Here is a 115,343-nt window from a genome sequence, read left to right on the forward strand (position 1 = left end):
TGCTGAAAGGCCTGCCGATATCGGTCGTCGACGAGGTCATCGCCCGGCGTATCACGCTCACCCCGGGCGGCCCGGAACTGATCGCCACCATGAAGTCGAAGGGCCATTACACCGCCCTCGTCTCCGGCGGCTTCACCGTCTTCACAGGTCCCATCGCCGCCACGCTCGGCTTCGATGAGAACCGCGCCAACACCTTGCTCGAGGATGGCGGCATCCTCTCTGGCTTCGTCGCCGAACCGATCCTCGGCAAGCAGGCGAAAGTCGATGCGCTCAACGAAATATCGGTACGTCTCGGCATCTCGCCAAACGAGGCGATCGCCGTCGGCGATGGCGCCAACGATCTGGGCATGCTGCAACTCGCCGGCTCCGGCGTCGCCCTCCACGCCAAACCCACGGTCGCCGCCCAGGCACAGATGCGCATTAACCACGCTGACCTGACGGCGCTGCTCTATATCCAGGGCTATCGGAAAACGGATTTTCTGACGGGTTAACGCCGACCCGCCCCCCTTCACCCGTGTGCCGTGGCCGCCCCCTCTGCCCTGCCGGGCATCTCCCCCACAGGTGCGGAGATCGGCTGAGCACATCGGCTTCCCCAAACAATTGCGGTCCAGCACGGTGAAACGGTAGATAGGCAAGAAGGCGCAGGCCATATCCAATCTCCCCTGTGGGAGATTCACGGTAGCGCAGAGGAGGGCCTCCCGGCACGCCTTCTCCCTCATTCCAGTGCTCGTTACAGAAATGAGGGAGAAGGAGAGCGCGGCGGCAAAACCATCACAGCCAGAGCTCCCCTTACTCCATCGGCACCGCCACGAACCGCAGATCGCCGTTGGCCGATGCGATCATCAGTTGGGCGTTGCGGCGGCCCTCCTGTTTCAGCGATTTCACCTTGGCGGCGACCGCATCCGGCGACTTCATGAATTCCTGCGCCACCTCGACAATCACGTCCCCTGGCTTCAGCCCCTTTTCGGCCGACGCGGAGCCGGGCGCCACCTCAGTCACGACGACGCCGTCGACGCTCTCGGCAATGCCGAAAGCCTTGCGTGTCTCGGGGCTCAACAGCGACAGCGACAATCCGAGCACATTCTTGGGCGTTGCATCCGGCGATACCTGGCCCTGGTCCGGCGCCGGCGCGCCCGGTACGGGCGGGGCCTGATCGCCGGTATCAGGCTGGTCCATGTCGTCGTTCTCGTCGGGATCAGGGGTGATCACCCCATCATCCTGCGAGCCATCGGGCGCCGCGCCACCGGCTGCAGCCTGATCGCTGTCCTCGAGGCGGCCAAGCTTCACCTTGACGCTCTGCTCCTTGCCGTCGCGCAGCACCACGACGTCGACCTCTTTACCGACCGTGCTTTCCGCCACGACACGCGGCAGATCGCGCATTTCATTGACCGTCTTGCCGTCGAATTTCAAAATCACGTCGCCCGCCTTGATGGAGCCGTCATCGACGGGGCCGCCCTTGATGACGCCGGCGACCAGCGCACCCTTGGCCGTGTCGAGCCCGAGGCTGTCGGCAATATCATCGGTCACCGGCTGGATGCGCACGCCGAGCCAGCCGCGCCGTGTCTCACCATACTCGCGCAACTGCTCGACAACGCCAGAAGCCAGTTCGGACGGCACGGAGAAGCCGATGCCGATCGAGCCGCCGCTCGGCGAGATGATCGCCGTGTTGATGCCAATCACCTCGCCCTTCATGTTGAAGAGCGGGCCGCCGGAATTGCCCTTGTTGATCGCCGCATCCGTCTGGATGAAATTGTCGTAGGGGCCGGCATTGATGTTGCGGCCGCGCCCGGAAATGATGCCGACCGTCACCGAGCCGCCGAAGCCGAACGGATTGCCGATCGCCATGACCCAGTCGCCAATGCGCATCGTGCTGGAATCACCGAATTTTACCGATTTCAGCGGTGTCCTCGGCTCGACCTTCAGCACCGAAAGATCGGTCTTCGTATCCGTGCCGATCAGTTTCGCCTTGAGCTTCGAACCATTGGCGAAATTGACCTCGATGTCATCGGCGCCCTCGATCACGTGATTGTTGGTGACAATATAGCCGGTCGGGTCAATGACGAAGCCGGAGCCGAGCGAGCTGACATTATGGTTGGGGCCTTTGCCGCCCTGCTGCTTATTGAAGAAGTCGTTGAAGAATTCCTGGAATGGCGATCCGTCGGGCGCACGCGGCGCCGGGCCGACGCCCTCGTCGTCCTTCACATTCTGCGAGGTCGAGATATTGACCACAGCGTCCAGCAGCCCTTCGGCGAGATCGGCGACGGAAGCCGGACCGTTGTTCGGCACGACGCCCTGAAGCGGTGGGGTCTGCTGCGGTGCCGCGGGCGCGAGTGGCGCAGCCGGAACAGGCGCGGCCACGCCGGGTGCTGTGACTTCAGGCGCGGTTTGCGCAATAGCAACCTCGCTCATGCCTGCTTGCGCCAGGATGGCGCCGCCGGCCAGAAGCGCGAGCGTTCGTCTGAAGGGCGAGCGATTCCTGGGGGCCATCAAGCTTCCTCATAAGCGGTAAATGCGCAATTGAGCACCAGCATAAGGCGGAATGATGGAGGGTGAAATCACCTTTTCGCGAAATCCCCGTGCAATATGACGTGCCCTCGCAAAAGCCAGATTATCTCAATCATTCCATGAAAAAAGGGCCGGCGCTCGGGCCGGCCCTTCCGAATTTTCGGGGATGGATACGGCATCCCCTGCCGTCAGTTCGCCGGCTGGGCGGGTGCAGCCGGAGCAGTCGCGCCGGGCACCGCCGGAGCGGGCGCGGCAGCGTTTGCCGGCGGCTGCGGGACCCCGGCGGCATTGTCGAAATAGCGGAAGAATTCCGAATTCGGCGACAGCACCAGCGTCGTGTCCTGCGATGAAAGCGCAGAGGAATAGGCCGCCATCGAACGATAGAATTCGAAGAAGGCGGGATTCCTGGAAAAGGCGTCGGCGAACACGCGGTTGCGTTCGGCATCGCCCTGACCGCGCAGGATTTCCGCATCGCGCTGGGCATCCGCGGTAATCTCCACCACCTGGCGATCGGCAACCGCCCGGCGGCGCAAGCCGTCTTCGGTGCCCTGGGCGCGCAAGAGTTCGGCTTCGGCCAGACGCTCGGAGCGCATGCGGTTATAGGTGTTCGGCGCAACATCGGCCGTCAGGTCGGTGCGGCGGATGCGCACGTCCTCGATGTTGAGCCCGAGAAGCTCGGCATCCGGACGCAGATCGTCGCGCACTTCGAGCATCATCGACACGCGCTCGTCGGAAAGTGCGGCATCGAACTCCCGCAGACCGTAGACGCGGCGCAACGCCGAATCGAGGCGGGTGCGCAGCCGCGCTTCGGCCGCATCGCGATCGCCCGAAACAGTTTCGCGGAAGCGGCGGGCATCGTTGATTGAGTAGATCACGAAGGCGTCGACATCGAAGGTCGCGCCGCCCTTGACCTGCACCTGGATATTGTCGAGGTCGAGACGCAGCTTCTGCTTTTCGACGAGCTGGACGCGATCGGCATCCATGAAGCTGAACGGCAGCTTGAAATAGATGCCGGGCTCGGTCCTGACCGACTGGATTTCGCCGAAACGAACGACGATCGCCTGCTCACGGGCATTGACCACGTAAACCGAGGAATAAAGCCCGATCAGCACGACTGCGAGGATGACGAGAATGACGGGAAGCCTGTTCGAAGTCATGGCTCAACCTCCCTGCTGCGAAGGCTTGGAGATCTCGTTGAGCGGCAGATAGGGCACGACGCCCTGCTTCTCGTCGATGATGACCTTCTTGGAATTCTTCAGCACCTGTTCCATCGTTTCCAGGAACAGCCGCTTGCGAGTAACGTCGGGCGCCTTCGAATATTGTTCGTCGATGGCGATGAAGCGCTGCGCCTCACCCTCGGCTTCCTTGACGACTCGGTCCTTGTAGGCGGCTGCAGCTTCGCGGATGCGGGCGCCGTCACCGCGTGCCTGACCGAGTTTCTGGTTGGCATACTGGTTGGCTTCCTCCACCAGGCGCTGCTTGTCCTGGTCGGCGCGCTGCACTTCCTGGAAGGCGTCGGCCACTTCACGCGGCGGCGCCACGTCCTCAATCGTCACCTTGTTGACGGAAATACCGGAATTGTAGCGCGACATCGTATCCTGGATGATGTTGGCGACTTCGCTGGCGATCTCCAGGCGCCGGTCGCGGAACGCGTCCTGCGCCGGACGGCGGCCGACCACTTCGCGCATCGCGCTTTCGGAAACCTGCTGCAGCGTCTGCGCCGGGCTTTCGACGTTGAAGAGATAGGCGCGCGCGTCGCTGATCTGATAGAGCACGTTGAAGCGGACGTTGAGGATGTTCTGGTCGCCCGACAGCATCAGCCCGCCGGCCGTATTGCTGCTGCCCTGCGTGCCGCCGACATTCAGCAGCTGCTCGGTGACCTTGACGATCTCGACCGTATCCATCGGCCAGAAATGGAAATGCAGACCCGGCATCGATACCGTTTCCCGCGGCTTGCCGAAGCGCAGCTCGACGCCGCGTTCGTCCGGCTGGACGGTGTAGACGCACTGGATCAGCCAGAAGACGGCGACGATCGCCAAAACGATCACCGCCACGCCGCCGTTGAAACCGCCGGGAACGATATTGCGCAGCTGGTCCTGGCCGCGCCGGATAATGTCTTCCAGATCGGGCGGTCCGCCCTTGCCGCCACGCGGACGGTTCGGCCCCTGGCCCCATGGTCCCTGATTATTACCGCCGCCGCCCCAAGGGCCGCCGCCGCCATTCTGATTGCTCCAGGGCATCAAAACCTCGTTGTTCGTTAAGTCTTCCCCGCATCCGGGACCGTGGGGGCTGACCGGCCGATGCGTTGGTGACCGTTATAAGTATCGCCGCACCGGCTTTCAACGCAGCGTGAGAAACTTGGTCAATTTAATTGGAAAATAGTTCGTTTTCAGGCGTGACGGCGTTCATACACGACGTAGCGAGTGGGATAGCTGTCCCTTTCGCCGGCCGGCACCGCGATCGTCTCCGTCGCCTGCCAGAGATCGGGATCGATCGCCGGAAACGACGCGTCGCCGTCGAGATCGGCCTCGACATGGGTGATGCACATTCGGTCCGCAAGATTGATCGCCTGCGCGTAGATCTGGCCGCCGCCGATGATGCAGATCTCGCCGGCGCCCGTTTGGCGCGCCAGCCTTCCAGCCGCGTTCATTGCCTCGGACAGTGAATGCGCCATACTGACGTCGGGATGATAGATCGCCGCTTGCCGCGAGATCACCACGTTCGGCCGTCCCGGCAGCGGTTTGCCGATCGAATCATAGGTCTTGCGGCCCATCACCACAGGCTTGCCCAGCGTCAGCGCCTTGAAGCGCTTGAGATCGCTCGACAGGCGCCACGGCATGTCACCGTCGCGGCCGATTGTGCCGTTGCGGGCAACGGCGGCGATGATGGTCCTGCGAATGTCGGCCATGAAATGTCCTGGATCAGACGGCGATCGGCGCCTTGATGCTGGCATCGGCTTCATAGCCGATCAGCTCGAAATCATCGAAGGTGAAGCCGAAAATGTCCTTCACTTCAGGATTGATCCGCATGGAGGGCAGCGGCTTCGGCCGGCGCGTCAACTGCAGCTTCGCCTGGTCGAAATGATTGTGATAGAGATGCGCGTCGCCAAGCGTGTGGACGAAATCGCCCCCTTTCAGCCCCGTCACCTGAGCCACCATCATCGTCAGAAGCGCATAAGAAGCGACATTGAAGGGCACGCCGAGAAAAATGTCGGCAGAGCGCTGGTAAAGCTGGCAGGAGAGCCTGCCGTCGGCAACATAGAACTGGAACAAGCAATGACAGGGCGGCAGCGCCATGTTATCCACTTCGGCCGGATTCCAGGCCGAGACGATGTGGCGGCGCGAATTCGGATTGTTGATGACGCCTTTGACCAGATTGGCGATCTGGTCGATATGGCCGCCGTCCGGTGCCGGCCAGGAGCGCCATTGGGCGCCATAGACCGGCCCGAGGTCGCCGTTCTCATCGGCCCACTCATCCCAGATCGAGACGCCGTTCTCCCTGAGGTAGCGGATATTCGTTTCGCCCTTCAGGAACCACAAAAGCTCGTGGATAATCGAGCGCAGATGCAGCTTCTTCGTGGTCAGCACGGGAAAGCCTTCTTCCAGGTCGAAGCGCATCTGATAGCCGAAAACCGAGCGGGTACCGGTGCCGGTGCGGTCGCCCCGGTCGGAGCCCTTTTCCATCACATGCTTCAGAAGATCGAGATATTGCTGCATGGCGCGCTGATTCCGTTTTCCCCAATTTAAGCCTTCGCCTTCAGGAAACCAATCGCCGGCGGGCATTTTCCCGTTCTTTCTGCCGCCGGAGATAAAGCTTTTGTGACGTTTGCCCTTTCCTTGGGCAAAGGAAATCACTATATGAACCCTGCCGGCTTTCGGGCCGGCTATGGCAATAAATGAGCGGTGTAATAAACCTATTGGACCCGGGGGCGGTACCCGGCGCCTCCACCAAAAACCGGCGGCATCGAAGGCCGGCTTTTGATGGGGGCGAAATAGGATCGACAAGGGTGTAAAGATCGACTTTTTGCTCGGCATTGTACCGCCGTTATCGGGCTAAAATTGTAGTTGCAAACGACAACTATGCGGAAGCTCGTCTCGCTGCTTAATCGCGGTGTGACACTTCAATCAAAGTCCTAGTGGTTCGCACCTCTAGGCGGGGTCCGAAGGCACCTGGCAACAGAAGCCTTCACCTTCTCCCTGCTGACGAAATCATGTATGCTGCGAAAAAACGTGACTCGGCTCCGGTCTTTCCCAAGGCGCCCGGACGTGGCATATAACCTTGTGAAAAGACTTCCGAACCGACGAAAGACAGGAAAAGCATGGGGCAGGATCATATCCGCTACGACATTCTGGCGCAGGATGCACTTCGCGGCGTCATCCGCAAGGTTTTGGCGGAAGTCGCAACGACGGGCCGTCTGCCTGGCGACCATCACTTCTTCATCACCTTCCTGACGGGTGCGGCCGGTGTGCGCATTTCCCAGCATCTGAAGTCGAAATATCCCGAACAGATGACCATTGTCATCCAGCACCAGTTCTGGGACCTGAAGATCACCGAGACGCATTTCGAAATCGGCCTTTCCTTCTCCGACGTCCCGGAAAAGCTGGTCATCCCGTTCAATGCGATCCGCGGCTTCTACGATCCCTCCGTCAATTTCGAACTCGAATTCGACGTGCCGCTCGCCGATGGCGAGGAACTGCCGTCCGGCGAGATCACCGCCTATCCGGTCGATGCGGCAGGAAAGCCTGACGAAACCGCCGGCACGAAACCGGCCGACGGCGAAGAGAAGAAACCCGGTTCCGTCGTCTCGCTGGACTCCTTCCGCAAGAAGCAGTGATTTCAAAGGGAGGTTCAGCCTCCCTTTTTCATGGGGATTCAGCCACACGCATGAGTGCCGAAATCATCAATCTGCGCCAGTTCCGCAAGAAGCAGCTTCGCTCCGAAAAGGAGAAGCAGGCCGAGCAGAACCGTATTTCCTTCGGACGCACTAAGGCCGAGAAGCAGCTGACGCGCAGCCTGAACGAGAAGGCCGACAAAGCCCACCGCGACGGCCGGATCGAGACGGATGACGACGGCGCATGAGGCTGCACGCGAGCTTGAAGTGCCGGAATGGATTCTGCGTTCAGCCACTTGCGCAATTTTCCTGAATCGATCCTCAAACCTGATTGGGCTGTGAATCGTCGGTCATGATCCGCAAGCACTCGGCGACACTGCACGGCCACCGCACCAGCTTTTCACTGGAAGATGAATTCTGGGCCGAACTTAAGACGATCGCCGCAAGCCGTTCGCTATCGCTTGCCGCGCTGATTTCCGAAATCGACGACCACCGCCCGCCGGACAGCAACCTGTCCTCGGCGCTGCGCCTCTACGTGCTTTCCTGGGCGAAGGCCGGTGGTGGCTGCCAGCCGTGACGCCACAACTGCCCGTCAAAGTCTGCGGCGGTTTCCGATAGACCCACGCATCTTCCAAGCGCCTTCATTGCGCCTGAATGCCCGGCAGCTGATCGAAATTGAGCGGACCGGGCTGCTCCTGCCCGCTGCGCCGCGCCGCTTCCGCAGCCGCCCTCGCCTGCGCATCGGCCTTGTCCCTGGCTTCCGCCGCGCGTGCGGCCTCCGCCTCGGCGGCCGCCTTCCGCGCCGCCACTGCCTGTGCCAGCGCGCGCAGCCGCTGTTCCTCCGCCTGCCGCTGTCGCTCGATCTCGGCGGCCCTGACGCGCTCGGCGGCGTTGAAGCGATAGAGCGCGACCTCGCGACGCAGCCGCTGCTTTTCGAGCACGATCGCCTGCAGCCTTTCGACGCGCCGCCGTTCGCGCTCGAAGGCGCGCAGCGAGAGGTAGCTGGTGATATCGGTCACATCCATCGTCTTGCCGGGCGACGGCAGCATGCCGGAGAAATTGAGCCTCAGCGCCGGTTCGGCGCCGGGAAGCACCTCCGTCCCCGGATTGAGACTGATGCCGACCGTCGCGCTGATCCGCTCCTCCGGCAACGCGATCTGTGCATCGGCGGTGACGCGGGCCAGATCATTGGCGACGGTGACATTCTGCACCCTCAGCGTCCCGTCGGTAATGTTGAAGGGAACTCCGAGCGGCGGCAGCTTCGCTTCGCCGTTGTTGAGCAGCGTCTCGACGATCGGATGCACCTTGCCGGCATTGATCTGTTCCTGCATCGTGTCGGTCGCGGCAAGCAGCGGCGGAAGCATGGCAAGGTTCAACCCGCGTATGCTGGTATCGCCGAGCCTCAGCTCCCCCGAACCGTTGAGCGAGCTGGCGATCTCACCGATCGTCTTGCCCGACGCGTCCATTGACAGCGACAGGCCGAATTTGCCATTGGCGATCGGCGCACCGTCACGCAGCCAGACGACGCCGCCAAGATCGGAATCGGCAAGCGCAAGCTTCGTCTGCAAGAAGCCGGTGCCGTCGGCATTGGTGAAGAGCAGGTTGCCGGAGAGCTTGCCGCCGTCCCAGTTGCCGGCCATGTCGTTGAGCTGCAGTTCGTCGCCCTTATAGACGACGTTGCTGGTAAAATCGGACACCGCCGTTCCCGGCAGGCCGGGCCAGAATTCCTTGGCTGAAAGCTTCACCTTGACGTCGAGATCCTTGAAGACGGGCAAGCCAAGCGGGGCCTTCGTCAGCGCGCCATTGGCGGGATCGACGATCTGGCCGAACACGGCCTCGCCAAGCCAGCCAGCGTCGGCTTTGGAGAGGGTCAGCGCGCCGCTCGCCGTCGTCTTGGCGGCCTTCCGGTCGAAGCTCAGCGCCCCGGAAAATTCGTTGTCGGCCGCATGCCCCTTGATATCGGATAAGGCGATCTTGTCGCTGTCGACGGCGGCATTGACCTGCAGGCCGAACGGCAGTCCCGTTCCGGTCTGCGGCAGGGCGATGCCGTTCATGATGAGATAGGGGTCGATATCGGCGCTATCGAGCGAAAGCGCGATCTGACCATTCATGAAACTCTCCGGCCGGACATCGACCTTGCCGTTGGCGGTAAATGAAGTCCGGTCGGTGGCAAACGTCAGCGCCGCATCGGCGGGATCATTGCCCGACGCCTTTACCTTGAGCGTCAGGCGGCCGTTGGCGCCGACATCGACCGGCAGCGGGTCGAGCCCGGCCTGGCCGAAGAGGATCGACGGCACGGCGTTTTCGAGCGTCGCCTCGAGGCTCGTCGTGCCGTTGCCGGTCAGCGCCAACAGATCTGACATGCGATAGTCGAGATTGACACGGCTGCCGTTCGCCACGCCGGCCAGCGTCACCGTCAGCGCATTGCCTTCGTCGCCGCCGAGCGTCAGCGCCCCGCGCAATGCCGTATTGCCGTACCAGCCGGCATTACGCACCAGCCGGTCGAGCACCGGGTGGTGCGGCAGGTGCTCGCGCAGCATGGTGAAGAAGCCGCCGGGATCGGCCGATTTGAAGGTGATCTCACCCGCGCCCTTGTAATCGAGCAGCGAGCCTTCCGCCCGGCCCGTCGCCGTCAGCTCGGCGCCCGCGAGGTTCTTGACCGCCAGCCGGTCGACCGCAAGCGCCCCGTCAGCGATCGTGAAGGTGGTCTCGACATTCTCGGCGCTGACGCCGAAGGCGGTGAACTTGTCGGCCTTGAGCTGGGCGGCGATCTTGTGATCGAGGACATTGTCGCCGGTATCCTGCCCGGTCGCGAGCCCGGCCAGCGCCTGCAGTGCGTCAAGATCGAGCGTGTCGCCGTTCAGCGCCACCGACAGGGTCGGCGTCTGGCCGGAAACCGCCTGCCGCTCCAGCCGGCCTTTCAGAGTCGCCGATCCCATGGCGATTTCGAGGTTTTCGAAACGCTGCAATTCATGAGTGAGGCTGACATTGGCGGAAAAACCCGCCTGCCGCAATTGCCGGATGGCCGGGTCGACCGAGCCGGCAAGCCAGGAGGCAAGCCCCGTCGGCTGATTCGAGGCCACTACGATCTGGCCGTTGAACGAGGGCTCGCCCTGAAGCAGGAGCTTGCCCTTCCCTTCCACCTGGGTGCGTCCCGGCAAAGTGCCTATGGCGCTGTCGATCATCCAGCCGGTACCGGCCGGCTCCAGCTCCAGTTGCACATCGCGCAATGTCGTGTCGCCGGCGACGATCGCCGGCAGCTTGACGCTTGCCTTGCCCGGCACCTGCGGGATGGGTACCTGCGCGACAATATCGATCAGCGAATTCAACCGCTGCCGCGCCGAAACCGCGGGATCCCGCGTCGTCTTGCCGGCCGCGCCTTCATTGCCGATGCGGTTGACGTCGATCTGCTGCCCGTCGGCCGTCAGCAGGAATTCCGGCGCGTTGCCGGTGTCCAGCGTCGCCTCGCCTGTTACGACATAGGGATCGTCCGTAGGGCCGATCTCCATCCGGTATTCGGGAATGCGGATGCGTTCGTTGGTAAGTTCGAAGCGACCCTTGACCCGCGGCGGCTGCTCATTCTTGTTCGCCGATTTGGCGCTGTTGCGGTTTTCGATCGCTGCCGAGAGCTGGCCCTGGTAATTCGGCTTGCGGTCGACGAGCTTCAGCTCGCCATCGAGATCGATGCTGACCGGCTGCTTATCCGGGGAAAGTTTCGTGCGCATGTGCAGCACGCCCTTCTCGTCCGGCTGGCTGCTCGAGATCGAGAAATTCCCGTGTTCGCCATCGAGCGTCGCATCGCCCTCGATGCGCCAAGGGCCGGCGAGCGACTTGGCGGACATCTCCGCATTCAGGCCGGTGATGCGGCGGCCCCGTCCCGACTGGTCGTCGATGAACTCGACCTCGCCGCCGCTGACATGCACATTTTCGAGAACGACCGTCTTTGCCGGAATTTCGGCGCGGCTGCCGCGCATCCAGTCGAGTGTGCCGTCCTTGAGCAATCTCAGACGGACCTTCGGATTGACGACCCGCATATCGAAGATCAGCGCCTCACCCGACAGGAAAGGCGCGAGCTCCGCATCCATAGAAAATTGCTCGACCCTGACGATCGGCGTGCCGTCTGCTTCCTGGCCGACGCGCACGTCATGCAGCGTGACCGACGGAAACGGCAACAAGCGGGCATCCACCGTACCGTGGACGGTGACTTTCTTGCCGATGATGCGGCTTGCCTGATCCTCGAAGTTCTTGCGGAAATCCGTCCAGTCGATGAACAGCGGCGCAAGCAGCGCCACAAACAGCACTACGACGATCACTCCCCCCAGAAAGACGAGGAACCGGCCTACCAATGCAAGGATTCTCCATTCGGGATTCTATTGCCGACACTAGCGCTATTCATGCCGGGGGCAAGGCCCAAGTTCATGAGAATGTTCCGTTTTCAGCCGTGATGGAAAATCTTGCCGGGATTGAAGATGCCGTCCGGATCGAGCGCCTGCTTCACCTGTCGCATCAGATCCACCGTTCCCCCAAGCTCCTGCTCCAGAAACGCCATCTTCCCCTGCCCGATCCCATGTTCGCCGGTGCACGTGCCGTCCATGTCGAGCGCTCGCCGGTTGAGGCGTTGCACGAAGCTTTCGGCAACGGCGATGTCTTCGGCGCTCTTGTCGTCGAACAGCAGCAGCACATGGAAGTTTCCATCACCGGCGTGGCCGACGATCGGACCGAGCAGTCCATGCGCCTCGATATCCGCCTGCGTTTGCGAAACGCAATCGGCAAGCCGGGATATCGGAACACAAACATCGGTCGAAAGTGCGGCAAGCCCTGGAGCCAAGGCCCTTGCGGACCAATAGGCGTCGTGACGCGCTTTCCAGAGCTTGGTGCGCTCCTCGGCATTGACGGTCCACAGGAATTCGCCGCCGCCGCATTCGGCGGCGATCTCTCCGAAGGCTGCCGATTGCAGCGGCACCGTTTCGTCGGTGCCGTGGAATTCGAGAAAGAGCGTTGGGCTTTCGGCATAGGAAAGTCCGGAATAGGCGTTGCATGCCCGCATCTGCACGGCATCGAGCAGTTCGATCCGCGCCACCGGGATGCCCATCTGGATCGTCATGATGACGGCATCGCAGGCCGCTTTGATGCTCGGAAAGGCGCAGACGCCCCCGGCAATCTTCTGCGGGATCGCCTGCAGACGCAGCGTCACCGAGGTCAAAATACCGAGCGTGCCCTCGGCGCCGACAAAGAGCCGCGTCAGGTCGTAGCCGGCCGAAGATTTGCGGGCACGCCGGGCGGTGCGGATTTCCTCGCCATTGGCGGTGACCGCTGTGACGGCGAGCACATTGTCCTTCATCGTCCCGTAACGCACGGCATTGGTGCCTGAGGCCCGCGTCGAGGCCATGCCGCCGATCGAAGCATTGGCACCGGGATCGATCGGGAAGAACAGCCCGGTATCGCGCAGGTATATGTTGAGCGCCTCCCGGGTGATCCCGGGCTCGACCGTGCAGTCGAGATCCTCGGGATTGACTTCGAGCACCCGGTTCATGCGGCTGAAATCGATGGAGATACCGCCATTGGCGGCATTGACCTGCCCCTCCAGCGAGGAGCCGGTGCCGAAACCGATGACCGGCACCCTGTGGGCCGCGCAGACCCTGACCGCCGTCTTCACGTCCTCGGCGCTCTCGGCAAAGAGCACGCCGTCTGGCAGCTGCGGCGGGATATAGGTCGTCGTATGGGCGTGCTGTTCGCGGAAGGATTGGCCGGTCTGGAAGCGCTCGCCGAAGCTCTGCTTGAGAATGCCGAGCGCAGCGGCAATGCCCGCCTCGTTGCGTATGCCGGCCTTAGCGTCCTTCAGCGCCATCTCTTTGATCTCCCTGCCATTCCAAGAAACCACGTCGTGCCTCGTGGGACCAGGCAGGGTATGCGGCAAGTCAAAGCGGCTGTCCAGTTAAGAATGGGAGAAGATATCATTCCCCTTTTGTCACAGGACGGTCCGCTTTGCCCGACACCTCAGACGATCGGCGGATTGAGCCGGGCGAAGCCCTCCTGCCGTCGATAAGGGAAATAGGGATAGGGCGCCGTCGCGGCGCTGACGGCGTCGAGCCTTTCGATCTGCTCCTTCGACAGGCTCCAGCCGACGGAACCGAGGTTCTGCCTGAGTTGCTCTTCGTTGCGAGCACCGATGATGACGCTCGACACCGTCGGCCGGCCGAGCAGCCAGTTGATGGCGATCTGCGGCACGGTCTTGCCGGTCTCCGTTGCGACGGCGTCCAGCACCTCGACGATATCGTAGAGCTTCTCGTCATCGACGGGCGGACCGTATTGCGCCGTCTCATGCAGGCGGCTTGCCGCGGGCAGCGGCTCACCGCGGCGGATCTTGCCGGTCAGCCGCCCCCAGGCGAGCGGACTCCAGACGAGAGCGCCGACGCCCTGGTCGGCGCCGAGCGGCATCAGCTCCCATTCGTAATCGCGCCCCGCCAGCGAATAATAGACCTGGTGGGCGACATAACGCGGATGACTATGGCGCTCGGCGACCGCCAGCGATTTCATCAGCTCCCAGCCGGCAAAATTGGAAGCGCCGATATAGCGGATCTTGCCGGAGGCGATGAGCCCGTCGAGCGCCGCCAGCACCTCCTCGACCGGCGTCGAGGCGTCGAAGGCGTGAAGCTGCAAAAGGTCGATATAGTCGGTCCCCAGGCGGCGCAGCGCCTCCTCGGTTGCGCGGATCAGCCGCGCCCGCGACGTTCCCCAGTCCTGCGGTCCCTCGCCCGTCGGCAACGCCGTCTTCGTCGAGATCAGCACGGCATCGCGCCGGCCGCGGATCGCGCGACCGAGCACTTCCTCGGAGGCGCCGGCCGAATAGACGTCCGCCGTGTCGAAAAGATTGACGCCGGCTTCGAGACAGATGTCGACGAGCCGTCGCGCCTGCTCGGCATCGGTATTGCCCCATGCACCAAACAGCGGCCCCTTGCCGCCGAAAGTGCCGGCGCCGAAGCTCAAGACCGGCACCCTGAGGCCGGATGCACCGAGATTTCTATATTCCATGGCTCTGTCTCCTTGTTTCTCCTGAGATAGACCCGCCCTCTGCGGTGATATAGATTGCCTTTAAGCAAAGCATCTGTGATTTGAATTCATCATGGCCCGTCAGGACATCAACCGCTCCCGCGAGATGGAAGTCTTCGTCAGCGTCGTCGAGCGCGGCGGCTTTTCCGCGGCCGCCACGGCGCGGCGCATGACGCCGTCCGCCGTCAGCAAGCTCGTCGCCCGGTTGGAGGCGCGCCTCGGCGTCCGCCTTGTCAACCGCTCCACCCGCAGGCTGCAGCTGACGCCGGAGGGCTGCGCCTTCTACGAGCGCAGCATCGCCATCCTCGCCGATATCGCCGAGGCCGAACGCCAGGCCTCATCCGGCGAGGAAGCGGCAGGCCGCATCCGCATCAACACCAGCGGCTCCTTCGGCAATCATGTGTTGGCGCCGCTCGTGCCCGCCTTCATGGCGCTTCATCCCGCCGTGACGGTGGATATTGCCCATACCGACAGGATCGTCGATCTGATGGAAGAGCGCGCCGATGTCGCGATCCGCGCTGGGCCCTTGAAGAGTTCCAGCCTGATCGCCCGCAAGCTCGGCGCCATCGGCAAGCTTATCGTTGCCTCGCCTGATTACCTCAGCCGTCATGGCGAACCGCGCTCGGTCGCCGATCTCCGTCGCCATTGCCGCATCGGCTTTTCTTATGCCCGCGCCATCGAGGGCTGGCCGATGCGCGAGAGCGGCGAGACGGTGACGATCCCGATTGCATCAGGCATTCAGGTCGCAGACGGCGAAGCCATGCGACATCTCGCTCTATCCGGCGCCGGCCTTGCCCGGCTGGCCGCCTTCACTGTGCGCGCCGATATCGAGGCAGGTCGCCTGGTACCGGTGCTCGAAGAGGCGAACCCCGGCGATATCGAGGAGTTCTACGCCCTTTATATCGGCCAGGGCGGCCCACTGCCGGCGCGGGTCCGCGCCCTCCTCGATTTCCTCGCCGCCCATGTGCGCCTCTGAGGCACCGGACAAGAGAGGCCCATGAAAACAGCGACTTAAGCCAATCACTTGAATCAAATTCCATCCCAGGGCACCGAGAGCCAGATTTCGCAATTGACCGCCTCGGAAGCCCGCCTCTATACCGGACCTGCGCCAGCCGGCCGTTGCCGCCGGCCTCTCTTCGTCACGCCGGAGCTTCCTCTCACATTCAGCCTCAGAGCTTGGCGCCGGCCAGGAAAGATACGGGACCCATGCCATTCAGCCGCCTGCTGGGCGATGCCGGCCTGCCGAAATGGGCGCTGCTGCTGGCGCTCTCGACCGCCTTCACCCTCTTCCTCGAACTCTTCGATCTGCCCGCCTCGCTGCTGATCGGACCGATGGTCGCCGCCATCGTGCTGGCGCTGACCGTCGGCAAGGGAAAGCTTCGCGTGCCGGTCTGGCCGCTGCAACTCGGCCAGGTCCTCGTCGGCCTGATGATGGCGCGCACCATCACTCCCGACATTCTCGGCACCATGGCGAAGGATGCGCCGCTGTTCCTGCTGTTCATCTTCTCGGTTATTGCCATTGCCACTGGCCTCGGGTGGCTGTTGACACGCTGGCAGGTACTGCCTGGAACGACCGCCGTCTGGGGTTCCTCGCCGGGCGGCGCTTCGGCCATGGTCATCATGTCGGAAGCCTATGGCGCCGATGCCCGGCTCGTTGCCTTCATGCAATATCTGCGCGTCGTCTTCGTCGCCGTCGGCGCCTCGATGATCTCGCGCCTTTGGGTGGCCGCTGACGGCGTCGAACCGCCGCCGCTGGTCCTCTTTCCCGTCGTCGATTGGCCGGCCTTTGCCGTGACGATCGCCTTTGCCGCCATCTCCGCCTATGGCGTCCAGTGCCTGCGCATCCAAGGCGGGACGATCATCGTGCCGCTCTTTCTCGGGGCTTTCCTGCAGGGCATGGGCCTGATGAGGATCGAACTGCCGATGTGGCTGCTCGCCCTCGCCTATGCGCTTGTCGGCTGGAGCATCGGCTTGCGCTTCACCCGCTCGATCCTTTCGCATGTGGCGCGCGCCCTGCCGAGGGTATCGGCCTGCATCGTGCTGCTGATGGCGCTCTGCGGCTGCATGGCCGCTGCGCTCCATGTCTTCGCTGGCATCGATCCGCTGACGGCCTATCTCGCCACCAGCCCGGGCGGCGCCGATTCCGTTGCCATCATCGCCGCCTCCAGCGATGTCGACGTGCCCTTCGTGATGGCGATGCAGACCGGACGCTTCCTTGTCATCCTGCTGGTCGGCCCGACGCTCGCCCGCTTCATCGCCCGGCGTTCCGGGCTTGCCGAAAGTCCAGCCTGATGCAGAGCGGCCCAACAATCCGGACCTCAAGTCCCGTCTTCTCTAGGCCCGATGCGGACTTCAGACGACTGCAGAACCCCGTCGCTTGCGGACCGGTTTTGCGGCAAGAAATTCCTCTCACTTTTTGATCCTGAGAGGTCAGTCGTTGAACTTGGGATTTCCGCAGCAACAGAACGCTGTCTCGAAATAGCTTGCGAATCACATAAGTCTATGCTTATGTTTTCGCATGATCGAAAATGACTTCTTCCGAGCTTTGGCAGACCCGACCCGCCGTGCGATCTTTGAGAAACTGGCGGCAGGGAGCATGAACGCCAGCGCCTTGCGCGAGGGCATGGAGATTAGCCAGCCGGCGATGTCGCAACACCTCGCAGTTCTGCGCAGTGCAAAGCTGGTGAGGGAAGAACGACAGGGGCGTTTCGTGAATTACGAAGTCGATCCCGATGGGTTGGCTCTCATCGCCCAGTGGCTCGCAAAATACCGCGCCTATTGGCCGGAGCGTATCACAGCACTCAAAGTCTTGCTGAAGGACATGGATCAATGAACCAAGGGAAGACCAAGGAGCAGGATAGCGGCGTCGAGTTGGAGTTTGACTTAGGCGATCCGCCGCAAAAGGTCTGGCGTGCTGTCACCATTCCCGAGCTTCGGGAAAGGTGGCTTCCGAAGGAGGCATTGGCTGATCCCCATGCGATCACCGTCACCCCCGGCCAGGAAGTTCGCTACAAGCTGCGTGACGATAACCCGCCTTTCCTTGAAAGCACCGTGACGTTCACGATCACCCCGAATGCTACTGGCGGCACGTGCCTTCGGATCGTCCACGAACTGACGGACGCAAGATTCGATGGAATGGCAAGAGCGCCGGCGAATAGCAACAGCCCGCCCCTCATGCTCGCCGCCTGACACGGCGAGCCTCCCCATAAAATTCTGCAAGTCTGGAGGTCGCCGATGAGCGAAGCGATGCAACTCGTCCCTATGGTCATAGAACAGTCCAGCCGGGGGGAGCGATCCTTTGACATTTATTCCCGGCTTCTGCGCGAGCGGATTATCTTCCTCAATGGCGAGGTGAACGATACCGTTTCGGCGCTCGTCTGCGCGCAACTGCTGTTTCTGGAAGCGGAAAACCCCAAAAAGCCGATCAACCTCTATATCAATTCGCCGGGCGGCGCCGTGACCAGCGGCCTGGCCATGTACGACACCATGCGCTTCATCCGTGCGCCGGTTCATACACTATGCATGGGGACGGCCCGTTCAATGGGATCGTTCCTGCTGATGGCAGGCGAACCCGGCGAAAGAGCCGCATTGCCCAATGCCAGCATCCTCATTCACCAGCCCTCGGGCGGATTTCAAGGGCAGGCTTCCGACATGCTGATTCATGCCGAGGAAATTTTAAAGACCAAGCAACGCATGACGCGGCTCTACGCGGAGCATTGCGGACGTTCCTACGAAGACTTTGAGCACGGGATGGATCGCGACCGTTTCATGACGGCGGAGGAAGCGCTTGAATGGGGTCTTATCGACCGCATTCTGAAGGTTCGGGAAGACCCGGGCAGCCTATAAGCCTTGCCGCAAAAATCCCGATTGAGCGACACCTGTTTTCTCAGACTGCGGCGATGGCCTTTGCACCGTCAAGAGCCTGACCCACGCCCACCAGCACGCGCTGGGGGCGTTCTGCTGCCATGAACGAGTGCTGACCACTGGCCGGGCGTCATGCCGTAGGCCTTTTTGAAGTGGCGGTTGAGATGGCTCTGGTCGGCAAAGCCCGTCGCAGCCGCCGTGTCCGAAATGCTCTCGCCGGCGCCGATCATGGCGCGGGCCTGCTGCAGCCGCCGCATCAGCAGGTAGCGATGCGGGCTCGTGGCAAAGGCCGCCCGGAAATGCCGCGACAGCGCGAAACGATCGAGCCCGGTGACCGCTTCCAGTTCGCCGGAATAAACCGGCCGTGTGGCATGCGCTTCAAGATAATCCCGCGCCGCCCGTGTCTGCCGCCAGGCGATCGCCCCGAACGACCGGCGCGGCACCCGCGCGTGCCGTGACAAGCCGCCCGTCACCCGCGACACGAAATCGTCGACGAAGAGTTCGTCCAGTTCGCGGTCGAGTTCGCCGAGTGCATCCAGCAGCACGCCGGCCAATTCCGGATCGCCGATGACCGGCTCATCGACGAACGGCAGGCCAAGGCCTTCCGCCTCCAGGCATTCGAGCAGCAGCGCCGGCTCCATATAGAGCATGCGGTATTGCAGCCCGTCCTCGGTTCCCGCGCCGCCGTCGTGTTCTTCGTCGGGGTGCAGCACGATCACTTGTCCCGGCAGGCTGAAGCGCCGCTCTCCGCGATAGCGAAAGGTCTGCACGCCCTTCATGGTGACGCCGAGCGCGTAGGTGTCGTGCCGGTGCGGCTCGAAGACATTGCCGGAGAATTGCGCGCCGATGCGCTCGATGCCGGGAAAGGCCGGCGCCGTCAGAATGCCGTTGCCGGATGGCCCCGTGCACAAACGTTCAAGACCTTCGAAGACCTGCTGTTGTAGAAGCTGGCTCAACGCCTTCGATACTCCTATTCCATGCATAGGTGAAAGACTGTCTGATGTTTGATACCAAAATCACCGTCGTCCTGCGAAACAATCTTGCCGCCTGGCAGAAGCTGAACGTCACCGCCTTTCTGATGACCGGCATCGCCGGCGGGCATCCCGAGATCATCGGCGAGCCTTACCGTGACCGTGTCGGCAACATCTACAATCCCTTGTCGATCCAGCCGATCATCGTGCTCTCCGCCGACGAGGCGACGATGTCTGCCATCCACCGCCGTGCGCTGGAACGCGATGTCACCGCCTCGCTCTTCATCGAGGAAATGTTCGCAACTGGCCACGACGCGGCCAATCGCGCCGTCTTTTCCGAATATGCGCCCGACGATGCCAAGGTCGTCGGCATCGCTCTGCGCGCCGACAAGAAGATCGTCGACAAGATCACCAAGGGCGCAGCGATGCAGCACTGAGGAAAAAGACCGGGCATGGCCCGGCCTTTCCGCAAACGCTGCGAGACGGGGCTCAGCCCTGCGTGATCGGCGCGATCTGGATTTCGACGCGACGGTTCTGGGCGCGGCCGGCTTCGGACGCATTGGAGGCGACCGGCTGCGACGGACCGAAGCCGACGGCGGAGACGCGGCGCTGGTCGATGCCCTGGCCACCGAGGTAATCGGCAACCGAAAGCGCGCGGCGCTGCGACAGGTCCTGATTGTGCTGCAGGCTGCCGGTTGAATCCGTATGGCCGTTGACGTCGATCAGCGTCCGGTTGAACTTGCGCAGCACGATCGCCACCGAGTTCAGCGTCGGATAGAAGCCCGGCTTCACCGCATCCTGGTCGACGTCGAAGGTGATGTTCGACGGCATGTTGAGAATGATATTGTCACCGTTGCGGGTCACCGAAATACCGGTGCCTTCGAGCTGGGCGCGGAGCTCGGCTTCCTGCTGGTCCATGTAGTTGCCGATCGCACCGCCGGCGAGAGCGCCGATGCCGGCGCCAATCAGCGCCGCATTGCGCTTGCCGTGGCCGCCGCCGCCGACGGCGACACCGACGAGCGCGCCACCAAGCGCACCCAGCGCCGCGCCGCCCGCCGTGTTGGAAACCTTCTGCTCACCGGTATAGGGGTCGGTCGTCGTGCACGCACTGAGATAGCTTGCTGCGACAGCCAGAAGTATGAATTTCTTGATCATGGAAAAGGATGGTCTCCGTTCAAAGCTGGTGCGAGCAAATGGCAAGGATTACGGCAAGAAAATGAAGATGTTCCCTTGATAGGGGAATTTCAGGCGCCGAAACAGCCGCCATGTTGCAGCAATGCGCTGAAATCACCATTTTTTGCAAAGGGCAGCGCCCTCTTCTCCCCTTTCACCAAGTCAGTTGAAGTGGACGGAGGAAAGGTGGTGCCTGCGTCCACATACTGACTTGGTCAGTGAAAATGAGTTGGCACGCCCACACCTTTAGAAATTCTGGAACAGCTGCCTGACCGTATCATAGGTCGCGTTGGCGATGTTCAGGGACTGCAGACCGAGCTGCTGCTGTGTCTGCAGCGCCCTGAGCTTGCTCGACTCCTCCTCCATGTCGGCATCGACGAGCCGGCCGATGCCGCCGGTGATGTTGTCGTGCAGCTTGGTGGCGAAGTCGTTCTGCAGCTCGATGCGTTTTTCCAGCGCGCCGAAGGCGGATCCGACCGTCGTCAGCTGCGTCAGCGCAGCATCGACGACGCTGATCATTTCGCTGACCTGGCCTTTCGTCGTGCTCGACGACAGAGAGATCACCACCTGACCGGCGGTGGCGCCGTTCTTGCTGGTCATCAGCACGTAGTCCTGCGAGGTGCCGAGCTCGGTTGCAAAATAGGCCGAGGTCAGCACGCCATACTCACCCGAACCGGTGGCCCGGTCGTCGATCAGATAGCGCGCGTCCTTGGAGGACGTGGCCCCGACCGGCGTGTTGTCGATATGATAGCTCAGCATGCCGACCGAGATCGTACCGTCGGCGTTGCGGATGAAGGAAGCGGGGATCTGGCGCGGCTGCGTCGGGGTCGCGTCGTTGTTCAGGATCACCCAGTTATCGCTGTTGAAGGTTGCCGATTCTGAAACGCTGCGCAGTTGCTCCTGCAGTTGCTTGATTTCTTCGTTGATCTTGGTCTTGTCGACGCCGTCCTCGGTGGCCGCGACCAGCTTCGCCTTGATTTCCGAGACGACGTCGATGACGTTCTGGACGCCGGCATAGGCCGTGCCCATCGTCGCCGCGGCCATGCCGAGTGCATCCTGGATCGCCGAAACCGCCTTGTTGTCGGTGCGTGCGGTGGTGGCGATCGACCAGTAGACGGCGTTGTCGGCCGCTTTGGCGACACGCATGCCCGTCGTGATGTGGTTTTGCGTAACCGTCATATTGCGGTTGATATCGCGCAGCACATGGAGCGCCGCATCGACGGAGACGCGCTGATAAATACTCACGGGAACCAAACTCCAAAAACACAACAGAACGCAACTGAACCAGAATGAACCATCCGCGCAGACACTCATGTCCGGGGTCGCTGAATCCAGCGCATTGCGGTCTTCGGGAAAACAGAAAAGACCAGTCGGTTCCTGATCGCGATCATTGCCGCTTATGCTTAATAAACGGCTAATCTTCAGGCGAAATTTATCCTGTTCCGCAAGACTTGATATGCCAAAAAAAACCCGCCGAATGGGGATCCGACGGGGTGTTCAGTCCTGACGTCAGCTCACTCGGCAGCTTGCAGCTGTTCCTCGCCGGGTGCTGCGCGCCCCCGGGTGGCGATCGCCATCTCCTCGTGCAGGCGCGCTACTTCATGAGCGTGCGGCTTGGCGAAACGGGCGAGCAGCAGATAAGCAACCGGCGTGATGAACAGCGTCACCAGCGTTGCAAAACCGAGACCGCCGACGATCACCCAGCCGAGTGCCACGCGCGCTTCCGCACCGGCACCATGGGCGAAGACGAGCGGCACGCCACCGAGGATGGTGGCGATCATCGTCATCATGACAGGGCGAAGGCGCAGCGCGCAGGCCTTCTCGATCGAGGACCGCACGTCCTCCCCCCGATCGCGCAGCTGATTGGCGAATTCGACGATCAGGATGCCGTTCTTGGCCATGACGCCGACCAGCAGCACCAGGCCGATCTGACTGTAGATATTGAGGCTGGAGCCGGTGATGACGAGCGCAAACACGGCGCAGGCAAGACCGAGCGGCACCGTCGACATGATGATCAGCGAGGACAGCACGCTTTCGAACTGTGCGGCCAGCACCAAAAAAATGATGACGATCGCGAAGCCGAAAGTCAGCGTCATGCCGTTGGAATTTTCCTCCAGCGTTGCCGCTTCGGCAAGCGGCAGGAGGCGGGAGCCCGGCGGCAGCAGCGGCGCGGCTAGTTCGGTCACCTGGCTGACGGCATCGCCGAGCGACATGCCGTTCCTGAGACCGGCGGTGATGGCGACGGAGGCAAGCTGCTGCTCGCGATTCAGCTGCGGCGCGACCGAACCTTCCTTCATCGTGGCGATGACCGACATCGGCACGATCTTGCCGTCGCCGGTCTTCAGGAAGACGTTTTCAAGGTCGGTTGGATCGTCGATCGGCCTTGTCGTCGAGGTCAGGAGAACAGGATAGGATTCACCTTCGACGAAGACGTCGACCACCGAGCGCCCTGCGAGCAGCGACTGGATCGCCGTCGAAAGCCCGGTGATGTCGATGCCGAGATCCGAGGCGCGCTCGCGGTCGATTGCCACGGACACCTGCGCCTGGCTGGGTTCGTTGGTCAGACGTGGCGTATCATACTGACCCGTCGCCTCGAGGGCCCGCACCAGCTTTGCGGCTGCCGCCGTCAGCGCCTCGTGATCATTGCCGATCAGCGCCATCTGCACGCCGCTGCCGGCGCCGCGGATGCGCAGGCTGTTGGAGGAGATGGCATTGCCGCGCAGCGCCGGCACCTTCGCGGCAGCCTGGTTGATGTCGGCGACAATCTCGGCCTGCGTCCGTTGGCGCTCTCCCCAGGGGGCAAGGGTCAGCACCATGAAGCCGCTGTTGAGCGAGCCCCCCTGTCCGGAAATCGAGAAGACATTGCGAATGTCGCCGCTGTCGACCAGCGGCTGCAGATATTCCTCAAGGAGCTGCATCTTGTCGCGGGTATATTCAAGGCTCGACCCCTGCGGCGTCGTCAGCCGCATCATCACCATCGAGCGGTCTTCGTCCGGCGTCAGTTCGCTCTTGACCGTCGAGAACGCGATCAATGCCGCGCCGGCAAACATCACCGAGAAGAGCACGACGACGAAAGGCGCGCTGAGGCATCCGTGCAGCGCCCATCTGTAGAGGTTGGCGAAGGCTCCGCCGACGCGGCCGAGCGCGCCGTGATCCTCGATCATCGGCTTCGTCAGCATGCGTGAGGCAAGCATCGGGCAGAGCGTCAGCGCCACGATCGACGACAGCCCGACCGAGAAGGCGAGCACGAAACCGAATTCGCAGAACAGCCCGCCGACCTGTCCCGGCAGGAAGGAGAGCGGAATGAACACCGCCGCCAGCGTCGCGGTCGTGGCGATGACGGCGAAGAACACCTCACGCGTGCCGAGCACGGCAGCCGCCCGCGGCCCCATGCCCTCGGCGCGCCGCCGCACGATATTTTCGAGCACCACGATCGCGTCGTCGACGACAAGGCCGGTCGCCAGCACGATGGCGAGCAGCGTCAGGATATTGATCGAAAAGCCGACCATGTAGATTGCCGCCAGCGTGCCGATCAGCGCCACCGGCATGCTGACCGCCGGGATCAGCGTCGCCCGCCAGTCGCGCAGGAAGAGATAGATGACGGCGGTGACGATGACGGCAGCAAGCACCAGCGCCAGCACCACCTCGTGGATCGCGCCCTGGATGAAGACGGCGTCGTCGCTGGTGATGGCGATCGTCGTTCCCTCGGGCAGCGTCTTCGACAATTGCTCGACGGCGGCCTTGATGCCGGTCGAAATGTTCAGCGTGTTCGACTGCGCCTGGCGGATGATGCCGAGGCCGATGCCCGGCTTGCCGTTGGAACGGAGCGCAGTATCCCCGTCGCGGGGCCCAAGCGTCACCGTCGCGACGTCACCGAGCCGGATACGGTCCTGCAGCATGACATTGGAAAAATCGGCTGGCGTCTGTAGGGCTGCGGTGGCACGCACGACGATATCCTGCGTCCTGCTCTTCAGCGAGCCGGCCGGCACGTCGAGTGCGGCATTGTCGAGCGCCTTCGTCAGGTCGCCGATCGTCAGTCCGCGGCTCGCCAGCGAGCCCTGGTCGACATCAACGCGAAAAACCTTCTCCTGGTCGCCATATTCCTGGACATCGGCCACGCCGTCGACGGAAGCCAGCCGATCGATCACCTCGTTCTCGACGAGCTGCGTCAGGTCGTCCATGTTCAGTTTGGTGGAGGTGACGGCGAGCCGCATGATCGCCGAGGAATCCGAATCCGCCTTGACGATCTGCGGCGCATCCGCCTCGTCGGGCAGGTTCTGGGTGATGCGGCCGATTGCATCGCGCACGTCGTTGGCGGCGACGGCGAGATCGATCGCATCGGAGAATTCGAGCGTCACCCGGCTCTGGCCGAAGGACGAGGTCGACGAGATCGATTTCAGGCCGCTGACGCGGGCGACCGCGCCCTCGATCACCTTGGTCAATTCCTGGTCGATCGTCTGCGGCGATGCGCCGTCGAAAGTGGTGCGCACCGTGACGACCGGCCGGTCGACATCCGGCAGCTCGCGCACCTCGACGCCGACATAGGCCGCAAGGCCGGCAACGACCATCAGCGTGTTGAACACCAGCGCCAGGATCGGCCGGCGAACAAACAGTGCGGTGAAACTCTGTTTTCCCGACGATCCGCCCTGATGAATCTCGGTCACGGTCATTGCGTCGCGACCTCGGCATTTGCGGCGATATCGGCGGAAACCCGCACCGCCCCACCCTCACGCACCCGCTGCAGGCCCTGTGTCACGATCTTGTCGCCGTCCTTGAGATCGGCGTTGACGAGAATGAAGTCGGGATTGCGCTGCACGATGCTCACCCGCACCTTATGCGACTTGTCGTCGGTCACCTGCCAGACGAAAGATCCTTGCGAATCCCACTGCACGGACTGCGGATCGACCGCCGGATATTTGTCGCCGGGGAATTTCATGCTGACGCTGAAGGACATGCCGGCGCGCAGCTCATCCGATGAGTTGTCGATCCGGGCACGCAGGCGAAGTGTGCGGCTTGCGGCATCGATGCGGTTGTCGACGGCCTCGATCGCGCCTGAGAATACCTGCCCCGGTTTTGCGACCGACATCGCCTCGACCGGCTGGCCGACGGCGACCGTATTGGCAAAGCGCTCGGGCACCCAGAAATCGACAAGGATTTCTGAACGGTCGTCGAGCGTCACGATCGGCGTCGTCGTCGTGACGTTGTCGCCGATATTGACCGGCACGATGCCGACGATCCCGTCGATCGGGGCGATGATATTGCGCCGCGCGAGGTTGAGCTCGGCCGCCTGCAGCTGCAGCCGGGCGCCCTGCTCGGCGATCTCGGAATCGAACACGTCCATTCGCGACACGCTCGACTTGATGTTGTGATAGAGATTGGATTTTTCGACGGCGGCCCTGACCGCCACATCCGCCTGGCCGCGGGCGATCACCTGCTCCTCGCTGTCGAGCTTGGCCAGCACCTGACCGGCCTTCACCCTGTCGCCCGACTTGATGAGGATTTCACGGATCGTGCCCGTTGCCTGCGGCGTCACGGCGACCGAACGGATCGCGTCACCTGTGCCGATGGCATTCAGCCGATCGTTGACGACGCCCTGGACGACAGCCTCAGTCGCGACGAGAATCGCGCTGTTGCGCCCGCCGCCACTGCGGCGGTTCTGACCCTGCCCTTGCTCCTGGCCGCGCTGCTGCCGTTCCGCCCTGGAAGCATCGGCATCCGCCGCCTGTCCGGTCTTCGGCGCAACCATCGAAACCAGATTGCCGGGAATGCCTGCTGAGCGCATCGAATCGCCGGCGCCCGGCGCAAAGAAAACCCACGCGGCAAAACCGGCAATGATGACGATGAGCGAAAGTATAAACTGCTTCCAAAAGGCCATTCACGTCTCCGGAGGGACTCGAGGTTGGACCAGGGTCGGTCGAAAGAGCCGCTGCGGATTGCGATCGAAGGGATCTCCATCCCCAAGGATCAGGATTCCCCGCTGGTGCGACAATATCGCGCTTTTGCAGCTTAACGGCAAGCATAAGCACCCGGCATTACCGATTTGTAATACCAGCGAAGAATGGAAATAACCCGGCCGCTCACTTTTGCTTGAACGCAGATCTCAAACCACTTCAGTGCAGCCGGTTTGCCGGTGACTATCGCGCAGAGCCCCAAAAATCGGGGGGCAGAAAATCTATCGGCGCATCGACCATCGCAGGCCGAACGCCGCTGCAATCCCGAGTATCGGCCACACGGCCCAAAACGTCCCGCTCCAGGTCAGGACATTGATGCCGACAATACCGATCGCCACGATTGCGAGCGCGGTCATCCTGCGGTCGAAACGCCGCTGGTCGCGGTTCCAGACAAACGCGGCAATGACGCCGAAGGCGAGCAAGGGAAAGCGAGCCCAGAAAACGCCATCCCATGTAAGGAGGTTGATGCCGACCAGCACGATGCCGATGACGCCGAGCACGCTGAACAGTCTTCGCCTCTCCGGCACCGGCTTCGTCTCGGCGATCGCCGCCGCCGGCTGCGGCCGGGGCGCGGCTGGCCGTTGGAAAGGCGGCGCCCCGTCGCTTCCGTCGCCGATCTTCACCGCATAGCTCGGCACGCCGTCTTGGACGTTCTTGACGATCAGCGGCCCGAGAAATTCGAAAGCGACAGCCACCTTGTTGCGCACCTGGTCGTAGACCGTGCTGGATATGACGATGCCCCCAGGCGCGGCGGAAGCCTGCAGACGCGCGGCGATGTTGACGCCGTCGCCATAGATGTCGTCGCCCTCGACGATCACATCGCCGAGATTGATGCCGATGCGGAAGAGCATGCGCCCGTCTTCCGGGCGGCGGGCGTTGAATCCGGCAAGTTCATTCTGCGTATCGACGGCCGCGCGTACCGCCTCGACCACGCTCGGAAAATCGGCGATCAGCCCATCGCCCCAAGTATTGATGACACGGCCGCCATGGCTTGCGATCAGCCGCCCCATTGCCTCGCGGCAGCGCTTCAGGGTCGCAAGCGTCCCCTCCTCGTCGGCTCCCATCAGCCGCGTATAACCCTGCACGTCAGCACAGAAGATCGTCGTCAGCTTGCGCCGGGTTTCACTCATGGTCCCTCGTCTCCGTAGCATTCCGATCCGGAAGCTTCGCTGCGGAGGCTGAGCCCGTTTGAATAAGATCGATAGAGCGACCGCAGCGGCGGCAGATTACGAAGGCTTGGCCCTTGTTGCCACCGATAATTGCGGATCATTGCGCTTTCAGAACACGAAAGGTTTGCCGACTTGCGCTCGCCCCGTCCCCGCCCCCTTGAAAGCTGTTAAATACGCGCACCCGTTTTCTCGCGAGCAACGAAGATCGCCGTGGTCGCGACCGCACCAGGGGCAATCTCCCATGCCCACAGATTATTGAACGATCTTGCGCGGGCTCGCCGTATGTTCCTTGGCGACGGTGCTCGAACTGTCGATTTCCTGGAGCAAGACGTCGTAGCCCCAGAGATCGGCGAGATGTTGCAGCACGAGCTTCGTGTCGTTCTCCTGAAGATAGCAGCCGTTCATGACGATATGCTGCAGCAGCAGCCGGCGATCGCCGGCGAGGTCGACATCGACGATATCGATGGCCGGATCGGTCCAACCGATATCATATTCGCGGGAGAGCTGGCGGCGGATGCGCAGGTAGCCCCGCTCATTGTGGATCGCCGAAACCAGCACACCCTCGGTCTGTTCTGGATCGTCGTAGAGATGGAACAGCCGCAATTGCCGGATGAGGTTCGGGCTCAGGAACTGGCTGATGAAACTCTCGTCGCGGTAATTGGCCCAGACGTCGCGTAGCACCGCCATTGCATCGCCGCGGCCGGCGATGTCTGGGAACCATGCGCGGTCCTCGTCCGTCGGCTTCGTGACGATCCTCTCGATATCCTGCATCATCGCAAAACCAAGCGCATAGGGATTGAAACCCGAAAACCGCCGGTCGTCATAGCTTGGCTGGAAGACGACATTGGCGTGCGACTTCAGAAATTCGAGGAAGTTTCCATCACTGATCTGCCCCCGCTCGTGAAGCCGATTCATGATCCGGTAGTGGACGAAGGTTGCGGTTCCCTCATTCATGACCTTCGTCTGCCGCTGGGGATGGAAGTATTGCGCGACATGGCGCACGATCCGAAGAATCTCGCGCTGCCAAGGCTGCAATCGCGGCGCAGATTTCTCAAGAAAATACAGGATATTGTCTTGAGGCAGGCCGAGCGCGGCGCGGCGCTTTTCCAAGCCGATGTCACCTGCCTTCTTCGCCTTGCCGACGGGAACCGTACGCCACAGGTCGTTGAACATCTGCTCTTCGTGGGCGCGGCGCTCCTGCTGCCGCTTCTCCTCCTGGCGAAGATCGGTCGCAGTCTTGCCTGCGTATCGATGCACTCCGTGCGACATCAGCGCATGCGCGGCATCGAGCGTCCGCTCGACCGCCATCTCGCCATACCGTTCTTCGCAGCGCGTGATATAACCCTTTGCGAAATCGAGGTAATCGAGAATTCCCTCGGCATCGGTCCAGAGCTTGAAGAGATAGTTGTTCTTGAAGAAGTGATTATGGCCGAAGGCGGCATGGGCGGTGACGAGCGTCTGCATCGTCGCCGTGTTCTCTTCCATCAGATAGGAGATGCAGGGGGAACTGTTGATGACGATCTCATAGGCAAGGTCGCGCATCCCGCGGCGGTAGAATGTTTCGTGATGCGCGAAGTGTTTTCCGAAGGACCAATGGCGGTAAAAGAGCGGCATGCCGGTTGAAGAATAAGCATCCAGCATCTGCTCCGAGGTGATGACCTCGATCTGGTTCGGATAGACGTCGAGGCCGAGTTCGCCGAGCGCAATCGCCTCGCAGGCATCGTGAATGCGCTGCAGCGTTGCGAAGTCCCAGTCGGCACCCTCGAACAAAAGCCGGTCTCTCGGCCTCACCGTCATGGTCATGGCGTCACCCTCGCCTGTGCCTCACGTTTCTGGAAGAGATCGTGGAAAACAGGGAATATCTCGCCTCGCCGGCAGACCTTGCGCATCGAAAGCGGCAGCGCTTCGGAACGGATCCCGTCATAGAGCATCCAGAGCGGTGACCGCGATATGGAAGAATCGCCGCCTTCCTCGCCCACCTCAATATAGGCAAAATACTGGCACAACGGCAGAATCTCGCGCAGCAAGTGCCCGGTCAGGTTTCCGTCGGAATGGGCGTTGTCGCCGTCCGAGGCCTGGGCGCCGTAGATATTCCACTCGGCCGGATCGAAGCGCGCCGCGATAATCGCCCGCATCGCCGCGAGGGCGCTGGAAACAAGCGTGCCGCCCGTCGCGGGCCCGTAGAAGAAGGTTTCCTCGTCGACTTCCTCGGCCCTGTCGGTATGACGGATGAAGACGATTTCCACTTTCTTGTAGCGTTTCGACAGGAAAAGATAGAGCAGCAGATAGAACCGCTTCGCCAGATCCTTCATGTGCTCCGACATGGAGCCCGAGACGTCCATCAGGCAGAACATTACCGCTTTTGCCACAGGCTTCGGCTCGTTTTCGAAGCGGCGATATCGCACGTCGAGCGGATCGATATAGGGAATGCGCCGGCTTTTTTCCCTCAGCGATTTGAGCTTTGCCTCAAGCGCCAGACGGCTCTCGTCGTCCTCGCATTCCTCAATCTGCCGCTGCAGTGCTTCCATTTCCTCGCGCCGCGGACGGCCAAGCGCGACACGGCGCATCATCGCAAGCTTCGTCGTGCGGCCGACGGCGATGTTGGAGGGCGATCCCGAAACCGAATAGCCGGCCCGGATTGGCGTTTCCTCCTCGGTTTCGGCTAGACGCCGCTTTGCGAGATCGGGCAGTTCAAGATCGTCAAGGAACACATCGAGGAATTCCTCCCGCGTCAGCACGAAACGGAAGCCGTCCTCACCGTCGCCCTCGCCCGCGTTCTTTGGTTTTCCACCTCGGCCGCCGGGCGGACGTGGCAGAATATCACCTTCAACGAAGGCCCGGTTGCCGGGCAGGATATGATCGCTGATGCCGCCCTCGCCCCTGCGCAGGCTCGGTTCGGCCATTCCATCGATCGGCAGGCTAATCTCCCCGCCGTCGAGCACATCGCGAATGTTGCGGTTTTGCAGAGAGCGTTTGACCGCCTGCTGCACGGCGCCCTTCATGCGTCGAAGGAACCGCTGCCGATTTTCCAGACTTTTACCGCGCGGATTCAGCCGCCGGTCGACAATGTGCATAATGGCTCCGCATTAACTTGCCTGTTTGACGCGCATGTACCATTCCACAAGGCGTCGAACCTGCCTCTCGGTGTAACCTCGCGCGGCCATGCGCGAGACGAATTCGCTATGCTTCTTTTCTGTCTCCGAATCCTTCTTCGATCCGAAGGAAATGACCGGCAAAAGATCTTCGACCTGCGAGAACATGCGCTTCTCGATGACTTCCCGGATCTTCTCGTAGCTCGTCCAGGACGGATTCTTTCCGCCGTTGGCTGCCCGCGATCGCAACGAGAACTTGACAATTTCGTTGCGGAAATCCTTCGGATTGGCAATTCCGGCCGGCTTTTCGATTTTCGTCAGTTCCTGATTGAGGAGCTCGCGGTCGAGAAGCTGGCCGGTATCGGGATCCTTGAAGTCCACATCTTCGATCCAGGCATCGGCATAATCTACGTAGCGGTCGAACAGGTTCTGTCCGTAGTCCGCATAGGATTCAAGATAAGCCTTCTGAATCTCGTTGCCAATGAACTCTGCGTAGCGCGGCGCAAGATCGGCCTTGATGAATTCCAGATAGCGCTTCTCGACATCGTCGGAAAATTGCTCGCGACGGATCGCCTGTTCCAGCACATACATCAGGTGAACGGGATCGGCGCCGATATCCGTGGTGTCGTGATTGAAGGTGGAGGCGAGCACCTTGAAGGCGAAGCGGGTCGATATCCCGTCCATGCCTTCGTCGATGCCGGCAGCATCCCGGTATTCTTGGACGCTGCGGGCACGCGGATCGCTTTCCTTCAGGCTTTCGCCGTCATAGGTGCGCATCTTCGAGAAGAAGGTCGAGTTCTCATGCTTGCGCAGGCGCGAAAGCACGGAAAAACGAGCCAGCATTTCGAGCGTTGCCGGGGCGCATGGTGCATCCGCCAGTTCCGATCCCTCGATCAGCTTTTCGTAGATCTTTTGTTCTTCCGTCACCCGCAGGCAATAAGGCACCTTGATGACGCAGATACGATCGATAAAGGCCTCGTTGTTCTTGTTGGCCTTGAAGGTCTGCCACTCCGCCTCGTTCGAATGCGCAAGGACGATGCCGGAGAAGGGTATGGCGCCGATATTTTCGGAGCCGATATAGTTGCCCTCCTGCGTCGCCGTCAGCAGCGGATGCAGCATCTTGATCGGCGCCTTGAACATCTCGACGAATTCGAGAATGCCCTGGTTGGCGCGGTTGAGCCCGCCCGAATAGCTGTAGGCATCGGGATCGTTCTGGGAGTAGGTTTCCAGCTTGCGGATGTCGACCTTGCCGACCAGCGACGAGATGTCCTGATTGTTCTCGTCTCCAGGCTCGGTTTTGGCAATTGCGATCTGGCGCAGCCGCGAAGGCTGTATTCTGACGACGCGGAATCGGGAAATATCGCCGCCGAAATCGTCGAGCCGCTTCAGGCACCATGGGCTCATCAGCCCGTTCAGCCGCCGGAGGGGGATGCCGTACTGCTCCTGGAGGAGCGAGCCCATTGTCTCAGGATCGAACAGGTTGAGCGGGCTTTCAAACACGGGACTGATCTCGTCGCCCGCCTTCAGCACGTAGATCGGATGAACCTCCATCAGCTGCTTCAGCCGCTCCGCCAGCGACGACTTGCCGCCGCCCACCGGGCCGAGGAGATAGAGAATTTGCTTGCGCTCTTCGAGCCCCTGCGCCGCGTGGCGGAAGAAGGAAACGATGCGTTCGATGGTCTCTTCCATGCCGTGAAAGCCGGCAAAGGCCGGATAGACGCGGATGGTCCTGTTCATGAAGATCCGGCCGAGGCGCGTGTCTTTGGCGGTGTCGACCATCTGCGGTTCGCCGATCGCTGCAAGCAGGCGCTCCGTCGCATTCGCAAAGGCGATCGGTTCTTTTTTGCAGAGATCGAGATATTCCGAAACCGACATGTCGGTCTCGCGGCGCGCTTCATAACTGCGCGTGAACGCATCGAATACGGATTCACTCAGCATGGGACCTCCATTAAGGTTATGCCGCAGGCTCTAAGCCGTATAACCATCGAGATGGCCACGGCGTTCCTAAGAATCAATAGTTTCGTAGGTATATTCGACGCCTACCGGCTGTTTGTGGCAATGCACAAAAAATTGCATGCACCGGTATTTTTTTACTCTACGAAACTGTTTGTATAATAGTTGAAAAAAGGGGCATTGCGATATCAGCACATTTAGCGACGTGACATGATTGTCAAAAAGGTGTGCAATGGCGCCCGTGATTCGAGAATGCGGAAAAACAGCGATCGGCAGCCGATAAGGGCAGCTTAGATCGGGCGGATGCCGATGCGCCGCCAGTAAATTCGGTAAATTCCAGGGGAAAGTGGCGCGTGGCGATCACGCGCCCCGATTCGCAATCGTGCCTCCGCCGGCCTCAGCCGTTGAACGCCCTCTCCAGCGCAGCAAGATCAATCTTGACCATGCCGAGCATCACCTCGGTGACGCGCTTGGCCCGCTCTCGATCGCTGTCTGCGACCATCTCGGAAAGCGCCCGCGGCACGATCTGCCAGGAAAGGCCCCAGCGGTCCTTGAGCCAGCCGCAGGCTTCAGGCGTGCCGCCATTGGCGAGAAACGCATCCCAGATCCGATCGATCTCGGCCTGGCTGTCGAGCAGAATGGCAACCGAGAAGGAATGATTGAAGCTGTCGAGCGGGCCGGCCTTCATCGCCAGGAAGGCTTGATCGCCGAGCGTGAATTCGATCATTTCGACGCTGCCCGGAGGCCCGCTCGGCGTTTCCGCCGGCAATATGGTGGTGCGGCCGATGCTGGAATCCGGAATGACCGATACGTAGAATTCGACGGCTTCGCGCGCTTGCTCCGCGAACCAGAGATTTGAAACGACCTTCGGCATGAACAGCCTCCTGTTGACGAGGGTTGCCGGACTCCTGTCCGATGCCCCGAGGACGTCTCGCCGGCATCGGTTCCGACAGGGTGGCTCGGATTTTTTCGCTGCTCGGCCGTACGACGATCGCAGCCACACCCAGCGGCGGCCCTGCCGCCGGCATCGGTCCGCAATTGCGGTGGTTCGGGAATGAAAGCAGAACATCTTTTCTGGTCTTTCCCTCCCGAATCACTACATTACGCGCCATGAGCAACAGTTTCGACGATATTCCCTTCTTCGACGAAGAGCCGGGCGAGATGGCGCGCAAGCCACAGCTGCCTGCCGCACCGGTCGGAAGGGCGGCCGGCGGGATCGCCGCCCGAGCCATGGCGGCGCGCGACGGCGGCAAGCGACCGGATTACCTCGCCGGCCTTAATCCCGAACAGACGGAAGCCGTGGAAACCCTGGAAGGTCCGGTTCTCGTCCTTGCCGGCGCCGGCACCGGCAAGACGCGGGTGCTGACCACGCGCATCGCCCATATCCTCAATAGCGGCCGCGCCTTCCCCTCGCAGATCCTCGCCGTCACCTTCACCAACAAGGCAGCGCGCGAGATGAAGGAACGCATCGCGCTGCTCGTCGGCGGCGCCGTCGAAGGCATGCCCTGGCTCGGCACCTTCCATTCTATCGGCGTCAAGCTTCTGCGCCGCCACGCCGAGCTCGTCGGCCTCAGCTCCGACTTCACCATTCTCGACACCGACGACGTCGTCCGTCTGATCAAGCAGCTGATCCAGGCCGAGGGTCTCGACGACAAACGCTGGCCGGCCAAGCAGTTCGCCGGCATGATCGACACCTGGAAGAACAAGGGCCTCGGCCCAGCCGATATTCCCGAAGGCGACGCCCGCGCCTTTGCCAATGGCCGCGGCCGCGATCTCTATTTCGCCTACCAGGCGCGCCTGTCGACGCTGAATGCCTGCGATTTCGGCGACCTGCTGATGCATCCGATCGCGATCTTCCGCAAGAATCCGGACCTCCTGAAGGAATATCACGGCCGCTTCCGCTACATTCTCGTCGATGAATATCAGGATACCAACACCGCCCAATATATGTGGCTGAGGCTGCTTGCCCAGCGCAGCAAGGGCGAGCCGCAGAATGTCTGCTGCGTCGGCGACGACGACCAGTCCATCTACGGCTGGCGTGGCGCGGAGGTCGACAATATCCTGCGCTTCGAGAAGGATTTCCCCGGCGCCAAGGTGATCAAGCTCGAACGCAATTACCGCTCGACCGAACATATCCTCGGAACCGCCGCCCATCTGATCGCCCACAATGAAGGCCGCCTCGGCAAGACGCTGTTCACCGAACGCGCCGATCCCGACGACGTCAAGGTGCAGGTCCACGCCTCCTGGGATTCGGAGGAGGAAGCCCGCGCCATCGGCGAGGAGATCGAGCAGCTCCAGCGCAACAAGCATCTGCTGAACGACATGGCGATCCTTGTGCGCGCCTCCTTCCAGATGCGCGAATTCGAAGACCGCTTCGTCACCCTCGGCCTCAACTACCGCGTCATCGGCGGCCCACGCTTCTACGAGCGCCTCGAAATCCGCGATGCCATGGCCTATTTCCGCCTGGTCGCGCAGCCGGCCGACGACCTCGCCTTCGAGCGCATCATCAATACGCCGAAGCGCGGCCTCGGCGACACGACGGTGCGCGCCCTGCACGACTATGCGCGGGCCCGCGACATCCCGATGCTGGCGGCAGCGGCCGACATGATCGAGACCGACGAGCTGAAGCCGAAGGCGCGTAAAGCCCTCTTCGACGTGATTCAATCTTTCCGCCGATGGCAGGAACTGCTTGAAAACACACCGCATACCGAGCTTGCCGAGCAGATACTCGAAGAGTCCGGCTATACGGATATGTGGAAGAACGACAAGAGCGCCGAAGCGCCCGGCCGCCTCGAAAACCTGAAGGAACTGATCCGCTCGATGGACAGCTTCGAGTCGATGCGCGGCTTCCTCGAGCACGTCTCGCTCGTCATGGATGCAGAGACCAACGAGAACCTCGACGCCGTCTCGATCATGACGCTGCATTCGGCCAAGGGCCTGGAATTCGATACCGTCTTTCTGCCGGGATGGGAGGAAGGCCTCTTTCCGCACCAGCGCTCGCTGGATGAGAGCGGCCGTGCCGGTCTTGAGGAAGAACGACGGCTCGCCTATGTCGGCATCACCCGTGCCAAGCGCCGCTGCCATATCTGGTTCGTCTCCAATCGCCGCATCCACGGCCTCTGGCAATCGACGCTACCCTCGCGTTTCCTCGACGAACTGCCGGAAACCCATGTCGAGGTCGCCGAGATGGAGCAGAGCTACGGCGGTTACGGCCGCGGTGGCTATGGCCAGTCACGCTTCGACAAGGCCGAACCCTTTGCCAACTCCTATTCCACGCCAGGCTGGAAACGCGCCCAGGCCAACAGGACCGACGCCACGCGCGACAACTGGGGCACCCGTTCCGGCCACGCCGTCGAGCGCATCGGCTATGGCGAAAGCGGTCCGAAGGGACGCACGATCGAGGGCGAACTGGTCGCAAAGTCGACCTCGTCGGAGCCGTCGCGCTTCACCCTCGGCGATCGCGTATTCCACATGAAATTTGGCAATGGCAACATTACCGGCATCGAAGGCAACAAGCTGACGATCGACTTCGACCGTGCGGGGCAGAAGCGGGTGCTGGACGGTTTCGTCGAGCGCGTCTGATCGCACGACGAAACCTGGGGCAGTCACCCGAACATCCGCATACTGCTGAGCCCGAGGATGTCGTTCAGCAGGGCGATCCCCATTCCGACGGCGACGATCGACAATCCGATCAGGAACAGCCGGCGCGCCCGGTCGTATTTGGCGGCGAGCAGCGAGTCTCGCGCCAAAAGATCGGCAAATACTTTCACCTGAATGGCGATGCCGACGGTCAGGAACGACATCGGCAGCAGATCGACGCGGCTCCAGTCATTGGGATTGGACACCCAGAGGCTGATGAAATTGAGCGAGAAACCGAGAATGATCCCGGTCGCCGTCAGCGATCCGTTGCGGAAAGTCGCATCGATCTTTTCCTCCGGATGGGGCTCGGACATGGTTTTGGTTCCGGCTTGCTGCTGAGGCAAGAAAGGCAGAATTCGCGGCCTTGAGCAAGACCTTTTGCGGCGGCCGTCACGTCGCCAGAAAATCTAGCACTGATTGCATTATCACATTCTCTTTCGACCGATTACCACCGTCAGTGACAGAATTAACACTTGCATGCCGCCCCCCGGAAATTCACTAGTTGATGCATTCGGTGCATTTGGCATTTTGCATTGCCATAACGCGAAGGGATTGGCCTTGATGAAAGCGCTGCTGCTCGTCGATATCCAGAACGGCTTCTGTCCGGGGGGGAACCTGCCGGTGCCGGACGGCGACAAGGTCGTTCCCATCGTAAACAGGCTGATTGACAGCGGCAAATACGACCTGATCGTCGCCTCCCAGGACTGGCACCCGCCCGGTCACGGCAGCTTCGCCTCCGCACATCCGGGTGCCGTCCCCTTCGAAATGGGCGAACTGTCCGGCAAACCGCAGATGATGTGGCCCGACCACTGCATCCAGGGCACGCTTGACGCCGAACTGCATCCGGAGCTCAAATCCGAAGAAATCGACCTGATCCAGCAGAAAGGCGAAGACCCCGGCATCGACAGCTATTCGGCCTTCCGCGACAATGACCGCGACGCTTCGACCGGCCTCTCCGATTTCCTCGAAGATCAGGGTGTGACCGATCTCGACGTCTGCGGGCTGGCGACCGATTACTGCGTCAAGTTCTCTGTGCTCGACGCGTTGGAGATGATGCCGGGCGTGCGCGTGCGCTTCATCGAGGACGCAAGCCGCGGCATCACCCCCGAAGGCGTCGCCGCTGCCATCGACGAGATGCGGGCGCATGGTATCGCCGTGATCAACAGCGCGGATGCCTTGCGCGAATGAAACCGCCGATCTCCTATTTCAATAAATAGGCATCGAATGTCTCATCGCTGCCGGCAACGGAGCCGAAGCGCTTGACGAGGGTCGTTGAGCTCAGGAATGCGAAAATCTCCTCCGGCGTAAGAGACAGCTGCCAACTGTAACTTTCGTGCAATGAGACGGGCGCGGCAATTCGGTCAAGCCGCTGGGAGAGAAGGATGACGATCGGCACGTGCTCGCTCTGCTGCAGTTGCCGCGCCGTCTGCAGGATGTCGGCAAGGCTGAGCGAAAGCCGCGCGTTGCGGGTATACCGCACGATCGCGCCGAACCGCTGCTCCCGAAGAAGATAGGTGCGATTGGGGATGTAATAGGGCAAGGGTTCCACGAGATAATCGGGATCCGCCATGATGATCGCATCCTTGAGATCCGGGCGCGATTGAATGAACGACCCGAGATCCCGGGCTCGGCTAAACGGTATGTCGGTGAACAGGAACTGATGGACCTTTTCGATACCGGCGGCGACCTGCAGCGCCAGCAACATCATGAAGCACAAACGCCCGATCTTGACCACGCCGCCGACTGACTCGGCACCGGCAATGCCCGCGGCTGCGGATCGGCAGCGCCTGTTCAACGCAAACATGCCGATCATGAAGACCAGCCATAGGGCCTGATGTCTGTAGCTCCCTGGATAGACGAGCGTAAAAAGCAGCGAAAACCCCAGGAGAACCGATGCGGCCGCCAACATCGCCGGTCGCCGGTTGGCTAGCCCAAGCAGACTGCCATAGATAAGCACCGCCATCAGCGAGACGAAAACCCGAGCAAGCGATGGATCGGCCACGGCCAGCCGAAGGATGCCGTCAGGGTAGAACTCCATGAAATAGGAAGTCGCCCCGGCAAAGGCATAAAGGACAAGCGGGGCGAAATTCTTGCCTGCGAGATCGTTCTGCCCGGCATCGTTGAAGGTGGGATAGACCGTCATGACGCACAGGACAACGCCGACCGCGGCAATGGCTGCGGCTGTCGCAAAGGCCCGATATGCAGCCAGGGAAGGTCTTGAACGCGCCAGGACCAGATCGAAAAACCAATAGGCAAGAAAGCCGCTGACCAGCACGACCGAGTGGACGTTGGTATTTGCCAGCAAGGCGAACAACAGGCCGAGTACTCTGCCGTTGCGTATTCCCCTCTCCCAGCTCAGGACGATAAGGAAGACCAAAAGCATGCTGATGCCGTAATTTCGCGACATCGCGGCGTAGTCGAAAACCGAGAAGCTGCTGAACAACGACAGCAGCATGATCGAGCGCGGCAGTTCAAGCCTGAAAACAAGAAGGTAGGCCGAGGCGGCCGCGATCGTCAGCGCGACGATTTTCAGGACGACGGGTGAGCCGACGACAAGATGACCGGCACGCAACAGGATATACCAGAGAGCCGGATGACCTTCACCATGCATCTGGCGAAGCATATCGATGAAACTCTCTCCCTGCAGGGCGAGCGACAAGGCGCGAACCTCGTCGCGCCACACGGTTTCCGACCAGCAAAGCGCGGATGCCAGCGCAAACCACACCAAATAGATCAACGTCTTGCCGAGCGTTGTTGATCGAGGTTCATCGATTTTAGAGACAATAACAGCCAACGGAAGCAACCCGGTCATCGAAAAATGCAGTGACCATAGCGGCGCCCCGATAATTTGACGTTAAGGTGAAATACCCTCGCCGGAGTGATGCGTCCATGTCGGTTCGGCTTATATCGATCCGTCCTTGCTTCTGAACCGACCAACCATGGGAGTTGAGAGATGAGAAAGCTTGTAACTGCGGCCTTCGTGAGCCTCGACGGCGTTATGCAGGCTCCCGGCGGGCCTGAGGAAGATCCGACCGGCGGCTTCAACCTCGGCGGCTGGACCGTCAATTACTGGGACGAGGCGATGGGCGGGTTCGTGAATGGGATCTTTACCGATCCCTTCGCTCTGCTGCTTGGCCGCAAGACCTACGAGATTTTCGCCGCTCACTGGCCCTTCGTCGGCCAAGACGACCCCATCGGAAAGGCCTTCAATGCCGCGACCAAATATGTCGCGACCACATCGCAAGAGCCGTTCACCTGGGAAAATTCCGTTCCGCTGCGGGGCGATGTCACCGCGCAAATCGCCCGGCTGAAGCAGGAGGACGGCCCCATCCTGCTGACGCAGGGCAGCAGCGGCCTGCTGCAAACCCTGCTGGCGCACGACCTGATCGACGAACTCCGGCTCCTGACCTTCCCGCTCATCCTCGGCCCCGGCAAGCGGCTGTTCGGCACGGGTGCCACACCGGAAGCGCTGAGGCTTACAGCCAACTCAGTATCGACGACGGGCGTCATCATGAGCGTCTACGAGCGCGCCGGCGAGGTCAAACCCGGCAGCTTCGCGATGCAGGAGCCCTCGCAGGCCGAACTGGCGCGCCGGGAGCGGATGAAGCGCGAGGGGTAAGCCGGGGCGCTCACGCGCCCTCGGCGCGGTTCTTCTCGTCGCACTCGAGCAGATAGATATCCTCGGCGAGGTCCTCCATCTTCTTCAAAAGGGCGGTATGCGCATCGCGAAGACCCTGATTGTAGTAGTGAGCGCCGATCTCTTCGGCGAAGAAGTCGAGCAGAAACTCGGCCGGCAGAGCGCCGATCGGCTGATCGAGCTCCGTTTCGAAATAGCGGCGGATGCGCGAGACGATCGCCGCTTTCGCGTCCCTGGAAAATTCGATCTTCTTCATGGGCACCTCTCCGCCGGTTGCCTTCAGCACGTCGATGCTTCAGCGAAATCGATTGATCAATCAACGAAATTCAATTGCCGTTGCAGATCGCAGACCATAAGGGAAAACGGAATTTCCAACAGGATCATCCACATGAATCGCGCCGACTTTATTGAAGGTTTGCGGGGCGGCTCCGCCGTTGCGCTGGCGTCGGCGCCGTTCGGCGCGCTGTTCGGAGCGCTCGCCGTCGAAAACGGCATGTCGCTTTCCGAAGCCGCCTTCATGAGCGCCACCGTCTATGCCGGCGCCAGCCAGATGGTCGGCATCGAGCTCTTCGGCCACAATGTCCACGCCTGGCTGATCGTGCTGTCGATCCTCGCCGTCAATTTTCGCCACGTGCTCTACTCGGCGGCACTCGCCCGCTATATCGGCCATTTCACGCCGTTGCAAAAATTCTTCACCTTCTTCCTGCTTGTCGACCCGCAATTTGCCGAAGCGGTGAAGCGCAGCGAGGCCGGCAAACCGCTGACCTTCGGCTGGTATTTGGGCTTCGGCATCATCATCTACATTCCCTGGGTGCTGATCAGCGTCGCCGGCGGTCTGCTCGGCGGCTTCATCGGCGATCCCAAGGCGATCGGCCTCGATATCCTGCTGCCGGCCTATTTCCTCGGCATCGTTCTCGGCTTCCGCAAGCGCGACAATTTCCTGCTCGTCGCACTCGTCAGCGCGGTGGCTTCCGTCCTCGCTTATCGTTATGTCGGCTCGCCCTGGCATGTGAGCCTCGGTGCGGCAGTCGGCATCGTGCTTGCCGCGCTGCTGCCGCTGCCGCGCCAGGCGCCGGATCTCCAAGCCGACGCCCTTCAATCCGAAGTGCACGAGGTCTGAGTCATGGAATTCGATCTTCACATGGCGCTCGTCATCCTCGCCGCCGCGGCCGCGACCTTCGCCACACGCATCGGGGGCTACATTCTCATCACGCGGATGAAGAGCATTCCGCCGCGCATGGAGGCGGCGCTGAATGCCGTGCCGGCCGCCGTGCTGACGACACTGGTCGCACCTGCCTTCTTCATCGGCGGTTGGGATTCGAAGCTGGCGCTCGCCGTCGCCCTCTTCGTCGGCCTGCGTTTCACTCATACATGGATGCTGGTCGCCGCCTGGATGATCGTGATGATCTGGCGCCATAGTGCCGGCGTTTAACGCCGGCGTTCAGACGCCACTATTCTGATATTCCAAGGGCAGCGTGGCGTTTTCGAGCCACGCCCTGACGTCGTGATCGTGGATCAGCGGCATCAGCGCCTCGCGCGTGCGGCGGTGATAATCGTTGAACCAGCGCAACTCGTCATGGGTCAGAAGCTCGGGGATGACGAGGCTGCGGTCGATCGGGCAGAAGGTCAGCGTTTCGAAGCCGAGCATGGCCATGTCGCCACCCTCGATCTCTTCGGCGCCGCGCACATAGATCAGGTTCTCGATGCGGATGCCGAAGCTGCCCGGCCGGTAATAACCCGGCTCGTTCGAAAGGATCATGCCCGGCAGCAGCTCCTGCGTCGAAAGCCTGGAGATGCGCTGCGGCCCCTCATGCACCGAGAGATAGGAGCCGACACCATGGCCCGTGCCATGGGCGAAATCGGCCCCTGCCCGCCACAGCGCGATGCGGGCCAGCGGATCGAGGTCGCAGCCGCGTGTCCCCTTAGGGAAGCGCGCCGTGCTGATCTGGATCATCCCCTTCAGCACCAGCGTGAAGAAGCGGCGATGCTCCTCCGAAACCGCCCCGATGCCGACGGTGCGGGTAATGTCGGTCGTGCCGTTGATATATTGCGCGCCGGAATCGATCAGGAAGAGTTCGCCGGCCTCGATCATCCGGTTGGTCTCGGTTGTCACCCGGTAATGCATGATCGCCGCGTGCTCGCCGGCGCCTGATATAGTATCGAAGGAAATGTCCTTCAGCGGATTCTGCATGCTTTGGCCGACGCGCGCGCGCGCCGCTTCGAGCCGTTCGGCGGCGGTGATCTCGCTCACCGAGCCGGGTTTCTCCTGCGATAGCCAATAAAGGAATTCCACCATCGCCGCCCCATCCTGAAGATGCGCGGCGGCCGAGCCATTGATCTCGACATCATTCTTCACCGCCCGGGGCAACTTGGCGGGGTCGATACCTTCGACTGCCTCTCCACCCGCCTTGCGAATGATCTCGGCGAGCGCATAGGAAGCGATATCGGGATCGATCAGCACGCGGCCGCCATCCCGGGAAACAGCGGCGAGCCGCTCTTCCAGCGCCGAGGGCGGCAGTTGGGTGCATATCTGCCCAAGATAGGCCTCCGCTTCGATGCCGGTCTTGCGCTTGTCAAGGAAGAGCTCTGCCCGCCCGTCGGCAAGGATGATGGCGCGCGCCAGCGGATGCGGCGTGTGCGGCACGTCGGCGCCACGGATGTTGAAGATCCAGGCGACCGACGAGGGATCGGCGATCAGCACCGCGGCGAGTTCCTTCTTCGAAAGATTGGCGGCGATCGTCGCGATCTTGTCGCTCGCCAGCACTCCGGCCTGGGCGACATTCTGGATGGTGACAGTGCCTAGCGGCTCGGCCGGCCGGTCGCTCCAGAGCCTGTCGAGCGGATTGTGCGGCAAGAAGGTCAGCGTTCCGCCGATCTGCGCAAGCGCCCTTTCCAGACGGCGAACCTCGGCGCCGGAATGCAGCCAGGGGTCGATACCGAGCCTCAGACCCTTGGCGCCGTTCGCGCCAAGCCAGACATGCGGCGGCTCGTTGACGAGATCGCCGCCGGAAAAGACCGAACCGTCAACCTGTTCGGCAAGCTGCGTCACATAGCGCCCGTCGACGAAGACGATCGCCTGTGCACGCAGGATGAGAGCAACGCCTGCCGAACCGGTGAAGCCGGTCAGCCATGCCAGCCGCTCCGAGCATGCTGGAACATATTCGCCGTTGAATTCATCGGCGCGCGGCACGAGAAAGGCATCGATGCCGAGCGAATCGAAAGTCGCGCGCAGTGCCGATACCCGATCCCTGCCGAAATGCGGCGTGGAGGTGACGTCAAAGGACTGGTACATGCTGAAAACCCAAATGGTTGAGACGAATCCGATTAATGGGATGGCCGCCATGTTAGCGAAATTTCAATCGATGGGGAGAAAAAGCGACAAACGAGTCGAAACCGTTGACCCCGCTCAGCATTTTGACAGAACTGTGACGGCAAAGGTTAATTTGGCACGCTTTATGCATTGGCCGCATGGCTCCCATGAGCAAAACCCTCTGCCTCGGCATTTCAGAATAGCTATATAAGCGCCATCGAACGGTTCAGACGAACCAGCAATCAAAGGATTTTTTGAAATGACCGCCTCTCTCTCGCGCTTCGCATACAGCAGCCCGGTGCAGGCTGGCGAACGCCAGACCGTGCGTCACGTGATCGGCGCTCGCCGCCCGCAGAACGAGGACAGCCTCAAGCTGCTCGGCGCCGGCCAGCGCGTCACGCGCCACCAGGGCGCCACAAGCTACGCGTTCTAAGCCTGAAAGCCCGTCCGTCTCCTCCCTCCCGGACCGGCCTATTGGAATGCAGTAGAGCCCGCTCGAGCGCTCCTCCTCCTTCGAGCTCGCGGGCATTGACCGGATAGACCGGTCCAAGGCGGTGCCACTGGCGCCGCCTTTTTTTGTTGTTTCGGGAAATCAGGAAAGGTGATCAGGTGGCCATTTGCATCTCCTTCTCCCCGCTGGGGCGAAGAGGGAGCAAGCCGCACCGCCAGGCCCAAATCCCCCGTCAAGGCCGATCAAAATGGATCGTCACCCAGCCATTCCGCCAGATCGTCCTGACGTGCCGGAGCCTCGCACCGCTATAGGCGGCAATCACCTTCCATCGCTGCGCGGCCAAAATCCCCGACAAGATCACCGAACCACCCGGCGCAAGATGGGCGGCAAGCTGAGGCGCCATGCGGATCAGCGGCCGGGCGAGGATGTTGGCGATAATGAGGTCAAAGGGACCATGCTCGGAAAAAGCAGTCGAGTGAAAGCCTGGCGCGGTTCTTGCGACGATGCCCGAGGCGATGCCGTTGCGGCGAACGTTTTCGGCCGCCACCCGCGTCGCGATCGGGTCGATGTCGGTGGCGAGTACCGGTATGTTCTTGAGCTTGCGCACCGCAATCGCCAGCACACCGCTGCCGGTGCCGAGATCGAGTGCGTTGCGGACGCGGCGGGATCGCATCACACGATCGATCACTTCGAGGCAGCCGGCCGTCGTACCGTGATGGCCTGTGCCGAAGGCCTGGCCGGCATCGATCTCGATGGCGATGTCGCCGGGACGGACCTTGTCGCGGTCATGCGAGCCATGCACCAGAAAGCGCCCTGCCCTGACAGGCTTCAGTCCTTCCAGCGATTTCACCACCCAATCGACGTCGGGGATGACCTCCCGCAACAGCTGAGCGTCGGGAAAGGCGCTTAGCAGCGCTGTCTCGACGCGGGAGCGCACCTGCGCCTCGTCCTCGGCCATCATGTAGACGGAGGCTTCCCAGATATCCCTCGTCTCATCGACCTCAGTGGTGCCGATGGCGAAGTCTTCTTCGCCGAAGACCTCGCTCAGAAGGTCGAGAATCTGTTCGGCCTTGCTCTCGGTCGTCGATACGTAAAGGCGGATTTCACTCACGATAGGCGGTCTTTCCCGTTTCCACTGCCCGCCATCGGTCGGGCCAGCGCCCGATCACGCTCAAGCCGTCACCCCTTGCTGACGAGATTCTCCAGCTTCTTTATCGCCGTGTCCGGGTTTTCGCCATAGGCGATCGTTCCGGAAAAACGCCCGGCCGAATCGAGCAGGAAAACGGAGGCCGTGTGATCCATCGTATAATCGCCCTTCGGATCCTTCTCGTCGACCGGCACCTTCTTGGCGTAGACGCGGAAACCCTTGATGACCTCGGCGATCTTCTCCGGCGGGCCTGAAATTCCGGTAATACGCTTGGACACGTTGGAGACGTACTCGTTCATGATCTCGGGCGTGTCGCGCTCGGGGTCGACGGTCACGAAATAGGCCTGCAGCTTGTCACCCTTGGGATCGACCTTCTCCATCCATCCGTTCAGCTCGAACAGCGTCGTCGGACACACCTCAGGGCAATGGGTGAAGCCGAAGAACAGCGCCGTCGGCTTGCCGCGCAGCGCCTGCTCGGTGATCGGCTGTCCGCTCTGGGAGACCAGGGTGAAAGGCACACCGAACGGCGCCTCCGCCACGACATCGGAAGACTTCTTGAGATAGAGCGTGGATGCGCCGAGAACGCCGGCAACGATCAGCACGGCGACCCAGATGACGATACGGAATGTCTGCATTGGCATGAACCTCGATCCGGGCGGATATCAGCCGCCCACCCCCGAGCATGTCGCGCGAAATGCTTGCAGCGATTTTGCGATAACGACATGCGTAAAAACAAGTAGCAATAGTGCGAGGAGCGAATCTGGACAGATCGCGACGCGCTTACATTCCGCGTGATTATAGTCTCGACCGGATGCACGCAATTCAAGAATATGTTTTCTGACCCGTGATTAATTGTCTCAGTACGGAAGGCCATCCCCGCCGAAAAAGCCGCTCGCCACCACTGGGTCAAAGTCGAAAGCGTCATTTTTCCAAGAGCTTGACCAGGCGCAGAACCAGCAAGCCGAAGATACATATCGTTAGGAAAGACTTAAGCCGCCATATCTATATTTAGCAGTGCGTCGGCCGCCGTGCCGTTCTGACATGAAGTCTGCCGAGTGGCGAAAACCCCGGACGTCCGCATGAGGATAGGAAAAACATAAACCCGGACGGTTTGTGGAGGGGTCTTTTGATGACGAATTCATCAGTGCGCAAGAGCCTGTCGGTCAGCCAACGGCTCTGGACGCTCGGTGGCGCAGCCTTCGTCGGTTTCGGGACGATGCTCGGCGTTGGCTGGTACGAGAATATGCGGGTCGATGCCGCCCTGCGCCGCGCCGGTGAGATCCAGACGAGCGTCAATCATATCGACGCCATGCGGGTTGCCAACCTGACGATGGTGCTCGCCGCCATGGACATTATCGTCGACAAGGACGACAAGGTGGTCGAGCCGGCGCGCATCCAGCTGATCGGCGATTCACTCGTCGTCCTCTCCGGCGGCTCGAAGGACATGCGCCTGCTTGCCGAAGAGATGCGTGACGACAGCCTGCTGAAGAGCTACGACACCGACGTCGCGGCAATGGGCAAGGCGATCCAGAGCGATCTCATCACCCTGGTTCAGCAGGGAGCGCCCGAGGCGGAGTTCGACAAGATCGACGACGCGATCGACGGTGCCGGCGACGAGTTGAGCAGGACGCTCGACAAGCTCGCGGCTGACGGCACGGTCTTTGCGCAACAGCATGTCGAGCTCGCCAATGGTGTATCGCGCGAAGCCCTTATCCTGCAGATCGTTCTTGGCGGCCTGGCCATCCTCAGCATGGGCGTTCTGCAATACGTTCATGGCGGCTCGATCCGACGCGGGATCGGCGCCGTTCGGGAAAGCATGCAGCGCATCATGAGCGGCGATCTTGCCAGCGAGGTCCCGGATAAGGCCCGCGGTGACGAAATCGGCGAAATGGCTCGCGCCGCTGACAGCTTCCGCCTCGCCGCCATCGAAAAGCGCGACCTTGAAGCCCAGACCCAGACCGACCGGCAGCACAGCGATGCCGAGCACCGCGCCCGCGAAGCCGCCAAGCTTGCCGACGCGGAGGCCCTGAACGCCGCCGTCGCCGCTCTCGGCGCCGGCCTCACCCGTCTGTCGGGCGGCGACGTCACCGTTACGATCGACCAGCCGTTCCGCGAGGAGCTGGAGCGTCTGCGCCTGGATTTCAACCAGACGACGGCGACGCTGCGCAAGGCGATGAGCGACATTGCCCTCAACAGCAGCTCGATCGAAGCCAACAGCCGCCAGATGCGCGCCGCAGCCGACGATCTCGCCAAGCGCACCGAGCAGCAGGCCGCGTCGCTCGAAGAAACGTCGGCGGCGCTCGACCAGATCACCGCCACCGTCCGCAACGCGACCAGCCGCGCCGAAGAAGTCGGCCACATGGTCACCCATACCCGGAAAAATACCGCGAAATCGGACATCGTCGTCGGCGATGCGATGGCCGCGATGGAACGGATAGAAGCTGCTTCGCGCGAAATCGGCCAGATCATCAACGTCATCGACGAAATCGCTTTCCAGACGAACCTGCTGGCGCTCAACGCCGGCGTCGAAGCGGCGCGCGCCGGCGAGGCCGGCAAGGGTTTCGCCGTCGTAGCTCAGGAAGTGCGCGAACTCGCCGGCCGAGCGGCGGGCGCCGCCAAGGATATCAAGGCCCTGATCGGAAAATCCGGCGCGGAAGTGAAGATCGGCGGCGAACTGGTGACGGCCGCCGGTGAAGCACTTCGCCAGATCGGCGAAGATGTTCTGCGCATCGACGAACATGTTAAATCAATCGTAACCTCTGCGCGCGAACAATCTGTCGGACTGAACGAAATCAACACGTCGATCAGCCAGATGGATCAGGTCACGCAGAAGAACGCGGCCATGGTGGAAGAGACGAACGCCGCAAGCCATACGCTCGCCATCGACGCGGAAAACCTGACGCAGCTGATCAAGCAGTTCAAAACCGGCGAGGGCATGAGCGCCCGGCAAACGCCGCGAGAGGCAACGGCCGCCTCGCATTCGAGACCTTCTCCCGCGCGCAGCCTGATCGGCAAGGTCGCGGGCGCATTCAACGGCGGCTCTGCCGCCAAAGTCATCGCTTCTCCCGCCGGGGACAACTGGGAAGAATTCTGACCATGAACAACAATGCCATCAAGCAGTCGGGTGCTTATCTCGAAATCGTATCGTTCCACCTGGGTGATCAGGAATTCTGCATCGACATCATGGCCATCCGCGAAATCCGCGGCTGGGCGCCGGTGACGCCGATGCCGCATACTCCGCCCTACGTGCTGGGCCTCATCAACCTGCGCGGCGCGGTCATCCCGGTCATCGACATGGCCTGCCGCCTCGGCATGAAGATGACCGAGCCTTCCGAGCGCTCCGCGATCATCGTCACCGACATCGCCGGCAAGCTGGTCGGCCTGCTGGTCGAGCAGGTTTCCGACATGATGACCATCAAGAGCGAAGACCTGCAGCCGCCGCCGGAAATCATCCCGGAAGCCCAGCGCGCCTTCTGCCGCGGCATCGTCGCACTGGAAAAGACCATGGTCTGCTTCCTCAACCTCGACACGGTGATTGCGGACGAGCTGAACCAGGCAGCTTGAAATTTCTCCACAGTGACGTTGGAAGGCCCGGCTCATCCGGGCCTTTTTGTTTGAAGAAGACCGATTACCGCCAATCTTTACAAGCGGCGTGGCACACCTTCTCCTGCCTCATCTCTGTCCTCGGGCTGCGACCGAGGGATGTCACAGAGATCCAGCCACCGCGCGTCCGCGCGGTGAATGACTCACTTGCAGCAGCTAAAAGAGCCTCTTGCGCCCAAGGACTTGGGCGCGCCGGATTCCTGTGACGGGCACAGGAAAGAGGGCGAGGAGGAACCAACGCCCTGCCCAAATCGAACGCCACCCTCGCCTTATTGCGGCTTCCCGTTCTTCCAGGTCACGTTCTGCCCATACAGCGGAATCGTCGAAATCGACATCTTCGCCGAACCATCCGTCAGTTCTCGGGAATGGGCGAGGTAGATCAGCGTGTCGTTCGCCTTGTCATAGATGCGGTTGACGACCAACGTCTTCCAGATCAGCGACATGCCCTGGCGAAACACCTCGCTGCCGTCCTTGGAGAGATCGATATTGCCGATCTCGATCGGCCCGGTCTGGCGGCAGGCGATGGAATTGTTGGACGGATCCTCGAACCAATTGCCGTTCTTGAACCGGTCGATGAGGCTGCGATCGAAATAGGTGACATGGCAGGTGACACCCTTGACCTGAGGATCGGAGAGCGCCTCGACGATGATGTCGTTGCCGATCCAGTCGACGCCGACCTTGCCGACGACTTCGGCCGAAACGGCGCCAACAGAAAGGGCGACGAAGATGAAGGCGGCGAGAAAAAGATTGCGCGGCTTGGACATGGCGTCTCCCTGGAGCGCCGCACGTTCGACGGGACGTGCTGAAAGCGCTCTATCGCTTTGAATTGGCGCATTTTACATAGGCACGCGCCCGTGCTTTGCAAGAAATGACTCAGGCCTTCCGGCAGGTGCAAGGCACATAGCCACGCGCCGTCAGCCGCCCGGGCGTCATGCCGATCAGTGCCGGGATCGTCTCGACGGCTTTCGCCTTGACCGCCTTGGCCATCTCGATTGCCGCTGCCGCGCAGACGGCGGCATCCTCGGCGGCGTTGTGGTGCATGAAGCGTAAGCCGAGATGCTCGGCAATCAGGTTAAGCCGATGGGAGAGGAAATGCGGCCAGATCCGCTGCGCCATCTTCAGGCTGCAGAGATAGGTGAGTTCGGGATAGGACTGCCGATAGAGATCGAGGCTCGCCCGCCAGACGCTGAAATCGAAGGCGGCATTGTGCGCGATCATCGTCGTGCCCCTGATATCCTCGTAGAACTCGTCCATCACTTCGGGAAACTCCGGCGCATCCTCGACATCTTCCGGCCGGATGCCGTGGATTGCGATGTTCATCCCGGAAAAGCGCATGTCCCTGGGGCGAATGAGCCGCTCCTCAACGCGCGTCACCCTGCCCTCCTCGATCCAGGCGAGCCCGACCGAGCAGGCGCTGCCGCGCTGCTCGTTGGCTGTCTCGAAATCGATGGCGATGGTCTTCAAGGGAAATATCCGAATCGTCTGCCTACCGGAATAATCATAGCCGCGTGCGAAGGCAAATTCCGGCCTGTTGACATCGGAGCCCGAATGGACAAACCTCCTGGCATGATCGGATCCTTCGCCCTTGCCATGCATCATATCACCACGACCCTTGAAGGGTGCGGGAGAGCGATGGTGCGTCACTAGCCGTCCGATCATCCCGAAAACCCTGCCGAGGCGAGCAGGGTTTTCGAAAGATCCGGCTCTCCTCCTCAATCCGAAGGAGAGCATCCAATGTCCGAAAGCGAACAGAATGAAGCCCGCGACCGAGCGCGCCTGCCGGACGGCGTCGTTGTGCGCGCCGTCCGCCTTTCCGATGCCGAGGAGATCACCGATCTCATCAATTTGCCGGGTTATCGGGCCGGCACGCTGCGGCCGCCGTACCAGCGGGTCGAAGAGGTTCGAAAGAACATGGAAAACCCATCGCCGGGCGCGCTGAACCTCGTGATCACGGTCGATGGCAGGATCGTCGGCAATTGCGGCCTCAACCGCCTCGGCGGCCGCCGGCAACACGTCGCCAGCATCGGCATGGGCGTGCACGACGATTTCACCGGCCGTGGCTTCGGCCGCATCCTGCTCGCCGCCATGGTCGTGGCCGCCGACGACTGGCTCGATATCAAGCGGCTGGAACTGACCGTCTACACCGACAACAACACCGCCATCCGGCTTTATGAGAAGTTCGGCTTCGAAAAGGAAGGGCTCCTGCGTTCCTTCGGATATCGCGCGGGACAATATGTCGACGCCTATACGATGGCGCGGATCAGGCTGTGAACGTGCGAGGCCGGCGGCTTGCCGTCAGCCTTCACCCGCCGATCAGTGCCAGCCATTCGTCCTCATCCATGGTCTGGACGCCGAGCTCGCGCGCCTTGTCGAGTTTGGAACCGGCGCCCGGACCGGCGACGACGATATCGGTCTTCTTGGACACCGATCCCGCCACCTTGGCGCCGAGGCTTTCCGCCCTCGCCTTTGCTTCGTCGCGGGTGAATTTTTCGAGCGAGCCGGTGAAGACCACCGTCTTGCCGGCGACCGGGCTTCCCGCCGTCACCGGCTGCTCGGCCTCCACGGGCGTCACCTCTTGCAGCAGACGGCCGATTACCTCGACGTTGCGCGGCTCCTTGTAGAACTCGACCATCGCGCGTGCCACGACCTCGCCGATGCCCTCGATAGCGTTCAAATCGTTCCAGGCATCGCCGGAAAGCGGCGCGGCCTCCTTCATCGCGGTCGCAAAGGCCTCATAGGTGCCGTAGGAGCGCGCCAGCAGCTTCGCCGTGGTTTCTCCGACATGGCGGATGCCGAGCGCATAGATGAAACGGTAAAGCGCGATGCTGCGCCGTTCGTTGATCGCCGCATAGAGCTTGCCGACACTGACCTTGCCGAAGCCGTCGATATTCTCCAGCTTGGTCAGCGACGATTGCTGGCGCCTCTCCAGCGTGAAGATTTCAGGCGCCGTGCGGATCTGTAATGACGGGTCCTCGTTTTCGAAGAAGAAGTCGATCTGCTTCGAGCCGAGCCCCTCAATATCGAAGGCGTTACGCGAGACGAAATGCTTCAGATGCTCCGTCGCCTGTGCCCGGCAGATGAAGCCGCCGGTGCAGCGGCGCACCGAATCCATCTTGCCTGTTTTCTCGTTGACCTCGCGCACCGCATGCGAACCGCAGACCGGACATGTCTTCGGGAATTTGTAGGGCTTTGCCTCCGCCAGGCGCTTTTCCATCACGACGTCGAGGATCTGCGGAATGACATCGCCGGCGCGCTGGACGATGACGGTGTCGCCCTCGCGAATATCGTGCTCCTCCGGCCGGATGCGCTCGCCGCTATTGCCGATGCCCTTGATGTAATCCTCGTTGTGCAGCGTTGCATTGGTGACGACGACGCCGCCGACCGTGATCGGCTTCAGCCGCGCCACCGGCGTCAGCGCCCCGGTGCGGCCGACCTGGATCTCGATCTTCTCGACCTCGGTGAAGGCCTGCTCGGCCGGGAATTTGTGCGCCGTCGCCCAGCGCGGGCTGCGTGAGCGGAAGCCGAGCCGCTGCTGCAGTTCGAGGCTGTCGACTTTGTAGACGACGCCGTCGATGTCGTAGTCGAGATCAGGGCGCTTCAGACCGATCTCATCGTAATGGGCCAGGATGTCGGCCACCGAATTCAGCCGCTTCATCAGCGGGTTCACCGGGAAACCCCATTCCTTGAAGATCTGCACCATGCCCAATTGCGTATCTTCCGGCATCTCCGACATCTCGCCCCAGGCATAGGCGAAGAATTTCAGCTTGCGGCTCGCCGTCACCGTGGCGTCGAGCTGGCGCAGCGATCCGGCGGCGGTGTTGCGCGGATTGACATAGGTTTGCTTGCCCTCCGCCTCCATCTGCCGGTTCAGCGCCAGGAAGTCGCTCTTGGCCATATAGACCTCGCCGCGGACCTCGACGACCGCTGGGACACCCTTCGGCAACTGGTTCGGTATCTCGGCAATGGTCCTGATATTGGCGGTGACGTTCTCCCCCGTCGTGCCGTCGCCGCGCGTGGCTGCCGTCGTCAGCCTGCCCTTCTCGTAGCGGATCGACATCGAAAGGCCGTCGATCTTCGGCTCGGCGGTAAAGGCGATCGACTGGTCCGGCAGGCGGCCGAGGAAGCGGTAGACGCCGGCGACGAAATCCTGCACGTCTTCCTGCGAAAACGTATTGTCGAGCGACAGCATCGGCCGCGCATGAACGACCGGCGAGAAGGTGACGGAGGGAGCGGCGCCGATCTGCCGCGACGGGCTGTCCTCGCGGACCAGTTCGGGAAACCGCGCCTCCAGCGCATCGTTGCGGCGCTTCAGCGCGTCGTAATCCGCATCCGATATCTCCGGCTGGTCCTTGCCGTGATAGAGGGCATCGTGATGCGCAATTTCCTTGGCCAGCCGCTCAAGCTCGGCGGCGGCTTCTTCGATCGTCAATGTCTCGACGTCGGAACCTTTGGTGGACATGGAACATCACTCCAGAGAATCTGGCATTGTTTTTAGAGCAAAATTTCCGGATGAAAAGAGAGGGGGAATCTGCCGCATCGGGCAGATTGCTTTATTCTTGGTCCCAGGCATTACGCAGCCAGATCTCGCAAGATACAGTGCTTGGCATGCCGATGTCCCGCTATCGGACAGGGCCGCCCTCCTGTCCGGCCTTATCCCTGTGTCCGTCACAGGGATAATGGAGATTGAGGTGAGCGGTCGCGCCCAATTCATGCACCTGTGAGGCTTGTCATGGCCTCCAGCCGGCTCGACGAGCGCCGCCTTAGGCGCCGGCAGCAAACGCTAAAGCTCACCGCCTAACGGGCCCATTCCCAGTCTCGCGCATTGCGCAGCCGAATGCCGCTGACATGCAGGCTCGTGTGCCAGAGGCCCTTCAGCGGCGGGAGACTATCGACGGCCCGAAGTTCCACCCCACGCGGCGCAAACTCCCGATCGAGCCGCGACATGGCAATCCGCTCCGTCGGAATGACGCGTCTGCGCGACACCCACATGCCCGCATCCTCAAGGTCTTCGAAGCCTTCGGACCTCATCTCATAACGATGGATCGTCTCCGCTTCGAGACGTTCCAGCCAATGGCGCTCGATGAAGGCCGCGGCCCGCCAGCCGCCAAGCCAGTGCTCCCGCTCCGTCTCGGCCGTCTCGGGTTTTGCCCAGATCAGGATGCGCGGGCAATCACGCGGAAAGAGGTACATGAAGTCATGATCGCCATCGATCGCCCAGACGAGCGGGCCGTTCAGCCATTCCCGGCCTACCGGGCGAACCGAGGGAGTGAGAACAGGACACGGCTCGAACACCGCAATATCGGGATCATCGCTGAAATGGAAAAGGCGCATGACAACGGATCGCGTCGGATCGGAAAGATGTGCATAGCGCGAAGCGCGGTGCTTGTCACGCTGCCGCCTTAAATCGGGTTAGGCGATCAGCCGTTGCCGGCCAGCAGCCGCTTGGCGGCTGCCCTCGCCTCTTCGGTCACCGACGCACCGGCCAGCATGCGGGCGATCTCCTCGGTGCGGTCCGTCTGCGCCATCGTCGCCACCCGCGTGGCGATCTTTTCGGAGCCTTCGGCAGCCGGTCCCTTGGAGATCAGCAGATGTGTCGCCGCTCTTGCGGCGACCTGCGGCGCATGTGTAACCGACAGAACCTGCACCCGTTCGGAGAGGCGCTTCAGCCGCTGGCCGATCGCATCGGCCACGGCGCCGCCCACGCCGGTGTCGATTTCGTCGAAGACGAGCGTCGGCGCCGATCCGCGATCGGCGAGCGCCACCTTCAGCGCCAGTAGGAAACGCGACAGTTCGCCGCCGGAAGCCACCTTCATGATCGAGCCCGGCCGCGTGCCCGGATTGGTCTGGACATGAAACTCGACGATATCGATGCCTTCGGCAAGCGCCTCCTGCGCATCGGTGGTGATCTCGACCATGAAACGGGCGCGTTCGAGCTTCAGTGCCGGCAACTCGGCCATGACGGCCGCGGCCAGCGCCGTGCCGGCATGATGGCGCTTGTCAGAGAGTGCGCGTGCCGCGGAATCGTAATTCTCCCGCGCCAGGCCGACCTCGGCTTCGAGGCGCCCGAGTTTCTCCTCGCCCGCGTCGAGATCGGCAAGATCGGCGATCATGCGAACTGCAAGTGCCGGCAGCTCGGCGACCGGCACGGAATATTTGCGCGAAGCGGCCCGCAGCGCGAAAAGCCGCTCCTCCACCCGCTCCAGCTCCCGGGGATCGTATTCGGTCTTGCGCAGCGCCGCCTCGACTTCCATCTGGGCATTGGAAAGCTGATCGAGCGCGGCATCGAGCAGCGTCACCGTGTCTTCGAGCAGTCCCGGCGCCTCATGGCTCTTGCGCTCCAGCCGGCGCACCAGCGAGGCGATATGGGGCACCGGCGAGGCGTTGCCGTTCAGGAATTCGGAGGCTTCGGCAATATCGCCGGCGATTCGCTCGGCCTTCATCATCTTCTGCCTGCTTTCGGCGAGCTCCTCCTCTTCGCCGTCCTGCGGCGACAGCTTCTGAAGCTCCTCGACGGAAGAGCGCAGATAGTCAGCTTCGCGCGCCGCGCTTTCTACCTTCTCGCGGTGTTTTTTCAGTGTGCGCTCGCTATCGCGCCACAGACGATAGAGGCGGGCGACCTCCGCAACCTCGTCGGTGAGGCCAGCGAAGGCATCGAGCAGGGTGCGGTGAGCATTGGTGTCGACAAGAGCGCGATCGTCGTGCTGGCCATGAATCTCGACCAGCATCTGGCCGGCTTGGCGCATCAGCTGCACACTGACCGGCTGGTCGTTGACATAGGCCTTGGTACGGCCGTCCGCCGATTGCTGGCGACGGAAGATCAGGTCGCCCTCGTCATCTATGCCGTTTTCTCTGAGCAGCGCGCGAGCGCCGTGGTCCATGCCGACGTCGAACACCGCCGTCACCTGGCCCTTGTCCTCGCCATGGCGCACCAGACCGCCGTCGCCACGCCCGCCGAGCGCCAGCGAAAGACTATCGAGCAGAATGGATTTGCCCGCCCCGGTCTCACCCGTCAGCACGGAGAGGCCGGTCTCGAAGGCAAGATCCAGCCGCTCGATCAGGACGATATCGCGGATCGAAAGCTGGATCAGCATTGGAGTTATGAACCGAGCAGGAGTTTCTTGCCTGCCGCAGCGATCCACGAACCCTTGTTTTCACGCGGCTCGGCGCCACCGGTCTGCAGCAGCTTGTAGGAATCGGCGTACCACTGGCTGTCGGGGTAGTTGTGACCAAGAACGGCTGCCGCGGTCTGCGCCTCGTCGACGATGCCCATGGCATAATAGGCCTCGACGAGACGGGCGAGCGCCTCTTCGATCTGGTTCGTGTTCGGATATTTCTCGACGACGATGCGGAAGCGCGAGATCGCGGCGAGATATTCCTTCCGCTCCATATAGTAGCGGCCGATCTGCATTTCCTTGCCGGCGAGCTGGTCGCGCGCGAAGCGGATCTTGGCCTGCGCGTCGTCGACATATTCGGAGTTCGGATAATTGTCGATGACGGCCTGCATCGCCTCGATCGTCTTGGCCGCGGCGCGCTGGTCCTGCGTCACGTCGACGATCTGCTTCGAATAGGTGAGACCGACGAGATACTGCACATACGCGGCATCCTGGGACTTCGGATATTGCGCCATGTAACGGTTGCCCGAAGCCAATGCATCGTCGAGGCGGCCCTGGCGATATTTGACGAAGGTGCTCATCACAAGCGCCTTGCGCGCCCATTCGGAGAATGGGTTTTCGCGGTCGATGGCGTCGAACTTGCGCGCCGCTTCCGCCATGTTGCCGGCCTTCATATTGGCAAGGCCCTGGGTGTAGAGCACGTCGGGCGGATCGGTTTCAAGACCGAGCTTGGTGATGTCGATATCGGGGTCCGACTGGCAGCCGGATATCGAGGCGCCTGCGCTGAGCACCAGAAGCGATGCGAACAAAGCGCGCGCTGTCTTCATCATACCTTCAGATCCTGCATAACCCATTCCAAAGAACCCCACTGCCGCCGCTCGCTCCACGGCAGCCACGCCTCGCTGGCGTTTCTAGCCACAAATGTGCATCAAGAGCAACGCAATGATAAGGCATTAACGCATTTTTGTGGCAGCAGCGGCAGAATGACCGGCTTTTCCTCTTCTTCCCGAGCCACGCCGCTAAGCAGCGGCCGGAAGATATCAATCGCCGGTGGCGCGAGCGAACATAAAAAAACCGCCTCCGGGAAAGAGGCGGCCTGGTCTTAGGAATATGCTGGAGGTCATGCCGACCAGGGAGCGAATTCCGAAGCGCTGACGGCGATCAGTTCCCGAGCAGCGACACGCTGGCGCGGCGTCGAGGTCTCGACCACTTCGTAAGCGGAGGGATCGGCGAGCAGCGCCTTCAAAGCATTGGCATTCATCTTGTGGCCGCCACGATAGGAACGGTAGCAACCGATAAACTGGACGCCGGCGAGCGACAGGTCGCCGACGGCATCGAGCGTCTTGTGGCGGACGAACTCGTCCTTGGCGTAACGCAGCCCTTCGACGTTGATGACGCTGTTGTCATCCGAGATGACGACGGAATTTTCGAGCGACGAGCCGAGCGCATGGCCCGAAGCCCAGAGCCGCTCGACATCGCGCATGAAGCCGAAGGTGCGGGCGCGGGAAAGCTCGGTCTTGAAGACCGCGGCGCTGATGTCGCCGGCCCATTTCTGCCGGCCGATCAGCGGGCAGTCGAAATCGATCTCGACCTCGAAGCGCGTGCCGTCATAGGGACGGAATTCGCTCCAGGATCCGCCATGCTCGATCCGCACCGGCTTGATGATACGGATATAGCGGCGCTTGACGCCGAGCGAGACAAGACCGGCCTGCTCGATCGCCTCGACGAAAGGCAGCGAGCTGCCGTCCATGATCGGCATTTCGGCGCCCTGCACTTCAATCACCACATTGTCGAGGCCGAGCGCATAGATGGCGGCCATGACGTGTTCGATCGTCGCGACCGAATGCATCGGCGAAAAGCCGAGCACGGTGCAGAGGTCGGTATTGCCGACCTGCGAAGAGACGGCCTTGAGTTCGGTGACATCGCCATTGTCATGCAGGCGCTGGAAAACGACGCCGGTGTCCGATTCCGCCGGGTTGAGCGTGATCGAGACGTTGGCACCGGAATGGACCCCGATGCCCGAGAGCGTCACGGGACGCGATACCGTCGTTTGAAAACCCAGCAAGCCAATTGCCATAAAATCTGCCTTTATTCTTCCGCTCCAGCGATCCGTTCCACGGTGCGGTTCTCATTCGTTCTGCAGAAGGAGCCTCGCGAGGAACTCCTTGAGCAGTTTCCTTGCACCATACTTACGTGCGCCGGCCTTCCAATCCAAATCACTGTTTCTTTCGCATTGTTACGAAGTCACGCGATTGAAATCGCTAAGAATTCGGGACCGAAAAACAGCAATGCCCGGGACCTGAATCCCGGGCATGAAAAGTGCCGAAGCGCCAATCTCAGTTCGACTGGCGGCGCAGGAATGCCGGGATTTCCAGCTGGTCGTCTTCCTGCATCATCCGGGCCTGCGGTACCGCGCGACCCTGATCGTCGAGATTGCCGCGGCGCGGCGCGTAGAGGCTTGCCTCCGGCGACAGCGGGCGGCGCTGCTGCGAAGCGGCCGGCGGTGCGGCGGTCATGTCGGCGGCAACCGCGTCATCGTCGCGGCGTCCCAGCGAATTGGTGATTCGCTTGAGCAGACCCATTGGGCCGCGTTCTTCCTGGCCATGTGCGGAAGCCGCCTGCGTCCGGTGGTCGAGCTCGGCCTGGACGACCGGCGGGAAGTCTTCGACCTTCGGCATGCGGACGGGTTCAGCCGCCTGACGGATGATCGGCTCCTGCCGGACCGGCTGCGGCTGGATTGGTTGCTGCTGGATGGGCTGGCTCATCACCGGAGCCGGAGCCTGCTGCAGCACTTGAGGACGCATGGCCGGAGCTTCCGGTGCAGGCGCAAAGATCTTGCTCTGCGGACGGAAGACTTCCTGCTGCGCGGCAGGCTGCTGAAGCGGTGCGGCGGCGCGCGGGGCCGGGATTTCGAGCTCGCGTTCCATCTCGGCTTCGCGGATGGTCTGCGCGATCGGATCGATGGCCTTAGGTGCCTGCATCACCGGCGCAGGCTGTACTGCGGCCGCTGCCGGAGCAACAGCCGCGGAAGGACGGATAGCGGGCTTGGCAACCGGCTGGAAGCTGCGTTCCGCGGCTTCGCTGATCGCCCGGTCGATACCGGTCGCGACGACCGAGACGCGGATGATGCCTTCGAGCGATTCGTCGAAGGTGGCGCCGAGGATGATGTTGGCGTCCGGATCGACTTCCTCGCGGATACGGGTGGCGGCTTCATCGACTTCGAAGAGCGTAAGGTCGCGACCGCCGGTGATCGAGATCAACAGGCCCTGAGCGCCCTTCATCGAGGTTTCGTCGAGCAGCGGGTTGGCGATCGCCGCTTCGGCGGCCTGCAGCGCACGGCCGGCGCCGGAGGCCTCGCCGGTGCCCATCATCGCGCGGCCCATTTCGCGCATGACCGAGCGGACGTCGGCGAAGTCGAGGTTGATGAGACCTTCCTTCACCATCAGGTCGGTGATGCAGGCAACGCCCGAATAGAGAACCTGGTCAGCCATGGCGAACGCGTCGGCGAAGGTCGTCTTGTCGTTGGCTATACGGAAGAGGTTCTGGTTCGGAATGACGATCAGCGTGTCGACAGACTTCTGCAGTTCCTGGATGCCCATCTCGGCGAGACGCATGCGGCGGCCGCCTTCGAAATGGAACGGCTTGGTGACGACGCCGACCGTCAGGATGCCCTTGTTGCGTGCGGCCTGTGCGACCACAGGAGCAGCACCGGTACCGGTGCCGCCGCCCATGCCGGCGGTGACGAAGCACATATGCGTGCCGTTCAGGTGATCGACGATCTCATCAATGCATTCTTCAGCGGCCGCGCGACCGACTTCCGGCTGCGAACCGGCACCGAGACCTTCGGTGACGTTGACGCCGAGCTGGATGATGCGCTCGGCCTTCGTCATCGTGAGCGCCTGCGCATCCGTATTGGCAACGACGAAGTCGACGCCCTGGAGGCCGGCGGTGATCATGTTGTTGACGGCGTTGCCGCCACCGCCACCGACGCCGAACACGGTGATGCGCGGCTTCAGCTCTGTGATGTCAGGCTTTTGCAGCTTGATGGTCATGGTACCTGTTCCTTCTCTCTCTGGCCGCATCGCCACGCCGGCCAATTACTCAAATTTCAGAAGCTTTCCTTCAGCCACTGGCCCATCCGGGCTATGCGACTGTTATTTCCCCCAAGCGACATGAGCAGACCGCTCTGTGACGCATGTGTCTCCATGTCCGCGACCTGCGGATAGATCATCAGGCCGACGGCCGTCGAAAAGGCCGGGCCTTTGGCCGCCGTCGGCAGCCCGGAAACGCCCATCGGGCGGCCGATGCGGACGTTGCGGGCAAGGATGCGCCGCGCCACCTCGGCAAGGCCCGTCAGCTGGCTTGCGCCGCCGGTCAAGACGACGCGCTTGCCGACGATCGGGCTGAAACCGGAGCGCTGGATCCGGTCGCGGATGAGCTCCATCGTCTCTTCGATTCGCGCCGAAACGATGCGTGAAACCAGTGCCCGCGGCACCTGCGACGGCTGGTCGCGATCGTCCTCGCCGATCGGCGGGATCGAGATCAGCTCGCGCTCGTCGGAGGAATTCGAAAGGGCAGAGGCGTGCACGACCTTCAGCCGCTCCGCATCCTCGATGCGGGTCGAAAGGCCGCGCGCCAGATCGGTGGTGACGTGATGGCCGCCCAGGCCGACGGCATCCGTATGAACGAGCTTGCCTTCGGCAAAGACCGATATCGTTGTCGTGCCGCCGCCCATGTCGATCGCCGCACAGCCGAGCTCGACCTCGTCGTCGACGAGAGCCGCAAGTCCCGATGCATAGGGCGTCGCGACGATGCCTTCGACCGACAGATGCGCGCGGTTGACGCTGAGCTCCAGATTCTTGAGCGCCGAGCGCTCCGCGGTGACGACGTGCATGTCGACGCCGAGCGCATCACCATACATCGCCAGCGGATCGCGGATCCCGCGCTCGCCGTCGAGCGAGAAGCCCGTCGCCAGCGAATGCAGCACCGAACGGTCCTGGCGCAGCGACTGCTGGCAGGCGGCCGACAGCACCTTCTTCAGATCGTTGAGCTCGACTTCCTGGCCGCCGAGATCGATCGTCGCCGTATAAATGTCGCTGCCGAGGCGGCCGGCCGTCAGGTTGACGATCAGGCTCTCGACGGTCAGCCCCGCCATGCGCTCGGCCGCGTCGACGGCGAGACGGATGACGCCTTCCAGCGCGTCAAGATCGGCGATGACGCCGGTCTTGATGCCGCGGGAGCGCTGATGGCCGATGCCGATGATTTCGATATTGTGTGTGCGGCCCGGCAGGATCTGACTTTCTTCGCGCGGCGTCAGCCGGCCGATCATGCAGACGACCTTGGTCGAACCGATGTCGAGCACCGAAACGATATGCGACCGCTTCGACGAAAGCGGCTTCAGGCGCGGCAATCCGAAATGGGATGAACCGAACAAGCTCATATATTCTGCCCCGCCTTCTTCAATTCTTTCGTACGCTCCGTTACCGCCGCCTGCCGGCGAACCGCCGCTTCCGGCGTCAGCTGGATCGCGGTTCTGTCCGGCAATCTCAGGTCGACCGCAGCGATATCACGCTCCAGCAGCTGATGCTGCTTGTCGAATTTCGACAGCGTCGCCAGCGCCTGGTCGATGCCGTCTTCCGGCAGCTTGACGACGACGCCATTGTCCATGTGCAGGTCCCAGCGACGGCCGGATATCCAGACATAGGCCTTCACGCGCGCCTTCACGTCCGGCCACTTCGAGAAGGCGTCGTCGAGCGAAGCCGCTGCCGTTTCCGCATCGCGGCCGACGACGAGCGGCAACGACGAAAACTTGTTGTCGCGCAGCGGCGCAATGACGCTGCCGTTCTTTTCGATCAGCGAAAGCTCCTGCCCGTGCTGCCAGATTGCATAGGCCTGACGCTCCTTGAGCTTCACCTCGATCGTCTTCGGATAGACCTTGCGGACCTCGACGCTTTCGACCCAGGGGAGATGGGCAATCTTCCGGCGGGCGGCATCAACGTCGAGCGCGACCAGCGAGGTCGTGCCGTCAAGGCCGATCAGTTGCAGGATTTCGATTTCGGAGGTTTCCGAATTGCCGGAGACCTTCACGTCCTCGATCGCAAAGCCCGCGGCCGTCGTCGTCGCCTGCGCGACGGCTTCCGTGTGGCCGCCGAGCGACATGCCGTAAAGCCCCGTCGCAACCAGGAAAGCCAGCGACGAGACGGTGCCGGTATGGGGCGGGATATAGATACGGCCGCTGCCGAGGCTGATGAGGAAACGAGTGACGCGGCGCAACGGACGCGGCAGCACGAATCGCTCTTCGGCTTCCACGGTCGGAAGCACGGCATGATGGCTGGGACGCCCTATCCTCTTGACCGTCAACGCAAACAAGACGCGTCCTCCACCATCCACCGGAGAAACTCACCAAAGGAATAACCGGCATGGCCGGCCATTTCGGGCACGAGCGAGGTTGGAGTCATGCCGGGCTGGGTATTGATCTCCAGCCAGATGATTTCGCCGTCTTCGGAGAAACGATCGTCGTAACGAAAGTCGGACCGACTGACGCCGCGACAACCGATTGCCTGATGCGCCCTTAGAGCCAATGTTTGTATTTTTTGGTAAATATTCGGTGAAATTTTCGCCGGGATGACGTGTTTTGAACCGCCCGCCGCATACTTGGAATCGTAATCATAGAAATTGTGTCCCTGCGGCACCACTTCGGTGACACCAAGCGCAGTCTCGCCCATGACGCCGCAGGTGAGTTCGCGGCCGTAGACATAGCGCTCAACGAGGACGTCCTCGCCATAATGCCACTCGGGCGAGCTGACGACCTGCGGCGGATGCGTCTGATCTTCCGTTACGATGACGACGCCGAAGCTCGACCCCTCGCGAACCGGCTTTACCACATAGGGCGGCTTCATCGGATGCACCGAAGGAAAGGCAAAACGGTTGATAACCTGCGATTCGGCAACCGGAATGCCGGCAGCGGCCGCGACGAGCTTCGCCTTGTCCTTGTCCATCGCCAGCGCCGAGGCAAGCACACCCGAATGCGTATAGGGGATCTCGAGATATTCGAGGATGCCCTGGATGGTGCCATCCTCGCCAAAAGGTCCGTGAAGCGCGTTGAAGACAACATCGGGCTTCAGCGCCGCAAGCTTCTCGGAAACGTCGCGCGCAACGTCGATGCACGTCACCTTGAAGCCTTCGGCTTCGAGGGCTGCTGCGCAAGCCTTTCCCGAGGAAAGGCTCACGGGCCGCTCCGAGGAAAATCCGCCCATCAGGACAGCGACATGCTTGCGACTCATCAACACCCCCAAAAATAACTGCCACTTTTGAAAACGACGCTTGCGCGAAGCTGTTTGCGCCGTTTCGGGCCTTTGTCCGATCTGCATGCATTAGAGCATCATTATGGTTAATGAAGTGTTTACTTTCGTTAACTTCTGCCCTGGAAATTCGCGATCTTTTACCTTTTGCTCATTTCGCCACCATTCCCACACCATCCCGAGCAGCACTCAAGCAGGGGCGAAAAATCCCGTCTCTTCAATAAGATATCGTGTCGCGCTGAACCGAGACGGGCTCAGTCAAAGGACTGAGATGTCATCCCGCAACGGCGGCCGACAGCCTGATTGATTAATGCAGAGAGCCGCGTCGCGCGGTCATCCCTGCTTTTTTATTGATGCCGGTCCGACTTCCGGTTAGCGAAGGCATATGGATGAGCAGGGAGAAGATCATGAGATGTCTCGTCACCGGCGCTGCCGGCTTCGTCGGTAGCCCACTTGTCGAGCGGCTGCACGCAGAGAAAATTTGCGATCTTGTGGTCACCACCAGATCCGAGACGTCTGCCTTTCCCCAAGATATCACGCATTTTCCGATTGAAATAACCGACAGGACCGACTGGACGGCGGCACTTGCAGGCGTCGACGTCATTCTCCATCTTGCCGCCCGCGTTCACATCATGAACGACCGTGCAGCCGATCCGCTGGCGGAATTCCGCCGGACCAACACCGCCGCCACGCTCAACCTCGCCGAACAGGCCGCCCGCGCGGGCGTGAAGAGATTCGTCTTCGTCAGTACCATCAAGGTCAATGGCGAAGAGAACGATCGGCCGTTCCGGCATGACGACGCGCCGAAGCCGATCGATCCCTACGGCGTTTCGAAGCTGGAAAGCGAAATCGGTCTGCGTGAAATCGCCGCCCGCACCGGCATGGAAATCGTCGTCATCCGCCCGCCGCTGGTCTACGGGCCCGGCGCGAGAGGCAACTTCGCCCTTCTCGTCGGGCTCGTCCGCAAGCGGATACCGCTCCCCTTCGCTTCACTGAAGAACCGCCGCACATTGGTGGCGGTGCAAAATCTCGTCGATCTGATCATCACCTGCGCGGCACATCCCGCCGCCGCCGGCGAGATTTTCCTTGCCGGAGACGGTGAGGACCTGTCGACCCCCGAGCTCATCCGGGGAATTGCCGCGGGGCTCGGCGTCAAGCCGATGTTGATCCCCTTCCCGTCCTCATTGCTGCACATGGCGGCGAAGGCTGTCGGGAAGGAGTCCGTCTATCAACGCCTCTGCGGCTCGCTGCAGGTCGACATATCCTGGGCGCGCAAGGTTCTGGGCTGGACGCCCGTCGTCACGCCGCGCCAGGGACTGAAACTGGCGGTGAAGTAGCCGTTATTCGCTGGTGACACCCTGGAACGGGCGCACTTCGCGGCCGGGCATGAAGACACCGAGGCGCTTGATTTCCCATTCGAGCTTGATGCCTTCTTTCTCGAACACCTCGCGGCGCACCTGCTCGCCGAGATATTCAAGGTCGTAGCCGGTCGCCTGCCCCATATTGATCATGAAGTTGCAGTGAAGCGACGACATCTGGGCGCCGCCAATGACGAGGCCGCGACAGCCCGCCTCGTCGATCAGCTTCCAGGCAGAATGGCCGGGCGGGTTCTTGAAGGTCGAACCGCCGGTCCTCTCGCGCACCGGCTGCACCGTCTCTCGGTGATTGCGCACAGCGTCCATCTCTGCGCGGATCTGGGCGCGATCCTCCGGATAGCCCTCGAATAGCACTGAGGTGAAGATCAGGTCGGCGGGTGCTGCGGAATGTCGGTAGGAATAGCCCATTTCGGCATTGGACAGCACATGCTTGTTGCCCTTGCGATCGACCGCGTTGACCTCGACCAGCCGCTCGCGCGTCTCCACGCCGTTGGCACCGGCATTCATGCGGGCCGCGCCGCCGATGGCGCCGGGAATGCCGTAGTAGAAATGGAAGCCGCCGATCCCGTTGTCCATCGCCATCGCCGCGACATGCTTGTCCGGGCAGATGGCGCCGGCAAGGATGCGGTTTTCACCGGCCAGCTCGACGAAGCCGAAGCCCTTGGCCGACAGGCGCAGCACGACGCCGGGAATGCCGCCGTCGCGCACCAGGATATTGGAGCCGACACCGATCACCGTCAGCGGCACCTCTTCCGGCAGGATCTTCAGGAAGGCGATGAGATCGTCGAGATCATGCGGCTGGAACATCAGCTCGGCGAGCCCGCCGGCCCGGAACCAGGTGACGCGATCCATGGGAGCATCCGGCGTGATACGGCCGCGGATATCCTTTACACCGTCTCCGAGAGACGCGAGAAGCTTTTCCCCATTCACCTGTTTCATACGGACTTTCCCGATAGGCCTTCCAGTTGTTTGGGCAGTGCGGCTGCCCAGGATGTGATGCTCCCAGCCCCCAACAGAACCACGAAATCGCCAGGCTTTGCAACCTCTGCAACCATCTGCGGCAGAAGCTCGGCCGAAGACAGGAAGCGGGCGTCGCGATGGCCGCCGGATTTGATGCGCGAGACGAGCGACGTGGAGTCGGCGCCTTCGATCGCATCTTCACCCGCAGCATAGACGGGCGCCAGAAAAATGCTGTCGGCATCGTTGAAGCAGGCCGCGAATTCTTCGAACAGGCTTGCGAGGCGGCTGTAACGATGCGGCTGGTGGACGGCGATGATGCGGCCCTTGCAGGCTTCGCGGGCAGCACGCAGCACCGCTTTGATCTCGACCGGATGATGGCCGTAATCGTCGAAGATCTGCACTCCGTTCCATTCGCCCGTCAAGGTGAAGCGGCGCTTGACGCCGCCGAAGGAGGCAAGCCCCTTGGCGATATCGGCGCTCGAGATGCCGAGCCGGTTGGCGACAGCGATCGCCGCCGTCGCGTTGGAAATATTGTGCCGCCCTGGCATCGGCATGACCAGCCCCTTGAGCTCGGTCACCTGGCCGGTGCGGCGGCGGCGGATTTCGACGTCGAAAATCGAGCGCGTGCCGTCGATGCGCACATTCTTGAAGCGCACGTCGGCCTGCGGATTCTCGCCATAGGTGATGATCTTGCGGTCCTCGATGCGGCCGACCAGCGACTGCACCTCGGGATGGTCGAGACACATGACGCCGAAGCCGTAAAACGGCACATTCTCGACAAACTGCCGGAAGGCGGCGCGCACGGCATCGAAATTGCCGTAATGGTCGAGATGCTCCGGGTCGATATTGGTGACGACGGCGACGTCGGCCGGAAGCTTCAGGAAGGTGCCATCCGATTCGTCGGCCTCGACCACCATCCATTCGCCCTCACCCATACGGGCATTGGTGCCGTAGGCGTTGATGATGCCGCCGTTGATGACGGTCGGGTCGAGCCCGCCGGCTTCGAGCAGGGTCGCGACCAGCGAGGTGGTCGTCGTCTTGCCGTGCGTGCCGCCGATGGCAATCGCATTGCGGAAGCGCATCAGTTCGGCGAGCATCTCGGCCCGGCGCACCACCGGCAGCAGCTTTTCCCGCGCCGCGATGAGTTCCGGATTGCTCTTTTTGATCGCCGTCGACACGACGACGACCTCAGCGTCACCCAGATTTTCAGCCCGATGGCCGACGAACACCTCGATGCCCTTGTCACGCAGGCGCTGAACATTGGCGCTGTCGGCCTGGTCCGATCCCTGCACCTTATGGCCGAGATTGTGCAGCACCTCGGCGATGCCGCTCATGCCGATGCCGCCAATGCCGATGAAATGGACGAGACCGATCGCCTTCGGCAGTTTCATGCGCGTGTCCTCTTGAATTCTGAGACTGTCTTGCCGGCGGCAATAGCCTCAACCATGTCGGCAAGCAAGTTTGCCGCATCCGGTTTCCCGGCAAGCTTCGCCGCCGCCGCCATGTGCGACAGCTTTTCCGGATCGTTCATCACATGGCTCAGTATAGAGGCGATGCGTTCCGGCGAAAGCTCGGACTGCGCGATCACCTTCGCCCCGCCGGTCGCAGCCAATGCGGCGGCGTTCGCCGCCTGATCATGGTCGAGCGCGTGCGGATAAGGCACCAGAATGGCCGGGCGTCCGATGACGGAGATTTCCGAAACCGTGGACGCGCCGGAGCGGCAGATCACCAGATGCGCTTTGGCAAGACGCTCTGCCATGTCATTGAAAAACGGCGCGATATCGGCTCCCATCTGCAGCTGCGCCACGCAGCCGCGCACCATCTCCATATCCTCCGGACGAACCTGCTGGGTCACCCTGAGCCGCGCCCGCAGCTCGTCGTCGAGCAAGCTGATTGCCGTTGGCATGGCCTTGGAGAAATACTGAGCGCCCTGGCTGCCGCCGAAGACGACGAGATTGAAGGGCTCGCCGGGATGCGAGGGGAGATAGGGCTGTTCGGCCGCCGCCAGGATCGCCGGACGCACGGGATTGCCGGTCGCAACCGTCTTGTCGGAAAAAACATCGCCGCTCTCCTTAAGAAAACCGCCCGCGATCGCCTTGACGCGCGGCGCCAAGGCCTTGTTGGCGCGCCCCATGACAGCATTCTGCTCATGCAGCATAGAGGCGATACCGAGCCGCGTGGCGGCCAGCAGCGGCGGCACGGTGGGGTAACCGCCGAAACCGACGATGATGACGGGTTTCAGCCGCTGGATCAGCTTTTTGGCCGCCCGCATGCCGCTCCAAAGCGTCCACAGCGAGCGGGCGACGGCAACCGGGTTCTTCGAGCCGATCGTCGCCGAAGGCACAACGTGAATTTCCTCGGCCGGGAATTTGCCGGCATAGCGCTCCGCCCGGCTGTCGGTGACGAGATGCACCGAGTAGCCACGCTCCTTCAGCTTGAAGGCCAGCGCCTCCGCCGGGAATACGTGGCCGCCGGTCCCCCCGGCGGCAAGCAGCACGATGCCTTTGCTCATGATCCCTTACTCCGCCGGCATACCGTGCGGGACGCGGAAAAGGCTCCGGTCCTGCGCGCGCTTTTCCGGTCGATGGCGCGTCAGCGCCAGAATGAAGCCGGCAGTGACGCAGATCGCCACCATGGACGAACCGCCGTAGGAAATCAGCGGCAGCGTCATGCCCTTTGCTGGCAGCAGTTCGAGGTTGACGCCGATATTGATGATCGACTGGATGCCCATCTGCAGCACCAGGCCGGCGACGGCAAAGCGGTTGAAATCATTGCGCTCGCGATAGGCATGCGACAGGCCGCGCAGCACCAGCACCGTAAAGAGCGCAACAAGCGCCATGCAGAAGACGATGCCGAATTCCTCGGCCGCCACCGAAAAGATGAAGTCGGTATGGGCGTCGGGGATGATCCGCTTGACGATGCCTTCGCCCGGCCCCTGGCCGAACCAGCTGCCGCGGATGATCGCCTCGCGCGCCGTGTCGATCTGGAACGTGTCGCCCTCGCCTGTCATGAACTTGTCGATACGCAGCGCCACGTGCGGAAAGACGTAATAGGCGGTGAACAGGCCGCCGACGCCGCCGATGCCGAGCAGCATGATCCAGATCCATGGCATGCCGGCCATGAAGAACATGCCGCCCCAGACGGCCGTCGTCAGGATGGTCTGGCCGAGGTCCGGCTGGGCGACGAGAAGGGCGGCGACGATGCCGAACAGAATGATGGCGAAGAGGTTGCCGGGAATTTCAGGCTGACGAGCGTGTTCGGCAAACAGCCAGGCGCAGACGACGACGAAGGCAGGCTTCATGAATTCGGAGGGCTGGATGGAAAGGCCGGCGATCCAGATCCAGCGCCTGCCGCCCTTGACCTCCTGCCCGACGAACAGCACCAGCACCATCATGGCGAGCGAAATGATCAGGAGCAGGATCGCAGTCCGCCGAACCTGGCGCGGCGTCAGGAAGGACAGCCCGAGCATGACGGCGATCGACGGAATCATGAAGGCCGCATGACGCTTGACGAAGTGGAAGGGTTCCAGCCCGATACGCTCGGCGACCGCGGGAGATGCCGCAAACGACAGCATGAAGCCGATGCCCATCAGGAGGATGAACATCGCCAGGAAGAAGCGGTCGATGGTCCAGAACCAATCGGCCAGAGGCCCACGTTCCGCGCGGCTTACCATGTCATTTCTCTCCTGCTACAGGACCGATCAGCATCGTCACTCCGTCAAGGGCTGCCACGTGGCTGACGAAGGCATCGCCCCTGACTTCGAAGTTCTTATACTGGTCGAAGCTTGCGCAAGCCGGGGATAACATCACGGCCGAAGCGGCCGCATCGTCGCTATCCGCGTCGGCGGCGGCATGCGCGACTGCCCTCTCCAGCGTGCCTGAAATTTCGTAGGGCACGGCCTCCCCGAGTGTCGCCGCGAATTCCGCCGCCGCCTCGCCGATCAGATAGGCCTTGGCGATACGCGGAAAATAAGGAGCGAGCGTCGTGATGCCGCCAGATTTCGGCAGGCCGCCGGCAATCCAGTAGATACGGTCGTAGCTCGAGAGGGCCGGCGCCGCGGCATCGGCATTGGTGGCCTTGGAATCGTTGACGAAGACGACACGGCCACGTCTGCCGACCGGCTGCATGCGATGCTTGAGACCCGGAAATGAAGCAAGGCCGGAGCTGATGTCGTCGGCGGAAACACCGACCGCAAGGCAGGCGGCGACGGCAGCCGCGGCATTCTGCGCATTGTGGCTGCCGCGCAACGTCTGAATGCCGTCGAGATCGACGAAGGGCAAGATGGCGCCGCCGGCGGCCTGAACGAGTTTCGTGCCCTCGGCGTAGATGCCTTCGGCCACCACGTTACGCCGCGAGATGCGGACTACCTTGACGCCTGCCCGCTCAACGCGGTCGGCGATCAGCGCCGAATGGCTGTCGTCGATGCCGACGACCGCGACATCGCTGCCGGCGACCAGCCGCTCCTTGACGTCGGCATAATGCTGCATCGTGCCGTGACGGTCGAGGTGATCGGGCGTCAGGTTGAGCAGGATGCCAGCGGACGGATTCAGCGTCGGCGCCAGGTCGATCTGGTAGGAGGAGCATTCGACGACGTAATAACGTTCTGTCTTCGGTGGATGGAGCGTCAGCACGGCCGTGCCGATATTGCCGCCGAGCTGCGTATCATAGCCCGCTGATTTCAGGATATGGGCGATCAGCGCCGTCGTCGTCGACTTGCCGTTGGTGCCAGTGATGGCGATGAAGGGGCAATCCGGCGCGTGGGCGCGGCGCTCGCGCACGAAGAGCTCGACGTCGCCGACAATATCGACGCCGGCGGCGCGCGCCAGATCGACGGTCCAGTGCGGCTTCGGATGGGTGAGCGGCACGCCGGGCGAAAGCACGAAAAGCGACTGCTGGCTCCAGTCGATCGTGTGCAGTTCCTCGGTGTGGATACCTTCTGCCGCAGCCTTGGCGACGCTGTCGGGGTTGTCGTCCCAGGCGGTCACATGGGCGCCGCCCAAGATGAGCGCGCGCGCGGTGGCGAAACCGGAGCCGCCGAGCCCGAAGAGCGCGACCTTCCTGTCTTTCAGCGTCGTGACCGGGATCATCGCCGCCTCACCGGAGCTTCAGGGTCGAAAGGCCGAGCAGCGCCAGGCCGACGGCTATGATCCAGAAGCGGATCACCACCTGGCTTTCCGTCCAGCCCTTCTTTTCGAAGTGATGATGGATCGGCGCCATCAGAAAGACGCGCCGGCCGGTCATCTTGAAGAAGCCGACCTGGATGATGACCGACAGCGTCTCCATGACGAAGAGGCCGCCGATGATCGCCATGACGATCTCGTGCTTGGTGGCGACAGCGACGGTGCCGATCGTGCCGCCAAGCGCCAGCGAACCGGTGTCGCCCATGAAGATGGCCGCCGGCGGCGCATTGAACCAGAGGAAGCCGAGGCCCGCGCCGATGACTGCGCCGAGCACGACGGCCAGTTCGCCGGTGCCGGGCACGAAATTGATCTGCAGGTAATTCGCAAACACCACGTTGCCGGCGAGATAGGCGATGACGCCGAACGAGGCGGCGGCGATCATCACAGGCACGATGGCGAGACCATCCAGGCCATCGGTCAGGTTGACGGCATTGCCGGCGCCGACGATGACGAACCCGCCGAACACCACGAACATGATGCCGAGATTGATCAGGAAGTCCTTGAAGAAGGGAAAGGCGATCGAGGAGCCAAAGGTCGAGCCGGCGGTTCCCGAGGCAAGGGCGGTGCGCATCATGAAATAGACGGCGATGCCGGCAATGATGAACTCGATTCCGAGACGCGCCTTGCCGGAGAAGCCTTTGTGGCTCTGCTTCGTCACCTTGAGATAATCATCATAGAAGCCGATGGCGCCGAAGCCGAGCGTCACCAGCAGCGTGGCGACGACATAGACATTGGAAAGGTCAGCCCAGAGCAGCGACGCACCGATGATGCCGGCCAGGATCATCAACCCGCCCATGGTCGGCGTGCCGGCCTTCTTGAAATGCGTCTGCGGCCCGTCGGCGCGGATCGGCTGGCCCTTGCCCTGGCGGATGCGCAGCGAATTGATGATGGCCGGCCCGAACAGGAACACGATCAGTGCGGAGGTGAAGAGAGCGGCGCCCGTGCGGAAGGTAATATATCTGAACAGGTTCAGAAATTTGAAATATTCCGACAGTTCGACAAGCCAGATCAGCATTCAGGGCCCCTTGTTACCCGGTCAAAGTTCGCGTTGCGTGTCGGAAAATGCCGGGAACTTGTCAAGAAGCGCGGCGACGATCTTGCCGAAGCCGATGCCCAGAGACGATTTCACCATCAACACGTCGCCCGGGGCGACCGAGTTCAACACGTAGTCCGTCAATTCGCTGGTCTTTTCGCAGTACTCGACATGGACGCTTTCCGGCAATGATTCTTTCAGCGCTGCCATGTCGGCGCCGGCGAGCCAGACATGTTCGATGCCGGCCGCAAGTAGCGGCCCGGCGAGATCGCTGTGAACCTTCTCGGCATACTCGCCCATTTCGAGCATGTCACCGAGTACGGCGATGCGGCGTCCGCGGCCGGTCGGCTCGGCGGCCGCAAGCAGCGCGATCGCCGCGCGCATCGAGGCCGGGTTGGCATTGTAGCTCTCGTCGATCAGCGTGAAGCTGGCGTTGCCGCCGCCGATCGAAAGGCGGTGGCGCTTGCCCCTGCCCTTTTCCGGTTTCAGCGTCGCAAGCGCGGCGATTGCCTTCTCCATGTCGGCGCCGACGATCCTGACGACACCGAGCGCGGCAAGCGCATTCTCGGCGATATGGCGGCCCGGCGCGCCGATCGCCACTTCCAGCGTCTCGCCACCGATCGTCAGCCACAGCGTCGAATTCTCGTCGGAGCCGTTGAATTCCGCGAGCCGGAAATCAGCCTTGGCATGCTGGCCAAAGGAATGGATATGCTCGACGCCGAGCGACTGCGCGGTGCGGTCGAGGAAATTGAACTGGTCGTTGTCGCGGTTGAGCACGACATGGCCGCCGGCTTCGAGCCCTTCGAAGATCTCAGCCTTGGCGGCGGCGATCTCCTTGATACTCTTGAAATTGCCGAGATGGGCCGGCGCGATCGTCGTGATGACAGCGACATCAGGGCGGATCATCGCCACCAGCGGCCGGATTTCGCCCGGATGGTTCATCCCGACTTCGAAGACGCCGTAATCCGTATCGTCAGGCATGCGCGCCAGCGTCAGCGGCACGCCCCAGTGGTTGTTGAAGGAAGCGACGGAGGCATGCACCTTGCCGGAAGGCGACAGCACGTGCCGCAGCATTTCCTTGGTGGTGGTCTTGCCGACCGACCCGGTCACCGCGATGATTTTTGCGCGCGAGCGCTCTCGGGAGGCCTGCCCCAGACGCCCGAGCGCCGCGAGCACGTCGTCGACGACGATCATCGGCACTGTGAGACGGCCCATCGCCGGAAGCCGCGCCTCGCTGACGACGAGAAGAGAAGCGCCGTTGGCCATCGCCATCGACGCATAGTCGTGGCCGTCGACGCGGTCGCCCTTGATCGCGAAGAAGGCTTCGCCTGATGTAATCGAGCGGCTGTCGATGGAAATGCCGGTGATGCCTTCGGGCAGCGTGCCGAAGGGGCGCCCCGCCATCGCTGCGATCATATCTTCGGTCGTCCAGAGCCAGCTCAAGATTTCAGGTCCTCCAAGGCCTTGCGCACCTCCGCATGATCGGAGAACGGCAAGGTGACGCTCCCAACCGTCTGCCCCTCCTCATGTCCCTTGCCGGCGACAATCAGCGTATCGCCGGATCTCAGCATGCCGACCGCCTCACGGATCGCCGCGGCGCGATCGCCGATTTCCGAGGCGCAAGCCGCTGCCGCCATGATCTCGGAGCGGATCGCGGCCGGCTCCTCCGAGCGCGGATTATCGTCGGTGACGATGACGACGTCGGCGAGCCGGCAGGCGATTTCGCCCATGATCGGCCGCTTGCCGCGGTCGCGGTCGCCGCCGCAGCCGAAGACGACGAAGACGCGGCCCGTCGTGAAAGGCCGGACCGAATTCAGCACGTTTTCCAGCGCTTCCGGCTTATGGGCATAATCGACATAAGCAAGCGCGCCGTCCTTCGTATGGCCGACGAGTTCGAGACGGCCGGAGGCACCGACGAGTTTTTCGAGCGCGGCCATCGCAACTTTCGGCTCGACACCGGTCGACATGGCAAGCCCTGCCGCGACCAGCGCATTGGCGACCTGGAAATCGCCGGCCAGCGCAATGTCCACTTCGAATATCTCGTCGCCGATATGGATCTCGGCCGTCTGCTTGTGGCGGAAATGCTCGACACGTTTCAGCGTCAGGTAATCGCCCTTGCGCCCGACGGTACGAACATCGTGACCGGCATCGACCGCCGCCTTGACGGCTTGGGCTGACCACGGATCGTCGGCAAAGATCACCGCCGGCGCGCCCTTCGGCAGCAATGTATCGAAAAGCCGCATCTTGGCGGCCATATAGGCCTCGACGGTCGGATGATAATCCATGTGGTCGCGGCCGAGATTGGTGAAGGCGGCAGCCGAAAGCTTCACGCCGTCGAGGCGGCTCTGGTCGAGACCGTGGCTGGAAGCCTCCATCGACGCATGCGTCACGCCTTCGTCGGCAAGTTCGGCCAGCAGCTTGTGCAGGGAGACAGGATCCGGCGTGGTCAGCGCGCCATATTCATTGCGCGTCGGTGAAACCACGCCCGTCGTGCCGATCATCGCGGCCGCGTGGCCTGCATGCGCCCAGATCTGCCGGGTGAACGAGGCGACGGAAGTCTTGCCCGCAGTGCCGGTGACGGCGACCATGATCTCGGGCTGCCTGCCGTAGAACCGCGCGGCGGCGATCGAAAGGAAGCGACGCGGGTCTCCGACCGCAAGCACCGGGATAGAAGCATCGACGGCCTGGGAGGCGATCGCGACTGCGGCACCCCGTCCGGCGGCATCCGCGATGAAGCCCGCGCCGTCCGCCTTGGTGCCGGCGACCGCGACGAAGGCATTGCCCGGCGCCACCTTGCGGCTGTCCGAAGACAGGCCGGAAATATCGAGCAGGCCTGCCGGGCCTTCGAGCTGTGCTTCAAGTTCCGGAAACTGATCTCCGGCCAGGTCTCGCAATTTCATCGAATGCACTTTTCCCTCTTGAAGCCGGTCCGCCCCTCGCGAATCGGCGTCGATATTCATTCACGCTCAATAAGACACCAGCAAGGCCGAACCACCCTCCCCGAATTTCGGCTCGATGCCGAGAATGGGAGCGGCGCGGCTGATGATCTCACGGGCAATCGGGCCGGCGGTACCGGCGGAGATCGTTCCACCATATTGTTTCTCGCCGGTCTTCGGCTCGTCGCAGAAGGTGATCACCGCATATTTGGGGTCGTTGATCGGGAAGGCGGCGATGAAGGAGTTGAAGTTCAGCGTCGAGGAATACCGTCCGTTCACGACCTTGTCGGCCGTGCCGGTCTTGCTTCCGACGGCAAAACCCGGCACGCGCGCCACGCGGCCCGAACCCTTGAAACCGTTGAAATCAAGGAGGTAGCGGATCTCGTCGCTGGTCGACTTCTTGATCACCTGCTTGGCGATCTGGTCGGCCTCTTCGCGTGTGCGCGGCAGGAATGTCGGCTCGATCAGCTTGCCGCCGTTGACGAGAGCCGCCGCCGCCACCCCCGTCTGCAGCGCCGTCGTCGAGACCCCGTGACCGAAGGAAATCGTGATCGAATTGATCTTCTTCCACACCCGCGGCTGGCTCGGCATCTTCACTTCCGGCAATTCGGTCTGCATCTTCGTCAAGAGGCCGAACTTGGTCAGATAGTCCTTCTGCGCGTCGATGCCGACGATGTCGATGACGCGCGCCGTGCCGATATTCGAAGAGTACTGGAAAATTTCAGGCACGGTCAGCCAGCGGCGCTGCCCGTGAAAATCGTGGATGGTGAAGCCGCCGATATAGATCGGCTTGCTGGCATCGAACGTGTCGGACATCTTCACCTTGCCGGTATCAAGCGCCATTGCCAGCGAAAAGGTTTTGAAGGTCGATCCCATTTCGAAGGTGCCGTTGGTCATCCGGTTGAGCCAGCCGTCCTTGGCGCCCTCCTGCGGATCGTTCGGATCGAAATCCGGCGCCGATGCCATTGCCAGCACTTCTCCGGTATGCACGTCGATGACCGCCGCCCCTGCACCCTTGGACTGGAAGTTGTTGACGGCGTTGACGACAGCGTCCCTGACGATGTTCTGGACGCGCAGGTCGATCGACAGCCGCACCGGCTCGAGCGGCTGATCGCTGGTCATGCCGACCGAGGCGAGATCCGCGAGCCCCTGGTCGTCGATGAACTTCTCCATGCCGGCAACACCGCGGTTGTCGATGTTGACGTAACCCAGGATGTGCGCGGCGGTCGATCCGCCCGGATAGAAGCGGCGCTTCTCCGGCCGGAAGCCGATGCCGGGAATGCCGAGCGCCAGGATCTGGCTCTGCTGCTTCGGCGTCAGCTGCCGGCGCAGCCAGGCGAAATGCGATGTCTTGACCGAGAGTTTCTTGTAGGTGTCCTTGACGTCGAGCTCGGGCAGAACCGTTGCGAGCTTTTCGACCGCCTCATCGGGATCGACGATCTTGTTCGGCTCGGCAAACAGCGAGACGGTGCGGATATCGGTCGCCAGCACCTCACCGTTACGGTCGAGAATGTCGGGCCGCGATGCCATCAGCCGATCGGGTGGCAGGATGCTGGAGACGACCTCCTGATCCTTCATCGCATATTCGACGAGGCGGCCGCCGATGACGACGTAGACGCCCATGAAACCGAGGATCAGCAGGCCGACACGGCTCTTTGCCTGCCCCGACTTCTTCTTGCGCGTTCCCTCGATCGGCACGCCGGCGGAAGGGCCGCCGAAACGATTATAGACGCCGGCGGAGAAATGCGCCTGGCTCTTCAAAACCATTATGCGGGAAAGAAACGACATTATTCCACCGACCCCGTTTCGATCTCGTCTGCTTCATCCTCGGCCTCGTCGCGCGGCGCGGCCTTTGGAACGGGCTGCCCCTTGGCCGCTGCGGTCGCGCTCTTGGCGCCGGCCACGGTCGCACCCTTGGCTCCGGCTTTGGCCTCCGTCACGTCGGGCACGGGAACCTCGGATTTCGGCATCGGCAATTCCCTGGCATGCACCAGCGCCGTCGATTCCGTCGGCTGCAGCTGCAGCTCGTCATTATAGGCCTTGACCAGCCGCTCCAGCCGGTTCGGCTGCGACTGCAGCGCCCAATCGGCCTTGAGAAGGTCGATCGTATCCTTCTCCAGTTTGATTTCGGCTTCGAGGCGATGAACCTCGTCGAGCTTCAATTCGGCGCGATGCTTGATCGTGTAGGTGACGGCGGCAGTTGCCGTCATGACGCCGATGAGCACGAGATCGAACGTTTTCAGCACATCAACCTCCAAGCTTTCCAAGGCTGGCTAGATTGGGAAACCCAAAGAGCGACATATCTGCGGCCTCGGCGGCGGCGCCCGTTCTCTGGCCGGCGCGCAGCTTGGCCGAGCGGGCGCGCGGATTGACCTCGGCCTCCGCCTCGCTGGCCGAAACCATCGATTTGCCCACAACCGTAAAGGTTGCCGCCCGCTCATGTGTGGCCGGCAGGTGTCGCGAACCCGACGCCTTGCCGGCGCGGTCGGAAAAGAACTTCTTGACGATGCGGTCTTCGAGCGAATGGAAGGTGACGACGACGAGCCGCCCGCCGGGCTTCAGCACCGTTTCCGCCGCAAACAATGCCTGCGCCAGTTCGCCGAGTTCGTCATTGACGAAGATGCGCAGCGCCTGGAAGACGCGCGTCGCCGGATGAATCTTGTCTTTCATCTTGCGCGGCGTGACCAGTTCGATGAGACCAGCAAGATCGCGTGTCGTCTCGAACGGCTTTTCAGAGCGGCGCTTCTCGATCGCATGCGCAATGCGCGGCGCCCGGCTCTCCTCGCCGAGAAAATGGAAGATGCGGATGAGATCGGCGACCTTGGCGCGATTGACGACATCGGCGGCCGAAACGCCTGTCGCCGACATGCGCATGTCGAGCGGCCCGTTCCTCTGAAAGGAGAAGCCACGCTCGGCCTCATCGAGCTGCATGGAGGAAACGCCGATGTCGAGAACGACGCCATCGAGCCCGCCCTGCGGCGCATGATCGGCGAGATGCGAGAATTGTGAATGAACGAGCCTGAGGCGGCCACCATGCGCGGCGACCATCGCCTGCCCCGCCGCTATCGCCGTCGGATCGCGGTCGAGCGCGATCACCTCGGCGCCGGCAGCAAGAATGGCCGAAGTGTAGCCACCCGCACCGAATGTACCGTCGAGGATGAGCTTGCCGGGCGCGGGCGCCAGCGCCGCCAGGACTTCTTCGAGAAGAACAGGAATGTGACGAACCGGTCCGCCACCGGCATCAGTTGAACCTCCGCCAGGATTCGCCGCCATTCCGTTCCCTCGTCCTTTCAGGAACGCTTGCCCGCCAGCTTGCGCTCCCCTCGTGCCTGCGCCTGCGCCGCCAGAAATGCCTGCGGCTGCCAGAGCTGAAAATGATCCGCTCGACCGACGAAGGTCACTTCGTCCGAGATGCCGGTGAAGCCGCGGATGAAATCCGTGACCATCAACCGCCCCTCGGCATCGAGCTTCATGAAGACCCCGCCCCCGTGAATCAGAAGCGACATCTCGTTCGCGTCCGGCGAAAACGGATCTTCCGCAGCGATCTGCCGCTCGAATCGCTCGAGAAGATCCAAACCGCCGACGCTGATCGCCGGAAACACAAAATCCTGAAAGCAGTAAAGCTCCTGGATATTGCGCTGCGCCAGCACGGAACGAAAGGCCGAAGGCACGGAAACCCTGCCCTTGGCATCGATCCTGTTGGTCGCATTCGAAAGGAAGCGGCTCATGACACGAAACATCCGTTCCCGCAGGGATCCGGACCAAACGACGCCCGAAACTCCCCATATCAGGCACAGCTTCGCAAGCCGGATGAGAAAAATCCCACCCGACGCTTCCGGAGAGGAAGACGCCTTTGCTTTGCGATGAATGGGCAGGTGATTGCCCCGGTGCAGTGCGCATTTGGGATAGCATGGGACCATATGGGCGTCAATGGGATGCGCCCGTTTTGCAACGAACGCATAATCAAAAATTTATAACCCGTTAAGTTTAACAAAGGGTTAGGATCGCCTCTTCGCAGGCCGCCGGGAATGGTGATTGTGCAAAAAGAAATTTCCACGGTCGGCTGCATAAGCAGTCGCTTCAACACTTTCTATTCAATGAGTTACTGGAAACGGGCCGATAATTCAGGGAGCTTTCGTGCCACAAAGATGAATCGCCAGTTGGCCTGTAAGCCGGGTTCTGTATGGCTCCGGCGTGAACCGGAACGTGGCAGCCATTCCTCTGGGACAGCGTTCGCACGCTGCCTCGCGCAACCCACCCGGATGACTGGCCTGGAAACCGGCCGGAAGGCCTTTCGGCCCGCCGCGTCATCCCTATTCGGTCTTGCTCCCGGTGGGGTTTACCGTGCCATATCCGTTGCCGGAAATGCGGTGGGCTCTTACCCCACCCTTTCACCCTTACCTGTCATGACAGGCGGTTTGCTTTCTGTGGCACTTTCCCTGAGGTCGCCCTCGCCGGACGTTATCCGGCACCGTGTCTCCGTGGAGCCCGGACTTTCCTCACCCTACCGCCTTTCGGCATTGGTAAAGCGCGGCTGCCCGGCCAACTGGCAGGGCTCCCATAAACGAGGGAGATCGCAATTGCCACCGAAAACGATAGGCCTAACGAAATTGCGGTGTGAAATGCGTGGAGTAGCCCTGCTGGCTGATTCTGCCCGACAAAAGTAACTCCGCCCCGAGCCTGCCGATCTCGTCCGAACTCTTGGCCGACGTGCCGGCGCAGCCCGTCAGCACTGCGATGGCAGGCGACGAGGTGTAGCCGATCATCGGGTAGCCGCTTTCCGTACAGGACACGACGCAGGCGGCCGTCGAAATCGAAAGCGGCGTCAGATTGGGCGCAAGGTCGGCGATGATGCGTTGAAGATGCGCCCGCACGCTCTCCCGCCCTTCGGTCCTGAACCAGGCGCGCATCTCCGCCTCGTTGCCGAGCACCAGATCGTCTGGGTCGCCGCCGACCTTCAGATAGATTTGCCGTCGGGATAACGGATCGGCGGCAGCAGGTAGATATGGATGCCGGGCACATCGAGAATGAGCGACGGCATGGCGGCAAGATGAATGGCATCGGCTTCGCTCACTTCGAAAAGCATTACCGTCCGACCATAAACCGTCATCTCAACCGGACGCGGCAACAGATTCTCTGCAATGGAAAATCCTCCCGCGGCCAGCAGCACCTTTTCAGCCCGATAGGCCAGGCCACCGGCGGTCATGACAACGGCCGCCCCACCCTCCTCGCGGATCGAGACAACATGGTCGCGGATGACGGCGGCGCCGGCTTTTTCCGCCAGCAGCGACTGTGCCTTGACCAGCTTGCGCGGGCTGATATGTCCGGCCCCCTTCGCCTCGAAGATCCCGGCGCAGCCATCGGCAAAGGCGAAGAAGGGAAAGGCGTCTTTCAACTCTCCGTCGTTGAGAAGGCTGGTTTCGACTCCCAGCGAAACGGCGGCCTGCTTGGTTCTGTCGAGATAGTCGCTTCCGTCAGGCGTGACGACGACGCAGCCGACCTCTCTATAGAAATCGATGCCGCTGTCGCGAGCGATCTCGCCGTAGCGTCCGATCGAGCGATTGGCGAGCAGCGCCCAGTTGCGGTCAGGATCGATGGTGCGGGTGATGCGCCCCTCGTCGTAGTGGCTGGCAAAAACGCCCTGATGCGTCTTGCGATCGGCCGGCTCGTCCGGCCCGATCACGGCCACGCCGTCCGTCTGGCGAGCCAAATGACGCGCAGCTGCCGCACCCATCAAACCGCGGCCGACGACAATATATTTGAAATCGACTGCCATCATGCTCCTTTTAGGCAAAGACCGGCGTCAGTTCGCCGCCGAAATCCGCTTCACTGAGCGCGCCTTCCGTCAAAAGTACGGCGCCCAGCCGCCCGAGTTCGTCGGAGGATTTGGCGGCGACGAAATTGCCACCGGTCAGAACTGCGATGCGTGGCGACTGGGTAAATCCGGCATAGGGATAACCGGTCGGCGTGAAATTCGCCACGCACGGACCTGATGTGACCGGGCAGCCGGCAAGCGCCGGCATCAGTTGCAGGGCGATGCGGCAGAGATGATCGCGCTCGGCGGCGCTGCCGTCTGAACGGAACCACGCACCGGCATCCTCCAGCCGATTGATGGAAAGCGTCTCGGTATCGCCGCCGAGTTTCAGATACATCTTGCCGTCGGGATAACGCACCGGCGGCAGAATATAAATGTGATCCTCTTCCCGGTCGCCGAGCACGATCATCGACGGCATGTCGCCGAAGATGGCCATCTCGCGTTCACCGATTTCATAGAAAACGACCGTTCGCGCCATCACTCTGGCGTCGACGGGACGGGGCAGCAGCGCGTGGAAATTGCTGAAGCCGCCAGCCGCCACCAGCACCTTCTCGGCACAGTAGCACTTTCCGTCGACCGTCACCTCGACATGGGCACCGGCGTCGCACGCGGATCTCGCGGTTGCCTCGATCAGCGTAACGCCACCCTGTTCCGCGAGCTTAGCCTGGGCGCGTACGAGCGCCCGCGGATTGATATGGCCGGCGCGCTTGCGCTCGAAATAGCCGCGAAAATCAGGATCGACTGCAAGAAAGGGGAAACGGCCCGGAAGTTGCGAAGGTGCGATGCTTTCAATCTCGCTGCCGAGCGTCCGACTGACGGTCAACGCCCGATCGATGTAATCCTGCTCGCTCTTCTCAGGGGCTGTAAACAGGCAGCCGACTTCCGAAAAGAAGGAGATGCCGCTGCTTGTCTCGATCGCACGGTAGCGGTCGAGCGCGCGCGCGGCGAAACTTCCCCAGGCCAGATTGCCGTCGAACGTCCGGGTGATGCGCGCCTCGTCGTAATGGCTGGCGAAGACGCCGTCATGCGATTTGCGCTCAGTCGGCTCGCGCGGACCGATCAGCGCAATACCGTCGGTCATCGAGGAGAGATGCCGCGCCGCGGCGGCACCCATCATGCCGCGTCCGATAATGATGAACCTGAAATCGACTGACATACCTCACTCACCTCATCTCGAGGTGGACCCACCTCGCTTGAAGGTGGGATATCACGGCAGCTGCGCCGATTCATACCGCAAATTGCCGCAAGGAAATTTGATCCGGCACGCGCCTGGCAACGCTCAGTCGATCATCGCCAGCACCTTGCCGCAATAGGTCTTCGACACTGGGTTCATGCGCTTGGCGCCATGGCCGGCATTATATTTGAGAATGGTGTTGCAGGTTTCCCCGCCGCCGAGCTGGTGGGCAGCCGCCAGATATTTCATCCCGTATTTGATATTGGTCTCGGGATCGAACAGGCCCTTCCTCGTGCCCGAATAGCCCATCATTCGCGCCGTCGCCGGCTTGATCTGCATGAGGCCGATTTCGCCGGCGCTGCCGCGTGCTTTCGGATTGAAATTGCTTTCAACGCGTATGACGGCCTGGGCAAGCGCGACCGGCACGTCATATTCCGCCGCATATTTGTTGATCAACGCAGAATAGGGAATGGTCGCTGAAAAATCAGGCATGGCATAGCCGCTCTGGCGATCGACGGTTTTCAGCGGAACGGCTCCGGCCCTGACGCCCCAATCATCATTAGCCAAGGCAAAGTTATACCCTGCCAGCAGCATGCCAAGGCATGCTGCAGCACCAGCAATCATCTTATTCATATAGTCTTTTCACTCCGACCCGAAGAATTGCAGGACTGCGCGCCTCGCCGTCATCCGGTCACACGCAACCAAGGACTGATCGCGTTCCGCAGCAATTCTTATCGTTTCATTTTGCGCTCACGGTTACACTTCAAAACAGCCGTGAGCGCTGTTCAGCGGGCGCCCTTAGACCATCGCAATGAGGAGATAATAGGGAAATGATGTGGCGCGGCGGATTTCTCGCCAACTGCGAAAAAAGCGGCCGGAGATCCGGCTCCTGCGGTCAGGAATAACGCGGCAGTGCCGACAGCAGCCTGTGCAGCGTGTCGATTGTCGAGAAATCGGCGATGCCGTCCACCCGTTCGGGTCGGAAATGACGTTGGAAAGCCTCTACGTCTCCTGCCGTCTTTTCGGAGAATTCACCTGTGATTTCAGTGCGGTAACCATAGAGCGACAGCATCGACTGCAGCGCTTCAACCGGCTGGCCGGCGTCGCCTCGTTGAAAGAATCGCCCGCCGGTAATCTTCGCCGGTTCAACCCAATGCCCGACACCCGCGTGATGGAGAGTCGCCCAGGGAAATTTCTCGCCCGGATCGACCTTGCGAACCGGAGCGACATCGGAATGCCCGAGCACGCGTTCGGGCGCGATCGACCAACGTTTGACACAGTCGCGACACAATTCGATTACCGCGGCAATCTGCTCTTTCGGATAGTCGGGAAGCCCCCCGGGATGGCCGGCATTGGCGATCTCAATGCCAATCGACAGCGAATTGATGTCGCTCTCGCCATGCCAGCTGCTCTTCCCGGCATGCCACGCCCGCCGGTCCTCCGGTACGAGTTGAATTACCTCGCCACTCTCATGCACGAAATAATGGCTGGAAACCTGGCTTTCGGCGCGACAGAGCCAATCGAGCGCGCCATCCGGCGTTGGCATGCCGGTATAGTGCAGCAAGATCATATCCGGGAGACGCCCGTCCGCCCGCTCCCCGTGATTGGGCGACGGGCGCACGCAAGCTCCCGCGTAATCCGCCTCGAAGGAGGTCATGCTGCGCGGCGTTCCTTCTCGATTGCCGCATAGGCTGCGTTGAGTGCCGCCATGCGCTCGTTGGCAATCACGTGGAATTCCTTCGGCACGCCGCGCGAGATCAGTCGATCGGGATGATGTTCGCTGACGAGGCCGCGGTAACGGCGGCGGATCGTCGGAAAATCGTCGGAAGGCGACACGCCGAGCACCTTGTAGGGATCGCCACCGGACGAGACATGGCGAGCGGCGATCTGCTCGAAGCGGGTCTCGCTCATCTGGAAGATCTCGCCGATGTGACGCAGGAAATTCAATTCCTTCTCATGAATCAGCCCGTCGGCCTTGGCGATATGGAAGAGGCCGTCGAGCACGTCTTCCAGCACCGTGCAATTGGCTGCACAGGTCATGCAAAGCGTCGACAGACGTTCGGCATAGGCCTCATAGCCGGCGACATCCTGACGCGCGAGATTGTAAAGTCTGGCGACGTTCTTCGCCTGATCCTGCGGAAACTCGAAGATTTCCCGGAAAGCCTCGACCTCCTTCTCGCTGACGATGCCATCGGCCTTGGCCATCTTCGCCGAAAGGGCGATGATCGCCACCGAGAAAGCGACCTTTCGCCGTGTCTCGGGATCGCCTTCGAAAACCGTGCGGATGGCCTCGACCACCGCGGACAGTGCATTGCCCGCAGTATTGCCAATGGCATTCACCAGTTTTTCCCAGAAGGACATCGAAAATCTCGCGTACTTGTCAACCTATAGGCAAATAGCTTGACCAAAGAATCGTAGCCTTTGCAAGGCGACGATTGGTCGTAGGCGCGAACACAGTTTTCACGATTTGGTAATTGTCGCACCGCAGCAAACGATTCACCCCTTCGATGAGGGACGTGCCCCTCCCACCGGTCTCACCTGGCTCGCAACGCGCGCCGAAATTTCCACAACAGTTCTCGGTCCGTGTCTCGTGCTTGAAACGATTATATCAGCTGTTCCGGCCGCAAAGCGTGAAAAGGCGGCGTTTTTGGTAAATTCTTTACTTTACAGGCCCCTTTCCCTGCCGCATCCATGCGCTGATGCATGTCGCCCGGAACTCTACGGCGGCACTGGGACACGGCATGCACAATCAACGGACAAACGTATCGCATAAACTAAGTTCGATGCGATACGCCTTAGCCAGCGCCGCCGCGAAACGCCATAGGAGGAATCATGGCCAAGCAAAAAGTTGCAATGCTGACCGCCGGAGGCCTCGCACCCTGTCTTTCCTCCGCCGTCGGCGGCCTCATCGAACGCTATAGCGACGTTGCGCCCGAGCTCGATATCGTCGCCTACAAGTCCGGCTACCAGGGCGTACTGCTCGGCGACAGCATCGAAATTAACCGTCAGATGCGGGAAAAGGCGCCGCTGCTGCACCGTTACGGCGGCTCGCCGATCGGAAACAGCCGCGTCAAGCTCACCAATGCCGCCGACTGCGTCAAGCGCGGCCTCGTCAAGGAAGGCGAGAACCCGCTGAGGATCGCCGCCGAACGCCTTGCCGATGACGGCATCACCATTCTCCACACGATCGGCGGCGACGACACCAACACCACCGCCGCCGACCTTGCTGCCTACCTCGCCGCCAACGGCTACGATCTGACCGTCGTCGGCTTGCCGAAGACGGTCGACAACGACGTCGTGCCGATCCGCCAGTCGCTCGGCGCCTGGACCGCCGCCGAAGTCGGCGCCCATTTCTTCGACAATGTCGGAAACGAGCAGACCGCCGCCCCCCGCACACTCGTCATCCATGAGGTCATGGGACGCCATTGCGGTTGGCTGACGGCCGCCACCGCCCGGGCCTATCTCCAGCGCACCAGCCGCAATCAATATGTCGACGGCCTGATGATGGATGCGCAGCTGAAGGGTATCGACGCGGTCTATTTGCCCGAAATGGCGTTCGATCTCGATGCCGAGGCCGCCCGACTGAAGGAAGTCATGGATCGCACCGGCCATGCCACAGTCTTCGTGTCGGAAGGCGCTTGCCTCGACGCCATCGTCGCCGAGCGCGAAGCCGCCGGCGAGACCGTCAAACGTGATGCCTTCGGCCATGTGAAAATCGACACGATCAACGTCGGCGCATGGTTCCAGAAGCAGTTCGCCAGCCTGCTGAATGCCGAGCGTTCCCTCGTGCAGAAATCGGGTTATTTTGCCCGCTCGGCGCCGGCAAACGGCGACGACCTGAGGCTGATCCAGAGCATGGTCGATCTCGCCGTCGAAAGCGCCCTCAATAAAGTGTCCGGCGTCACCGGCCATGATGAATCGCAGAATGGTAAATTGCGCACTATAGAATTCCCGCGGATCAAGGGCGGAAAGGCTTTTGACCTCTCGGCGGCATGGTTTGCCGAAGTCATGGCCAATATAGGCCAGAAATACAAAGAAGCATGATTGACGGATGGTTAATATGGTGTCTTTGCTTGTTCCTGAGGAATGGGAGGAGACACCATGTCGTTTGAAGCCTGGCTCGCTTTTGCAGCCGCATCCGCCATTATGTTGGCCATACCGGGACCGACGATACTGCTCGTCGTCTCATATGCGCTTGGCCATGGGCGCAGGACGGCGTTTGCGACGGTAAGCGGCGTGGCGCTCGGCGACTTCACCGCGATGACGGCCTCGCTCTTCGGTCTCGGCGCCGTCCTCGCCACCTCTGCCGCTCTTTTCACGATCCTCAAGTGGATCGGCGGCGCCTATCTGATATGGCTCGGAATCAAGCTCTGGCGGGCTCCCGTCATCGGTGAGCCGGTTGCCGACAACGACAATCTGCCGGAGGAAAAATCGCTCAAGATTTTCCTCCACGCCTACGTCGTCACCGCCCTCAATCCGAAGAGCATCGTCTTTTTTGTCGCCTTCGTGCCGCAGTTCCTCAACCCGGCCCTCCCCTTCTTCGGGCAGATGGCGATCATGGAAGCGACCTTCCTTGTGCTGGCGATCCTCAATGCTTCCACTTACGCATTTCTCGCCAACTCTGCGCGCGGACTGATTCGCAAGGCGAGCATCCAGCGCGCCGTGAACCGCACGGGCGGCACGCTGCTGATCGCTGCAGGCGCCGTAACGGCCGGCTATCGCCGTATTGCGGCGTAAAATATTCCGTGGTTGCCGGAATGCCACGAATACGTTAATGGGGTCGGCAGGGTTTAAGCTTTTTAGTAACTTTTATAACGCTGCCGGGGCGGCGCGATTCACGAAAGTGACGGAATGGTAGCGATCGGATTGTCCGGCCTGAAACGCAGTCTTGTCGTTTCTATGGTGCTCTGCTGCGGCGTGATGACCGGCTGCGCGAGCGTCGAATACACCTCTCAGGCCGAACTGACAGCCGCTCAGACCGTCGTGCCGATACCCAAGCCCGGCGAAGACGCAACACTGGCCGCGGTCCCGACGGCCGAAGGCGCAGCTGGCCAGGCGGTCGCAGGTGCCATGCTTCCGCAAACGCAGACAGCCCCCTCTTTGACCGCAACGGCAATGCCGACGGTTGCGGCGTCTCAGCCCGCCGATCTTGCCATGCAGGCGGGCATACAGCCGGCAGCCTATGCACAGATCCCGCTGACGCCCGAGATGACGGCCATTCAGTCCGTCGTGCCGACGCCGCGCCCTGGCACACCGGCGCAGCCGGCAACGCAGCTTGCCTTTGCCGCGACGCCGCAGAACAATGCGCTTGCAGCACTTGCGGCAGTCGACACGACGCCGCGTTACAGCATGGATTACGGCTTCGACGAATCCGGGCCGATCGATCCCCCGACGGCTCCCCCGATGTTCAGCGACGACGACAAGGACGATGCGCCGACCGTCGAGAAGAGTTTCGTCACCAAGCTCATCCAGAAATATTCGAAGATTTACGAGATTCCCGAGACGCTGCTCCACCGCATCGTCCATCGCGAGAGCCGCTACAATCCGAAGGCCTACAACAAGCGCGGCTATTTTGGCCTCATGCAGATCAAGTACAATACTGCCAAATCGATGGGCTATGACGGTGCGCCGGGCGGTCTCTTCGATGCCGAGACCAACATCAAATATGCCGCGAAATATCTGCGTGGCGCCTGGCTCGTCTCCGACAACAAGGAAGATGATGCCGTCCGCCTCTATGCGCGGGGCTATTATTATGACGCCAAGCGCAAGGGCATGAATGACATCGCGCAGGGCAATTACTGACCACCACCACAGAAACGGCTTCGATGCTTGCGCTTAAGGCTGCGGCGGGACCTACCGCGCTGATCCGGCCTGCTGCTGCGGCCCGCCCGGTTGCGGCGACGCTGCCAGGACTGCCTTGAGAAGCGTCTGCGGCTGATAACCGAGCCAGCCCGGCGTCAGGCCGAGCCGGACGACGACCAGATTGGCGGACGGCACGATCGCCATGCTCTGCCCGTCATGTCCCGTCAGCCAGAACGTATCCTCCGGCAGCCCGAATGCAGCATTCGAGCCACCGGGAGCGAGCCACGCCTGGCCTTGCGTATACCGGCCGTTCGACGCTGTCGTCGGCGTGCGCATGGCGCCGACGAAACCCTCCGGCAACAGCCGCCGGCCATTCCAGACGCCATCCTGCAGCAGGAATTGCCCGAAACGCGCCCAGTCATGCGCAGTCGCATAGAGATAGGAGCTTCCGGCAAAGGTGCCGCGCGCGTCGAGTTCGAAGACGGCGCTGGTCATGCCGAGCGGGGAGAAGAGCGCGTCATGCGGATAGGAAAAGGCTGCCTGCGCATTGCCGACCCTGTCCATCCAGATGCGTGACAAGAGCGCCGCCGTGCCGCTCGAATAGCGGAACCGCTGGCCGGGTGCCGCCTCCATCGGCGCATTGGCCGGCAGCGACACCATGTCAGGATCGAGATAGAGCATGCGCGTCACATCTGCGACGCTGCCGTAGTCCTCATTGAAGGCAAGGCCGCTCTCCATGCCGAGCAGGTCGGAAACCTTGATCCTGGCACGCGGATCGTCCTTCCACTGTGGCATCAAGTGATCGTCGTCGAAGGAGACCTTGCCGTCGAGCATCAACCGGCCGAGGATGGCCGCGTTCACCGTCTTCGTCATCGACCAGCCGATCAGCGGCGTCTTCGACGAAAATCCGGGACCATAGGCTTCGGCGACGATACGGCCGTTGCGCACCACAACGATCGCCCGCATGGCCGGGCCGGCAAATCGGGAATCGGCCAGCACCGTCGTGATCTTGCCGTCCGGTTGATTGCCGCTGCCCTCGCCTTGCGGCCACACCGCGTCATTCGCCTGCATCTTGGCCGGCGCATCGAACGGCACCGCGTCAATCGCCGCCTCGAAATTGCCGTCCGGCACACTGGTGCAGCCGAGAGCGCCACGATAGAGCGCATAACTCGATGCAAACAGCCCCATGAAGCGCGCCGTCACTCGGCCGCTGTCGCGCTCGACACTGACGCGCACCAGCCTCAGCAGCGGATTTCCCGGCGCCTGGACGTCGTCACGCAGCACATCCTCGGCATCCCGGCCGGCGACGAAGACATTGGAGCAGACGATCTTGGCGGCGTAGCCGTCTCCGACGCGCAAAAGCTCCGGCGGCCAGGCGAAGAGCCAGCCGGTCCCGGCGGCGATGATGAGAACCACAACGAGAGCAAGCGCCTTCAAGACACGCAGCACAAATCGCATGGCATTCCTCCATGCCGGGAGAGAAGCAGGAATCGCGCCTGCCGGAAAGGGGCTGGCGCGAAGAAGGCGCACCATTCCGATCACTCTTCATTGATGCCGGAGCCTTCCGAGAACGGCGCCCACAGCCCGCGTCATCAAACTGTAGCAGTGGCGCGCTACACGCCCTGAACGCGAAAAAGGTGACAGACTCATGTCAGAATTTGCACCGGATGCCGGCTTCCGCAAGAACCGGAAACTCAAGGACGCCCTTCTCCGCCACAAGGCTTTTTCGAAGGAAGGTTTTTCCGAGCGCCTCTTCGGCCTTCTCTTCTCCGGCCTCGTCTACCCGCAGATCTGGGAGGATCCGGATCTCGACATGCAGGCGATGGAGCTGAAGCCCAACCATCGCATCGTCACCATCGGCTCCGGCGGCTGCAACATGCTCGCCTATCTCTCCAAGGCACCGGCCTCGATCGACGTCGTCGATCTAAACCCGCACCATATTGCGCTGAACCGCCTCAAGCTTTCCGCCTTCAAGCATCTGCCCGATCATGCCGATCTCGTGCGGTTCCTGGCGATGCCGAACGAGAAGTCGAACAGCCGCGCCTTCGACCAGTATCTCGCCGCCAATCTCGACGACGCGACCCGCAGCTACTGGAACGGCCGCAAGTTCGGACGCCGCCGCGTCACCGTCTTCGACCGCAACATCTACGAAACCGGCCTGCTCGGTCGTTTCATCGGCGCAGCGCACCTTCTTGCCCGCCTGCATGGCGTCAAGCTGCGCGAGATGACCAAGACCCGCTCGATCCGCGAGCAGCGCCAGTTCTTCGACGAGCAGATCGCGCCGCTTTTCGAAAAGCCGGTCATTCGCTGGATCACCGGCCGCAAGAGCTCGCTCTTCGGCCTCGGCATTCCGCCGCAGCAATATGACGAACTCGCAAGCCTTGCCGCCGATCATTCGATCGCGCCGGTGCTGAAGCACCGCCTGGAAAAGCTCGCCTGTCACTTCCCGATGCGCGACAACTATTTCGCCTGGCAGGCCTTTGGCCGCCGCTACGGCACTGAAGAGGAAGGTCCGCTGCCGACCTATCTGAAGCCGGAGCATTATGAGGTGATCCGCGCCAATGTCGATCGCGTCAACGTTCACCACGCGAGCTTCACCGAGCTTCTTGCCCGTGAGCCGGCCGCCTCGCGCGACCGCTACATCCTGCTCGACGCGCAGGATTGGATGACGGATGAACAGTTGAACGACGTCTGGCGGGAAATCACCCGCACGGCGCGCGACGGCGCCCGGGTGATCTTCCGCACCGCCGCCGAAAAGAGCATCATCGAAGGCCGCCTGTCTTCGTCCATTCGCGACCAGTGGGATTATTTCGAGGACAAGTCGCGGGAGCTGACGGCGCTCGATCGATCGGCGATCTATGGCGGTTTCCATATCTATGGGAAGAAGGCGTGAGCAAGGTCGGCACCGACACGGCGGGAATGAGCGACGAACATGCCAGCCTCATGGATGGCATGTATCGCTACCAGCGCCATATCTACGACCTGACGCGCAAATATTACCTTCTCGGCCGCGACAGCACCATCCGCAATCTCGATGTGCCCGAGGGCGGCACCCTGCTCGAAGTCGGCTGCGGCACCGGTCGCAACATGGCCTTCGCCCATCGCCATTTCTCGACCGCCAAGCTGTTCGGCCTCGACATTTCCCAGGAAATGCTGATTTCTGCGCGCAAGACCTTCGCCACCAAGGCGACGATCCCGGAATTCCGCGTCGCCGACGCCACAGCCTTTACGCCGCGCGAATTCGGCGTCAGCGGTTTCGACCGCATCCTGATCTCCTATGCCCTGTCGATGATCCCGGACTGGGAGCGCGCCGTCGACGCGTCGATCGCCGCGCTCAATCCCGGCGGCCAGCTGCATATCGTCGATTTCGGCCAGCAGGAAGGCCTGCCGCGCTGGTTCCGGCGGATATTGCAGGCCTGGCTTGCGAAGTTCCATGTCACGCCGCGGCCGGATCTGCGGGAGGTTCTGGAAGCGCAGGCAGAGGAGCACAATGCGCGATTGTCATTCGAAACCGTCGGCGGCGGTTATGCCTGGCGGGCGGCTATTATCAGCAGGCGCTCATAATTCGCTTGAAACTAACCGATTTTTTACGTTGATATGGTGAAAAGAGGGTTATTCCCTCTGCGGGACTCGTCTTTTTCGAAGGCCAGGCTGTGGGGCAAAGAGATCATTCGGTTCACGACGGGATACCCATGCGCCGGCTTTTGTTTTGCGTTGTGCCTCTGGCCATCCTCCTGGCAGGCTGCTCCTCTTCCGGCCACGACTATCTTGAAACCGCTTCAATCAAGCCGAAGACGCGCTTCCAGGACACCGATCCGCAGGATTTCGGAGCGAAGCATCCGCAACAGAACGCCATTCACGGCATCGACATCTCCAAGTGGCAAGGCGATATCGACTGGGCGACGGTGAAGAACTCCGGCGTCGCCTTTGCCTTCATCAAGGCGACGGAGGGCAAGGACAGGGTCGATCCCCGCTTCGACGAATATTGGCGCGAGGCCCGCGCCGCCGGCATCCCGCACGCCCCCTATCATTTCTACTATTTCTGCTCCTCGGCCGATCAGCAGGCTGACTGGTTCATCAGCAACGTGCCGAAGGAGGCGATGCGCCTGCCGCCGGTGCTCGACGTCGAATGGAACGCCGAATCGAAAACCTGCCGCTACCGTCCCGACCCGCAAACGGTGCGCGCCGAAATGCAGCGCTTCATGGACCGGCTCGAGGCCTATTACGGCAAGCGCCCGATCATCTACACCTCGGTCGATTTCCACCGCGACAATCTCGCCGGTTATTTCCAGGATTATCACTTCTGGGTCCGCTCGGTGGCGAAGCATCCCGAGGTGACCTATTCCGACCGCCGCTGGGCTTTCTGGCAATATACCTCGACGGGCGTCATTCCCGGCATCAAGGGACCGACCGATATCAACGTCTTTGCCGGCAGTACAACGAACTGGAACAATTGGGTCGCCGCCGTTTCCAAGGATAGAAATTCTTAGTAACGTCTTGCAATGTTTCTTGCTTCCGTCACATTCCTCTGGGAAAGCGACGGACATCCGTTTGATATAAGGACCGCATTCATGCACCGCTCGCTCACAAGCCGCTCTGCACTCGCCCTCCTGTTTGCCCTCGCCCTTGCCGGCGGCGCCGCCGCCCAGCAGGCGCCGGCCGCAGCCCCGGAAGCCCCGGCAGCGCCTTGCGGCGGCGACCTCTCCTCCTTCCTCGAAGGCGTCAAGGCCGATGCGATTGCCGCAGGCGCGAGTGCCGCAGCGGCCGACCAGGCGCTTGCCGGCGCCGAGATCGATCCCAAAGTGCTGAGCCGCGATCGCGCCCAGGGCGTCTTCAAACAGACCTTCCTTGAATTTTCCCAGCGTACTGTCAGCCAGGCCCGCCTCGACATCGGCCGCCAGAAGATGAAGCAATATGCCGACGTCTTTGCCCGCGCCGAGCAGGAATTCGGCGTTCCCTCCGGCGTCATCACCGCCTTCTGGGCGATGGAAACCGATTTCGGCGCCGTCCAGGGCGACTTCAACACCCGCAACGCACTGGTGACGCTGTCACACGATTGCCGCCGCCCGGAGCTCTTCCGCCCGCAGCTGATCGCACTCATCGAGATGGTCCAGCACGGCGACCTCGACCCTGCCACCAACACCGGCGCCTGGGCTGGCGAAATCGGCCAGGTGCAGATGCTGCCGCGCGACATCATCGCCTATGGCATGGATGGCGACGGCGACGGCCATATCCGCCTGAAGCAGAGCGGCCCGGACGCCATCCTGACGGCGGCGAAATTCATCCAGCACCTCGGCTTCGAGCGCGGCCAGCCCTGGCTGCAGGAAGTCACCGTGCCCGATAGCCTGCCCTGGGAGAAGTCCGGCCTCGGCGGCACCATGAAGGCCGGCGAATGGTTCGCGCTCGGCGTCAAGCCACGCGACGGCAACACCGGCTTCGGTGATCTCGAAGGCGACCTCGTACTGCCGCAGGGGCGCATGGGGCCGGCCTTCATCGCCTATCCGAATTTCAAGATCTATCTCGAGTGGAACAAGTCGTTCATCTACACCACCTCGGCCGCCTATTTCGCGACCCGCCTATCCGGCGCCCCGACCTACCTCAAGGGCGCGCCGGAACCGGGTCTCGCCAACGACCAGATGAAGACGCTGCAGACGAAGCTGCAGTCGCTCGGCCACGATGTCGGCGAGATCGACGGCATCCTCGGCTCCGGCACGCGTATCGCCATCCAGAAGGAGCAGCAGCGGCTCGGCATACCGGCCGACGGCTGGGCGACGCCGGCGCTTCTCAACGCCCTCTGAGCGCCGCCGCCGCTCAGTCGCTCGTTTCGCAAGAAACGGGTGGCGCCGTGCGCCATCGACGTTAAAGCATGATGCCGAGGATCCGCTGTCGGGTTTCGACGAAGCGGCGGCGGTACGGCTTGGGATGGAGGACGGCGGCATGGACAACAGAATGAATGCCTGGACCTGGAGCTTGCTGCTCCTGCTCGGTTTCATCTGGGGCGGCTCTTTCTTCTTTGCCCGCATTGCCGTCCAGCATGTCCCGCCGCTGACCCTTGTCTTCCTCCGGCTGCTGCTGGCCGCGTTGGCGCTGCATATCTATATCGCCGGCCGTTTCGGGATCTATTCGATCCTGGAAGCCCGCTGGCGCGAATTCCTGATCCTCGGGCTTATCAACAATGCCCTGCCGCACGCTCTGATCTTCTTCGGCCAGACTCGCATCGGCGCCGGCCTTGCGGCGATCCTGAATGCGACGACGCCGATTTGGACCGTGCTGATCGCCAACTACGCCACGTCCGACGAGAAGCTGTCATCCGCCAAGATTGCCGGCTGCCTCGTCGGCCTGGCCGGAACGATCGTGCTGATCGGCCCCGGCCTGTCGGCCGGTGGCGAAGCGCCGCTCTGGGCGCTGCTGCTTCCGGTACTTGCAGCCGTCTCCTATGGGTTCGCGGCCACCTACGGCAAGCAGTTCAAGACTATTCCGGCCCCCATCACCGCCGCCGGTCAGCTGACCGCCTCCTCGGTGATCACCCTGCCGCTGTCGCTCTTGGCGGATCGCCCCTGGACGCTCCCCTTGCCGTCGCTCGATATCGCCGCCGCCGTGCTGGCGCTGGCGCTGGTGTCGACCGCCTTCGCCTATATTCTCTATTTTCGGATCATGGCGGCGGCCGGCGCCACCAACGCCTCACTCGTCACCCTGCTGGTGCCGCCGAGCGCCATCCTTCTCGGCGTGCTCTTCCTCGGAGAGCGGCTGGCACTTGCCGAGTTCGCCGGCATGGCGCTGATCGGTTTCGGCCTTGTCATTCTCGATGGCCGTGCCTATCGCCTCCTGGCGAGGACGACGTGAAGAATGGTTGCAAATCCCGCATCATTTCAACCGCTTGGCTGTCCGCCATGATTCAGGCGCATAGGTAAATCGGCAATCGCCCGATTTAACCGCATGTTAAATTCTGTGAATACGATTTTGTCGGGAATAGGCGTTTAATTTCAGCAGTTTGCGGGATGAGTGTTCGACCTATCCACCACCCCGTTCGGCGATGCAGCATAGATTCCGCTTTCCAACCGACACATTTCCGACATATTATCGGCAGGTTAACGCGAGGAGACAGACATGGGACTCACGCAATCCTTGAATGTTCTGTTGGTCAGTGCAGCGTTTGCCTTCGTCCTGTCCATGCTCTTTATCTGAGCTGGCCGGCTGGGGGTGTGACGACTGGTAGTACCTGAACTCCCCTGATCAATCCGCCAATGAAAAAGCGCATGTCCCGCCCGACATGCGCTTTTCACTTTGTCGGACGCGGAAGATCAGGCAGCCGCGCCGGCGCTTTTTGCCGGTCGGCGGGAAAGGCCGAGATTGTCGAGCACGGCGGAAACCAGCGGCGAACGGTTCATCGTATAGAGATGGAAATCGCGAATGCCGCGCCGGACGAGATCTTCGATCTGCTCGGCGGCAACATCGGCTGCCACCTTCGCCCGCTCTTCGGGCTTGTCGTCAAAGCCCGCGAAACGCTCGTCAAGAAAGCTCGGGATAACCGCACCGCAGGCGCCGGCGAAACGCTTCAGCTGCGTCAGGTTCTGGATCGGCATGATGCCGGGCACGATCGGGATCGCGATGCCGGCCCGGCGAACCCGCTCCAGATAGCGCTCGAAATTGTCGTTGTCGAAGAAGAACTGTGTCAGCGCCCGGTCGGCGCCGTTGTCGGCCTTGCGCTTCAGCATGTCGATATCGGCAGCTGTGTCGCGGCTCTCCGGATGCTTTTCCGGATAGGCAGAGACTGAAATTTCGAAATCGCCGATCGCCTTGAGGCCGGCCACGAGCTCCGCCGCATTGGCGTAGCCGCCGGGATGCGGCTGATAGGGCGCGCCGGCGCCTCCGGGCGCATCGCCGCGCAGCGCCACGAAATGCGTCACGCCGACCTTGCGGAAGGTCTCGATCATATGATGCGTCTCTTCCTTCGTCGCGCCGACGCAGGTCAGATGCGAAGCGGTGGCAAGCGGCGTCTGCGACAGGAAGCGCGTGACGGCGGTCAGCGTCGGCGCCTTGGTGGTGCCGCCGGCGCCATAGGTCACCGAGACGAAATCCGGATCCCAGTCCTGCAACTCGCTGACTGTATTCCAGAGCTGGCCTTCCATCTCTTCCGATTTCGGCGGGAAGAATTCGAATGAGATCCCGATGCTGCGCGCCTGCGCTTCGTTTTTCAAAGCCATTTTATACTCTCCCGGCAAATGTAGGTTCGGCGCTTTCGCTCGTCTGCGAAGCCATGAGGCGCCTCGGATCACGCGCGAGCCAGACGGTAACCGTCAGCCCCTGCCCGCTCTGCTGACCCGGATGAAGATCGACGACCTGCTCGACATCGAGCCCGGACTTACGCAGCCAGTCGGACATCGCCTGGTGCGAAAAGCCGAGACGGACATGTGCATGCTCGTCCCGGAGATATTCGAGCGTGTGCGGCGCAAGGTCGATGACCACGAGCCGTCCGCCCGGCCGCAGCATGCGCGCCGCTTCCGAGATGGCAATCTCCGGCTGGTCGAAGAAATGCAGCACCTGATGGATCGTCACCACGTCGAAATCCTGTCCCTCGAACGGCAGGTTGAGAATATCGGCGTGGCGCACGGTGGCCTTGGTAATGCGGGACTTGTCGAGATTGGCGCGCGCCACGCTCAGCATGTCGCGGCTGGCATCGACGCCGATCGCCCGGCGGTAGAGCCCGGCCAGGAGTTCGAGAATGCGGCCGGTGCCGGTGCCGAGATCGAGCAGCGAATCGATCGGCTGATTGCCGAGCAGCCGGATGACGGCGGCATCGACCTCCTCGTCGGCCGCATGCAGGCGGCGAAGCTCGTCCCATTCCGCCGCGTTGCGGCTGAAATAGGCCTGTGCCCGCTCCGCCCGTTGGCGTTTGACTGCCGACAGCCGCTCGCCGTCACGAAGGATGGTCGGATCGTTCTCGGACACATGCTTCAGCAAGGCCCGCACGAGCATTGCCGCCTTGCCGTCCTGCTTGAGGCGGAAATAGGCCCAGGCGCCCTCCTGATAGCGCTCGATCAGTTCAGCCTCGCCGAGCAGCTTCAGGTGGCGGGAAATTCGCGGCTGAGATTGGCCGAGAATTTCGGTAAGATCGGTCACCGTCAGGTCGCCGGCGTCGAGAAGCGCCAGAAGCCGCAGCCGCGTCGGCTCGCCGGCCGCCTTCAAGACGTCCACCAGCCCATCCAATCCAAGCTTCAAGGGTTCACTCATATTCGGCCCAATCAAGATATAAAGATATCTTTATGTGATTTGAGCGGCGGTGACAAGCGTCAATTCGCCTTCCCAGCGAAATTGCCTGCTCAAATTGCGACAGCGCCGGACAAAAAAAGCCCCGGCCGAACCGGGGCTTTCTCGATCGAAAAAAAGGACGATCAGCGCGTCAGGCGCTTATGGGCCTGGCTGCCGGGGTTGAGGGCATCGGGGCCGAGGCGACGGACCTTGTCCTCTTCATAATCCTCGAAGTTGCCTTCGAACCATTCGACATGGCCTTCGCCTTCGAAGGCGAGAATGTGCGTGGCCAGACGGTCGAGGAACATGCGATCGTGGCTGATGATGATGGCGCAGCCGGCGAAGTTCTCCAGCGCGTTTTCCAGCGCGCCCAGCGTTTCCGTGTCGAGGTCGTTGGTCGGTTCGTCGAGCAGCAGAACGTTGCCGCCGGCCTTCAGCATCTTGGCGAGGTGAACGCGGTTGCGCTGGCCGCCGGAGAGATTGCCGACCTTCTGCTGCTGATCGCCGCCCTTGAAGTTGAAGGCGCCGCAATAGGCACGGGAGTTCATGTCGAACTTGCCGAGCTTGATGATTTCGGCGCCGCCGGAGATTTCCTCCCAGACCGTCTTGTCGCCGGCAAGGGCGTCGCGGCTCTGGTCGACGTAACCGAGATGCACGGTCTCGCCGATGCGGATCGAGCCGCTGTCAGGCTTTTCCTGGCCGGTGATCATCCTGAACAGCGTCGTCTTGCCGGCGCCGTTCGGGCCGATGACGCCGACGATGCCACCCGGCGGCAGTTTGATCGACAGGTCGTTGATCAGCGTGCGGCCCTCGAAGCCCTTGGTGATGCCCTCCATCTCGATGACCACCTGGCCGAGGCGCTCGCTGACGGGGATGATGATCTGCGCGTCGCCGGGACGCTGCTTCTCGGCTGCGTCCACCAACTGCTCGTAGGACTTGATACGCGCCTTTGACTTGGCCTGACGGGCCTTCGGGCTGGACGCGATCCATTCCCGTTCGCGGCTGATGGCCTTCTGGCGCGAGGCCTCCTCGCGCCCCTCCTGCTCCATGCGCTTGGCCTTCGCCTGCAGATAGGCGGAATAATTGCCTTCGTAAGGGATGCCGCGACCGCGATCGAGTTCGAGTATCCATCCGGTGACGTTGTCGAGGAAGTAGCGATCGTGGGTGATCATCATCACCGCGCCTGGATAGTCGCGCAGATGCTTTTCGAGCCAGGCGATGGTTTCGGCGTCGAGATGGTTGGTCGGTTCGTCGAGCAACAGCAGATCCGGCTGCGAAAGCAGCAGGCGGCAGAGCGCGATGCGGCGGCGCTCGCCGCCGGACAGGCTGGTGACATCGGCGTCGCGCGGCGGGCAGCGCAGGGCTTCCATCGCCATCTCGACCTGGCTTTCCAGATCCCAGAGGTTCTGGCTGTCGATGATGTCCTGGAGCTTGGCGCCCTCTTCCGCGGTCTCGTCGGAATAGTTCATCATCAATTCGTTGTAGCGATCGAGGATCGCCGTCTTCGGGGCAACGCCTTCCATGACGTTTTCGAACACCGTCTTGTGCGGGTCGAGACGCGGCTCCTGCTCGAGATAGCCGACGGTGGCACCCTCGGCCAGCCAGGCTTCGCCGGTATACTCCTTGTCCTGGCCGGCAATGATGCGCAGCACAGTGGATTTACCGGCGCCGTTCGGCCCGAGGATGCCGATCTTGGCATCCGGGTAGAAGGAAAGGTGGATGTTCTCCAGGATCTTCTTGTTGCCATAGGCCTTGTTGAGGCCGGACATATGATAGATGAATTGACGTGCCATGCTGCGCTGCTCCGGGCGGGAAACTTCGTTTCGTGCCGCTATGTAGGCGAAACAGCGCCTGTGGGCAACGCCGAAACCCGGTTTAGGCAGGATTCCGGTCAGAAGCCCGCCGCATCGACGACACCTTCATCGCAGCCGAAAGAGGTTTTTCCCGCCCCGTGGATCAGATCGCCAAGGCCGCCGCTTTTCGCCGACGCCGTTCCCGCATCCTGAGATAGCCCGATCGTCAGCTCGCTGATTATCCTCACATTGCCGGCCCGCCGGCAGCTCATCTTGACGCGGTCGCCCGCACCCGGCCCGAAGCTCTTGTCGAAAGCCGCCTTGATCGCGTCGGACTTGACCGTCTTGCCGATATTGGCGGCGAAGAGGTCGCGCACGGCCGATGCGTTGAGCGCACCCACGAGATGGACGCCGACGCCGAAATAATCTTCCGCGCTCATTTTCGTGCAGGTGCCATGCTTTGTCCATTCGTGCCGTTCAAGGCCGGACTGCATGCCGGGCATCGCCTTTGCCAGCGCCGCCTGCGTCTCGGCCGAAAGCGCCACCTCCGGCAATGTACTCCATTTACCGTCCTTGTCGGCAGCCTTCTGCTCGTCGCTGACGCCGCAATAATCCTGCCGCATCGGCCAGAGTCCATGCAACGAGAAATTCGTTGCGTCGTGGCGCTCGCCGGTCTGGCTTGCGCATTCGGCCTTCTTCTGGTTCGTCTGACAGAAGGCGGGCTGCCAGCTCGCCGCAAGAATGAAACGGGTGCGCCCGTCAGCCTCCTGCGCCATGGCGGCGCCGGCAAGGGCCATCGATACGGCGAATGTCAAGGTACGCAACTGCATGCTGCTCATTTCAACCCCCACAATAGAACAATACAGGAACAGATAAGCACAAAGAGTAAACTGCAGCAACCCTGAATCGCAGTGTTCCTTTAATTTGTTATCGACTATGGCCTGCTTTTAAGCCAGCACACGAAACTCTGTCACTTAGAGTTGAAGCATAAATCCTCAAATCGATTTCGCTTTACGAAATTATGGGGTAGCGATCTGCTCTGCTGCGGCTGGGAGGATCCGATGTTTTCTGAAACGCAACGGCTCTGCGTGCCGGGAGCATCGCTGGCCTATCATCATGCCGAGGCGACCGGCCCCGCCTGCGGCATTCTGTTGATATCGCATGGGCTCGCGGAGCACTCGAAGCGGTATCGCCGCTTCGCCGAGGCGATGGCGGCGCGCGGCTATCACGTCTATGCCCATGATCACCGCGGCCATGGCGAGACGACGGCGCCCGACGCCCCGATCGGCCGCTTCGCGCGGCGGGATGGCGTAGAACGGGTGGTCGGCGACGTCATTGCCATGCGCGCTCATGCGGCCTCGCGCCATCCCGGCCTGAAGGTTATCCTCTTCGGCCATTCGATGGGCGGTCTCATCGCGCTCAATGCCGCCGTAACCGCCCCGGCCGACTTCGACGCGCTCGCCGTCTGGAATTCCAATTTCGCCGTCGGTCTTGCCGGCCGCGCCGCCCAGGCGATCCTCATCGCTGAACGCGTGCTGAAAGGCTCGGACGTGCCGAGCGGCCTCCTGCCGAAACTCACCTTCGCCGCCTGGGGCCGGTCCATTGCCAACCGCCGCACGGAATTCGACTGGCTTTCGCATATTCCGGACGAAGTCGACAAATATGTCGCCGACCCTCTTTGCGGCTTCGACGCCTCGGTTTCGCTCTGGCTCGATGTCTTCGAACTGACCTTTCGCGCGCCGCAAAAGATTCATCTCGACCGGCTGCGGCGCGACCTGCCGATCCATCTGGTCGGCGGCGCAGAAGATCCGGCGACCGAGCGTGGAAAAGCCGTGCTGTGGCTGTCAAACCATTTGAAACGCCAGGGCTTCTCCCGTATCAGCACTGAGATATATCAGGACATGCGGCACGAAACGCTGAATGACACCGGCGCAGAAGCGGCCATTGCCGCCTTCGCGGACTGGTGTGACGGCGCGGTCGGCAAGAGCTGGAACGGCCGAAATCCCGGATAACGAGAATTCCACCATGAGCAGCACCTCGCCCCGGCCCGTTTCATCCCCGTCCGACGTGACGATGGGGCTTGCGCTGATGTTTCTTTCGGTGATGTTCTCGCCGCTCATCGATATCTTCGCCAAACTTGCCGTCGTCACCGTCCCCTCCGCCGAGGTTACCGCCGGCCGCTTCGCGGTGCAGGCGCTCTGCATGCTGCCGATCGTGATATGGCGGCGCAGCTTTGCCGATTTCTCCTGGCGTCAGAGCCTGTTCCATGCCATCCGCGGCCTGATCATCACCATCTCGATGATTTCCTTCGTCACCACGCTGAAATACATGGCGGTCGCCGACGCGATCGCGATCTTCTTCGTCGAGCCGATCATCGTGACGATCCTCGGCGGCATTTTCCTGAAGGAAACGATCGGCTGGCGGCGCTACACCGCCTGCGGCGTCGGCTTCTTCGGAGCGTTGCTGATCATCCAGCCGAGTTTCAACGAAGTCGGCTACGTCGCGCTTCTGCCGATCCTCACCGCGCTCTGCATCGCCATATTCGTGCTGATGACCCGAGTCTTGTCGCACAAGGAAGATCCCTGGGCGATGCAGTTCCAGATGGGCATCTGGGGCCTGATCTTCTGCGCTGTCCTGCTTTTTGTCGGCGATGGCAGCGGCTCCGATATCTTCGATCCCGTCATGCCCGAAAGCAGCACTTGGCTCTATGTCGCCGGCGTTGGCGCCATGGCCGCGATAGCGGGCATCTTCGGCGTCTACGCCTATCGCGCCGCACCGGCCTCGACGCTGGCGCCGCTGCAATATTTCGAGATCGTCTCGGCCACGATCTTCGCCTGGCTTGTTTTCGGCGACTTTCCGGATGCGATCAAATGGCTCGGCATCATGATCATCATCGCCTCCGGCATCTACATCCTTTGGCGCGAGCGCCGCTTTGCTTCCAAACCCGTATCCGATACATCTGAGGTGACGCTGGCGCCGTAGATTGCCCCGGGAGGACCATGACCGAGAGCCTGACGAAAAAACCGCCGCTTGCCGGTATCCGGGTGATCGAACTCGCCCGGGTGCTGGCCGGCCCTTGGGCGGGACAGATGCTCGCCGATCTCGGCGCCGATGTCATCAAGGTCGAAAATCCCGATGGCGGCGACGATACCCGCCAATGGGGCCCGCCCTTCGTCGAGGGTGCCGACGGCGAAAATCTCTCGGCTGCCTATTACCACGCCGCCAATCGCGGCAAACGCTCCATTGCCGCCGACCTGAAAAGCCCCGAAGGCCAGGATCTCGTCCGCCGCCTGGCATTCACAGCTGACGTGGTGATCGAGAACTTCAAGCTCGGCGGACTCGTCAAATACGGGCTCGATTACGACAGTCTGCGCAAACTGAACCCGAAGCTCGTCTATTGCTCGATCACCGGCTTCGGCCAGACTGGCCCCTATGCCAGCCTTGCCGGCTACGATTACATCGTCCAGGGCATGTCAGGCTTCATGTCGATCACCGGCGAGCCGGACGGCCAGCCGATGAAGGCAGGGGTGGCGATCGCCGACATCTTCACCGGCATCTATGCCGTCGCGGCAATCGAGGCGGCGCTGATCCATGCCCTGAAAACAGGCGAGGGCCAGTTGGTCGACATGGCGCTGCTCGATGTGCAATCGGCAGTGCTCGCCAATCAGAACATGAACTACCTCATCTCCGGCGCTGCACCGACCCGGCTCGGCAACGCCCATCCCAATATCTCGCCCTATGAGGTCGTGCCGGCGGCCGATGGCTACCTTATTCTTGCCGTCGGCAATGACGGCCAATTCCGCCGCCTCTGCATCATCCTCGGCCTTGAGGCGATCGCCGGCGACGAACGTTTCGCCACCAACAAGGCCCGGGTCGGCAATCGGGCCGAGCTGCGCCGGCTTGTCTCGACCGAGACGCTGAAATGGCAGAAAGCGGATCTGTTGAAGGCCTGCGAGGAGAACGGCGTCCCTGCCGGCGCGATCAATACGATCGAGGAGATGTTTGCCGATCCGCAGGTGCGCGCCCGCGGCCTACGCATCGACCTTGTGGATGGCGCCGGTACCGTCATCCCGGGGGTCAGAACGCCTGTGGTGCTGTCCGAGACGCCGCTGCGTTACGTCAGGCCGAGCCCGCGCCTCGACGAACACAGGCAGGAAATTCTGGCGGAGCTCGCCGCGCGCGAGAGGGAGGCATCGTCATGAAGAAGACTGGTGGGGAACTGATTGTCGAGGCGCTGAAGGCCAATGGCGCCAAACGCCTCTCCTGCGTGCCCGGCGAGAGCTATCTTGCCGTCCTGGATGCCCTGCGCGATAGCGATATCGACGTCCTCGTCTGCCGTCAGGAGGGCGGCGCGGCGATGATGGCGGATTGCTGGGGCAGGCTTACCGGCGAACCCGGCATCTGCATGGTCACCCGCGGCCCCGGCGCCACCAATGCTTCCGCCGGCCTGCATATATCAAGACAGGACTCGATCCCGATGATCCTCTTCATCGGTCAGGTGCAGCGCGAAGCCCGCGAGCGCGAGGCCTTTCAGGAGGTCGAATTCCGCCGCGCCTTCACCGAATTCGCCAAATGGGTGGGCGAGATCGACGATGCCGCCCGCATTCCCGAATTCGTCACCCGCGCCTTTGCGATCGCAACCTCCGGCCGCCCTGGCCCCGTGGTGCTGACACTGCCGGAGGATATGCTACGCGACGAAGTCGAGGCGCCCGGCGCCAAGCGTTACACGAGCGTCGAGGCCCATCCCGGCCGCAGCCAGATTGACGATCTCTACATAAGACTGCTGAAGGCCGAGCGGCCGATGGTGATCCTCGGCGGCACGCGCTGGGATGCCGATGCCGTCGCCGATTTTGCAGGCTTTGCCGAGCGCTTCCAATTGCCGGTAGGCTGCTCCTTCCGCCGGCAGATGCTGTTCGATCATCTTCATCGCTGTTACGCCGGCGATGTCGGCATCGGCATCAATCCAGCGCTCGCCAAGGAAATAAAGGAAAGCGACCTGCTGATCCTTCTTGGCGGCCGCATGTCGGAAATGCCGTCCTCGTCCTATACGCTGATCGATATCCCCTACCCCGAGCAATCGCTGGTGCATATCTATCCCGATCCTTCCGAACTGGGACGCGTCTACCGCCCGGATCTCGCCATCTGCGCCGCTCCTTCCGATTTCGTCGCCGCCCTCGCCGACCTCGAAGCGCCGGCCGAGCCGCACTGGGCGGAACGCACGCAGCGCATGCACCAGGCCTATCTTTCCTGGTCGAAGCCGCCGGCAACAGGTCCGGGTGCCGTCCATATGGGTCCGATCATGGAATGGCTGGAAGCCAATACCGGGCCGGAGACGATCTTCACCAATGGCGCCGGCAACTACGCCACCTGGCTGCACCGCTTCCATCGTTTCCGACGCTTCAACACCCAAGCCGCCCCCACCTCCGGCTCGATGGGCTACGGCCTGCCGGCCGCGGTCGCCGCCAAGCGGCTCTTTCCCGAGTGCGAGGTCATCTGTTTTGCCGGCGACGGCTGTTTCCTGATGCACGGCCAGGAATTCGCCACCGCCATCCGCTACGGCCTGCCGATCATCGCGATCGTCGTCAACAACGGCATGTACGGCACGATCCGCATGCATCAGGAGCGCGAATATCCCGGCCGCGTCAGCAGCACCGACCTCACCAATCCCGATTTCGCAGCCCTTGCCCGCGCCTATGGCGGCCATGGCGAGACAGTGGAGCGCACCGAGGAGTTCGCCGCAGCCTTCGCTCGGGCGCGAGACAGCGGCAAGCCGGCGATCATCGAAGTCAAACTCGATCCCGAGGCGATCACGCCGACACGCACGCTTTCGGAAATCGCGCAAACAAAAAGCCGGTAAGCCCGTGACCGAACCCGCTCGGGTTGATCATGCACCTACCGGCTTTGACACAATTATGCGATGACCTCAGTCGATCGCGGCCGTGACGATGAACTCGACCTTGTATTTCGGCGCTGCGAGCTTGGCTTCGCTGGTGGCGCGGGCCGGCGGATTGGCCGGATCGATCCAGGCTTCCCAGGCGGCGTTCATCTCGGCGAAATAAGCGATGTCGGAGAGATAGACGAGGGTCTGGAGGATCTTCGACTTGTTGCTGCCGGCTGCAGCCAGCAGGCGGTCGACTTCGGCAAGCGCGGATTTGCACTGATCGGTGACGCCTTCGCCCTCGCCGACCTGGCCTGCGAGATAAACCGTGTTGCCGTGAATAACCGCGCCGCTCATGCGTGCGCCGACGTCGATACGCTTAATGCTCATCATAGTCTCCTGAGTGAATGAACAGTGACGGCGCTGCGGTGCAGCGCCGGAAAATCGGCAGCCGGAACGGGCCTAGCTGCGGATATGATGGGTCTTCTGGTAGATCGCCGTCGAGCGGGCGCCGGAACGGCAATAGCCGAGCATCGGCCGCGGGAATTCGTCGAGTGCATCGACCATGCCCTGCACCGCCTCCTCGGTCACGCCCATCGGTCCAACCGGCACATGGGTGATCTCGAGGTCGAGTTCTCTCGCACGCGCCTCGATGACCGCGAATGAGGTCTGATCGGGACTCTCATGGTCTGGACGGTGGCAGACAATCGATTTGAACCCCAGCGCCTTGATCTCGTCGAGGTCCTCGAGCGTAATCTGGCCCGAGACCGAATATTCATCGTCGATCTGGCGAATATCCATCGTCCTGTCTCCTCATAAAATCGTGGGCTGAAGGTCTACGACGGAGGCCGGCGAGCGTCAACAAAACTTCACTCAGAGGAAGGCAAAGCTCAGCACGTAGCTACGGCTTTCACCGGGCGCCAGCATGTTGAATTCGCCGGCCGCTTCGAGCTCGTCACGCAACACCCAGCGATGCGAGACCGGCTCGATTCCGATGATATGGGCCGGCGTCTTCTGGTTGCGCCAGACCTGGAGGTAGGGAAGCGTATCGGCACGGAAGCGCACGCGGAGCGTCCTGCCGCCGATCGCCGCGATCGGTCCGAGGCGAACCTCCGCCAAGCCGTCTTCCGTTGCCGGCGCCGGCACACAGAAGATGCCGCCCGGCTCCTCGCCGAAGGTCCACGGGAAACCGCCATTCTCCAGCATTCGGCCTTCGAGCCGCGTGCCCTCGTCCAGCCATTTGCCGCCGGTATTCATGTGATACATCAGGAAGGTCGGCACTGTCCGGTCGCTGGTGTTGACGACCCGGTCCTCGAGCCGAACCTCGCCGGTCGCCCCATCGATCCGCCATAGCCGCTCGATGCGCTGCGGCAGGCCCTCGACGGTTACAATATCGATATCGGCGCGGCATTCGGCATTCCCGTTCTCGTATGTCGACCACAGCACCTTGGCCGCATGACCAGAGGCCGATCCGTGCAGCGGATAGACCTTGCCGTCGGCCCCGGCGATCGGCTGGCGGTGACGGATATGGTCCGGCCCGCAGGTAAAGAGGAAGCCTTCGAGGGAGTGATCGATTCGCGGATCGCCATCATCGGGAATAGCCCGCTTCGGGGCGATGTCGACGCCCTCGACGATGCATCCTGCAATATCCAGGACCGATGTCTCATCGAGCATCAGGCGCGGCCCGCTTGCAGCGGCAAATTCGATCATCGCAGTCTCCTCAGGGATTTATCGGTCGCCGTAGGGTTAGGTTTCACGCCATCTTTCGTCAATCGGCGCCGTTCCCCTCTTGCGCTTTTGACGCGATCATGGATTTTGCGGAACTGCAGCAGAGACGCAAACGTTTATGAGTAAAAGGAAATCTTAGGGATTTTCATATTTTGTTCAGCACGGTTTCATAAATTCCACACTAGCGTCAAAATTCGCGGGTGTGTGTCGGCCCAGTCACTGTTCGAGGTGTGAGACGTGAATCGCTTTTTGAAGTCGGCATTTTCGCTTGCGGTCGTGCTGGCGGCCGTTGCGGCCGCGGCGCCGGACGCCGGCGCACAGCAATTTCGTGACCGCCGTCAAAACGATATCGTGCTGGTCACGCCGACCGGCGAAATTCTCGATTATGTCCCGCGCGGCTATATCTACGCCCGCGACCGCAGCGGCAATCGCGTGCTGATCGACGCCTACGGCAATATCGTCGCCACCGAGATGCGCGCCCGCGGTTATTATCCGCCGCGACCCGGCCCGCGCGACCTCTACGCCGACCGGAACGGCAACGATCCCTATTATGCCGACGACAATTCCTATGGCGATGCGCGTTATTCCGAACGCGGCGCCGTCACCGGCGGCATTCCGCGTGACGCAGCGATCGAACGCCAGCCGCTCGGTGAGGAGCCCTATCCTGACGATAACAGCATCGGCAATCCGCAGCCGGGCGACGATTACGCCTCAATCGATCCCGATCAGCAGATCCCGCCCGCCGATGCGCCGATGACCGCGCCCGACGAGCCCGTCATCACGCTGAAGAACAAGTCGAAGCCCGAGATCGTCGCGCTGCAGGTCTTCCTCGACCGTGCCGGCATTTCGCCTGGCGTCATCGACGGCCATATGGGCTCGAACGTCAGCAAGGGGATCTATGCTTACGACCAGATGACCGGGTCGAAGCTCGACCCCAACGACACCGATGCCATTCTGGAAGAGTTGCGCATGAACGGCGGTCTGCCGATCGTCAGCTACACGATCACGCCGGCCGACGCCGCCGGCCCCTTCGTCGCAGAGATTCCGGAAGACTATTCGCACAAGGCGCTGCTGCCGTCGCTTGCCTATACGTCGACCACGGAAATGCTGGCCGAGCGCTTCCACATGGATGAGGCCTTCCTCAAGGAGATGAACCCCGGCGCCGACTTCAGCGTTCCCGGCACGGTCATCAAGGTCGTCAATCCGGGCGAGCCAAAAACCGGCGAGGTTGCCCGCATCATCGCCGACAAGGGCCGCAAACAGGTCTTCGCCTATGACAGCGCCGGCAACCTCCTTGCCGCCTACCCGGCATCGATCGGCTCTACCGACACCCCCTCCCCCTCGGGCACCGTCACGGTCGAGCGCGTCGCGTTCAATCCCGGTTATACCTATAATCCGAAGATCAATTTCCAGCAGGGCGCCAACGACAAGGTCCTCAATATTCCGCCAGGCCCGAACGGTCCCGTCGGCACCGTCTGGATGGCGCTCTCCAGGCCGACCTACGGCATCCACGGCACGCCCGAACCCTCCAAGATCGGCCGCACCCAGAGCCACGGCTGCATCCGCCTGACCAACTGGGACGCGACCGAGCTTGCCAAAATGGTTAAGCCGGGCGTGACGGTCGAATTCGTCGATTGAGGGGCGATACCAATCTACAGTGGCTTTCGGAAGAACACGACGCGCTGTGTCTCCTCAAAACCTAAAGCGATATGGAGTGCATGGCTGGCCGAATTCTCGAGCAGCGCGTCAGAGCCGAATTCAACACACCCAAGCGACCTCCCCCAATCGGCGACGGCACTGCAAAGCAACCGTGCGATACCCTTTCGCCTGTCACCGGGCCGGACATAAACCCCTTCTAGGAACAGAACGGGCGAACTGCTGCATCCGTTCACATAATCATGACGCAAAGTGGCCTCAGCAAACCCGACAGCTTCATGCGCAGCATTTCGCGCGATGAACGCGATGGCTTCTCCGCCTTCTGAAAGAAACGCCCGGGCCAACTCAGCTCGATGAGATTCAAGCGAGTGATGCGGCCATAGCGCAACGCGAAGCTGCGCCCATGGCTCAACATCTTTGATAGTCCCAATCTCAATAATCGATTCCATATTGCGGTTCCCTCCTTGTCGCAAAAATCCCGGCAAAGCGAATGTTTTGCGACAGGTGAGTGCATAGAATGCTTCGCGAAGATATTTCGACAAGATAACCGCCCAAACACCCGTTTCACAGGGCATTCGGCACGAGCATTTACTTGGATTCTGCAATTCGGTTAGGGACCGGGATCGCTTTGGCAGTCTTTCTATTTCATGCGGGAGGTATTCAGGCGGCCGTCGCCATGCGGGCCGAGGCCGGCAGCCGGACCGGCAGCTTGCGCATGATTTCCTCGGCAAAACAGGTTGCGTTCTCACGCGCCTTGTCGAGATTGCTGACGCGCGAGGGGTCGATCGTGTGCAGCGTGCCGCCACAATCGAAGATGTCGCGGAAGGCCGAACGTTCGATAATCGCGGTGTCGAGCACCGGCACGAGCCGCTCGCTGAGCAGCGACTTGACGAGTTGCAGCGCCCGGGTCGTCACCATCGAATTGACGCGGGTAAGCACCACCGAATGGCCGATCTTGATTCCCGCCTTCTCGTCCAGATATTGCAACAGTTCCAGCACCTGCGCGCCGCCGCGCGCATCCATGGCACAGCCCTGGATCGGGATCAGCACGTGGTCGGAAAGGCCGACGGCGGTGGCAAGCAGCGGATTGCGCGCGCCCGGCAGATCGACGATGAAATAATCGGTATTATGCTTGTTCTCGCTGATATGCTGCGGCAGCGAAGCGGTGGTCACGAAATCGATCACGGAAACATTGGGGACGTGAGCTGAAATCTCGTGCCAGCGCGAAATCCAGTGCTGCGGATCGGCGTCGAGAATGGTGACGCGGTAACCCTTGCGGGCAAGTTCGGTCGCGAGCAGCAGAACAGCGGTCGTCTTGCCGGCGCCGCCCTTGGTATTTGCGAATGTGATGACAGGCATATTCAGTCCTCGGAAGGAAATGGTGCGAGCCGGAATCGCTCTTTTACGCACCATCGAGCATCGTGCGGTTAATCCATCCTTTCTAATCATGGTTAACAAATTCCAAACGCGCCCGCCGAAATTGCAGCCGGTATTTTTCACATCCCTAAAATTCAGAGTGCTCACAAACGAAAGGCCCGGAGAATCAGGATTCTCCGGACCGATCTGCGGATCAGCTCCTCTGATCTGAGAAGCAATCCCTAAACAGCGCCTTGGTATTTTCAAGCGTCATGGCGACCGGGTTGCCCCCGGCACTCGGATCTTCAATTGCCATGGCCGACAATTCGTCGATGCGGTCGGCGGCGATTCCCATTGCCGTCAGAGTTTCCGGCACGCCGAGGTCGGAGCGAAGCTTCAGCACATAGTCGTAGAAGCCGTCGAAACCGCCGGAAATGCCGAGATAGGCGGCAGCGCGGCCGATCTTCTCCTCGATCGCGGTGCGGTTGAAGCGCAGCACCGCCGGCATGACAACCGCATTGGTCATGCCGTGATGGGTGTTGTAGACCGCGCCGATCGGGTGCGACAGCGCATGAATGGCGCCGAGCCCTTTCTGGAAAGCGACCGCGCCCATGGCGGCGGCTGCCATCATGTTGGCGCGGGCTTCGAGATCGGTGCCCTCCCGATAGGCGCGCGGCAGGAACTCCTTGACGAGCCGCATGCCTTCCAGCGCGATGCCCGCCGACATCGGATGATAGAAGGGCGAGGAATAGGCCTCCAGGCAATGGGCGAAGGCATCCATGCCGGTGCCGGCCGTGATGATCTTCGGCATGCCGACCGTCAGCTCCGGATCGGAAATCACAACGCCGGGCAGGAACTTCGGATGGAAGATGATCTTCTTCACATGCGTTTCGGAATTGGTGATGACGCTGGCGCGCCCCACTTCCGAGCCGGTACCGGCCGTCGTCGGCACCGCGACGATCGGCGCGATGCCCTCGAGGCTCGCGCGCGTCCACCAGTCGCCGATATCCTCGAAATCCCAGACCGGCCGCGTCTGGCCGACCATGAAGGCGACGCACTTGCCGAGATCGAGGCCCGAGCCGCCGCCAAAGGCGACGACGCCGTCATGACCGCCGTCTCGGAACGCCCTGACACCGGCATCGAGGTTCTTCTCGTTCGGGTTCGGATCGACCTCGGCGAAGATCGCCCGACCAAGACCGGCGTCCTCCAGAATGTCGAGCGCGTTCTTGGTGATCGCCATCGATGCAAGGCCGCGATCGGTGACGAGCAGCGGCTTTTTCATGCCGAGGCTCTTGCAGGCGTCGGCCAACTCCTTGATGCGGCCCCGGCCGAGCTTGACCGATGTCGGATAGCTCCAGTTTGCGGTGATGTTGCTGCTGCTCATGCTGTGACTTTCTTAAGGTGGTAGGATTTCGGACGCGTCAGATTCTGGAAGCCGATGATCGACAGCGAGCCGCCCCGGCCGGTCTCCTTGACGCCGGTCCAGCAGAGCGCCGGATCGAGATAGTCCGCGCGGTTCATGAAGACTGTGCCGGTTTCGATCTCGCGGCCGAGCCGCGCTGCCCGTTCGGCATCCCTCGTCCAGAGCGAGGCGGTCAGCCCGTAGCGGCTGTCGTTCATCAGGGCAAGCGCTTCCTCGTCGCTCTTCACCTTCATGATGCCGACCGCCGGACCGAACGTCTCTTCACGCATGAAGGCCATGGAATGGTCGACATCAACGAGGATCTGCGGCGCGAGATAGGCGCCGCCGTCATCCTGCGGAAAGAGCTTCGGGTCGACAAGTGCCTTGGCGCCCTTGGAGACCGCATCGGCGATCTGCTCGCGCACCACCTTGGCGAAACGCTTGTTGGCCATCGGGCCGAGCGAAGTCTCGGGATCGAGCGGATTGCCGAGCTTGTAGTTCGACACCCAGGCGACCGACTTTTCGACAAAGGCGTCATAGAGGGATTCGTGCACATAGACGCGCTCGATGCCGCAGCAGCACTGGCCGGAATTATAGGTCGCGCCGTCCATCAGCGTATCGACGGCCGCCTCGAGATCGGCGTCCTCCATGACGTAACCCGGATCCTTGCCGCCGAGTTCAAGACCGAGGCCGGTGAAGGTGCCGGCGGCGGCACGCTCCATCGAACGCCCGCCTTCGACCGATCCGGTGAAGTTGACGAAATTGAAGCTGCCGGCGGCAATCAGCGCCGAGGTCGTTTCATGATCGAGGAAGACGTTCTGGAATACATCCTCCGGCACGCCGGCTTCGACGAAGGCCTGCACCAGCCGCTCGCCGACCAGCAGCGTCTGCGAGGCGTGTTTCAGCACCACCGTATTGCCGGCCATCAGCGCCGGCGCGATCGTGTTGATCGCCGTCATATAGGGATAGTTCCAGGGCGCGACGACGAAGACGACGCCATGTGGTTCGCGCTCGATGCGACGTTCGAACCGCTCGCTCTCCTCTACGACAAGAGGCGCCAGCGCATCGGCCGCGATCGAGGCGACATAGTTGGAGCGCTCGTTGAAGCCCTTATACTCGCCGCCGTACTTGACCGGCCGGCCCATCTGCCAGGCAAGTTCCGGCACGACGGTGTCGGACATCTCGTTCAGCCGGGCGACACCCTTGAGCACCAGTCGCACGCGCTCTTCGAGCGGCCGTTTCGCCCAGCCCTTCTGCGCCTTGCGGGCGCGCAAGACAGCGTCCTTGGCGGCGTCGAGCGAAAGCGCCGGACGCTCCGCGTAAACCGATCCGTCGACCGGTGAAATGCATTGGATCATTGCCATGATCGATTTCCGTCCTCGTATTGATCAAAAATTCCATCGAGGGAATGAGTCCCTCATCCGCCTGCCGGCACCACCGGGGTCGAGCCACTAGTCTCGACCCGTCCTTCGCCCCGCTCGCGAGACATGCCGCACCGGCTTCCTCAACCTCAACGCTCCGTTTGGCACATCCCCTCTGCGCGTTCACGGGGAGAGGGTTGGGTGAGGGGCAAGCAACCCGCAAAAGCCTATTAAGCTCTTTCGAACCCGCGCGCCACTTCCCAATCGGTGATGCGGCGGTCGTATTCTTCCTGCTCCCATTCGGCAGCGCGGGTGTAGTGGTCGATCACCTCGTCGCCGAAAGCCTTGCGCAGCATTGCCGATTCCGTCATCGCCGTCGTCGCCGCCCGCAACGTGCGCGGGATTTCGCGAATGTCCTTGCCGCCATAGGCGTCGCCAACGAAGGGAGCCTCGAGATCCAGCTTGTTCTCGATCCCGTCGATGCCGGCAGCAAGCAGCGCGGCGAAAGCGAGATAAGGATTGAGATCGGAACCGCCGACCCGGCATTCGATCCGGATCCCTTTGGTCTCCTCGCCGCAGAGGCGGTAGCCGGCGGTGCGGTTGTCCTTGCTCCAGATCGCCTTGGTCGGCGCAAAGGTGCCAGCCATGAAGCGCTTGTAGGAATTGATGTAGGGCGCCAGGAAATAGGTGATCTCGCTGGCATGGGCGAGAAGCCCGGCAACATAATTATGCATCAGCGGCGACATGCCATATTTGCCGGCGTGGTCGAAGAACAGCGGCTTCCCCTCAAGGCTCCAGAGCGACTGGTGGATATGCGAGGAACTGCCGGCGGCATTGTAATTCCATTTGGCGAGGAAGGTGATGGCCTTGCCTTTCGACCAGGCGATCTCCTTGCAGCCATTCTTGATGATCGCGTGCCGGTCTGCCATGGCGAGCGCGTCGGCATAGCGCACGTTGATCTCCTCCTGGCCGGCCGAAGCCTCGCCTTTGGAGTTCTCGACCGGAATGCCCGCACCCTGCAGCCCGGTGCGGATCGCCCGCATCACCTCTTCCTCCTTGGTGGTCTGGAAGATGTGGTAGTCTTCGTTATAGGCGCTGGCGAGCTTCAGGTTGCGATAGCCTGAAGCATGGGCCGCCTCATAGCTCTGGTCGAACAGAAAGAATTCGAGCTCGGAGGCCATGTAGGCCTTCATGCCCATGTCTTCGAGGCGCTTCACCTGCTTTTTCAGGATCGCGCGGGGCGAATGGGCGACCTCCTCATGCGTGTGATGATCGAGCACGTCGCAGAGCACGAGCGCGGTACCCTCAAGCCAGGGAATGCGGCGCAGCGTCGAAAGATCCGGCTTCATCGTATAGTCGCCGTAGCCCTTTTCCCAGCTGGTTGCCTTGTAGCCCGAGACCGTCTCCATCTCCATGTCGGTGGCGATGAGGTAGTTGCAGCTGTGCGTCTCCTTCCAGGCACTCTCGACAAAATATTCGGCTTGGAAACGCTTGCCCATCAGCCGGCCCTGCATGTCCACCTGGCAGGCCAGAACCGTGTCGATGCGCCCCTCGGCAACATCCTTCCTGAGATCGTCGATTGTGTAGCTGCTGCTCATGATTGATCCGCCTGACATTGGAATTGAGAGAATCGGGGCAACGAAATCGCATGCGCTCGGCCGCGCGCCGCGACCTGATGCCTTTTCGTTGGACCGGGGGGCGAGGCCGCAGAATGCGGCCCCGCCAGTCGAAGAAAGTTCGTTTCTCAGGCCTCGCCGACAGCCGCCTCCGCGGCCGCGATCTCAGCCTGACGCTTCGCAATGGCCTCGCCGATCGGTGGACCTTTGAAGCGGCGATTCTCGAAGGCAAACCACACGATAGCGGTCAGAACGAGGAAGCCGACGGTAATTTCCAACGCCCAGTCGTTCGGCGGCTGAATGCCGATGTAGAAGATCAGCGCCATTGATAGGATTCCGAGGACGGCGACAACCCTGTACAGCCCGACTCCCATATTCCATGGGCCCATTGTCGGCCATTTCGCAGTTCCGATCGAAACGAGGCCCAAAGCGATGGGCACGACGAAGGACAGGAACAGGAAGATGACCGTGCACGACACGACGATCGAATAGGCAGGCGTCCCGGCAATGGTGATTGCCGAAGTAAACCAGACAAAGAGGACTGAAAGGATCGCACCTGTCCATATGGCGGCGACCGGCGTGCGGAAGCTCGGACTGACCTTAGAAAGGGTCGAGGATGCCGGAAGACCCTTGTCACGCGAGAAGGCGAAGATCATCCGCGAAACCGAGGTAACCGTCGCAAGGCCGCACAGGAACTGCGAGACGAATATCAGCACGTAGAGAATGCTTTTGAACGTCGGGTTGACCTGCGACTCCATCGCCCAGAAGAACACGTTCCAGCCTTGCTTTGCTGCCTCGTCCATGTTCGGGATCATGAGCACGAAAGCACACAGCATGAGATACCCGAAGAGCGCCGACCAGAGGACCGAGGAAACCATACCACGGGGCACCGAGACGGCTGCCTTCAGCGTCTCCTCCGATGTGTGCGCCGAGGCGTCGTAGCCCGTGATCGTATAGACCGGCAACAGCAAGCCGAGCAGGAATGCCATGCCGGTCGAGACGGTCACTGGCCAGACAAGCGATGCACCTTCGGTGCCTGTATAGTTGGCGAAGGTGAAGAGCCTTGAGATATCCCAGCTCGGCGCGGCCGCCAGGCAGACGATCGTCAGGAGGATCGCCGTTGCAAAGATCAGATATCCCGAGAAATCGGTAAGCTTGGCGGTCAGGCCGATGCCGAAATGGTTAATGCCCGCCTGCAGGGCTGTGATGATTGCCACAAAGACGACACGGTGAAGAAGCGTGTCCTCGATACCGAACTGCGGCCCGAAGGCCCCGAAGAAGAAGTAAAAGGTGCCGACGTTGATGGCGCCGAGCACGGTGACGAGCCCGAGCAGGTTGAGCCAGGCCGACAACCAGCCGGTGAAGCGGTTACCGAGGATCGAGCCCCAGTGATAGAGGCCACCTGCTGTCGGATAGGCGGAGCCGATCTGTGCGAGGCCCAATGCGAAGATAAACGAAATCAGGCAGCCGAGCGGCCAGCCAATGCCGATTGCCGCTCCGCCTGCTCCCGCTGTTGCCTGCCCGAGCGAATTAATGCCGCCTGAAAGAATGCAGATGATCGAAAAAGAGATTGCGAAATTCGAAAATGAGCTCATTCGCCGTTCGAGTTCCTGGGCATAGCCCATGGAATGCAGGATGTGCACATCCTGCTTCTTGTCCAGTTCGGTGTAGTCCGACATGACTTCCCCCTGTTGACGAACCGGCCGCGGGATTGCAGGCCGGATCAGTGCCAATTGCCCGCGGCATTTTCGCCATGCGGACCTTCGCAGTTAGACTGCTCCCTCGGGTCTTCTTTTTTATCAGGCGTCCAGGCTTTGCTGGAGCAGCCCCTTTAGATAGTCGGCCATGACCCCTTGGCCGACATCGTCTGCGATGAGGTCATTGCGGACCTCGATCATCACATTGCGCAAGCCGTTGGAAAGCCCGTGCAGGATCAGCGTGTGGGTCACGCCATCCTCGGGTCCGTAAGGCTGGTTGCGTTCCGTCCTGTAAAGCGGCGCCTCGGCCGCGGCGTCCAGCATGCGGTCGGCGAGCCGGCTGTCCTCATCATGCAATATGCCGAGTTCGACCGCACGCTCGCGGCCGTGATAAACCGGCGTGAAACTGTGGATCGTCACGATGACGCTGTCTTGCCCCCGCGCCCGGCGATCGCCGATCAATCCGCGAATGGCGTCGTGAAAGGGCACGTAGAGTGCATCAGTGCGCGCAAGCCGTTCCTCCGCGGTCAAATCCTTGTTGCCGGGGATGGCGTAGATTTCGCTCGTTTCAG

Annotated in this window: 99 protein-coding genes, 2 other RNA genes and 1 pseudogene (2 of these 102 cut by a window edge); 34 read left to right on the top strand and 68 right to left on the bottom strand. The window is 61.8% G+C overall.

All coding sequences use genetic code 11. The features are described 5' to 3' along the window. Positions 1-491, top strand: the 3' portion of a protein-coding gene (gene serB / locus J2J99_RS14710; RefSeq protein WP_168301836.1) for a phosphoserine phosphatase SerB. The gene continues 400 nt to the left of window position 1, outside the view; 491 of the gene's 891 nt are visible here — the last part of the coding sequence; the start codon falls outside the window, past its left edge; it ends in the stop codon at positions 489-491. 298 nt (positions 492-789) lie between these two features. Here serB and J2J99_RS14715 read toward each other — a convergent pair whose 3' ends face one another. The 5 genes from J2J99_RS14715 to J2J99_RS14735 form a co-directional block, all read right to left on the bottom strand. Beyond that, positions 790-2,487: a Do family serine endopeptidase gene (locus J2J99_RS14715; protein WP_168296852.1), complete on the bottom strand. Its 1,698-nt coding sequence runs from the start codon at positions 2,485-2,487 to the stop codon at positions 790-792. 206 nt (positions 2,488-2,693) lie between these two features. Next, entirely contained in the window at positions 2,694-3,662 is a 969-nt protein-coding gene (hflC, locus tag J2J99_RS14720; protein ID WP_168296851.1) for a protease modulator HflC, read from the bottom strand. Positions 3,663-3,665: 3 nt separating this feature from the next. Continuing rightward, positions 3,666-4,745, bottom strand: a complete 1,080-nt coding sequence (gene hflK, locus J2J99_RS14725) for an FtsH protease activity modulator HflK (RefSeq protein ID WP_168296850.1) — start codon at positions 4,743-4,745, stop codon at positions 3,666-3,668. 149 nt (positions 4,746-4,894) lie between these two features. Beyond that, on the bottom strand, positions 4,895-5,413 hold the full coding sequence (locus tag J2J99_RS14730; RefSeq protein WP_168296849.1) for a dihydrofolate reductase: 519 nt from the start codon (positions 5,411-5,413) through the stop codon (positions 4,895-4,897). A gap of 13 nt (positions 5,414-5,426) precedes the next feature. Further along, the gene (locus J2J99_RS14735; protein WP_168296848.1) at positions 5,427-6,221 is read right to left on the bottom strand and encodes a thymidylate synthase; all 795 of its coding nucleotides are present in this window, start codon (positions 6,219-6,221) and stop codon (positions 5,427-5,429) included. Positions 6,222-6,332: 111 nt separating this feature from the next. Here J2J99_RS14735 and ssrA point away from each other — a divergent pair. From ssrA to J2J99_RS14755, 4 genes are all read left to right on the top strand, one after another. Continuing rightward, positions 6,333-6,695, top strand: a transfer-messenger RNA (tmRNA) gene (gene ssrA / locus J2J99_RS14740). A 128-nt stretch (positions 6,696-6,823) separates the two neighbouring features. Beyond that, positions 6,824-7,339 (top strand): SspB family protein, encoded by a 516-nt coding sequence (locus J2J99_RS14745; RefSeq protein ID WP_168296847.1) that lies wholly within the window; start codon positions 6,824-6,826, stop codon positions 7,337-7,339. Between the two features lie 50 nt (positions 7,340-7,389). Beyond that, entirely contained in the window at positions 7,390-7,584 is a 195-nt protein-coding gene (locus tag J2J99_RS14750; protein ID WP_004677236.1) for a DUF4169 family protein, read from the top strand. A 104-nt stretch (positions 7,585-7,688) separates the two neighbouring features. Continuing rightward, on the top strand, positions 7,689-7,913 hold the full coding sequence (locus tag J2J99_RS14755; protein WP_168296846.1) for a ribbon-helix-helix domain-containing protein: 225 nt from the start codon (positions 7,689-7,691) through the stop codon (positions 7,911-7,913). A gap of 64 nt (positions 7,914-7,977) precedes the next feature. Here the strand turns inward: J2J99_RS14755 and J2J99_RS14760 are convergent, their stop codons facing one another. The 3 genes from J2J99_RS14760 to J2J99_RS14770 all read right to left on the bottom strand — a co-directional run bounded on the left by J2J99_RS14760 (position 7,978) and on the right by J2J99_RS14770 (position 14,368). Beyond that, positions 7,978-11,682: an AsmA family protein gene (locus J2J99_RS14760; RefSeq protein ID WP_168296845.1), complete on the bottom strand. Its 3,705-nt coding sequence runs from the start codon at positions 11,680-11,682 to the stop codon at positions 7,978-7,980. Positions 11,683-11,771: 89 nt separating this feature from the next. Further along, complete coding sequence (locus J2J99_RS14765; protein ID WP_168296860.1) at positions 11,772-13,184, bottom strand: FAD-binding oxidoreductase; 1,413 nt, start codon at positions 13,182-13,184, stop codon at positions 11,772-11,774. A 149-nt stretch (positions 13,185-13,333) separates the two neighbouring features. Continuing rightward, positions 13,334-14,368 carry an aldo/keto reductase gene (locus tag J2J99_RS14770; RefSeq protein WP_168296844.1) on the bottom strand — a complete coding sequence of 345 codons (1,035 nt, stop codon included), beginning with the start codon at positions 14,366-14,368 and terminating at the stop codon, positions 13,334-13,336. A 91-nt stretch (positions 14,369-14,459) separates the two neighbouring features. On the opposite strand from J2J99_RS14770, the gene J2J99_RS14775 reads away from it, so the two are divergent. The 5 genes from J2J99_RS14775 (at position 14,460) to J2J99_RS14795 (ending at position 18,232) form a co-directional block, all read left to right on the top strand. Next, positions 14,460-15,362, top strand: coding sequence for a LysR family transcriptional regulator (locus J2J99_RS14775; protein ID WP_168296843.1), 903 nt, complete (start codon positions 14,460-14,462; stop codon positions 15,360-15,362). A 230-nt stretch (positions 15,363-15,592) separates the two neighbouring features. After that, positions 15,593-16,678 (top strand): AbrB family transcriptional regulator, encoded by a 1,086-nt coding sequence (locus J2J99_RS14780; protein WP_168296842.1) that lies wholly within the window; start codon positions 15,593-15,595, stop codon positions 16,676-16,678. Between the two features lie 226 nt (positions 16,679-16,904). After that, entirely contained in the window at positions 16,905-17,219 is a 315-nt protein-coding gene (locus tag J2J99_RS14785) for an ArsR/SmtB family transcription factor (RefSeq protein ID WP_088681137.1), read from the top strand. After that, a complete protein-coding gene (locus tag J2J99_RS14790) occupies positions 17,216-17,575 on the top strand; it encodes an SRPBCC family protein (protein WP_168296841.1) in 360 nt (119 codons plus the stop codon). The genes J2J99_RS14785 and J2J99_RS14790 overlap by 4 nt, the downstream gene beginning before the upstream one ends. A 45-nt stretch (positions 17,576-17,620) precedes the next feature. Continuing rightward, entirely contained in the window at positions 17,621-18,232 is a 612-nt protein-coding gene (locus J2J99_RS14795) for an ATP-dependent Clp protease proteolytic subunit (RefSeq protein WP_168296840.1), read from the top strand. Positions 18,233-18,300: 68 nt separating this feature from the next. Here the strand turns inward: J2J99_RS14795 and J2J99_RS14800 are convergent, their stop codons facing one another. Further along, entirely contained in the window at positions 18,301-19,206 is a 906-nt protein-coding gene (locus J2J99_RS14800; protein ID WP_168296839.1) for an AraC family transcriptional regulator, read from the bottom strand. Positions 19,207-19,250: 44 nt separating this feature from the next. Here J2J99_RS14800 and J2J99_RS14805 point away from each other — a divergent pair, with 44 nt between their 5' ends. Next, the gene (locus J2J99_RS14805; RefSeq protein WP_168296838.1) at positions 19,251-19,658 is read left to right on the top strand and encodes a DUF2000 family protein; all 408 of its coding nucleotides are present in this window, start codon (positions 19,251-19,253) and stop codon (positions 19,656-19,658) included. A 52-nt stretch (positions 19,659-19,710) separates the two neighbouring features. Here the strand turns inward: J2J99_RS14805 and J2J99_RS14810 are convergent, their stop codons facing one another. From J2J99_RS14810 to J2J99_RS14850, 9 genes are all read right to left on the bottom strand, one after another. Continuing rightward, entirely contained in the window at positions 19,711-20,376 is a 666-nt protein-coding gene (locus J2J99_RS14810; protein WP_004673336.1) for a YiaD family glycine zipper/OmpA-like lipoprotein, read from the bottom strand. Positions 20,377-20,640: 264 nt separating this feature from the next. After that, positions 20,641-21,639, bottom strand: coding sequence for a flagellin N-terminal helical domain-containing protein (locus J2J99_RS14815; RefSeq protein WP_168296837.1), 999 nt, complete (start codon positions 21,637-21,639; stop codon positions 20,641-20,643). Between the two features lie 269 nt (positions 21,640-21,908). Beyond that, entirely contained in the window at positions 21,909-25,064 is a 3,156-nt protein-coding gene (locus tag J2J99_RS14820; RefSeq protein WP_168296836.1) for an efflux RND transporter permease subunit, read from the bottom strand. After that, positions 25,061-26,269 carry an efflux RND transporter periplasmic adaptor subunit gene (locus J2J99_RS14825; RefSeq protein ID WP_168296835.1) on the bottom strand — a complete coding sequence of 403 codons (1,209 nt, stop codon included), beginning with the start codon at positions 26,267-26,269 and terminating at the stop codon, positions 25,061-25,063. The genes J2J99_RS14820 and J2J99_RS14825 overlap by 4 nt, the downstream gene beginning before the upstream one ends. A 297-nt stretch (positions 26,270-26,566) precedes the next feature. Continuing rightward, positions 26,567-27,475, bottom strand: a complete 909-nt coding sequence (locus J2J99_RS14830; protein WP_168296834.1) for an adenylate/guanylate cyclase domain-containing protein — start codon at positions 27,473-27,475, stop codon at positions 26,567-26,569. A gap of 291 nt (positions 27,476-27,766) precedes the next feature. Further along, positions 27,767-29,317: a SpoVR family protein gene (locus tag J2J99_RS14835; RefSeq protein ID WP_168296833.1), complete on the bottom strand. Its 1,551-nt coding sequence runs from the start codon at positions 29,315-29,317 to the stop codon at positions 27,767-27,769. Further along, on the bottom strand, positions 29,314-30,588 hold the full coding sequence (locus J2J99_RS14840; protein WP_168296832.1) for a YeaH/YhbH family protein: 1,275 nt from the start codon (positions 30,586-30,588) through the stop codon (positions 29,314-29,316). Before J2J99_RS14840 ends, J2J99_RS14835 begins: the two co-directional genes overlap by 4 nt. A gap of 12 nt (positions 30,589-30,600) precedes the next feature. After that, positions 30,601-32,544 (bottom strand): PrkA family serine protein kinase, encoded by a 1,944-nt coding sequence (locus J2J99_RS14845; RefSeq protein WP_168296831.1) that lies wholly within the window; start codon positions 32,542-32,544, stop codon positions 30,601-30,603. A 412-nt stretch (positions 32,545-32,956) separates the two neighbouring features. Further along, positions 32,957-33,433 (bottom strand): VOC family protein, encoded by a 477-nt coding sequence (locus J2J99_RS14850; RefSeq protein WP_168296830.1) that lies wholly within the window; start codon positions 33,431-33,433, stop codon positions 32,957-32,959. Between the two features lie 236 nt (positions 33,434-33,669). On the opposite strand from J2J99_RS14850, the gene J2J99_RS14855 reads away from it, so the two are divergent. Beyond that, positions 33,670-36,141 (top strand): ATP-dependent helicase, encoded by a 2,472-nt coding sequence (locus tag J2J99_RS14855; protein ID WP_168296859.1) that lies wholly within the window; start codon positions 33,670-33,672, stop codon positions 36,139-36,141. Between the two features lie 23 nt (positions 36,142-36,164). Here the strand turns inward: J2J99_RS14855 and J2J99_RS14860 are convergent, their stop codons facing one another. After that, on the bottom strand, positions 36,165-36,512 hold the full coding sequence (locus J2J99_RS14860) for a hypothetical protein (RefSeq protein WP_168296829.1): 348 nt from the start codon (positions 36,510-36,512) through the stop codon (positions 36,165-36,167). Between the two features lie 247 nt (positions 36,513-36,759). On the opposite strand from J2J99_RS14860, the gene pncA reads away from it, so the two are divergent. Further along, a complete protein-coding gene (gene pncA, locus J2J99_RS14865) occupies positions 36,760-37,386 on the top strand; it encodes a bifunctional nicotinamidase/pyrazinamidase (RefSeq protein ID WP_205918822.1) in 627 nt (208 codons plus the stop codon). A gap of 13 nt (positions 37,387-37,399) precedes the next feature. Here the strand turns inward: pncA and J2J99_RS14870 are convergent, their stop codons facing one another. Beyond that, positions 37,400-38,992: a hypothetical protein gene (locus J2J99_RS14870; protein ID WP_168296858.1), complete on the bottom strand. Its 1,593-nt coding sequence runs from the start codon at positions 38,990-38,992 to the stop codon at positions 37,400-37,402. Positions 38,993-39,151: 159 nt separating this feature from the next. On the opposite strand from J2J99_RS14870, the gene J2J99_RS14875 reads away from it, so the two are divergent. Next, entirely contained in the window at positions 39,152-39,817 is a 666-nt protein-coding gene (locus J2J99_RS14875; RefSeq protein ID WP_168296827.1) for a dihydrofolate reductase family protein, read from the top strand. 10 nt (positions 39,818-39,827) lie between these two features. Here the strand turns inward: J2J99_RS14875 and J2J99_RS14880 are convergent, their stop codons facing one another. Next, positions 39,828-40,091 carry a DUF2164 domain-containing protein gene (locus J2J99_RS14880; protein ID WP_168296826.1) on the bottom strand — a complete coding sequence of 88 codons (264 nt, stop codon included), beginning with the start codon at positions 40,089-40,091 and terminating at the stop codon, positions 39,828-39,830. A gap of 132 nt (positions 40,092-40,223) precedes the next feature. Here J2J99_RS14880 and J2J99_RS14885 point away from each other — a divergent pair, with 132 nt between their 5' ends. Together J2J99_RS14885 and J2J99_RS14890 are read left to right on the top strand one after the other, a co-directional pair. Then, positions 40,224-40,955, top strand: a complete 732-nt coding sequence (locus J2J99_RS14885) for an AzlC family ABC transporter permease (RefSeq protein WP_168296825.1) — start codon at positions 40,224-40,226, stop codon at positions 40,953-40,955. Between the two features lie 3 nt (positions 40,956-40,958). Further along, complete coding sequence (locus J2J99_RS14890) at positions 40,959-41,267, top strand: AzlD family protein (protein WP_168296824.1); 309 nt, start codon at positions 40,959-40,961, stop codon at positions 41,265-41,267. A gap of 9 nt (positions 41,268-41,276) precedes the next feature. On the opposite strand, the gene J2J99_RS14895 is transcribed toward J2J99_RS14890, so the two are convergent. Further along, positions 41,277-43,127, bottom strand: coding sequence for an aminopeptidase P family protein (locus J2J99_RS14895; protein ID WP_168296823.1), 1,851 nt, complete (start codon positions 43,125-43,127; stop codon positions 41,277-41,279). 277 nt (positions 43,128-43,404) lie between these two features. Here J2J99_RS14895 and J2J99_RS14900 point away from each other — a divergent pair, with 277 nt between their 5' ends. Continuing rightward, complete coding sequence (locus J2J99_RS14900) at positions 43,405-43,578, top strand: hypothetical protein (RefSeq protein ID WP_009996123.1); 174 nt, start codon at positions 43,405-43,407, stop codon at positions 43,576-43,578. Between the two features lie 250 nt (positions 43,579-43,828). Here the strand turns inward: J2J99_RS14900 and J2J99_RS14905 are convergent, their stop codons facing one another. Continuing rightward, positions 43,829-44,707: a 50S ribosomal protein L11 methyltransferase gene (locus J2J99_RS14905; protein WP_168296822.1), complete on the bottom strand. Its 879-nt coding sequence runs from the start codon at positions 44,705-44,707 to the stop codon at positions 43,829-43,831. Between the two features lie 68 nt (positions 44,708-44,775). Next, complete coding sequence (locus J2J99_RS14910) at positions 44,776-45,378, bottom strand: SCO family protein (protein ID WP_168296857.1); 603 nt, start codon at positions 45,376-45,378, stop codon at positions 44,776-44,778. A gap of 494 nt (positions 45,379-45,872) precedes the next feature. On the opposite strand from J2J99_RS14910, the gene J2J99_RS14915 reads away from it, so the two are divergent. Continuing rightward, positions 45,873-47,837, top strand: a complete 1,965-nt coding sequence (locus J2J99_RS14915) for a methyl-accepting chemotaxis protein (protein WP_168296821.1) — start codon at positions 45,873-45,875, stop codon at positions 47,835-47,837. 2 nt (positions 47,838-47,839) lie between these two features. Then, positions 47,840-48,307 carry a chemotaxis protein CheW gene (locus J2J99_RS14920; protein ID WP_004668786.1) on the top strand — a complete coding sequence of 156 codons (468 nt, stop codon included), beginning with the start codon at positions 47,840-47,842 and terminating at the stop codon, positions 48,305-48,307. A 308-nt stretch (positions 48,308-48,615) separates the two neighbouring features. On the opposite strand, the gene J2J99_RS14925 is transcribed toward J2J99_RS14920, so the two are convergent. Together J2J99_RS14925 and J2J99_RS14930 are read right to left on the bottom strand one after the other, a co-directional pair. Continuing rightward, entirely contained in the window at positions 48,616-49,110 is a 495-nt protein-coding gene (locus J2J99_RS14925; RefSeq protein WP_168296820.1) for a CreA family protein, read from the bottom strand. Between the two features lie 109 nt (positions 49,111-49,219). Next, positions 49,220-49,810, bottom strand: coding sequence for a 3'-5' exonuclease (locus tag J2J99_RS14930; protein WP_168296819.1), 591 nt, complete (start codon positions 49,808-49,810; stop codon positions 49,220-49,222). 270 nt (positions 49,811-50,080) lie between these two features. Here J2J99_RS14930 and J2J99_RS14935 point away from each other — a divergent pair, with 270 nt between their 5' ends. Then, entirely contained in the window at positions 50,081-50,617 is a 537-nt protein-coding gene (locus tag J2J99_RS14935; RefSeq protein WP_168296818.1) for a GNAT family N-acetyltransferase, read from the top strand. A gap of 31 nt (positions 50,618-50,648) precedes the next feature. On the opposite strand, the gene ligA is transcribed toward J2J99_RS14935, so the two are convergent. The 9 genes from ligA to J2J99_RS14980 form a co-directional block, all read right to left on the bottom strand. Continuing rightward, complete coding sequence (ligA, locus tag J2J99_RS14940; protein ID WP_168296817.1) at positions 50,649-52,805, bottom strand: NAD-dependent DNA ligase LigA; 2,157 nt, start codon at positions 52,803-52,805, stop codon at positions 50,649-50,651. A gap of 335 nt (positions 52,806-53,140) precedes the next feature. Further along, positions 53,141-53,677 carry a DUF6886 family protein gene (locus J2J99_RS14945; RefSeq protein ID WP_168296816.1) on the bottom strand — a complete coding sequence of 179 codons (537 nt, stop codon included), beginning with the start codon at positions 53,675-53,677 and terminating at the stop codon, positions 53,141-53,143. An 86-nt stretch (positions 53,678-53,763) separates the two neighbouring features. Continuing rightward, a complete protein-coding gene (recN, locus tag J2J99_RS14950; protein WP_168296815.1) occupies positions 53,764-55,437 on the bottom strand; it encodes a DNA repair protein RecN in 1,674 nt (557 codons plus the stop codon). A gap of 5 nt (positions 55,438-55,442) precedes the next feature. Beyond that, the gene (locus J2J99_RS14955; protein ID WP_205918820.1) at positions 55,443-56,312 is read right to left on the bottom strand and encodes an outer membrane protein assembly factor BamD; all 870 of its coding nucleotides are present in this window, start codon (positions 56,310-56,312) and stop codon (positions 55,443-55,445) included. Between the two features lie 266 nt (positions 56,313-56,578). Then, a complete protein-coding gene (gene lpxC, locus J2J99_RS14960; RefSeq protein ID WP_168296813.1) occupies positions 56,579-57,535 on the bottom strand; it encodes a UDP-3-O-acyl-N-acetylglucosamine deacetylase in 957 nt (318 codons plus the stop codon). A gap of 259 nt (positions 57,536-57,794) precedes the next feature. Further along, on the bottom strand, positions 57,795-59,510 hold the full coding sequence (gene ftsZ, locus J2J99_RS14965; RefSeq protein ID WP_168296812.1) for a cell division protein FtsZ: 1,716 nt from the start codon (positions 59,508-59,510) through the stop codon (positions 57,795-57,797). Between the two features lie 56 nt (positions 59,511-59,566). After that, complete coding sequence (gene ftsA / locus J2J99_RS14970; RefSeq protein WP_004668807.1) at positions 59,567-60,898, bottom strand: cell division protein FtsA; 1,332 nt, start codon at positions 60,896-60,898, stop codon at positions 59,567-59,569. Further along, a complete protein-coding gene (locus tag J2J99_RS14975; RefSeq protein WP_168296811.1) occupies positions 60,895-61,827 on the bottom strand; it encodes a cell division protein FtsQ/DivIB in 933 nt (310 codons plus the stop codon). The genes ftsA and J2J99_RS14975 overlap by 4 nt, the downstream gene beginning before the upstream one ends. Then, a complete protein-coding gene (locus tag J2J99_RS14980; RefSeq protein WP_168296810.1) occupies positions 61,815-62,741 on the bottom strand; it encodes a D-alanine--D-alanine ligase in 927 nt (308 codons plus the stop codon). The genes J2J99_RS14975 and J2J99_RS14980 overlap by 13 nt, the downstream gene beginning before the upstream one ends. A gap of 425 nt (positions 62,742-63,166) precedes the next feature. On the opposite strand from J2J99_RS14980, the gene J2J99_RS14985 reads away from it, so the two are divergent. Beyond that, positions 63,167-64,096, top strand: coding sequence for a UDP-glucose 4-epimerase family protein (locus tag J2J99_RS14985; protein WP_168296809.1), 930 nt, complete (start codon positions 63,167-63,169; stop codon positions 64,094-64,096). A gap of 3 nt (positions 64,097-64,099) precedes the next feature. Here the strand turns inward: J2J99_RS14985 and murB are convergent, their stop codons facing one another. The 18 genes and pseudogenes from murB to J2J99_RS15075 form a co-directional block, all read right to left on the bottom strand. Next, complete coding sequence (murB, locus tag J2J99_RS14990) at positions 64,100-65,074, bottom strand: UDP-N-acetylmuramate dehydrogenase (protein WP_168296808.1); 975 nt, start codon at positions 65,072-65,074, stop codon at positions 64,100-64,102. Continuing rightward, the gene (gene murC, locus J2J99_RS14995; protein WP_168296807.1) at positions 65,071-66,486 is read right to left on the bottom strand and encodes a UDP-N-acetylmuramate--L-alanine ligase; all 1,416 of its coding nucleotides are present in this window, start codon (positions 66,484-66,486) and stop codon (positions 65,071-65,073) included. Before murC ends, murB begins: the two co-directional genes overlap by 4 nt. Continuing rightward, positions 66,483-67,607 carry an undecaprenyldiphospho-muramoylpentapeptide beta-N-acetylglucosaminyltransferase gene (gene murG, locus J2J99_RS15000; RefSeq protein ID WP_168296806.1) on the bottom strand — a complete coding sequence of 375 codons (1,125 nt, stop codon included), beginning with the start codon at positions 67,605-67,607 and terminating at the stop codon, positions 66,483-66,485. Before murG ends, murC begins: the two co-directional genes overlap by 4 nt. Before the next feature lie 6 nt (positions 67,608-67,613). Then, positions 67,614-68,768: a putative lipid II flippase FtsW gene (gene ftsW / locus J2J99_RS15005; protein ID WP_168296805.1), complete on the bottom strand. Its 1,155-nt coding sequence runs from the start codon at positions 68,766-68,768 to the stop codon at positions 67,614-67,616. Between the two features lies 1 nt (position 68,769). After that, complete coding sequence (gene murD, locus J2J99_RS15010) at positions 68,770-70,182, bottom strand: UDP-N-acetylmuramoyl-L-alanine--D-glutamate ligase (protein WP_168296804.1); 1,413 nt, start codon at positions 70,180-70,182, stop codon at positions 68,770-68,772. A 7-nt stretch (positions 70,183-70,189) separates the two neighbouring features. Next, complete coding sequence (mraY, locus tag J2J99_RS15015; protein WP_168296803.1) at positions 70,190-71,290, bottom strand: phospho-N-acetylmuramoyl-pentapeptide-transferase; 1,101 nt, start codon at positions 71,288-71,290, stop codon at positions 70,190-70,192. Between the two features lie 21 nt (positions 71,291-71,311). After that, entirely contained in the window at positions 71,312-72,751 is a 1,440-nt protein-coding gene (locus J2J99_RS15020) for a UDP-N-acetylmuramoylalanyl-D-glutamyl-2,6-diaminopimelate--D-alanyl-D-alanine ligase (protein WP_168296802.1), read from the bottom strand. Next, entirely contained in the window at positions 72,748-74,268 is a 1,521-nt protein-coding gene (locus J2J99_RS15025) for a UDP-N-acetylmuramoyl-L-alanyl-D-glutamate--2,6-diaminopimelate ligase (protein ID WP_205918819.1), read from the bottom strand. The genes J2J99_RS15020 and J2J99_RS15025 overlap by 4 nt, the downstream gene beginning before the upstream one ends. A gap of 6 nt (positions 74,269-74,274) precedes the next feature. Then, a complete protein-coding gene (locus J2J99_RS15030) occupies positions 74,275-76,032 on the bottom strand; it encodes a peptidoglycan D,D-transpeptidase FtsI family protein (protein WP_168296800.1) in 1,758 nt (585 codons plus the stop codon). Next, positions 76,032-76,490 (bottom strand): cell division protein FtsL, encoded by a 459-nt coding sequence (gene ftsL, locus J2J99_RS15035; RefSeq protein WP_168296799.1) that lies wholly within the window; start codon positions 76,488-76,490, stop codon positions 76,032-76,034. Before ftsL ends, J2J99_RS15030 begins: the two co-directional genes overlap by 1 nt. A gap of 1 nt (position 76,491) precedes the next feature. Continuing rightward, positions 76,492-77,517 (bottom strand): 16S rRNA (cytosine(1402)-N(4))-methyltransferase RsmH, encoded by a 1,026-nt coding sequence (gene rsmH / locus J2J99_RS15040; RefSeq protein WP_168296798.1) that lies wholly within the window; start codon positions 77,515-77,517, stop codon positions 76,492-76,494. A 17-nt stretch (positions 77,518-77,534) separates the two neighbouring features. Next, complete coding sequence (mraZ, locus tag J2J99_RS15045) at positions 77,535-77,972, bottom strand: division/cell wall cluster transcriptional repressor MraZ (protein ID WP_004674707.1); 438 nt, start codon at positions 77,970-77,972, stop codon at positions 77,535-77,537. Between the two features lie 424 nt (positions 77,973-78,396). Continuing rightward, an RNA gene (rnpB, locus tag J2J99_RS15050) (RNase P RNA component class A) lies at positions 78,397-78,794 on the bottom strand. Positions 78,795-78,845: 51 nt separating this feature from the next. Continuing rightward, positions 78,846-80,020: pseudogene (locus tag J2J99_RS15055) on the bottom strand (NAD(P)/FAD-dependent oxidoreductase). A gap of 10 nt (positions 80,021-80,030) precedes the next feature. Continuing rightward, a complete protein-coding gene (locus J2J99_RS15060; RefSeq protein ID WP_168296797.1) occupies positions 80,031-81,215 on the bottom strand; it encodes an NAD(P)/FAD-dependent oxidoreductase in 1,185 nt (394 codons plus the stop codon). Between the two features lie 123 nt (positions 81,216-81,338). Next, a complete protein-coding gene (locus J2J99_RS15065; RefSeq protein WP_168296796.1) occupies positions 81,339-81,866 on the bottom strand; it encodes a lytic transglycosylase domain-containing protein in 528 nt (175 codons plus the stop codon). 262 nt (positions 81,867-82,128) lie between these two features. Next, on the bottom strand, positions 82,129-82,890 hold the full coding sequence (locus tag J2J99_RS15070) for an N-acetylmuramoyl-L-alanine amidase (protein WP_168296795.1): 762 nt from the start codon (positions 82,888-82,890) through the stop codon (positions 82,129-82,131). Then, positions 82,887-83,594 (bottom strand): J domain-containing protein, encoded by a 708-nt coding sequence (locus J2J99_RS15075; RefSeq protein ID WP_168296794.1) that lies wholly within the window; start codon positions 83,592-83,594, stop codon positions 82,887-82,889. Before J2J99_RS15075 ends, J2J99_RS15070 begins: the two co-directional genes overlap by 4 nt. Before the next feature lie 471 nt (positions 83,595-84,065). Between J2J99_RS15075 and J2J99_RS15080 the strand changes: the two genes are divergently transcribed. The 3 genes from J2J99_RS15080 (at position 84,066) to J2J99_RS15090 (ending at position 87,035) form a co-directional block, all read left to right on the top strand. Beyond that, positions 84,066-85,277 carry a pyrophosphate--fructose-6-phosphate 1-phosphotransferase gene (locus J2J99_RS15080; protein ID WP_168296793.1) on the top strand — a complete coding sequence of 404 codons (1,212 nt, stop codon included), beginning with the start codon at positions 84,066-84,068 and terminating at the stop codon, positions 85,275-85,277. 57 nt (positions 85,278-85,334) lie between these two features. Further along, complete coding sequence (locus J2J99_RS15085) at positions 85,335-85,970, top strand: LysE family translocator (RefSeq protein ID WP_168296792.1); 636 nt, start codon at positions 85,335-85,337, stop codon at positions 85,968-85,970. Between the two features lie 114 nt (positions 85,971-86,084). Continuing rightward, complete coding sequence (locus J2J99_RS15090) at positions 86,085-87,035, top strand: lytic transglycosylase domain-containing protein (RefSeq protein ID WP_168296791.1); 951 nt, start codon at positions 86,085-86,087, stop codon at positions 87,033-87,035. Between the two features lie 51 nt (positions 87,036-87,086). Here the strand turns inward: J2J99_RS15090 and J2J99_RS15095 are convergent, their stop codons facing one another. After that, positions 87,087-88,493: a serine hydrolase domain-containing protein gene (locus J2J99_RS15095; RefSeq protein ID WP_168296790.1), complete on the bottom strand. Its 1,407-nt coding sequence runs from the start codon at positions 88,491-88,493 to the stop codon at positions 87,087-87,089. 190 nt (positions 88,494-88,683) lie between these two features. Here J2J99_RS15095 and J2J99_RS15100 point away from each other — a divergent pair, with 190 nt between their 5' ends. The 5 genes from J2J99_RS15100 to J2J99_RS15120 all read left to right on the top strand — a co-directional run bounded on the left by J2J99_RS15100 (position 88,684) and on the right by J2J99_RS15120 (position 93,878). After that, positions 88,684-89,928 (top strand): BtaA family protein, encoded by a 1,245-nt coding sequence (locus J2J99_RS15100; RefSeq protein WP_168296789.1) that lies wholly within the window; start codon positions 88,684-88,686, stop codon positions 89,926-89,928. Next, on the top strand, positions 89,925-90,599 hold the full coding sequence (locus tag J2J99_RS15105; RefSeq protein ID WP_168296788.1) for a class I SAM-dependent methyltransferase: 675 nt from the start codon (positions 89,925-89,927) through the stop codon (positions 90,597-90,599). The genes J2J99_RS15100 and J2J99_RS15105 overlap by 4 nt, the downstream gene beginning before the upstream one ends. Positions 90,600-90,727: 128 nt before the next feature. Beyond that, positions 90,728-91,525, top strand: a complete 798-nt coding sequence (locus tag J2J99_RS15110) for a glycoside hydrolase family 25 protein (protein WP_168296787.1) — start codon at positions 90,728-90,730, stop codon at positions 91,523-91,525. 81 nt (positions 91,526-91,606) lie between these two features. Continuing rightward, positions 91,607-92,833, top strand: coding sequence for a lytic murein transglycosylase (locus J2J99_RS15115; protein WP_168296786.1), 1,227 nt, complete (start codon positions 91,607-91,609; stop codon positions 92,831-92,833). 139 nt (positions 92,834-92,972) lie between these two features. Beyond that, positions 92,973-93,878 (top strand): DMT family transporter, encoded by a 906-nt coding sequence (locus J2J99_RS15120; protein ID WP_168296785.1) that lies wholly within the window; start codon positions 92,973-92,975, stop codon positions 93,876-93,878. 458 nt (positions 93,879-94,336) lie between these two features. Here J2J99_RS15120 and metF read toward each other — a convergent pair whose 3' ends face one another. From metF to J2J99_RS15140, 4 genes are all read right to left on the bottom strand, one after another. Continuing rightward, the gene (gene metF, locus J2J99_RS15125; RefSeq protein WP_168296784.1) at positions 94,337-95,239 is read right to left on the bottom strand and encodes a methylenetetrahydrofolate reductase [NAD(P)H]; all 903 of its coding nucleotides are present in this window, start codon (positions 95,237-95,239) and stop codon (positions 94,337-94,339) included. Position 95,240: 1 nt separating this feature from the next. Further along, positions 95,241-96,266, bottom strand: a complete 1,026-nt coding sequence (locus J2J99_RS15130; protein WP_168296783.1) for an ArsR/SmtB family transcription factor — start codon at positions 96,264-96,266, stop codon at positions 95,241-95,243. Between the two features lie 161 nt (positions 96,267-96,427). Continuing rightward, positions 96,428-98,077 carry an energy-dependent translational throttle protein EttA gene (gene ettA, locus J2J99_RS15135; protein ID WP_168296782.1) on the bottom strand — a complete coding sequence of 550 codons (1,650 nt, stop codon included), beginning with the start codon at positions 98,075-98,077 and terminating at the stop codon, positions 96,428-96,430. Positions 98,078-98,175: 98 nt separating this feature from the next. Beyond that, positions 98,176-98,916, bottom strand: coding sequence for a ribonuclease T2 family protein (locus J2J99_RS15140; protein ID WP_168296781.1), 741 nt, complete (start codon positions 98,914-98,916; stop codon positions 98,176-98,178). Positions 98,917-99,138: 222 nt separating this feature from the next. On the opposite strand from J2J99_RS15140, the gene J2J99_RS15145 reads away from it, so the two are divergent. The 4 genes from J2J99_RS15145 to J2J99_RS15160 are packed head-to-tail and all read left to right on the top strand — an operon-like array spanning position 99,139 to position 103,934. After that, complete coding sequence (locus J2J99_RS15145) at positions 99,139-100,089, top strand: alpha/beta fold hydrolase (RefSeq protein WP_168296780.1); 951 nt, start codon at positions 99,139-99,141, stop codon at positions 100,087-100,089. A gap of 13 nt (positions 100,090-100,102) precedes the next feature. Next, the gene (locus J2J99_RS15150; RefSeq protein ID WP_168296779.1) at positions 100,103-101,059 is read left to right on the top strand and encodes a DMT family transporter; all 957 of its coding nucleotides are present in this window, start codon (positions 100,103-100,105) and stop codon (positions 101,057-101,059) included. 17 nt (positions 101,060-101,076) lie between these two features. After that, a complete protein-coding gene (gene caiB, locus J2J99_RS15155) occupies positions 101,077-102,279 on the top strand; it encodes a succinate--glutarate CoA-transferase (RefSeq protein ID WP_168296778.1) in 1,203 nt (400 codons plus the stop codon). Next, positions 102,276-103,934, top strand: coding sequence for a thiamine pyrophosphate-binding protein (locus J2J99_RS15160; RefSeq protein WP_168296777.1), 1,659 nt, complete (start codon positions 102,276-102,278; stop codon positions 103,932-103,934). Before caiB ends, J2J99_RS15160 begins: the two co-directional genes overlap by 4 nt. Positions 103,935-104,000: 66 nt before the next feature. On the opposite strand, the gene J2J99_RS15165 is transcribed toward J2J99_RS15160, so the two are convergent. The 3 genes from J2J99_RS15165 to J2J99_RS15175 form a co-directional block, all read right to left on the bottom strand. Beyond that, positions 104,001-104,345: a RidA family protein gene (locus J2J99_RS15165; protein WP_168296776.1), complete on the bottom strand. Its 345-nt coding sequence runs from the start codon at positions 104,343-104,345 to the stop codon at positions 104,001-104,003. Between the two features lie 72 nt (positions 104,346-104,417). Then, positions 104,418-104,756 carry a protein tyrosine phosphatase family protein gene (locus J2J99_RS15170; protein ID WP_168296775.1) on the bottom strand — a complete coding sequence of 113 codons (339 nt, stop codon included), beginning with the start codon at positions 104,754-104,756 and terminating at the stop codon, positions 104,418-104,420. A gap of 72 nt (positions 104,757-104,828) precedes the next feature. Continuing rightward, the gene (locus J2J99_RS15175) at positions 104,829-105,665 is read right to left on the bottom strand and encodes a DUF4432 family protein (protein ID WP_168296774.1); all 837 of its coding nucleotides are present in this window, start codon (positions 105,663-105,665) and stop codon (positions 104,829-104,831) included. Positions 105,666-105,920: 255 nt separating this feature from the next. Between J2J99_RS15175 and J2J99_RS15180 the strand changes: the two genes are divergently transcribed. Beyond that, complete coding sequence (locus tag J2J99_RS15180; protein ID WP_168296773.1) at positions 105,921-107,321, top strand: L,D-transpeptidase; 1,401 nt, start codon at positions 105,921-105,923, stop codon at positions 107,319-107,321. Between the two features lie 14 nt (positions 107,322-107,335). Here the strand turns inward: J2J99_RS15180 and aac(6') are convergent, their stop codons facing one another. The 7 genes from aac(6') to J2J99_RS15215 all read right to left on the bottom strand — a co-directional run. Then, positions 107,336-107,788 carry an aminoglycoside 6'-N-acetyltransferase gene (gene aac(6'), locus J2J99_RS15185; RefSeq protein ID WP_168296856.1) on the bottom strand — a complete coding sequence of 151 codons (453 nt, stop codon included), beginning with the start codon at positions 107,786-107,788 and terminating at the stop codon, positions 107,336-107,338. A 211-nt stretch (positions 107,789-107,999) separates the two neighbouring features. Further along, complete coding sequence (locus J2J99_RS15190; RefSeq protein WP_221099912.1) at positions 108,000-108,698, bottom strand: ParA family protein; 699 nt, start codon at positions 108,696-108,698, stop codon at positions 108,000-108,002. Positions 108,699-108,909: 211 nt separating this feature from the next. Then, on the bottom strand, positions 108,910-110,079 hold the full coding sequence (locus J2J99_RS15195; RefSeq protein WP_168296771.1) for an iron-containing alcohol dehydrogenase: 1,170 nt from the start codon (positions 110,077-110,079) through the stop codon (positions 108,910-108,912). Further along, a complete protein-coding gene (locus J2J99_RS15200; protein WP_168296770.1) occupies positions 110,076-111,461 on the bottom strand; it encodes an aldehyde dehydrogenase family protein in 1,386 nt (461 codons plus the stop codon). Before J2J99_RS15200 ends, J2J99_RS15195 begins: the two co-directional genes overlap by 4 nt. A gap of 227 nt (positions 111,462-111,688) precedes the next feature. Next, positions 111,689-113,056 (bottom strand): glutamine synthetase family protein, encoded by a 1,368-nt coding sequence (locus tag J2J99_RS15205; protein ID WP_168296769.1) that lies wholly within the window; start codon positions 113,054-113,056, stop codon positions 111,689-111,691. Positions 113,057-113,202: 146 nt separating this feature from the next. Continuing rightward, complete coding sequence (locus J2J99_RS15210) at positions 113,203-114,753, bottom strand: amino acid permease (RefSeq protein ID WP_168296768.1); 1,551 nt, start codon at positions 114,751-114,753, stop codon at positions 113,203-113,205. Between the two features lie 120 nt (positions 114,754-114,873). Next, on the bottom strand, positions 114,874-115,343 hold the 3' portion of the coding sequence (locus J2J99_RS15215) for an N-formylglutamate amidohydrolase (protein WP_168296855.1). It continues 301 nt past the right edge of the window; 470 of the gene's 771 nt are visible here — the last part of the coding sequence; its start codon lies beyond the right edge, outside the window; the stop codon is at positions 114,874-114,876.

The sequence above is a fragment of the Rhizobium binae genome (assembly GCF_017357225.1).
Lineage (GTDB): Bacteria > Pseudomonadota > Alphaproteobacteria > Rhizobiales > Rhizobiaceae > Rhizobium > Rhizobium binae.

What these genes read in the sequence shown, in the direction of transcription:
- J2J99_RS14825 (WP_168296835.1), bottom strand. Translation starts at nt 26,269, where the DNA reads ATGGCCTTTTGGAAGCAGTTTATACTTTCGCTCATCGTCATCATTGCC.
- ftsZ (WP_168296812.1), bottom strand. Translation starts at nt 59,510, where the DNA reads ATGACCATCAAGCTGCAAAAGCCTGACATCACAGAGCTGAAGCCGCGC.
- J2J99_RS14845 (WP_168296831.1), bottom strand. Translation starts at nt 32,544, where the DNA reads ATGCTGAGTGAATCCGTATTCGATGCGTTCACGCGCAGTTATGAAGCG.
- J2J99_RS15150 (WP_168296779.1), top strand. Translation starts at nt 100,103, where the DNA reads ATGAGCAGCACCTCGCCCCGGCCCGTTTCATCCCCGTCCGACGTGACG.
- J2J99_RS14795 (WP_168296840.1), top strand. Translation starts at nt 17,621, where the DNA reads ATGAGCGAAGCGATGCAACTCGTCCCTATGGTCATAGAACAGTCCAGC.
- ftsW (WP_168296805.1), bottom strand. Translation starts at nt 68,768, where the DNA reads ATGGTAAGCCGCGCGGAACGTGGGCCTCTGGCCGATTGGTTCTGGACC.
- J2J99_RS14955 (WP_205918820.1), bottom strand. Translation starts at nt 56,312, where the DNA reads ATGGGTTATGCAGGATCTGAAGGTATGATGAAGACAGCGCGCGCTTTG.
- J2J99_RS14910 (WP_168296857.1), bottom strand. Translation starts at nt 45,378, where the DNA reads ATGCAGACATTCCGTATCGTCATCTGGGTCGCCGTGCTGATCGTTGCC.
- J2J99_RS14830 (WP_168296834.1), bottom strand. Translation starts at nt 27,475, where the DNA reads ATGAGTGAAACCCGGCGCAAGCTGACGACGATCTTCTGTGCTGACGTG.
- mraZ (WP_004674707.1), bottom strand. Translation starts at nt 77,972, where the DNA reads ATGAGCCGCTTCCTTTCGAATGCGACCAACAGGATCGATGCCAAGGGC.
- J2J99_RS15130 (WP_168296783.1), bottom strand. Translation starts at nt 96,266, where the DNA reads ATGAGTGAACCCTTGAAGCTTGGATTGGATGGGCTGGTGGACGTCTTG.
- J2J99_RS15065 (WP_168296796.1), bottom strand. Translation starts at nt 81,866, where the DNA reads ATGAATAAGATGATTGCTGGTGCTGCAGCATGCCTTGGCATGCTGCTG.
- J2J99_RS14805 (WP_168296838.1), top strand. Translation starts at nt 19,251, where the DNA reads ATGTTTGATACCAAAATCACCGTCGTCCTGCGAAACAATCTTGCCGCC.
- J2J99_RS14730 (WP_168296849.1), bottom strand. Translation starts at nt 5,413, where the DNA reads ATGGCCGACATTCGCAGGACCATCATCGCCGCCGTTGCCCGCAACGGC.
- J2J99_RS14885 (WP_168296825.1), top strand. Translation starts at nt 40,224, where the DNA reads ATGAATCGCGCCGACTTTATTGAAGGTTTGCGGGGCGGCTCCGCCGTT.
- rsmH (WP_168296798.1), bottom strand. Translation starts at nt 77,517, where the DNA reads ATGGCGGCGAATCCTGGCGGAGGTTCAACTGATGCCGGTGGCGGACCG.
- J2J99_RS14895 (WP_168296823.1), bottom strand. Translation starts at nt 43,127, where the DNA reads ATGTACCAGTCCTTTGACGTCACCTCCACGCCGCATTTCGGCAGGGAT.
- hflC (WP_168296851.1), bottom strand. Translation starts at nt 3,662, where the DNA reads ATGACTTCGAACAGGCTTCCCGTCATTCTCGTCATCCTCGCAGTCGTG.
- J2J99_RS14985 (WP_168296809.1), top strand. Translation starts at nt 63,167, where the DNA reads ATGAGATGTCTCGTCACCGGCGCTGCCGGCTTCGTCGGTAGCCCACTT.
- murB (WP_168296808.1), bottom strand. Translation starts at nt 65,074, where the DNA reads ATGAAACAGGTGAATGGGGAAAAGCTTCTCGCGTCTCTCGGAGACGGT.
- J2J99_RS14890 (WP_168296824.1), top strand. Translation starts at nt 40,959, where the DNA reads ATGGAATTCGATCTTCACATGGCGCTCGTCATCCTCGCCGCCGCGGCC.
- ettA (WP_168296782.1), bottom strand. Translation starts at nt 98,077, where the DNA reads ATGGCACGTCAATTCATCTATCATATGTCCGGCCTCAACAAGGCCTAT.
- pncA (WP_205918822.1), top strand. Translation starts at nt 36,760, where the DNA reads ATGAAAGCGCTGCTGCTCGTCGATATCCAGAACGGCTTCTGTCCGGGG.
- J2J99_RS15095 (WP_168296790.1), bottom strand. Translation starts at nt 88,493, where the DNA reads ATGCGATTTGTGCTGCGTGTCTTGAAGGCGCTTGCTCTCGTTGTGGTT.
- J2J99_RS15210 (WP_168296768.1), bottom strand. Translation starts at nt 114,753, where the DNA reads ATGTCGGACTACACCGAACTGGACAAGAAGCAGGATGTGCACATCCTG.
- J2J99_RS14920 (WP_004668786.1), top strand. Translation starts at nt 47,840, where the DNA reads ATGAACAACAATGCCATCAAGCAGTCGGGTGCTTATCTCGAAATCGTA.
- J2J99_RS15100 (WP_168296789.1), top strand. Translation starts at nt 88,684, where the DNA reads ATGTCAGAATTTGCACCGGATGCCGGCTTCCGCAAGAACCGGAAACTC.
- J2J99_RS15195 (WP_168296771.1), bottom strand. Translation starts at nt 110,079, where the DNA reads ATGAGCAGCAGCAACATCACCGCAAACTGGAGCTATCCGACATCGGTC.
- J2J99_RS15110 (WP_168296787.1), top strand. Translation starts at nt 90,728, where the DNA reads ATGCGCCGGCTTTTGTTTTGCGTTGTGCCTCTGGCCATCCTCCTGGCA.
- J2J99_RS15025 (WP_205918819.1), bottom strand. Translation starts at nt 74,268, where the DNA reads ATGAATATCGACGCCGATTCGCGAGGGGCGGACCGGCTTCAAGAGGGA.
- mraY (WP_168296803.1), bottom strand. Translation starts at nt 71,290, where the DNA reads ATGCTGATCTGGCTTGTCGAACTGTCGGAATATTTCAAATTTCTGAAC.
- J2J99_RS15080 (WP_168296793.1), top strand. Translation starts at nt 84,066, where the DNA reads ATGGCCAAGCAAAAAGTTGCAATGCTGACCGCCGGAGGCCTCGCACCC.
- J2J99_RS15170 (WP_168296775.1), bottom strand. Translation starts at nt 104,756, where the DNA reads ATGGATATTCGCCAGATCGACGATGAATATTCGGTCTCGGGCCAGATT.
- caiB (WP_168296778.1), top strand. Translation starts at nt 101,077, where the DNA reads ATGACCGAGAGCCTGACGAAAAAACCGCCGCTTGCCGGTATCCGGGTG.
- murG (WP_168296806.1), bottom strand. Translation starts at nt 67,607, where the DNA reads ATGAGCAAAGGCATCGTGCTGCTTGCCGCCGGGGGGACCGGCGGCCAC.
- J2J99_RS15200 (WP_168296770.1), bottom strand. Translation starts at nt 111,461, where the DNA reads ATGGCAATGATCCAATGCATTTCACCGGTCGACGGATCGGTTTACGCG.
- J2J99_RS14875 (WP_168296827.1), top strand. Translation starts at nt 39,152, where the DNA reads ATGAGAAAGCTTGTAACTGCGGCCTTCGTGAGCCTCGACGGCGTTATG.
- J2J99_RS14915 (WP_168296821.1), top strand. Translation starts at nt 45,873, where the DNA reads ATGACGAATTCATCAGTGCGCAAGAGCCTGTCGGTCAGCCAACGGCTC.
- J2J99_RS15030 (WP_168296800.1), bottom strand. Translation starts at nt 76,032, where the DNA reads ATGTCGTTTCTTTCCCGCATAATGGTTTTGAAGAGCCAGGCGCATTTC.
- J2J99_RS14770 (WP_168296844.1), bottom strand. Translation starts at nt 14,368, where the DNA reads ATGGAATATAGAAATCTCGGTGCATCCGGCCTCAGGGTGCCGGTCTTG.
- J2J99_RS14785 (WP_088681137.1), top strand. Translation starts at nt 16,905, where the DNA reads ATGATCGAAAATGACTTCTTCCGAGCTTTGGCAGACCCGACCCGCCGT.
- hflK (WP_168296850.1), bottom strand. Translation starts at nt 4,745, where the DNA reads ATGCCCTGGAGCAATCAGAATGGCGGCGGCGGCCCTTGGGGCGGCGGC.
- J2J99_RS14855 (WP_168296859.1), top strand. Translation starts at nt 33,670, where the DNA reads ATGAGCAACAGTTTCGACGATATTCCCTTCTTCGACGAAGAGCCGGGC.
- J2J99_RS14945 (WP_168296816.1), bottom strand. Translation starts at nt 53,677, where the DNA reads ATGCGCCTTTTCCATTTCAGCGATGATCCCGATATTGCGGTGTTCGAG.
- J2J99_RS15190 (WP_221099912.1), bottom strand. Translation starts at nt 108,698, where the DNA reads ATGCCTGTCATCACATTCGCAAATACCAAGGGCGGCGCCGGCAAGACG.
- J2J99_RS14790 (WP_168296841.1), top strand. Translation starts at nt 17,216, where the DNA reads ATGAACCAAGGGAAGACCAAGGAGCAGGATAGCGGCGTCGAGTTGGAG.
- J2J99_RS15075 (WP_168296794.1), bottom strand. Translation starts at nt 83,594, where the DNA reads ATGTCCTTCTGGGAAAAACTGGTGAATGCCATTGGCAATACTGCGGGC.
- J2J99_RS14755 (WP_168296846.1), top strand. Translation starts at nt 7,689, where the DNA reads ATGATCCGCAAGCACTCGGCGACACTGCACGGCCACCGCACCAGCTTT.
- J2J99_RS14860 (WP_168296829.1), bottom strand. Translation starts at nt 36,512, where the DNA reads ATGTCCGAGCCCCATCCGGAGGAAAAGATCGATGCGACTTTCCGCAAC.
- J2J99_RS14935 (WP_168296818.1), top strand. Translation starts at nt 50,081, where the DNA reads ATGTCCGAAAGCGAACAGAATGAAGCCCGCGACCGAGCGCGCCTGCCG.
- J2J99_RS15090 (WP_168296791.1), top strand. Translation starts at nt 86,085, where the DNA reads ATGGTAGCGATCGGATTGTCCGGCCTGAAACGCAGTCTTGTCGTTTCT.
- J2J99_RS14780 (WP_168296842.1), top strand. Translation starts at nt 15,593, where the DNA reads ATGCCATTCAGCCGCCTGCTGGGCGATGCCGGCCTGCCGAAATGGGCG.
- J2J99_RS15175 (WP_168296774.1), bottom strand. Translation starts at nt 105,665, where the DNA reads ATGATCGAATTTGCCGCTGCAAGCGGGCCGCGCCTGATGCTCGATGAG.
- murC (WP_168296807.1), bottom strand. Translation starts at nt 66,486, where the DNA reads ATGAAACTGCCGAAGGCGATCGGTCTCGTCCATTTCATCGGCATTGGC.
- recN (WP_168296815.1), bottom strand. Translation starts at nt 55,437, where the DNA reads ATGCTGATCCAGCTTTCGATCCGCGATATCGTCCTGATCGAGCGGCTG.
- J2J99_RS14840 (WP_168296832.1), bottom strand. Translation starts at nt 30,588, where the DNA reads ATGCACATTGTCGACCGGCGGCTGAATCCGCGCGGTAAAAGTCTGGAA.
- lpxC (WP_168296813.1), bottom strand. Translation starts at nt 57,535, where the DNA reads ATGGCAATTGGCTTGCTGGGTTTTCAAACGACGGTATCGCGTCCCGTG.
- J2J99_RS15060 (WP_168296797.1), bottom strand. Translation starts at nt 81,215, where the DNA reads ATGTCAGTCGATTTCAGGTTCATCATTATCGGACGCGGCATGATGGGT.
- ligA (WP_168296817.1), bottom strand. Translation starts at nt 52,805, where the DNA reads ATGTCCACCAAAGGTTCCGACGTCGAGACATTGACGATCGAAGAAGCC.
- J2J99_RS15115 (WP_168296786.1), top strand. Translation starts at nt 91,607, where the DNA reads ATGCACCGCTCGCTCACAAGCCGCTCTGCACTCGCCCTCCTGTTTGCC.
- metF (WP_168296784.1), bottom strand. Translation starts at nt 95,239, where the DNA reads ATGGCTTTGAAAAACGAAGCGCAGGCGCGCAGCATCGGGATCTCATTC.
- J2J99_RS14810 (WP_004673336.1), bottom strand. Translation starts at nt 20,376, where the DNA reads ATGATCAAGAAATTCATACTTCTGGCTGTCGCAGCAAGCTATCTCAGT.
- J2J99_RS14750 (WP_004677236.1), top strand. Translation starts at nt 7,390, where the DNA reads ATGAGTGCCGAAATCATCAATCTGCGCCAGTTCCGCAAGAAGCAGCTT.
- J2J99_RS15085 (WP_168296792.1), top strand. Translation starts at nt 85,335, where the DNA reads ATGTCGTTTGAAGCCTGGCTCGCTTTTGCAGCCGCATCCGCCATTATG.
- J2J99_RS14735 (WP_168296848.1), bottom strand. Translation starts at nt 6,221, where the DNA reads ATGCAGCAATATCTCGATCTTCTGAAGCATGTGATGGAAAAGGGCTCC.
- J2J99_RS14765 (WP_168296860.1), bottom strand. Translation starts at nt 13,184, where the DNA reads ATGGCGCTGAAGGACGCTAAGGCCGGCATACGCAACGAGGCGGGCATT.
- J2J99_RS14820 (WP_168296836.1), bottom strand. Translation starts at nt 25,064, where the DNA reads ATGACCGTGACCGAGATTCATCAGGGCGGATCGTCGGGAAAACAGAGT.
- J2J99_RS14745 (WP_168296847.1), top strand. Translation starts at nt 6,824, where the DNA reads ATGGGGCAGGATCATATCCGCTACGACATTCTGGCGCAGGATGCACTT.
- J2J99_RS14880 (WP_168296826.1), bottom strand. Translation starts at nt 40,091, where the DNA reads ATGAAGAAGATCGAATTTTCCAGGGACGCGAAAGCGGCGATCGTCTCG.
- J2J99_RS15070 (WP_168296795.1), bottom strand. Translation starts at nt 82,890, where the DNA reads ATGACCTCCTTCGAGGCGGATTACGCGGGAGCTTGCGTGCGCCCGTCG.
- J2J99_RS14835 (WP_168296833.1), bottom strand. Translation starts at nt 29,317, where the DNA reads ATGACCATGACGGTGAGGCCGAGAGACCGGCTTTTGTTCGAGGGTGCC.
- J2J99_RS15120 (WP_168296785.1), top strand. Translation starts at nt 92,973, where the DNA reads ATGGACAACAGAATGAATGCCTGGACCTGGAGCTTGCTGCTCCTGCTC.
- ftsA (WP_004668807.1), bottom strand. Translation starts at nt 60,898, where the DNA reads ATGAGCTTGTTCGGTTCATCCCATTTCGGATTGCCGCGCCTGAAGCCG.
- J2J99_RS14900 (WP_009996123.1), top strand. Translation starts at nt 43,405, where the DNA reads ATGACCGCCTCTCTCTCGCGCTTCGCATACAGCAGCCCGGTGCAGGCT.
- J2J99_RS15145 (WP_168296780.1), top strand. Translation starts at nt 99,139, where the DNA reads ATGTTTTCTGAAACGCAACGGCTCTGCGTGCCGGGAGCATCGCTGGCC.
- J2J99_RS15140 (WP_168296781.1), bottom strand. Translation starts at nt 98,916, where the DNA reads ATGAGCAGCATGCAGTTGCGTACCTTGACATTCGCCGTATCGATGGCC.
- J2J99_RS15160 (WP_168296777.1), top strand. Translation starts at nt 102,276, where the DNA reads ATGAAGAAGACTGGTGGGGAACTGATTGTCGAGGCGCTGAAGGCCAAT.
- J2J99_RS14775 (WP_168296843.1), top strand. Translation starts at nt 14,460, where the DNA reads ATGGCCCGTCAGGACATCAACCGCTCCCGCGAGATGGAAGTCTTCGTC.
- J2J99_RS14850 (WP_168296830.1), bottom strand. Translation starts at nt 33,433, where the DNA reads ATGCCGAAGGTCGTTTCAAATCTCTGGTTCGCGGAGCAAGCGCGCGAA.
- J2J99_RS14980 (WP_168296810.1), bottom strand. Translation starts at nt 62,741, where the DNA reads ATGAGTCGCAAGCATGTCGCTGTCCTGATGGGCGGATTTTCCTCGGAG.
- J2J99_RS15165 (WP_168296776.1), bottom strand. Translation starts at nt 104,345, where the DNA reads ATGAGCATTAAGCGTATCGACGTCGGCGCACGCATGAGCGGCGCGGTT.
- murD (WP_168296804.1), bottom strand. Translation starts at nt 70,182, where the DNA reads ATGATCCCGGTCACGACGCTGAAAGACAGGAAGGTCGCGCTCTTCGGG.
- J2J99_RS15205 (WP_168296769.1), bottom strand. Translation starts at nt 113,056, where the DNA reads ATGAGCAGCAGCTACACAATCGACGATCTCAGGAAGGATGTTGCCGAG.
- J2J99_RS14715 (WP_168296852.1), bottom strand. Translation starts at nt 2,487, where the DNA reads ATGGCCCCCAGGAATCGCTCGCCCTTCAGACGAACGCTCGCGCTTCTG.
- J2J99_RS14925 (WP_168296820.1), bottom strand. Translation starts at nt 49,110, where the DNA reads ATGTCCAAGCCGCGCAATCTTTTTCTCGCCGCCTTCATCTTCGTCGCC.